106 protein-coding genes, 1 tRNA gene and 1 pseudogene (1 of these 108 cut by a window edge) are annotated in these 115,343 nt (G+C 29.3%); 30 read left to right on the plus strand and 78 right to left on the minus strand.

The annotated features are described in order from the left end of the window. Positions 1-1,889: the 3' portion of an insulinase family protein gene (locus tag K5Q05_RS01095; protein ID WP_025443902.1), read on the plus strand. Its footprint begins 1,030 nt before the window's first position; only the last 1,889 of its 2,919 coding nucleotides appear in the window; its start codon lies off the left edge, out of view; its stop codon occupies positions 1,887-1,889. A 21-nt stretch (positions 1,890-1,910) separates the two neighbouring features. Here the strand turns inward: K5Q05_RS01095 and K5Q05_RS01100 are convergent, their stop codons facing one another. The 8 genes from K5Q05_RS01100 to K5Q05_RS01135 all read right to left on the minus strand — a co-directional run bounded on the left by K5Q05_RS01100 (position 1,911) and on the right by K5Q05_RS01135 (position 8,923). Continuing rightward, a complete protein-coding gene (locus K5Q05_RS01100; protein ID WP_025443901.1) occupies positions 1,911-2,159 on the minus strand; it encodes a type B 50S ribosomal protein L31 in 249 nt (82 codons plus the stop codon). A gap of 57 nt (positions 2,160-2,216) precedes the next feature. Next, the gene (gene rho / locus K5Q05_RS01105; RefSeq protein ID WP_025443900.1) at positions 2,217-3,761 is read right to left on the minus strand and encodes a transcription termination factor Rho; all 1,545 of its coding nucleotides are present in this window, start codon (positions 3,759-3,761) and stop codon (positions 2,217-2,219) included. Positions 3,762-3,863: 102 nt separating this feature from the next. Further along, a complete protein-coding gene (locus tag K5Q05_RS01110) occupies positions 3,864-4,271 on the minus strand; it encodes a bactofilin family protein (RefSeq protein WP_025443899.1) in 408 nt (135 codons plus the stop codon). Then, on the minus strand, positions 4,271-4,600 hold the full coding sequence (locus K5Q05_RS01115) for an HU family DNA-binding protein (RefSeq protein WP_025443898.1): 330 nt from the start codon (positions 4,598-4,600) through the stop codon (positions 4,271-4,273). The genes K5Q05_RS01110 and K5Q05_RS01115 overlap by 1 nt, the downstream gene beginning before the upstream one ends. A gap of 14 nt (positions 4,601-4,614) precedes the next feature. Next, complete coding sequence (gene rpsT / locus K5Q05_RS01120; RefSeq protein ID WP_025443897.1) at positions 4,615-4,869, minus strand: 30S ribosomal protein S20; 255 nt, start codon at positions 4,867-4,869, stop codon at positions 4,615-4,617. A gap of 69 nt (positions 4,870-4,938) precedes the next feature. Then, entirely contained in the window at positions 4,939-5,754 is an 816-nt protein-coding gene (locus K5Q05_RS01125) for a hypothetical protein (protein WP_338024034.1), read from the minus strand. Between the two features lie 25 nt (positions 5,755-5,779). Continuing rightward, positions 5,780-6,886: a redox-regulated ATPase YchF gene (gene ychF, locus K5Q05_RS01130; RefSeq protein WP_025443895.1), complete on the minus strand. Its 1,107-nt coding sequence runs from the start codon at positions 6,884-6,886 to the stop codon at positions 5,780-5,782. Positions 6,887-6,910: 24 nt separating this feature from the next. Further along, on the minus strand, positions 6,911-8,923 hold the full coding sequence (locus K5Q05_RS01135) for a tetratricopeptide repeat protein (RefSeq protein ID WP_420043025.1): 2,013 nt from the start codon (positions 8,921-8,923) through the stop codon (positions 6,911-6,913). 151 nt (positions 8,924-9,074) lie between these two features. Between K5Q05_RS01135 and lnt the strand changes: the two genes are divergently transcribed. Further along, positions 9,075-10,643 (plus strand): apolipoprotein N-acyltransferase, encoded by a 1,569-nt coding sequence (lnt, locus tag K5Q05_RS01140; protein ID WP_025443893.1) that lies wholly within the window; start codon positions 9,075-9,077, stop codon positions 10,641-10,643. Here the strand turns inward: lnt and K5Q05_RS01145 are convergent. Both K5Q05_RS01145 and K5Q05_RS01150 read right to left on the minus strand, forming a co-directional pair. Then, the gene (locus K5Q05_RS01145; protein WP_025443892.1) at positions 10,586-11,359 is read right to left on the minus strand and encodes a hypothetical protein; all 774 of its coding nucleotides are present in this window, start codon (positions 11,357-11,359) and stop codon (positions 10,586-10,588) included. The genes lnt and K5Q05_RS01145 overlap by 58 nt on opposite strands. A 57-nt stretch (positions 11,360-11,416) precedes the next feature. Further along, a complete protein-coding gene (locus tag K5Q05_RS01150; RefSeq protein ID WP_025443891.1) occupies positions 11,417-12,019 on the minus strand; it encodes a deoxynucleoside kinase in 603 nt (200 codons plus the stop codon). A gap of 828 nt (positions 12,020-12,847) precedes the next feature. On the opposite strand from K5Q05_RS01150, the gene K5Q05_RS01155 reads away from it, so the two are divergent. From K5Q05_RS01155 to K5Q05_RS01175, 5 genes are all read left to right on the plus strand, one after another. Continuing rightward, the gene (locus K5Q05_RS01155; protein WP_044003433.1) at positions 12,848-13,630 is read left to right on the plus strand and encodes an MIP/aquaporin family protein; all 783 of its coding nucleotides are present in this window, start codon (positions 12,848-12,850) and stop codon (positions 13,628-13,630) included. A gap of 70 nt (positions 13,631-13,700) precedes the next feature. Continuing rightward, positions 13,701-15,191 (plus strand): glycerol kinase GlpK, encoded by a 1,491-nt coding sequence (glpK, locus tag K5Q05_RS01160; protein WP_025443888.1) that lies wholly within the window; start codon positions 13,701-13,703, stop codon positions 15,189-15,191. Further along, entirely contained in the window at positions 15,179-16,663 is a 1,485-nt protein-coding gene (glpT, locus tag K5Q05_RS01165) for a glycerol-3-phosphate transporter (protein WP_232515451.1), read from the plus strand. The genes glpK and glpT overlap by 13 nt, the downstream gene beginning before the upstream one ends. An 85-nt stretch (positions 16,664-16,748) precedes the next feature. Continuing rightward, complete coding sequence (gene glpQ, locus K5Q05_RS01170) at positions 16,749-17,753, plus strand: glycerophosphodiester phosphodiesterase (RefSeq protein WP_025443886.1); 1,005 nt, start codon at positions 16,749-16,751, stop codon at positions 17,751-17,753. 36 nt (positions 17,754-17,789) lie between these two features. Then, complete coding sequence (locus K5Q05_RS01175) at positions 17,790-19,355, plus strand: glycerol-3-phosphate dehydrogenase/oxidase (RefSeq protein ID WP_025443885.1); 1,566 nt, start codon at positions 17,790-17,792, stop codon at positions 19,353-19,355. 125 nt (positions 19,356-19,480) lie between these two features. Here the strand turns inward: K5Q05_RS01175 and K5Q05_RS01180 are convergent, their stop codons facing one another. Genes K5Q05_RS01180 through K5Q05_RS01190 form a run of 3 tightly spaced genes read right to left on the minus strand, consistent with a single transcriptional unit; the run spans position 19,481 to position 21,551 of the window. Next, positions 19,481-19,975 carry a YaaR family protein gene (locus K5Q05_RS01180; protein WP_025443884.1) on the minus strand — a complete coding sequence of 165 codons (495 nt, stop codon included), beginning with the start codon at positions 19,973-19,975 and terminating at the stop codon, positions 19,481-19,483. After that, positions 19,965-20,525: a bactofilin family protein gene (locus K5Q05_RS01185; RefSeq protein ID WP_025443883.1), complete on the minus strand. Its 561-nt coding sequence runs from the start codon at positions 20,523-20,525 to the stop codon at positions 19,965-19,967. Before K5Q05_RS01185 ends, K5Q05_RS01180 begins: the two co-directional genes overlap by 11 nt. Next, positions 20,526-21,551, minus strand: coding sequence for a M23 family metallopeptidase (locus K5Q05_RS01190; RefSeq protein WP_099497099.1), 1,026 nt, complete (start codon positions 21,549-21,551; stop codon positions 20,526-20,528). Positions 21,552-21,712: 161 nt separating this feature from the next. Here K5Q05_RS01190 and rdgB point away from each other — a divergent pair, with 161 nt between their 5' ends. From rdgB to K5Q05_RS01225, 7 genes are all read left to right on the plus strand, one after another. Then, the gene (gene rdgB, locus K5Q05_RS01195) at positions 21,713-22,312 is read left to right on the plus strand and encodes an RdgB/HAM1 family non-canonical purine NTP pyrophosphatase (protein WP_025443882.1); all 600 of its coding nucleotides are present in this window, start codon (positions 21,713-21,715) and stop codon (positions 22,310-22,312) included. A gap of 136 nt (positions 22,313-22,448) precedes the next feature. Next, positions 22,449-24,218 (plus strand): oligoendopeptidase F, encoded by a 1,770-nt coding sequence (gene pepF, locus K5Q05_RS01200; protein ID WP_025443881.1) that lies wholly within the window; start codon positions 22,449-22,451, stop codon positions 24,216-24,218. Positions 24,219-24,232: 14 nt separating this feature from the next. Beyond that, positions 24,233-24,937, plus strand: a complete 705-nt coding sequence (pcsA, locus tag K5Q05_RS01205) for a phosphatidylcholine synthase (protein ID WP_025443880.1) — start codon at positions 24,233-24,235, stop codon at positions 24,935-24,937. Between the two features lie 11 nt (positions 24,938-24,948). Beyond that, positions 24,949-25,557 carry a DedA family protein gene (locus K5Q05_RS01210; RefSeq protein ID WP_044003429.1) on the plus strand — a complete coding sequence of 203 codons (609 nt, stop codon included), beginning with the start codon at positions 24,949-24,951 and terminating at the stop codon, positions 25,555-25,557. A gap of 19 nt (positions 25,558-25,576) precedes the next feature. Continuing rightward, positions 25,577-25,660: transfer RNA gene (locus K5Q05_RS01215), tRNA-Leu, on the plus strand. Between the two features lie 136 nt (positions 25,661-25,796). Next, positions 25,797-28,325 carry a leucine--tRNA ligase gene (gene leuS, locus K5Q05_RS01220; protein WP_025443878.1) on the plus strand — a complete coding sequence of 843 codons (2,529 nt, stop codon included), beginning with the start codon at positions 25,797-25,799 and terminating at the stop codon, positions 28,323-28,325. Positions 28,326-28,335: 10 nt separating this feature from the next. After that, positions 28,336-30,624, plus strand: coding sequence for an efflux RND transporter permease subunit (locus K5Q05_RS01225; protein ID WP_025443877.1), 2,289 nt, complete (start codon positions 28,336-28,338; stop codon positions 30,622-30,624). A 48-nt stretch (positions 30,625-30,672) separates the two neighbouring features. Here the strand turns inward: K5Q05_RS01225 and lon are convergent, their stop codons facing one another. Beyond that, entirely contained in the window at positions 30,673-33,093 is a 2,421-nt protein-coding gene (lon, locus tag K5Q05_RS01230) for an endopeptidase La (RefSeq protein WP_025443876.1), read from the minus strand. 94 nt (positions 33,094-33,187) lie between these two features. Here lon and K5Q05_RS01235 point away from each other — a divergent pair, with 94 nt between their 5' ends. Genes K5Q05_RS01235 through rpsU form a run of 4 tightly spaced genes read left to right on the plus strand, consistent with a single transcriptional unit; the run spans position 33,188 to position 37,176 of the window. Further along, positions 33,188-33,874 (plus strand): hypothetical protein, encoded by a 687-nt coding sequence (locus K5Q05_RS01235; protein ID WP_025443875.1) that lies wholly within the window; start codon positions 33,188-33,190, stop codon positions 33,872-33,874. A 22-nt stretch (positions 33,875-33,896) separates the two neighbouring features. Next, positions 33,897-36,005: a single-stranded-DNA-specific exonuclease RecJ gene (recJ, locus tag K5Q05_RS01240; RefSeq protein ID WP_044003426.1), complete on the plus strand. Its 2,109-nt coding sequence runs from the start codon at positions 33,897-33,899 to the stop codon at positions 36,003-36,005. A gap of 23 nt (positions 36,006-36,028) precedes the next feature. After that, a complete protein-coding gene (locus K5Q05_RS01245) occupies positions 36,029-36,946 on the plus strand; it encodes a M23 family metallopeptidase (RefSeq protein ID WP_420043030.1) in 918 nt (305 codons plus the stop codon). 20 nt (positions 36,947-36,966) lie between these two features. After that, positions 36,967-37,176 carry a 30S ribosomal protein S21 gene (gene rpsU, locus K5Q05_RS01250; RefSeq protein ID WP_020954646.1) on the plus strand — a complete coding sequence of 70 codons (210 nt, stop codon included), beginning with the start codon at positions 36,967-36,969 and terminating at the stop codon, positions 37,174-37,176. A gap of 50 nt (positions 37,177-37,226) precedes the next feature. Here rpsU and K5Q05_RS01255 read toward each other — a convergent pair whose 3' ends face one another. Genes K5Q05_RS01255 through K5Q05_RS01270 form a run of 4 tightly spaced genes read right to left on the minus strand, consistent with a single transcriptional unit; the run spans position 37,227 to position 43,662 of the window. After that, a complete protein-coding gene (locus K5Q05_RS01255) occupies positions 37,227-39,569 on the minus strand; it encodes a DNA translocase FtsK (protein ID WP_025443873.1) in 2,343 nt (780 codons plus the stop codon). A gap of 12 nt (positions 39,570-39,581) precedes the next feature. After that, positions 39,582-40,376 (minus strand): undecaprenyl-diphosphate phosphatase, encoded by a 795-nt coding sequence (locus K5Q05_RS01260; RefSeq protein WP_025443872.1) that lies wholly within the window; start codon positions 40,374-40,376, stop codon positions 39,582-39,584. A 15-nt stretch (positions 40,377-40,391) separates the two neighbouring features. After that, positions 40,392-42,536 (minus strand): flagellar assembly lytic transglycosylase, encoded by a 2,145-nt coding sequence (locus K5Q05_RS01265; RefSeq protein ID WP_099497134.1) that lies wholly within the window; start codon positions 42,534-42,536, stop codon positions 40,392-40,394. Continuing rightward, positions 42,514-43,662 (minus strand): hypothetical protein, encoded by a 1,149-nt coding sequence (locus tag K5Q05_RS01270; protein ID WP_232515450.1) that lies wholly within the window; start codon positions 43,660-43,662, stop codon positions 42,514-42,516. The genes K5Q05_RS01265 and K5Q05_RS01270 overlap by 23 nt, the downstream gene beginning before the upstream one ends. Positions 43,663-43,828: 166 nt before the next feature. Between K5Q05_RS01270 and K5Q05_RS01275 the strand changes: the two genes are divergently transcribed. Continuing rightward, a complete protein-coding gene (locus K5Q05_RS01275; protein ID WP_025443869.1) occupies positions 43,829-45,211 on the plus strand; it encodes a tetratricopeptide repeat protein in 1,383 nt (460 codons plus the stop codon). Between the two features lie 3 nt (positions 45,212-45,214). On the opposite strand, the gene K5Q05_RS01280 is transcribed toward K5Q05_RS01275, so the two are convergent. Further along, positions 45,215-46,471, minus strand: a complete 1,257-nt coding sequence (locus tag K5Q05_RS01280; RefSeq protein ID WP_025443868.1) for a peptidoglycan DD-metalloendopeptidase family protein — start codon at positions 46,469-46,471, stop codon at positions 45,215-45,217. A gap of 57 nt (positions 46,472-46,528) precedes the next feature. On the opposite strand from K5Q05_RS01280, the gene lepB reads away from it, so the two are divergent. Then, complete coding sequence (gene lepB / locus K5Q05_RS01285; protein WP_165940962.1) at positions 46,529-47,041, plus strand: signal peptidase I; 513 nt, start codon at positions 46,529-46,531, stop codon at positions 47,039-47,041. A gap of 63 nt (positions 47,042-47,104) precedes the next feature. Here the strand turns inward: lepB and K5Q05_RS01290 are convergent, their stop codons facing one another. The 50 genes and pseudogenes from K5Q05_RS01290 to K5Q05_RS01535 form a co-directional block, all read right to left on the minus strand. After that, a complete protein-coding gene (locus K5Q05_RS01290) occupies positions 47,105-48,565 on the minus strand; it encodes an Hsp70 family protein (RefSeq protein WP_044003423.1) in 1,461 nt (486 codons plus the stop codon). Then, positions 48,501-49,062: pseudogene (locus K5Q05_RS01295) on the minus strand (hypothetical protein). Before K5Q05_RS01295 ends, K5Q05_RS01290 begins: the two are co-directional and overlap by 65 nt. 20 nt (positions 49,063-49,082) lie before the next feature. After that, positions 49,083-49,394, minus strand: coding sequence for a hypothetical protein (locus tag K5Q05_RS01300; RefSeq protein WP_025443867.1), 312 nt, complete (start codon positions 49,392-49,394; stop codon positions 49,083-49,085). A 40-nt stretch (positions 49,395-49,434) separates the two neighbouring features. After that, positions 49,435-51,339 carry a FapA family protein gene (locus K5Q05_RS01305; RefSeq protein ID WP_025443866.1) on the minus strand — a complete coding sequence of 635 codons (1,905 nt, stop codon included), beginning with the start codon at positions 51,337-51,339 and terminating at the stop codon, positions 49,435-49,437. 2 nt (positions 51,340-51,341) lie between these two features. After that, entirely contained in the window at positions 51,342-51,827 is a 486-nt protein-coding gene (locus tag K5Q05_RS01310) for a hypothetical protein (RefSeq protein WP_025443865.1), read from the minus strand. A 6-nt stretch (positions 51,828-51,833) separates the two neighbouring features. Then, on the minus strand, positions 51,834-52,721 hold the full coding sequence (locus K5Q05_RS01315) for a MinD/ParA family protein (RefSeq protein WP_020954659.1): 888 nt from the start codon (positions 52,719-52,721) through the stop codon (positions 51,834-51,836). An 11-nt stretch (positions 52,722-52,732) separates the two neighbouring features. Next, positions 52,733-53,899 (minus strand): flagellar biosynthesis GTPase FlhF, encoded by a 1,167-nt coding sequence (flhF, locus tag K5Q05_RS01320; RefSeq protein ID WP_025443864.1) that lies wholly within the window; start codon positions 53,897-53,899, stop codon positions 52,733-52,735. A 4-nt stretch (positions 53,900-53,903) separates the two neighbouring features. After that, complete coding sequence (flhA, locus tag K5Q05_RS01325; RefSeq protein WP_025443863.1) at positions 53,904-55,994, minus strand: flagellar biosynthesis protein FlhA; 2,091 nt, start codon at positions 55,992-55,994, stop codon at positions 53,904-53,906. 15 nt (positions 55,995-56,009) lie between these two features. Continuing rightward, positions 56,010-57,125 carry a flagellar biosynthesis protein FlhB gene (gene flhB, locus K5Q05_RS01330; protein ID WP_025443862.1) on the minus strand — a complete coding sequence of 372 codons (1,116 nt, stop codon included), beginning with the start codon at positions 57,123-57,125 and terminating at the stop codon, positions 56,010-56,012. Continuing rightward, positions 57,122-57,910 (minus strand): flagellar biosynthetic protein FliR, encoded by a 789-nt coding sequence (fliR, locus tag K5Q05_RS01335; protein ID WP_025443861.1) that lies wholly within the window; start codon positions 57,908-57,910, stop codon positions 57,122-57,124. Before fliR ends, flhB begins: the two co-directional genes overlap by 4 nt. Positions 57,911-57,913: 3 nt before the next feature. Next, positions 57,914-58,177 carry a flagellar biosynthesis protein FliQ gene (gene fliQ, locus K5Q05_RS01340; protein WP_025443860.1) on the minus strand — a complete coding sequence of 88 codons (264 nt, stop codon included), beginning with the start codon at positions 58,175-58,177 and terminating at the stop codon, positions 57,914-57,916. A 9-nt stretch (positions 58,178-58,186) separates the two neighbouring features. Then, positions 58,187-58,912 (minus strand): flagellar type III secretion system pore protein FliP, encoded by a 726-nt coding sequence (fliP, locus tag K5Q05_RS01345; RefSeq protein ID WP_420043029.1) that lies wholly within the window; start codon positions 58,910-58,912, stop codon positions 58,187-58,189. 48 nt (positions 58,913-58,960) lie between these two features. Continuing rightward, positions 58,961-59,599 carry a flagellar biosynthesis protein FliZ gene (locus tag K5Q05_RS01350; RefSeq protein WP_025443858.1) on the minus strand — a complete coding sequence of 213 codons (639 nt, stop codon included), beginning with the start codon at positions 59,597-59,599 and terminating at the stop codon, positions 58,961-58,963. Then, positions 59,592-59,936: a flagellar motor switch protein FliN gene (gene fliN, locus K5Q05_RS01355; RefSeq protein ID WP_020954668.1), complete on the minus strand. Its 345-nt coding sequence runs from the start codon at positions 59,934-59,936 to the stop codon at positions 59,592-59,594. Before fliN ends, K5Q05_RS01350 begins: the two co-directional genes overlap by 8 nt. A 42-nt stretch (positions 59,937-59,978) precedes the next feature. Then, a complete protein-coding gene (gene fliM / locus K5Q05_RS01360; protein WP_025443857.1) occupies positions 59,979-61,037 on the minus strand; it encodes a flagellar motor switch protein FliM in 1,059 nt (352 codons plus the stop codon). An 18-nt stretch (positions 61,038-61,055) separates the two neighbouring features. Further along, positions 61,056-61,589 carry a flagellar basal body-associated protein FliL gene (gene fliL / locus K5Q05_RS01365; protein WP_221019286.1) on the minus strand — a complete coding sequence of 178 codons (534 nt, stop codon included), beginning with the start codon at positions 61,587-61,589 and terminating at the stop codon, positions 61,056-61,058. Between the two features lie 41 nt (positions 61,590-61,630). Then, on the minus strand, positions 61,631-62,416 hold the full coding sequence (motB, locus tag K5Q05_RS01370) for a flagellar motor protein MotB (RefSeq protein WP_025443856.1): 786 nt from the start codon (positions 62,414-62,416) through the stop codon (positions 61,631-61,633). Further along, complete coding sequence (locus K5Q05_RS01375) at positions 62,416-63,201, minus strand: motility protein A (protein WP_025443855.1); 786 nt, start codon at positions 63,199-63,201, stop codon at positions 62,416-62,418. The genes motB and K5Q05_RS01375 overlap by 1 nt, the downstream gene beginning before the upstream one ends. Beyond that, positions 63,198-63,419 carry a flagellar FlbD family protein gene (locus K5Q05_RS01380; RefSeq protein WP_025443854.1) on the minus strand — a complete coding sequence of 74 codons (222 nt, stop codon included), beginning with the start codon at positions 63,417-63,419 and terminating at the stop codon, positions 63,198-63,200. The genes K5Q05_RS01375 and K5Q05_RS01380 overlap by 4 nt, the downstream gene beginning before the upstream one ends. Positions 63,420-63,435: 16 nt before the next feature. After that, positions 63,436-64,764: a flagellar hook protein FlgE gene (flgE, locus tag K5Q05_RS01385; protein ID WP_025443853.1), complete on the minus strand. Its 1,329-nt coding sequence runs from the start codon at positions 64,762-64,764 to the stop codon at positions 63,436-63,438. A 4-nt stretch (positions 64,765-64,768) separates the two neighbouring features. Next, a complete protein-coding gene (flgD, locus tag K5Q05_RS01390) occupies positions 64,769-65,194 on the minus strand; it encodes a flagellar hook assembly protein FlgD (protein ID WP_025443852.1) in 426 nt (141 codons plus the stop codon). A 14-nt stretch (positions 65,195-65,208) separates the two neighbouring features. Further along, positions 65,209-66,381 (minus strand): flagellar hook-length control protein FliK, encoded by a 1,173-nt coding sequence (locus K5Q05_RS01395; RefSeq protein ID WP_025443851.1) that lies wholly within the window; start codon positions 66,379-66,381, stop codon positions 65,209-65,211. Between the two features lie 3 nt (positions 66,382-66,384). Continuing rightward, positions 66,385-66,999: a periplasmic-type flagellar collar protein FlbB gene (locus K5Q05_RS01400; protein ID WP_025443850.1), complete on the minus strand. Its 615-nt coding sequence runs from the start codon at positions 66,997-66,999 to the stop codon at positions 66,385-66,387. Further along, the gene (locus tag K5Q05_RS01405; RefSeq protein ID WP_025443849.1) at positions 66,992-67,423 is read right to left on the minus strand and encodes a hypothetical protein; all 432 of its coding nucleotides are present in this window, start codon (positions 67,421-67,423) and stop codon (positions 66,992-66,994) included. The genes K5Q05_RS01400 and K5Q05_RS01405 overlap by 8 nt, the downstream gene beginning before the upstream one ends. Next, complete coding sequence (locus K5Q05_RS01410; protein ID WP_025443848.1) at positions 67,420-68,727, minus strand: FliI/YscN family ATPase; 1,308 nt, start codon at positions 68,725-68,727, stop codon at positions 67,420-67,422. The genes K5Q05_RS01405 and K5Q05_RS01410 overlap by 4 nt, the downstream gene beginning before the upstream one ends. Positions 68,728-68,743: 16 nt before the next feature. Continuing rightward, complete coding sequence (fliH, locus tag K5Q05_RS01415; RefSeq protein ID WP_025443847.1) at positions 68,744-69,664, minus strand: flagellar assembly protein FliH; 921 nt, start codon at positions 69,662-69,664, stop codon at positions 68,744-68,746. A gap of 14 nt (positions 69,665-69,678) precedes the next feature. Then, complete coding sequence (gene fliG, locus K5Q05_RS01420; protein ID WP_020954681.1) at positions 69,679-70,713, minus strand: flagellar motor switch protein FliG; 1,035 nt, start codon at positions 70,711-70,713, stop codon at positions 69,679-69,681. A gap of 8 nt (positions 70,714-70,721) precedes the next feature. Continuing rightward, the gene (gene fliF, locus K5Q05_RS01425; RefSeq protein ID WP_025443846.1) at positions 70,722-72,434 is read right to left on the minus strand and encodes a flagellar basal-body MS-ring/collar protein FliF; all 1,713 of its coding nucleotides are present in this window, start codon (positions 72,432-72,434) and stop codon (positions 70,722-70,724) included. Between the two features lie 13 nt (positions 72,435-72,447). Beyond that, positions 72,448-72,777, minus strand: a complete 330-nt coding sequence (gene fliE / locus K5Q05_RS01430; protein ID WP_025443845.1) for a flagellar hook-basal body complex protein FliE — start codon at positions 72,775-72,777, stop codon at positions 72,448-72,450. 16 nt (positions 72,778-72,793) lie between these two features. Further along, entirely contained in the window at positions 72,794-73,252 is a 459-nt protein-coding gene (gene flgC, locus K5Q05_RS01435) for a flagellar basal body rod protein FlgC (protein ID WP_020954684.1), read from the minus strand. Positions 73,253-73,274: 22 nt separating this feature from the next. Beyond that, positions 73,275-73,682 carry a flagellar basal body rod protein FlgB gene (gene flgB / locus K5Q05_RS01440; RefSeq protein WP_025443844.1) on the minus strand — a complete coding sequence of 136 codons (408 nt, stop codon included), beginning with the start codon at positions 73,680-73,682 and terminating at the stop codon, positions 73,275-73,277. A gap of 33 nt (positions 73,683-73,715) precedes the next feature. Beyond that, the gene (hslU, locus tag K5Q05_RS01445; protein ID WP_025443843.1) at positions 73,716-75,068 is read right to left on the minus strand and encodes an HslU--HslV peptidase ATPase subunit; all 1,353 of its coding nucleotides are present in this window, start codon (positions 75,066-75,068) and stop codon (positions 73,716-73,718) included. Then, on the minus strand, positions 75,068-75,610 hold the full coding sequence (gene hslV, locus K5Q05_RS01450) for an ATP-dependent protease subunit HslV (RefSeq protein WP_025443842.1): 543 nt from the start codon (positions 75,608-75,610) through the stop codon (positions 75,068-75,070). The genes hslU and hslV overlap by 1 nt, the downstream gene beginning before the upstream one ends. Beyond that, the gene (gene dprA, locus K5Q05_RS01455; protein WP_025443841.1) at positions 75,607-76,563 is read right to left on the minus strand and encodes a DNA-processing protein DprA; all 957 of its coding nucleotides are present in this window, start codon (positions 76,561-76,563) and stop codon (positions 75,607-75,609) included. The genes hslV and dprA overlap by 4 nt, the downstream gene beginning before the upstream one ends. Before the next feature lie 6 nt (positions 76,564-76,569). Next, a complete protein-coding gene (locus K5Q05_RS01460; RefSeq protein WP_025443840.1) occupies positions 76,570-77,259 on the minus strand; it encodes a hypothetical protein in 690 nt (229 codons plus the stop codon). Beyond that, positions 77,260-78,456 carry a cell division protein FtsZ gene (ftsZ, locus tag K5Q05_RS01465; RefSeq protein ID WP_025443839.1) on the minus strand — a complete coding sequence of 399 codons (1,197 nt, stop codon included), beginning with the start codon at positions 78,454-78,456 and terminating at the stop codon, positions 77,260-77,262. 20 nt (positions 78,457-78,476) lie between these two features. Next, the gene (gene ftsA / locus K5Q05_RS01470) at positions 78,477-79,718 is read right to left on the minus strand and encodes a cell division protein FtsA (protein WP_025443838.1); all 1,242 of its coding nucleotides are present in this window, start codon (positions 79,716-79,718) and stop codon (positions 78,477-78,479) included. Further along, the gene (locus K5Q05_RS01475; protein WP_025443837.1) at positions 79,718-80,461 is read right to left on the minus strand and encodes a cell division protein FtsQ/DivIB; all 744 of its coding nucleotides are present in this window, start codon (positions 80,459-80,461) and stop codon (positions 79,718-79,720) included. Before K5Q05_RS01475 ends, ftsA begins: the two co-directional genes overlap by 1 nt. A gap of 40 nt (positions 80,462-80,501) precedes the next feature. Beyond that, the gene (gene ftsW, locus K5Q05_RS01480; protein ID WP_099497132.1) at positions 80,502-81,560 is read right to left on the minus strand and encodes a putative lipid II flippase FtsW; all 1,059 of its coding nucleotides are present in this window, start codon (positions 81,558-81,560) and stop codon (positions 80,502-80,504) included. A gap of 52 nt (positions 81,561-81,612) precedes the next feature. After that, a complete protein-coding gene (gene mraY / locus K5Q05_RS01485; RefSeq protein ID WP_099497098.1) occupies positions 81,613-82,668 on the minus strand; it encodes a phospho-N-acetylmuramoyl-pentapeptide-transferase in 1,056 nt (351 codons plus the stop codon). Between the two features lie 21 nt (positions 82,669-82,689). Next, entirely contained in the window at positions 82,690-84,084 is a 1,395-nt protein-coding gene (gene murF, locus K5Q05_RS01490; protein ID WP_025443836.1) for a UDP-N-acetylmuramoyl-tripeptide--D-alanyl-D-alanine ligase, read from the minus strand. 22 nt (positions 84,085-84,106) lie between these two features. Next, the gene (locus K5Q05_RS01495; RefSeq protein ID WP_025443835.1) at positions 84,107-84,388 is read right to left on the minus strand and encodes a hypothetical protein; all 282 of its coding nucleotides are present in this window, start codon (positions 84,386-84,388) and stop codon (positions 84,107-84,109) included. Then, positions 84,381-85,277 (minus strand): 16S rRNA (cytosine(1402)-N(4))-methyltransferase RsmH, encoded by an 897-nt coding sequence (rsmH, locus tag K5Q05_RS01500; protein ID WP_025443834.1) that lies wholly within the window; start codon positions 85,275-85,277, stop codon positions 84,381-84,383. The genes K5Q05_RS01495 and rsmH overlap by 8 nt, the downstream gene beginning before the upstream one ends. Continuing rightward, the gene (locus K5Q05_RS01505) at positions 85,270-86,100 is read right to left on the minus strand and encodes a hypothetical protein (RefSeq protein ID WP_025443833.1); all 831 of its coding nucleotides are present in this window, start codon (positions 86,098-86,100) and stop codon (positions 85,270-85,272) included. The genes rsmH and K5Q05_RS01505 overlap by 8 nt, the downstream gene beginning before the upstream one ends. A 5-nt stretch (positions 86,101-86,105) precedes the next feature. Next, a complete protein-coding gene (locus K5Q05_RS01510; protein ID WP_232516122.1) occupies positions 86,106-87,101 on the minus strand; it encodes a hypothetical protein in 996 nt (331 codons plus the stop codon). Between the two features lie 94 nt (positions 87,102-87,195). Further along, on the minus strand, positions 87,196-87,954 hold the full coding sequence (locus tag K5Q05_RS01515) for a hypothetical protein (RefSeq protein WP_025443832.1): 759 nt from the start codon (positions 87,952-87,954) through the stop codon (positions 87,196-87,198). A gap of 16 nt (positions 87,955-87,970) precedes the next feature. Next, positions 87,971-89,635, minus strand: a complete 1,665-nt coding sequence (locus tag K5Q05_RS01520; protein WP_025443831.1) for a DNA repair protein RecN — start codon at positions 89,633-89,635, stop codon at positions 87,971-87,973. A 42-nt stretch (positions 89,636-89,677) separates the two neighbouring features. Next, complete coding sequence (locus tag K5Q05_RS01525) at positions 89,678-90,517, minus strand: NAD(+)/NADH kinase (RefSeq protein WP_025443830.1); 840 nt, start codon at positions 90,515-90,517, stop codon at positions 89,678-89,680. Then, the gene (locus K5Q05_RS01530; protein ID WP_025443829.1) at positions 90,510-91,037 is read right to left on the minus strand and encodes a chemotaxis protein CheW; all 528 of its coding nucleotides are present in this window, start codon (positions 91,035-91,037) and stop codon (positions 90,510-90,512) included. Before K5Q05_RS01530 ends, K5Q05_RS01525 begins: the two co-directional genes overlap by 8 nt. Before the next feature lie 22 nt (positions 91,038-91,059). Continuing rightward, positions 91,060-91,653: an SAM-dependent methyltransferase gene (locus tag K5Q05_RS01535; RefSeq protein ID WP_025443828.1), complete on the minus strand. Its 594-nt coding sequence runs from the start codon at positions 91,651-91,653 to the stop codon at positions 91,060-91,062. Between the two features lie 51 nt (positions 91,654-91,704). Between K5Q05_RS01535 and K5Q05_RS01540 the strand changes: the two genes are divergently transcribed. After that, complete coding sequence (locus K5Q05_RS01540) at positions 91,705-92,751, plus strand: polyprenyl synthetase family protein (RefSeq protein ID WP_025443827.1); 1,047 nt, start codon at positions 91,705-91,707, stop codon at positions 92,749-92,751. After that, a complete protein-coding gene (locus K5Q05_RS01545; protein WP_025443826.1) occupies positions 92,748-93,428 on the plus strand; it encodes a tetratricopeptide repeat protein in 681 nt (226 codons plus the stop codon). Before K5Q05_RS01540 ends, K5Q05_RS01545 begins: the two co-directional genes overlap by 4 nt. Here K5Q05_RS01545 and K5Q05_RS01550 read toward each other — a convergent pair. From K5Q05_RS01550 to K5Q05_RS01570, 5 genes are all read right to left on the minus strand, one after another. After that, positions 93,415-94,221, minus strand: a complete 807-nt coding sequence (locus K5Q05_RS01550; RefSeq protein ID WP_099497096.1) for a hypothetical protein — start codon at positions 94,219-94,221, stop codon at positions 93,415-93,417. The genes K5Q05_RS01545 and K5Q05_RS01550 overlap by 14 nt on opposite strands. After that, the gene (locus K5Q05_RS01555; RefSeq protein ID WP_025443825.1) at positions 94,222-95,157 is read right to left on the minus strand and encodes an ABC transporter permease; all 936 of its coding nucleotides are present in this window, start codon (positions 95,155-95,157) and stop codon (positions 94,222-94,224) included. Further along, positions 95,154-96,611 carry an ATP-binding cassette domain-containing protein gene (locus tag K5Q05_RS01560; protein ID WP_025443824.1) on the minus strand — a complete coding sequence of 486 codons (1,458 nt, stop codon included), beginning with the start codon at positions 96,609-96,611 and terminating at the stop codon, positions 95,154-95,156. The genes K5Q05_RS01555 and K5Q05_RS01560 overlap by 4 nt, the downstream gene beginning before the upstream one ends. Positions 96,612-96,617: 6 nt before the next feature. Beyond that, positions 96,618-97,655: a BMP family ABC transporter substrate-binding protein gene (locus tag K5Q05_RS01565; RefSeq protein ID WP_025443823.1), complete on the minus strand. Its 1,038-nt coding sequence runs from the start codon at positions 97,653-97,655 to the stop codon at positions 96,618-96,620. Positions 97,656-98,005: 350 nt separating this feature from the next. Beyond that, positions 98,006-99,097, minus strand: coding sequence for a hypothetical protein (locus K5Q05_RS01570; RefSeq protein ID WP_025443822.1), 1,092 nt, complete (start codon positions 99,095-99,097; stop codon positions 98,006-98,008). 516 nt (positions 99,098-99,613) lie between these two features. Here K5Q05_RS01570 and K5Q05_RS01575 point away from each other — a divergent pair. Then, positions 99,614-100,735 carry a LysM peptidoglycan-binding domain-containing protein gene (locus tag K5Q05_RS01575; protein WP_025443821.1) on the plus strand — a complete coding sequence of 374 codons (1,122 nt, stop codon included), beginning with the start codon at positions 99,614-99,616 and terminating at the stop codon, positions 100,733-100,735. 81 nt (positions 100,736-100,816) lie between these two features. Next, positions 100,817-101,173: an outer membrane protein assembly factor BamD gene (locus K5Q05_RS01580; RefSeq protein ID WP_025443820.1), complete on the plus strand. Its 357-nt coding sequence runs from the start codon at positions 100,817-100,819 to the stop codon at positions 101,171-101,173. A gap of 39 nt (positions 101,174-101,212) precedes the next feature. Here K5Q05_RS01580 and K5Q05_RS01585 read toward each other — a convergent pair whose 3' ends face one another. The 3 genes from K5Q05_RS01585 to K5Q05_RS01595 form a co-directional block, all read right to left on the minus strand. Beyond that, positions 101,213-102,328, minus strand: a complete 1,116-nt coding sequence (locus K5Q05_RS01585; protein WP_025443819.1) for a vWA domain-containing protein — start codon at positions 102,326-102,328, stop codon at positions 101,213-101,215. A gap of 66 nt (positions 102,329-102,394) precedes the next feature. After that, positions 102,395-105,247 carry a periplasmic flagellar collar protein FlcA gene (flcA, locus tag K5Q05_RS01590; protein ID WP_025443818.1) on the minus strand — a complete coding sequence of 951 codons (2,853 nt, stop codon included), beginning with the start codon at positions 105,245-105,247 and terminating at the stop codon, positions 102,395-102,397. Positions 105,248-105,262: 15 nt separating this feature from the next. Continuing rightward, complete coding sequence (locus tag K5Q05_RS01595; protein WP_025443817.1) at positions 105,263-106,156, minus strand: 1-acyl-sn-glycerol-3-phosphate acyltransferase; 894 nt, start codon at positions 106,154-106,156, stop codon at positions 105,263-105,265. A 204-nt stretch (positions 106,157-106,360) separates the two neighbouring features. Here K5Q05_RS01595 and K5Q05_RS01600 point away from each other — a divergent pair, with 204 nt between their 5' ends. The 6 genes from K5Q05_RS01600 to K5Q05_RS01625 all read left to right on the plus strand — a co-directional run bounded on the left by K5Q05_RS01600 (position 106,361) and on the right by K5Q05_RS01625 (position 114,369). Continuing rightward, positions 106,361-107,923: a peptide ABC transporter substrate-binding protein gene (locus K5Q05_RS01600; protein ID WP_221019297.1), complete on the plus strand. Its 1,563-nt coding sequence runs from the start codon at positions 106,361-106,363 to the stop codon at positions 107,921-107,923. Between the two features lie 391 nt (positions 107,924-108,314). Continuing rightward, positions 108,315-109,895, plus strand: coding sequence for a peptide ABC transporter substrate-binding protein (locus K5Q05_RS01605; RefSeq protein ID WP_025443816.1), 1,581 nt, complete (start codon positions 108,315-108,317; stop codon positions 109,893-109,895). Between the two features lie 635 nt (positions 109,896-110,530). Next, on the plus strand, positions 110,531-111,451 hold the full coding sequence (locus K5Q05_RS01610; RefSeq protein ID WP_025443815.1) for an ABC transporter permease: 921 nt from the start codon (positions 110,531-110,533) through the stop codon (positions 111,449-111,451). 9 nt (positions 111,452-111,460) lie between these two features. Beyond that, complete coding sequence (locus tag K5Q05_RS01615) at positions 111,461-112,504, plus strand: ABC transporter permease (protein WP_025443814.1); 1,044 nt, start codon at positions 111,461-111,463, stop codon at positions 112,502-112,504. Positions 112,505-112,514: 10 nt separating this feature from the next. Beyond that, positions 112,515-113,378 carry an ABC transporter ATP-binding protein gene (locus tag K5Q05_RS01620; RefSeq protein ID WP_221019287.1) on the plus strand — a complete coding sequence of 288 codons (864 nt, stop codon included), beginning with the start codon at positions 112,515-112,517 and terminating at the stop codon, positions 113,376-113,378. A gap of 10 nt (positions 113,379-113,388) precedes the next feature. After that, entirely contained in the window at positions 113,389-114,369 is a 981-nt protein-coding gene (locus K5Q05_RS01625; protein WP_025443813.1) for an ABC transporter ATP-binding protein, read from the plus strand. A gap of 142 nt (positions 114,370-114,511) precedes the next feature. On the opposite strand, the gene K5Q05_RS01630 is transcribed toward K5Q05_RS01625, so the two are convergent. Then, positions 114,512-115,243, minus strand: a complete 732-nt coding sequence (locus K5Q05_RS01630; protein WP_025443812.1) for an early set domain-containing protein — start codon at positions 115,241-115,243, stop codon at positions 114,512-114,514. Positions 115,244-115,343 lie beyond the last annotated feature (100 nt).

The following is a 115,343-nucleotide window of genomic DNA, read 5'->3' on the forward strand; positions in this document are numbered from 1 at the left end:
TACTTCCAGGAAAATTGGAAGAATTTAAAAATTTAGTTTTTAAAGAACTCAAAAACCTAGTTAAAGTAAAAATTCCCAAAAAACTAATACAAGGTATTCTCTTTGGGTATGAATTTGCATTAAAAGAAGAAAAAGGACAAGGTTGGCCTATTTCTTTAATGATCAAAAGCTTTAAAGGTTGGATACATGGAATGCATCCAATTGAAACCCTAAAAATCAATTACTACTTGGATGATATTAAAACCAGACTAGAAAGAGGAGAACTTTACTTTGAAAATCTAATAGAAAAATATCTACTCAATAACAATCATTACACATTAATCAACTTCAATCCATCAGATAATATTCTTAAGGAAATGGAAGAAGAAATTGAAAAAAAATTAATGGGCAGAGAAATTGAAATAAAAAAAAATCCAGTAAAACTTGCAGAGTTTACTAAAGATTACAACCAATTTAAAAACTACCAAAAAAAAAGCGACCTCAAATCTGACATTACTAAATTTCCCATGCTAAAAATGGAAGATTTACCAAAAGAAATTAAAAAAAGTTTAATTCTTAACGAAACTCCTGAAATTAAAGCACATACATTTGAGTTAAAAAAAAATAACAATATTTTCAATGTATATTTATTTTTTAAACTGGATTTTCTCCAAAAAGAAGATTTCATACACCTCTCCTTGCTAAAAAGAGCAATTCAAGATTTATCCACCCAAAATTACTCCTATGTAGACTTAAATAATAAAATTCAAAATACTTTGGGACAACTAAACATATATGAAAGTTATGAAGAAGATACTCAAGGCAACATGATAAACCTACTTAACATAAATTTCAAATCGTTCAACAATAAAATTCAAGAATCATTTATATTAATCAAAGAAATTTTAATCAATATAAATTTTCATGATTACGATAGATTAAAAGAGGTGGTCTTAAGTCTAAAAAACGATTTTAAATCAGCCTTAATTCCTAAAGGGCACATATTTGCAACAACAAGATCAGAGTCAAAACTCAGCCGAAGCAAATATCTAAGAGAACTTCAATCTGGTATTACAGGAAGAGCATTTTGGCAAAAAGTCAAAACAAACACAGAATCTTTAAAAGATCTTGCACGTAATTTAGAAAATCTAAAAAATAAAATAGTTTTTAAAGATAATTTTTCATCTCTGCTCATAGGAAATACTAATGATGTCATTAAAAGATTAGAAAGCGAATTATTTATATTAAGAGAAAATTTAATTGACAAGAATTATCTAAATAATTCTTTTGCAACACAATCATCAAGCAATATGCTAAAAGAATTAATTATCATTCCATCAAAAATATCTTTTAATGCTATGAGCTTTGTAAGCTATAAAATAACAGATGAAAATTATCCAAAAATAAATTTCCTAACACATATATTACAAACTGGAGTTTTATGGAAAAAAATAAGGGCCATAGGTGGAGCATACGGTGCATTTGCATCTATCAAAAATGGAATATTTTCTCTTACATCATATAGAGATCCAAACTTTATAAAAACATACCAAGCTTTTGAAGCATCATTAGAAGAATTGGCAAATAATAAAATCAAAAATGAAGAACTTTATACATATTTAGTAGGAGTAATTGGTCTAAATATAAATGTAAAAACCAAATCTACAGAGATATTAGAAAGCTATAAGAGAAAAATGCTAAAAATTAATGATCAGCTAAGACAAAATATTATGAATGCTTACTTCCAAATAACAACCACAGATATTAAAAATATATCTGAACAAGCATTGCATCAATTAAAACAAAAGAGAAGTATAACATCTCTTGTTACCAACGAAAATTATGAAAACGAAAAAGAAAAACTAGAAACATTCATTGGAAAAAAATACAGGTTAAAAAAAATATATTAAATACGCAAGAAAATAAAAAAACTACTTAAGATTCTTATACTTTTTGTTAAATTTATCAATTCTACCTGCTGCATCCACAAATCTTTGCTGACCTGTATAAAAGGGATGTGATTTGCTTGTAATTTCAACAATAACTAATGGATAATCTTTATTATCACTATACTTAATTGTATCTTTGGAAGTCAAAGTAGATTTAGTTAAAAACATCTCACCATTAGCACCATCTTTAAATACTACTAAATTACTAACAGGATGTATACCTTTCTTCATAAAGCCTCTCTTAATTTAATTAAAGTTTAGTCTAAATTTAAAATAAAGTCAATTTTACTAGTCCCCATTACTCATAGTCTTTAGGAAAATCTCATTATTTTTACTTTTTTTCATCTTCTCAACTAAAGCCTCAACTCCTTCATAATCATCAACACCACTTAAAATTTTTCTAATAAGCAAAATCTTAGATCGCTCTTCTTCACTCAAGAGTAACTCTTCTTTTCTTGTTCCTGATTTCTTAATATTAATAGCAGGAAAAAGCCTTCTATCTGCCAAACTTCTGTCAAGAATCAACTCCATGTTACCAGTACTTTTAAATTCCTCAAATATAACTTCATCCATCTTACTTCCAGTATCAACTAAAGCTGTAGCTATAATAGTAAGACTTCCACCTTCCTCAATATTTCTAGCAGAACCAAAAAACCTTTTTGGCTTATGTAAAGCATTAGAATCAACTCCTCCAGAAAGTATCTTGCCAGAAGTTGGCATAGTTTGATTATAAGCCCTTGCAAGTCTTGTAATAGAATCTAAAAGAATAACAACATCTTTTTTATTTTCAACAAGTCTTTTTGCTTTCTCAATAACCATTTCTGCAACCTGCACGTGCCTGCTAGCTTGCTCATCAAAATTAGATGCAATAACCTCGCCCTTAACACCACGAATCATGTCAGTAACCTCTTCAGGTCTCTCATCAATGAGCAAAATCATTAAAACAATGTCTGAATAATTAGTCGTGATTGCATTAGCTATTTTTTGAAGCAAAGTAGTCTTTCCAGCCTTTGGAGGAGAGACTATTAATGCTCTTTGTCCTTTTCCAATAGGTGCAAAAAGGTTAATAAGTCTTGTGGAAATATTACAATTTTCATATTCAAGATCCAACTTAGAACTAGGATACAAAGGTGTTAAATTATCAAAAGGTATCCTATTCTGTGCAAATGTAGGGTCCTGGTCATTAATGCTTTTAATTTTAATCATTGCAAAAAATCTCTCACCATCTCTTGGAGACCTAATTTGTCCATATAAAATATCACCTGTCCTTAAATTAAAAAGTCTAATTTGAGACGGAGAAACATAAACATCATTACCTCCTGATAGATAAGAATTAGATGCTGTACGCAAAAAGCCATATCCATCGCTTAATACATCAAGAACGCCAGTAAACAAAACATTAATATTATGTTCGGTTAATATCTTAACAAGCAAAAATATTAATTCTGTCTTCTTCATTGTTACTGCAATAGTATGATTAGTACCAAGACCCTCAACGATCTTCCTGATTTCAGTAATTGGTTTATCATAAAGACTATCAATCACTATAAAATCTTTACCACCTAAAAAATTAATAACATTGCTTTGTTCAAAAGTCTTAATACTGCTTTCCAAATTCGAATCAGGTATATCATAATCAAAATTTGATAAAATTCCATTAGATTCTCTTAATTTATCAGTATTAGACTTTTTAAGTCCGCTAGAAATAGATTCTTTTTTAGTTACAACTTTAACTATCTTTTTCTTAGCATGATCCTCAGTTTTTGATTCCTTAGAAGAATTTAAACGCTTCATTTCATCCTCTAAATCAAACTCCTCACATTTTTTATCCATAATCTCCTCTACGAGATAAATTTTTAAGAAGGGCACTTTACTAAATTAATACTTAATCATGAATAACAAATCTTAACCATTAATAATATATCTGGCATTAATTCATTGAAAAGTATCTTTTATTTGTGAAACTGTAAAAGAAAATAAATCTATACTCTCATTAGATTTAATCATTTCACACTTACCATCAAAGACTATATCATCATTAATAAATATCTTTTTTGTCTTAACATCGCCATATATCTTGCAACCACTATTTAAATAAACCTTATTACTAGCGTTAACATTTCCCTTTAAAATTCCCTCAACTATTAATGTATCACAAACTACTACATTTGTAATAACTTTGCTATTTTTGGCAATACAAAGCAGTCCTGTTCTTGAAAATATCTCACCTTCAAAAGCTGAATCAAGATACAAAGTACCTTCAAACTTTAACTTTCCCCTGAAAATTAAGCTTGCATCTAGTTTGCAATCCCATTTATAAGAATTTCTAACATCAACAGGCATTAACTATCCCTAATGCTCCACACTCTTTCTTTTAAATCTTTTCCTGGACGGAAATAAGCCACATGATGATCATCAACACTAACATATTCACCAGTTTGAGGATTGCGAGCATTCTTTCGACCTTTTCTTTTCCTAAGCTCAAATGTCCCAAAAGATCTAAACTCTATAACATTATTAAGACAAAGACTATTTTTAAGTTCTTCAAAAAAAGCATCAACCACAAGCCTTATATATTTTTTTTCTAACTTTTCACTACTGTTCTTCATATTCAAAGATATCTGATCAATAATATCTGATTTAGTAACTTTGGGTCTTCTTGGAAAAGACATATACTAGTTCCTTATCACAATAACAAAATATTTAAATTTGATTTTTTACGAGCAGCTTTATTTCTATGAATTATTCTCTTTCTAGCAGCAGTATCTAATTTCTTTGCAACAAACTTAAAAAATTCTGATGCTTCTTCTTTTTTTCCTTCCCTTATCAAATTTAAACAACGTTTCTCTATCGTTTTTAACTCACTCTTAACGCTTACATTTCTCAAATTCCGCTTTAGATTTTGCCTAGCTCTCTTTAATGCTGATGGATTATTACCCAAATTAAACTCCTTAATGCTGCAAGCATAATAATAAATATATCAACTAATCGTAATATAGTCAATCATATATTAAGAACAAGAATACTCTTTACAATACTTCTTAACATAAGCAAACACTTTTTGCATCGAATAAGACATTTTTTCATCATTAATATACACCTTCTTTCGTTTATCATTATAACTATAAATAAAAGATAAATAATCATTCCTATCCAGTTCAGAATCATTAATAAATATATTTTTAAAAAATCTATAGAAGTATTCTCGTTGAGAAAAAATTTTTCTTTCATAAACAGAATCCTTTCTAAACTCATAAAAAATAACCAAATCCTTCATAACTAAAACATCCCCTATTAAAACTTTAATATCAATAAGTAAAACAAATAAAAATATCATTATGCTATCAAAGGAAATATAATAAACAAGAAGACTAGTCAAAATTCGAAATAAATACATTACTAAATAAATGCCTGATACATAATACTTTATTGGAAATTCTTGACTCTTTGCAATAAATAAATCACTCCTTAGACTTTTAAGCCTTCTGACAAAATCACTCAAATACTGTTTTCTTAAAAAACAAATTCTTATTTTTAATCCATTATTTAAACCCAAAATTAATGTGCTATCTAACAATTTTTTTTCAATCCATACTATATCATTAAAATTAAAATGAATTCTGGAATAAAATTTTTTATAAAAAATTTTATTTTCTTGAAAATCAATCTCATAAAAATATCTTAAGTAAGAAATTATTACAAAAATATTTATCAATATTAAAAAAAGAATAAAAACACCAAAGATATTTCTATACATTAATATATAAAATACAGAAAAAATCACATTAAGAAGAAAAATAAAAATTAATCTAACTTTATAAAACAAAAACTCATTCATATTGTTGTTATATTTAAACATTAAATTTAAAAAAAATTATATCGCCATCTTTTACCAAATAATCTTTACCCTCAATCCTAAGACGACCTTTCTCTTTTACACCCTGAACACCTTTAAATTCAGCCAAATCATCAAATGAATACACTTCTGCTTTAATAAAACCTCTTTGAAAATCACTGTGAATGATACCTGCAGCTTCGGGAGCCTTCATTCCATCCTTAAAAGTCCACGCTCTAACTTCTTGAACCCCCGCAGTAAAATAGGTTCTTAAGCCTAGAGTATAATAAGTTTTTCGTATCAAATTGCTAAGACCACTAGCATTTATTCCCATAGATTTAAGCATTGCCATTCTTTCGCTTAAATCATCAATTTCAGCAAGTTCTGCCTCAATCTTAGCACATAAAATTAAATAATCATTACCTTCACTTAAAGCCATATCTCTTACAGTATCTGTATATTGATTACCACACAGAGAATCCTCATCAACATTACAAACATATATAACCTTTTTAATAGTCAAAAGATTTAAAGATTTGACAAAATTATATCCAAATTCATCGAACTCAAATGTAATTGCCGGTTTAACATCCATCAAGTGGTTTTTAAGATTCTTAAGCATAGAAACAATTACCTTCGCATTTTTACTAATCTCTTTATCAACACTCTTCACATTTTTCTCATTCTTCAAAATACTTTTCTGTACAGTATCAAGATCTGCAAGGCATAACTCCGTGTTAATTGTACTTATATCTCTTTGTGGATTCACATCCCCATCAACATGAATCACTTCTTTATCTTCAAAACATCTAACAACATGTACAAGAATAGAAACTTCACGAATATTTGTCAGAAATTTATTGCCAAGTCCCTCCCCCTTAGAAGCCCCCTTCACAAGACCTGCAATATCAACAAATTCCATTACAGCAGGAATAATTTTTTTCGACTCAACAAAACTAGCGATTTCTGAAAGCCTCTCATCAGGAATTTCCACTATACCTATATTTGGATCAATAGTACAAAAAGGATAATTAGCAATTTCTGATCTTGATGATGTTAAGGATGAAAATAAACTAGATTTACCAACATTTGGCAGTCCCACTATTCCCACATTAAGTGCCATAAATAAAACTCCATAAATTAAAACCTAATTAACCAAATAAGCAAATTCACCTCTACCTATCTGCTGATTAAAATTTACCTCAACAGACAGATTGTAATATCCATTAGGCTCTTGGGATCCTGGATAATCATACTCAAGCAAATAAGTGCCTGTCTTTTGCTTCATCATTAAATCATAAACCTTAGATACTCCATCATAAGATGAAAAAGGAATAATTGCACCGCCAGTTTCATTTACTAAATACTGTAGTTTAGGATCAATAGGATTATTTCCAAATAATATTAAATAAAACCTAATATCATTATTCTTATAATAACCTAAAATAGTGTCTATAGAATACCTATTAAAAGAAGAACGACCTAAATCTCCATTGCTAAAATAAATAACAGCCCTTCTTGCACTCTTTGACATAAGCTCAGAACCTGCGAGTTTAAGACTAACATCAGTCTTTACATAGCTTGAATCATAATTCCCAAGAGAATTTGTCTTATGGATAGTGCTTATCAAACTATCAATATTATCTACTAAAGGTACACTTGTTGCATTTATAAAACTAAATTTTTTATTCTTTCTAGACTTTATAAGAGTATTTACACCCATAATCTGTTCTGATTCATAACTCTTCATAGCAAAAGATTTATCAAAAACAATTGCAATATTCATATCATCAGAAGTATTAATATCATAAGCAATTTTAGGCTTAACAATATAATATCTCTCATTAGCAATTGCAAAATTTTCATTCTTAAGCCCTACAACGGGCAAACCACTTCTGTTGCTAACATTAAGTTCAACATACATCTTAGAACCCCCAACCCTCCTAATTACTCGGCGCACATCAACATTAAGACTATCATAAATACTAGAATCAGTCTTATAAATTGAAATATGAGCATTATCAAAGTCTGAAACAATTATTTGATTATTGACATCAATAATTGAAGACGCAATTTTGGAATCAATCTTATCTGCCTTTAAAAGCTTAAAAAATGTTTTTCTTAAAACACTATACTTATAAACACCATACTTTGAAGATATAATAATATTATTGCCTGTAAAATCACTACTAAGACCTTCTATCTCGTCAAGAGAAGTTGCAATAGAATACAAATGATTGCCACTAGTATCAAACACCTCAATAGAATTTTTAGGAGCATCGGCAACATAAATATTCCCATTTAAATATGTAATACCGGTAGGACCTAAAAGTCCAGCATATCCAACTGTTTTAACACCAAAATGCAAAATAAAATTACCCTTAACATCAAATTTACTTACTCTCTTATTACCCCATTCACTAACGTAAATATAATCTCTATCATCAACTGTTATATATTGGGGAGCAAGCAATTCACCAGATTCAGTACCCTTCTTACCGATTGAACCTCTTTTAATACCAAAAGTTTTATCATATATACCAATCTCATCATTTGAATAAAGTGTCACATATAGTAATTTGCCAAGTTCAACCACATCATAAGGTGATTTTAAAGAAGTAATCCCATCCTTAACCAAAACATTAACATTATTGTTAGCATCAAAATATAATATTTCATTTCCTATAAAATTAACAGCATAATATCCACCATATTGATCGGCTTTCAAAGATGTAATCTGATAACCATTTGGCCGCCTGTAAATAGAGTTATCAAGAGAAGCAACTTGAATAAACTTTTTAACATCAAGTTCATTATTCAATGATATACCTCTTCTCTGTTCAATTGTAGATATTAATTGTCGAAGATAGGCCACCTTATAACCCTGGGATTGCAAATTTCGCCATTCCATCAAAGCTTCCTCAACATATCCCAACCTATAATAAACATTACCCATCCAAAAATGATAATCAAGATTGTTTGGATCAAAACCTAAAAGTTTCTTAAAAGACAATAAAGCATCATCATAATATCCATCATTATAAGAATTAAGCGACCATTTAAATTCTTCTTGAGCATCTTTGTTGGTAACTATACCCTGAGCATTTAAAACAAATGCGCTCCCAAAAAATAAAACAACTACATTCAAAATTAAAATCATTCTCTTCATACTTAAGCAAATACTATAAAAATTTGACATTGTTAAACAAAACATATTATGTATATTATACTATGTAAGTGTCCATATATTAATAACTGTGCTACTTAATATGCAAAATGTATAATAGGTAATATACTAAAAAAGAGGAAAAATGAAAACAAGATATTTTTGTCTAGCTACATTTTCTGGAGTGCTTACAACTCTGGCAATTCCAAACGAAGTAAAAAATATGGGATACTCAAGCATTGGATTAATTGGATACATACCACTTTTCATTGCATTAATAAAAATAAAAGATAAAAAAACTCTTATTTGTTTAACGATCTTTTACTTCTTAATAGCTAATAGTCTACAAAATTTCTGGCTTGCATTTTTTCAAGCATTTGGACTACTTACATTTTTAGGAACAGTATCTGCCTATAGCCTTTACGCTTTAGTTTTGGGATATTTATTGTATTATTCATTAAAAACTTTTAAGAATAAAACATTAACCTTAGCCATACTTTTTACATTTTATGATTACTCAAAATCAATCGGATTTGCAGCATATCCTTGGGGATTTTCAGCTTTCATGGTAAATAACTTTAATGAACTTATACAAGTTGCTGACATTTTTGGGGTCTTTTTTGTATGCTTTGTTGTTTATTTTCTTAATGCAGGAATTGCAAATTTTTTCATAGAACAAAGTAAAATAAATACATCAAGCCTCCTATTTTCCATTCTACTAGTAAGTACATCTTTTGCTTACGGAATAATCAAAAAAATAGAACTAAATCCAACTTTAACCAAAGAAATAGATACTCTAAACATTGCAGCAATACAAATCAATGGCGATCCCTGGAATAAAAATAACAAAGCAGAAATTAAAAAATCTATTAAACTTACAAAACAAGCTTTAAGAGAATATCCAAATACAGAACTTGTACTCTGGAGTGAAGGGACATTAAATTTACCATTTGATTCGTACAAAGATTATATCTATGATAAAAGGTTACTTAAGTTATATGATTCAATAAATCAATTAATAATAAACAATAAAGCTCATTTTATTATTGGTTCACCTTCAAATGTAAATAAAAAATTACTAACAAGTGAAAACTCAGTTTATGCAATAAAACCTAATCTTCAAATAGCAAATATATATTCTAAAATATTTTTAGTTCCATTTGCAGAAAAAATACCATTTTACAACTATGAATCCGTAAGAGAATTTTTCTTTCAAAATTTCAAGCTCAAAGGACAAATAAATGGAAATAAACTTGAAATATTTAAACTCAAAAAATTTAATTTGGGCCTTTTAATATGCTATGATGACGCATTCCCAGACCTTGCAAGAAGTTATAAAAGACAAGGTGCAAACCTATTATTAAATTTTTCAAATGACTCTTGGTCACATACAAATTCATCGGAATGGCAACACTTTGTAGTAGCAAAATTTAGAAGTATAGAAAATGGAATCAAAACTATTAGAGCTACAAACTCTGGAATAACTACCGTAATAAATGAATATGGAGAAAATATTAAAAGCTTAGAAACATTTAAAGAAGGATACCTAATATCAAAAATAAAATTGCCTCCAAGATTCGCAACAATCTATGAATACATTGGAGACCTATTTATATATATTCTGGCAATGATAATTGTAATTATGATACTAAAAACTTACTTTATTGAAGAAAGCACCCATTTATCATGCTGCTTTACAAAACATAAAGTCTGAATATCTGTCCAAAAAGGGATATTCTTAGTAAGATCATTTATCTTAGCCTTAACTTTAACATTATAAGAAGTATCGGTATTTTTTATAATGCTTAAAGATTTGAAATCATAAAAATCATCAAATGCAAGATAACTTAAATCATCCTTGTTAACATTATTCGAAGCAACCTTTAAATTTGAAATAAAATCAGCTTTAGGTTTAACTTTTCCCCAAACCTTAATCTCATCAGCCATAACAGAATTAAGTAAATCAATATTCTGCAAAAGAAGAGCTCTTACAAATTTGTTAAACTGAAATTTAACTGCTTGTTCTTTATATTTCTCTCTTTCCACATTTGCAATGTACTCTATCTTAGGAGCATTTGTTACTTCACTAATCTCAATCTCATCATGAGTTATTCCTGGAATATCATCAAGTTTAATATCATCAAATGCAAGAAAACTAGGCTCACCACCCTCTAATTTAATTTTAAAATCAATTTCTTCTACAGCATCCTTAAGATTAACTTCTTCTTTTAATTTTGGATAAATTTCCAAAGCCTTTTTTTGAAAAATTCGCCCTTTCTTAACCTTACCGACATTAACATACCTTTGCCCAACTTCATAATAAAAGATAGCAAGTTCTTTTTGTCTATCATCAACCAGAGAACCATTTCCTGCAAATAAATTTATAAAAGCCAAATAAAAAAATAAAAACAATAACACCAATTTTCTCATGCTAACCTCCAATAAAATCTATTCATGCTCAAAAAATAAACATCAGTTTACAAGAAATTATATTACAAGTTTATCTTTAATGAAAGCAATAATCTCGCTTTTATGCTCATCATCAAAAATATTGATGCTATCGTAATTAAATCTCAATTTAGGCGATAAATCATAACTATCATACCAACTTAAATATTTTTCCTTAAGACCTTTAAGATACTCTCTAGAAATGTCCCTCTCAAAATTTCTATTTCTATTCTTAATACGACGCTTAGCCTCATCAATACTACAATCAAGATAAACCAGCAATAAGGGTCTTTGAGAATGCTCCAGCATATTATCAAGCAAATTAAGATATATCATATACTCATAATCAGAAATATATCCATTGTCGTTTAAAAGAGAAGCAAAGACACGATCACCATAAATAGATCTATCAAGTATTCCTCCTTTAGTCCTACATATATCCTTTATAAGCCTAAATCTCTCATTTAAAAAATTAATCTGCATTGAAAAAGCCCACCTGGACTTATCCTTATAAAATTTATCTAACATATGTAATGTGAATTCATTATTTAATTCACTGTAAAAAGGAATATTAAGCTCACTAGACAAAAAATGCCCAAGCGTAGTTTTCCCTACTCCAATTAAACCCTCAATTACGATCACTAAACTTGCCTCCAAAATTTATAACCAATATCAATAGTAATTGAAAATAACATTATTTAAACACATAAAAACATAAAATATCAAGTAAAAAATGTTTAAAAAAAGAGCTCAATATTTTTTAAATTAGAATTTTTTAAACCATTGACATTAATGACAATAAAAAATAAAATTTCTAATATACGAAACAATTCCATGTCCTTCAATTCTAAGTTCAGGAGAATGTTAAATGAATATCAAAACCGTATTAAGCTATTTAAGTGAAAAAGTAATATTGTCCAACCTAACAATTAAAAAATTCTTAAAAAAAATAATCACTCAATTAATCAAGGAAGGTGATAAAAAATTCACCACCATATCAAAAAATATAAATAAAATAAAAGAATTAATCAAATGTTTCAATTTATATGAAATAAATCATATGCACAAAAAAAATAATGATGATAATTGGCAAGCATTTATAAGTCATAATTCCCCCTCCCATTTATATTTCAATGTATATTGTCTTAGATTTTTTGAAATTTGAGACAATATACATTGAAATATAAAGGAGGAAAGCAACAATCAGACAAAATGAAAAGACTTAAACAAAGTTTTTGCATTTGGCAATAAATTTAACAACTTAAATATATCAGTTCATATTAGAAAAAATATTGTGAGGCAAAACGAAAATAAAAAACTATAAAATAGTTTATTTTACAACATTGAAAACATTGTTTCGGCAATGAACATGTAGACTTATTAAAGAAATAGTAAATCTAATTAAATACAATAGATATTTTTAGAAAGTCAATTTCAAATTAAGTTCTTGTAACATAAGGAGGTTAAAATATGATTTGTTGTATACGATTTAAAGAATTTTTTGCAGAATTTTTAGGAACATTTATTCTTCTAACAGTTGGAACAGGTTCTATAGCAATGACAGTCCTATTCCCATCAAATCCGCCTATAGCTGGAGAAATAATAAAGGGAGGCTATACTAATATAGTACTTGGCTGGGGACTAGGTGTAACATTTGGAGTTTATATAGCTGCAAGAATTAGTGGAGCACATTTAAATCCTGCTGTTAGCATTGCATTAGCTACTATTGGTAGATTTCCAACGTCAAAACTTTTCCACTATATTTTAGCACAAATGCTTGGAGCATTTTCTGGGGCTCTAATGACACTAATTGTATTCTACCCTAAATGGATAGAAATAGATCCTACATTTGAAACTACCCAAGGTATCATGTCAACTTTTCCTGCCGTACCTGGTTTTTGGCCCGGATTTATTGACCAAATATTTGGAACATTTCTCTTAATGCTTTTAATTTTAGCTGTTGGAAACTTTGTAAAGGAAGATTCTCAAAATCCAATTTTTCCCCTTATTATTGGAACAATAGTTTTAGCTATTGGAATAAGCTTTGGAGGAATGAATGGTTATGCTATTAATCCAGCAAGAGATTTGGGACCAAGAATATTGTTACTACTGGCTGGTTTTAAAAATCATGGTTTTGATGAAATGAATGTGTTCATTATCCCTATATTAGGTCCAATAATTGGTGCAATCTTAGGTGCTATGGTTTATAAATTTATTTTAGAGGAAGAGCAAAAATTTAATTTGGAAGATTAAAAAATAATAACTAATGTAATCTACATGATTACATTAGTTATTATAACAATACTAAGGAAGGAAAGTTACTATGAAATACATTCTATCTATTGATCAAGGTACAACTAGTTCCAGAGCAATAATATTCGATAAAAATGCAAATATAAAAGGATTCGCACAAAAAGAATTCACACAAATTTATCCACATCCAAGTTGGGTCGAACATAATCCAAACGAAATATGGAGTTCTCAATTAGGAGTCATAGCAGAAGCTTTGGCAAATGCAAGAACTTTCCCAAATGAAATTGCAACCATTGGAATTACAAACCAACGAGAAACCACCATTATCTGGAATAAAAATACAGGAAATCCAATTTACAACGCAATAGTCTGGCAAGACAGAAGAACAGCACAACTTTGCTATGAATTAAAAGCAAAAGGAAAAGATAAAATTATCTTACAAAAAACAGGCCTTGTATTAGATGCTTACTTTAGCGGCACAAAAATAAAATGGATATTAGACAATGTTGCAGGAGCAAGAGAACACTCAGAAAAAGGAGAACTCTGTTTTGGAACAATAGACAGCTGGATAGTTTGGAATCTTACTAAAGGGAAATTACATATTACAGATTATTCCAACGCATCAAGAACTCTACTTTTCAACATTAAATCACTTGAATGGGATGAAGAAATATTACAAATATTAGACATACCAAAATCAATTTTACCTACAGTTAAACAAAGTTCCGAAGTGTATGGAAAAACTGACGCTTCCATATTAGGAACAGAAATCACTATTTCAGGAATTGCAGGGGACCAGTTTGCAGCAACCTTTGGACAAGCATGCCTTCAAAAAGGAATGGCTAAAAATACATATGGGACTGGATGCTTTGTCACAGTTAACATAGGACAAGAACCTATCATTAATGAACAAGAAATTTTAACGTCAATTGCATGGGGAAAACAAAATACAATAACTTATGTTTTTGAGGGAAGTGTTTTCATTGGAGGAGCTGTAATTCAATGGTTAAGAGATAATTTAGAATTATTCAGAAAAAGCTCTGATTCAGAGGCACTAGCAGCCTCAGTAAGTGATAATGGGGGAATTTATTTCGTTCCAGCATTTGTAGGACTTGGAACACCTCATTGGGATCCCTACGCCAGAGGGATGATTATTGGAATTACAAGAAGCTCAACAAAAGAACATATAATAAGAGCTGCTCTTGAAAGTATTGCTCTGCAAAGCTTTGATGTATTAACTGCAATGAAAAACTCTATTCAAGGATTTGAAATAAAAGAATTAAGAGTTGATGGAGGAGCTAGCACAAATAATCTGCTTATGCAATTCCAGGCTGATATTCTACAATGCAACGTTGTTAGACCAAAAATAACCGAAACGACTGCTCTTGGTTCTGCCTATCTGGCAGGACTTGCTATTGGATACTGGGCAAGTGCCAAAGAGATTACAAGCCTTTGGAAATCAGATAAAATATTTGAACCTTCAATGGAAAAAAGCAAGCGAGAAGATTTAATTTACAACTGGAATAAAGCAATTGAGAGAGCAAAGGCTTGGATTCAATAAGCTTGAATGATGAAATCATTCAAGAAATGAATAAAACATTCCCAGGAACAAAAATAATACCAAGTAAATTATCACTAAAAAGCTTAATATTTATAAATATAATGGAGATGTTAAATATGAAAAAATTGTTTAATTTTCTAAAACCAGCACCCCACATAAAGAGAGTGCACAAAGAAATAGAGGATTCACTATATAAAAAACTAAGACTTCAAATATTTATTTCAATCTTTATTGGATATGCTGGATTTTATTTAACAAGAAAAATATTTGCATTCACTATACCAGAACTTGAAAAAGAAGGTTTCAGCAAAAGTCAATTAGGAATAATTTTATCTGGAGTTTCAATTGCATATGGATTTTCTAAATTTATTATGGGAAATGTCTCAGATCGAAGCAATCCTAGATATTTTTTAACACTAGGACTACTCCTCACAGCAATAATCACCACTATATTTGGATTATTTCCATGGAAATTAATTGACACTACAACTGCAATAACATTAATGTTCATTTTAATGTTCACAAATGGATGGGTTCAAGGAATGGGATGGCCGGCATGTGGGAGAACTATAGTTCACTGGTGGTCAAAAAAAGAAAGGGGCATAACTGTTGCCACTTGGAATTTAGCTCACAATATAGGAGGGGGAACAACCGGAATAATATCCTCTTGGGCTTTGCTCTACTTTCAAGAATGGCAAGCTATACTTTATGTACCATCAGGAATAGTAATAGGCATTGCAATATTTGTTCTAATGACACTAAAAGATACGCCTCAATCTGTAGGACTACCACCAATTGAAGAATATAAAAATGATTATCCTGATAACTATACAGAAAAGGCAGAAGAAGAACTTAACACAAAAAAAATATTTGTAAAACACGTTCTTAATAATAAACTACTATGGTATATAGCCATTGCTAATGCATTTATATATTTTATAAGATATGGAATCCTAGACTGGGCACCATCATATCTCTCACAAGTAAAACACTTCTCGATAAAAGATTCAGGATGGGCATACTCCCTTTATGAATTTTCAGCTATTCCCGGAACAATAATTTGCGGATGGATGTCTGACAAAATTTTCAAAGGAAGAAGATCAGAAACTGGAATAATTTTCATAACTGCTACCCTTATTACAATACTTATATATTGGCAATTACCAGAAAACAATCCAACACTTATAACGATTCTCTTAGCAATAATAGGATTTCTAATCTACGGCCCTGTTATGCTCATTGGTCTTCATGCTCTTGATCTTGCACCAAAAAAAGCTGCAGGAACAGCAGCAGGATTTACAGGACTATTTGGATACATAGGGGGCTCTGTTACTGCCAGCGCCATTACAGGTTTTGTATTGCAATACTTCAATTGGAATGTATATTTTTATCTATTAATAGGTGCATGTATATTTGCAATAATATTTATAAGTTTAACATTTAAGCAAGAGAAAAAAACTAATGATATTTAACAAAAAACAATAATAATTTATATAAAAACAGAAGATTGATAAATATGTTATATAATTTATTAATCATAATATAAGAGGTTAAATAATGAAATTAAAATTACTAATGCTTACGTTAAATATTTTTCTCATAATTTCATGCTTTAAACAAGAAATGGGTTCAAACAAAAAGTCACCATTGATCATAGCTCACAGGGGTGCTAGTGGGTATCTTCCAGAACATACCTTAGAAGCTAAAGCATATGCTTATGCATTAGGAGCTGATTATCTAGAACAAGACATAGTTCTAACAAAGGACAATATTCCTGTTATAATGCACGACCCAGAAATTGACACAACCACAAATGTTGCACAATTATTTCCCAATCGAGCTAGAGAAAACGGACGATATTACGCCACTGACTTCACACTAACTGAACTTAAATCACTAAGTCTCAGTGAAAGATTTGATCCTGAAAACAAAAAACCAATATACCCTAATCGTTTCCCCTTAAATGAATATAATTTTAAAATTCCAACTTTAGAAGAAGAAATAAAATTCATACAAGGACTAAATAAAAGCACAGGAAGAAATGTTGGGATTTACCCTGAAATTAAAAAACCCTTCTGGCATAAACAACAAGGTAAAGACATCTCTAAAATTGTAATAGAAATTCTAAATAAATATGGGTATAAATCAAAAGAAGATAAGATTTACCTACAAACATTCGACTTTGATGAATTAAAAAGAATAAGAAAAGAACTTGGATACCAAGGAAAATTAATAATGCTTGTTGGAGAAAATGACTGGAATGAAGCACCAACAGACTATGAATATATAAAATCAGAAGAAGGTATTGCTGAAGTTGCAAAATATTCTGATGGAATTGGACCCTGGATACCCCAAATTATAATTGATGGTAAAATAACAGAACTTACAAGCTTAGCACACAAATATAATATAGAGGTTCATCCTTACACATTTAGGACAGATTCATTACCTTCATATGTTAAAAATGAAAATGAATTATTAGATTTATTATTTAACAAAGCAAAAGTAGATGGTATATTTACAGATTTTACTGACACAGTAATGAACTTCATAAAAAAATAAAACCATCAATCTTAATAAGGAGAATATTTAGTTTTTATGAGTAAAAATCAAAAAACAGAATTAAAAGATCTTGACAATCAAGATTTTGATTTAATAATAATTGGTGGGGGAGCAACTGGCCTTGGCATTGGAATAGACTCAATTACTAGAGGATACAAAACTTTACTTATTGAAAAATTTGACTATGCAAAAGGCACCTCTTCTAGATCAACTAAACTAATTCACGGAGGAGTAAGATACTTAGCTCAATTTAATTTATCCTTAGTAAAAGAGGCCTTACATGAGCAAGCGCTACTTGAACAAAATGCACCTCACCTACTCAACAAGCTTGGATTTATTATACCCATATACAACCTCCTAAGTCTTCCATACTACTATCTTGGATTAAGTTGGTACCATACACTTCTTGGAAAAGATAAAAAATCAAAGTATAAAACAAAACTACTATCAAAATCCAAGACAATAGAAAAAATGCCAAATATTAAAACTAAAGGTCTTAAATGCTCTGTTCTGTACTACGACAATTCATTTGATGACGCTAGAATGGCAATAAGCATGTTTAGAACTTTCACGGAAAAAGGAGGGATTGCATTCAATTATACAGAACTTACAAAATTTACCAAAACAAAAAATGGCAAAATATCAGGCGCAATTATTAATGATAAAATAACTAAAGAACAAGTTATCGTTAACAGTAAATGTATAATAAATGCAACAGGAATCTTTGCAGATGAGATTAGAAAGTTAGATGATCCTAATGCTACTAATATTATAAAACCTTCCCAAGGAACACATATAGTAATAAACAAAAATAAATTCAATACAGAATGTGCAATGCTTATACCTAAAACAAGTGATAATAGAATTTTATTTACTGTACCTTGGTATAATGGCATTGTTTGTGGAAGCACAGATATTTTAGTAGATAAAATTGAGGAAGAACCAAAGAGCCTAGAAAGTGCAATTGAATTCATAATAAACAATATGAATAATTACTTAGATATTAAAATAACCAAAAATGATATTTTAAGTACTTATACAGGGATTAGGCCCTTAATATCAGATTCTAAAAAAACACAAAATACCTCAAAAATATCAAGAAACGAAAAAATCTTCGTATCAAAATCAAATCTTATTACAATTGCTGGAGGGAAATATACTACTTACAGAAAGATGGCTGAAAAAGTTCTAAAAAAAGCAATAGAAGAAAAATTAATACCTGAGTCAAAATCCATAACGGAAAATTTAAGGCTACACGGATACATAAAAAAAGAAGAAGCACTCAAAATACCTGAGCACTTTAGAACTTATGGAAGTGATTTTAAATATTTAAGCAAAATGCAAGACTTCAACAATAAGATTCACAAGGACTTGCCATTAAATGACGCTCAAATAACCTTTGCTATTGAATTTGAGCAAGCAAAAACTGTTGAAGACATCTTATCAAGAAGAACAAGATCTCTCTTCCTTAATGCAAAAGCCACAATTGAAGCTACACCAAAGGTTGCTGAAATTATGATGTACAAACTTGGCAAATCTGAGGAATGGAAAAATGAACAAATAAAAAGCTTTAAAGAGATAGCAATAAAATATTTGGTTTAAATAAAAGGAAGTGTTATATCATATCCTCCCTTTTTAAATACCCTATTCTAAAATATCATCAACTTATTATTTTTTAAAAATAAAAGAATGATTCAATGGTGTGACAATAAAGCATAAATTCAAAATCACCTAAGCAAATTTACAAGTAATCCCTGAATTTCCTCAAGACTACTTAAAAGTTTAATCTGAGAAACTTGATTCTGCAAAACAGAATAAGCAAGCTTGTCAAGCTTTTCATTAATAATACTAACAATGGAATATTTAGGTCTCTTTCTTTCTCCATTAGTACTACCTTTTTGTTCTTTAAGAGAAATAGAAAATGACAAAATAATAGATAAAAATTCACCTATAGTTTTTTTATAAAAAACCACATTTTGACGAGAAGGTTCACTTAATAGTTTTTCACCAACATCATTAATATTGTTTAGCATATCTTTAATCAATTCAAGATTAAATTCACCATTTTCAAGAAAGATAAAATGCTTATCTTCTCTTACAAGCTCAGATTTAAATATCGAAGAAAAAATATTTGACCTATTAGTATTAACTTTTTTTTTAGCGGTATTATAATCCTTTGAATCAAGATTTAAAGCTCCCGCAAATAAGTTATTAATCTTCATCTATCTTGCTCATATCATTAAATAAATACTTATCACTCTCATCTATGAGAGTGTCATTAGCTGTTTTTTCACTCTTCATTCCCTTATTAACTTCAATTAAAATATCCTCATCAACTTTATAAGAACCAGTATAAATCAACACATCTTTCTCAGTGAAACCAAGACTCCCCATACCAATGTTCATATACCCATCAATAATTGCACCCTCTTCAACCTCAATTGATTTACATGAAATATTGCCAATAATACATCCTGATTGAAAAACTTTAACTTTATTACTAGCATGAACATTTCCAAGAACAATTCCAGAAACAACAACCTCATTTGCATTTATATTTGACTTAATTCGTCCTGTTTCTCCAACTATAACCCTCTTATTAGAATTAATAGTTCCTAAAAAATCACCATCAATTCTAATAAAATTATTTGAAACCATTTCTCCCTTGAAAAAATCATCCTTTCCAATAATTGTTTTTATTTCTGCAAAAATAAAAGATGATGAAAAATTCTTATCCTTCTTATCTTTTTTAATATTAAATAGATTCAGCATTTATTTTGAAGCCCCCACTGCCAAATTCAAATACATGTCAGGATTTACAACCTGAGACCCTATACGAACCTCATAGTGAAGATGTGGACCTGTTGAATATCCTGTCTGACCAAGGAAACCAATTACTTGGCCTTTTTTCACATAAGAACCCTTAGAAATATTTAAGCGAGACATATGCGCATAAAGGGTTGAGAGTCCATACTTATGCTTAATTTGAACAAAATTACCATAACCTGTAACTTGATAACTAGCCCTAACAACCTCACCATTAGCAGCTGCAACAATAGCTGTTCCAATTCTTATTCCCGCAAGATCTATGCCCTTATGAATATACCATTGTCTAGTAAAAGGCTCAATAGCAGGTCCAAAATGCAAAGAAACAACACCACTACCTTTAAAAATCGGCCAGAGCGAAGGAATATCATTCAATAACTTATTTTGAGAATGAAGCAATTTAACTATACTATTAAGGGGAACAATTGACCTTTCTATTGTATTCTTAACATTTTTAAGGTCATTTAACTCTTTAAGTGTATTAGCCTCTAATATTTGCAAATCAATAAAATCTGCAAAGTCTCCTTCTAATTTATCTCTATTCAGCTCAGTATTACTCTCCTTTATTTTTAAGGAAGTACTAAGTTCATCCAAAACTTTAGAAAAGTTACTAGCAACAGAATTAATTTCTACAACCGTGTTTCTAAAATCTTCAATCTCATATTCTGCAAGCGCATAACTTTTTTCAGTAGAATTAACAATCGATTTAAGAGTAACATAATTAACAGAAAGCAAAACAAACCCTATAAAAATAAAAAGAAAAAATAAAAAAAATAAAAACAAAGTTAAAAAAGAAATCTTTATGTTTCTAACATCCCCTTTAACATGAGGAATAATCATAAAGCTAACATTTTGCCTAAAAAAATAATAAATATTATTTAAAAATTTAAGAAAAAAAATAAAAACCGATAAAAAGATCTTATCTAATCTTTTAAAAAAAGATATAATTTTAAATCTTCTTCTTTCTCTCATCATAAACCCCTCACCATATATACTTGCTAATCAACAAAGTTTTGCAATAGTTAAAACCCATTTGAAATCCATAAATTAATATCTATAACACTTATAAATGATATCACTATAAATACAATAGAAATACAAAAATAAAAATTAATGATTTATTATTATATACAATGAAAACATTATTCTTTGCAACTACTAATTCAAATAAAATAAATGAAGTAAAACAAATTTTAGATATACCCAACATAAAAATAGAAATTCCTAAAAATTTTGATGTAAAAGAGACAGGTAAAACTTTTAAAGAAAATTCTTTACTAAAAGCAAAAGCTTTATTTGAACTTTTAGATAGAAAACAACCTGTTTTTAGTGAAGATTCCGGATTATGCATAGAAGCATTAAATCTAGAACCCGGAATTTATTCCAAAAGATATGATCAACATAAATTAGGTAAGAAATTAGGAGCCAATGAAAAAAATCAGCTTATTATAGATTTAATGAAAAATAAAAAAAATAGGGCCGCGTATTTCATATGTATAGTCAGTCACATCTCAATAAACGGAACGATAACTAATTTCAAAGGTGTCTTTAGTGGAACAATCGCATTGAATATTGATTATTGTAAAAAAAATGGATTTGGATACGACCCAATATTTTTAACCACAAATAACAAAAGACTCAGCGAATTAAGTCTTGCAGAAAAAAATAAAATATCCCATAGAGGAATAGCATTCACCAAATTTAAAAAATTTTTAATAAAATCTCCAAATTAATGTCAAAAAAACAGATTTTAAGAATCACCTACAAATCAAATTTCCAATTCATTTGTAAAATTGAAAGCAAACATTTACAATAATTATTGTTCATAATTACAATTTAATGTCATATTAAATTCAAGGAGAAAGCTTAATGATAGACAGAATCAAAATCAATGAAGACGACAAATGGGATTTATCTTCTCTATTCAAAAATGATGAAGAATACAAGGAAACAGTCAAAAAAATAAAATTCAAGCTTCAAGACTTCAAGAAATACGAAAAACTAGAATTTAATCTAAATATCTTTAAGCAAGCATTAAATGATTACTATGCAATTGAAGAAGAGCTTGAGAAAACAACATATTACACACATATTCAGCTGGCAACAGATGTAACCAATCAAATCTCGAACGAACTTCGCGCAATTAATGTCAACTTAGAAACATACACATTAAATGTTACTTCATTTTTTATTCCAAAAATTTTAAAAATAGATACAAAACAAATAAGAGAATGGCTTGAAGACATAGAAATTAAAAATCAAAAAATAGCAATTGAAAAAATATTAAGACACAAAGAACACATTTTAAACGAAGGCGAAGAGAAGATATTAGCTAACTATACATCTCTTTATTCATCTTACGAGGATACATTCTCCTCATTAACAAATGCTGACATGGAATTTGGAGAAATTGACGGCCAACCGTTAAGTAACGCTACTTACAATCTATTTCTTCAGAATGAAAATCAAGAAATACGAAGAGAAGCATTTTTGAAATTTTATCGAGAATATAAAAAACATGAAAATACATTAGCCAACCTCTTAATTGCCAATATCAACAAAAATAAATTCCTGGCCAAGACAAGAAAATTTGAAAATACTATATCAATGAAGCTCTTTCAAAATAATATTGATTATAAGGTTTATACAAACTTAATTGAAACAGTTAATGAAAATTTATATGTACTTCATGAATATTACGAATTTAGAAAAAATATACTTAAACAAGAATATCTTAACCATTATGATGTTTATGTTCCCCTAACAAAAGACATTAAATTCAAAAATTCGTTTAAAGAAGCCTGTGACAAAATTTTAAAGTCACTAGAAATACTAGGAAATGAGTATATTGAAGTACTAAGAAAAGGGCTCTTAAAAGAACGCTGGGTTGACAAATATGAAAATAAAGGAAAAATTGCAGGAGCTTTTAGTGCAAGCTCATACAACGGAAAACCTTATATATTAATGAATTATAAAGACGAATCAATAAGAGATATGTTTACACTAGCACACGAAGCAGGACACTCCATGCATTCCTATTTCAGTATCAAAAATAACCCATTTCCTCAATACAAATATTCTATTTTTGAAGCGGAAATAGCATCCACATTAAATGAACAAATACTTGCAGAATACTTACTAAAAAATGAAAACGATATCGAAAAAATAAAATATATTAAGCTAAATCAAATCGATGACTTACTTGCAACATTTTTCAGGCAAACAATGTTTGCTGAATTTGAATACATCATTCATGGAATGAGCAATAAAGATGAGCCAGTAGTAAAAGAAACATTAAAGACAATCTATTTAAAATTGCTAAAAAAATACTTCGGTCCAAGTCTTAAGTTTAATGAAGACAGCTCACTCGAATGTCTTAAAATTCCTCATTTCTACTCACCATTTTACGTATATCAATATGCAACAGGCATTACAGCTGCTCTTTTAATACATAAAAACATAAAAGAAAACAAAAAAGATGCTACTAAAAATTACATAGAATTTCTAAAAATAGGAGGCTCAAAATACCCCTTAGAATCTCTAAAAATTACCGGTGTTGATTTAAGCTTAAAAAAAACAATAAAAAATACTATTAACACATTTAAAGAACGTCTAGAGGATGTAAGGAAACTATTTTAATAAAGGAGTAAAATTTGAAAAAATTAAACCTTATTTTAGCTTGGTCAGTACATATTTTAACAGCTTTTGGACTAATAATCGGTCTTTACTCAATAATCTCCATAATAAATGAAGATTATAATCTCTTATTAAAACTCACAATTCTTGGTATTATGATTGACGGTATTGATGGGACACTGGCAAGAAAATTAAAGATAAAAGAATTAATCCCAACAATCAATGGAGAACTCCTTGATAATATAGTAGACTACATAAATTACGCTTTTATTCCCACAATATTTTTTTACTACAGTAACTTCATAAAAAACGAATATAAAACAATGGTCTGCATTGGAATTTTACTTGCAGCAGCATACCAATTCTCAAGGACAGATGCAAAAACCAGTGATGATTATTTTAAAGGTTTCCCATCTTTATGGAATTTTCTCATAATCTTCAACATAATATTCACAATAAGCCAGATTACTAATCTCAGTATAATACTATTATGCATCATATTCAGCTTTGTACCAATTAAATTCATTTATCCTTCAAAAACAAAAGAATTCAAACATATAACATATCCTATAACAGTAATAATCATTCTATTAGCAATACCTATAATCATTGTAAGAGTGACAAATTTCTATTTAAGGATATACGGAATAATAATAATTTTTTACTGTTCATACATAACTCTAACTAGCATATATCTACATTACAAGACAAGAAAAAAATAACGAGAAATTTTATGAAAATCATACTAGAATTTATAGATCTCAATATAGCTTATTCGCCAATAATATTTTCAGGACTACTTATCCTTGCGGGCCTTAACATTCCAATTTCTGAAGATGCAATAATACTAATAGGAGGAATGCTTTCTAGTCGAAAAAATGAGTATACAATACCAATATTTTTAGGAATCTTCTTCGGAGCCTATATTAGCGATATAATTTCATTTTGCATAGGCAGGTTCTTAGCTAAAAAATTATTTAAACAAAAAACACAAACAAATAAACTATTAGATAAAATGAATTACTACTATGGACGATACGGAAAATTAACCTTGCTAATTGGAAGATTTATTCCATTTGGGTTTAGAAATGCAATATTTATATCAGCAGGAATGGGAAAAATGCGAACTAGTCATTTTCTTATAACTGACTTTTTTGCAGCTATGATATCAATTACAACTTACTTTATATTAAGCTTTAAAATAGGTGAATCGTTTCAAATAATACTACCTAAAATTAAAATCATATTACTAATAATATTCATTATAATCACAATAATTATTGTGATAAATTACATTATAAAAAAGAAAAAAACACAAAAAGTTGACAAACTTTCTAAATAGAAAATATAATATGTGTGGCGCTGTGGTGGTGGAAGTGGTATACACGCTAGCTTGAGGGGCTAGTGGGCTTAAGCCCATGCTGGTTCAAGTCCAGTCCACAGCATAATTAATGAAATCCGCTTTCAGTCGATAACAGAACTAAATATTAATTTAGTTATTTTACTTTTTAGTAAAATAACTATAAAATGTAAATGCTATATAAGCCTTAAACATAATATTGCTATTTATTGAGAGGCCAAATGTCTAAATACAATTTTGCAGAAATAGAAAAAAAATGGCAGACTTACTGGGATAAACACAAAACATACAAGGTTGATGAAGATCCAAGTATTCCTAAAGAGAAAAGAATCTATATTCTAGACATGTTTCCATACCCTTCAGCCAACGGACTCCATGTAGGTCACCCTGAAGGTTACACAGCAACTGACATATTAACAAGATATAAACTCTTAAACGGATTTAATGTACTTCACCCAATAGGATTTGATAGTTTTGGCTTACCCGCGGAAAATTATGCTATACAAACAGGAAAGCATCCAAAAAAAATAACAGAAAAAAACATTGCAAGATTTAAAGAACAAATTAAAGCACTAGGATTTGCCTATGATTGGGATAGAGAAATTAGAACTCACGATGAAAATTACTATAAATGGACACAATGGATTTTCCTAAAATTATACAAAAAAGGTCTAGCTTATACAAAAAAAATGCCTGTCTGGTACTGCCCTGACCTTGGAACAGTACTTTCCAATGAAGAAGTGATCCAAACTCCCGATGGTCCCAGATCTGAGAGAGGATTTCACAAAGTAAAAAGAAAACCTTTAAGACAATGGATACTAAAAATCACAGAATACGCAGAAAGACTCTTAAAAGATCTTGAAGACATAGATTGGCCTGAATCTGTTAAAGAAATGCAGAAAAATTGGATTGGTAAATCAACAGGAGCTGAAATTGAATTTTCAGTAAAAGCAAGCAAAGAAAAGATAAAAGTATTTACAACAAGGCCAGACACAATCTTTGGAGTAACATATTTAGTACTTGCCCCAGAGAACAAAATAGTAGATAAAATCACAAAAGATGAGTTTAAATCCCTGATTTCAGAGTACAAAAACAAAGAATATCTTAAAAGCGATCTTGAAAGAACTTCTCTTGAGAAAGATAAAACAGGAATATTTACAGGAGCATATGCTATAAACCCAATCACTAAAGAAGAAATTCCAATCTGGGTAGGTAGCTATGTACTTGGAACTTATGGTACTGGAGCTGTAATGAGCGTTCCAGCACATGATGAGAGAGATTTTGAATTTGCAAAAAAATACAACCTACAAATAAAACAAGTAGTCTCTAAAACAGGAAAAAATGAAATACTAATAAAACCATTCACTGAAGACGGTATTTCAACTAATACACCTCAAGAATTTAACAATCTCAAAACAACTGAAGTAAAAACAAAAGTAATAGAATGGCTTACTAAAAATAAAAAAGGGCAAAAAAAGGTTAACTATAAACTCAGAGACTGGATTTTTTCAAGGCAAAGATACTGGGGGGAACCTATTCCTATTATGCTTGATGAAGATTTAAATGAAATACCACTAGAAGAAGACAAACTACCCTTAAGGCTCCCAGAAATAGAAAATTATAAACCATCAGGGACAGGGGAATCTCCCTTGTCAAGAAACCAAAATTGGGTAAATATTAAACATAATGGAAAAATATACAAAAGAGAAACAAATACAATGCCTCAATGGGCAGGTTCCTGCTGGTATTATCTACGTTACCTTGATCCAAATAACGAAAAAGAATTTGCAAGCAAAGAAACAATTAATTACTGGATGCCAGTTGACCTTTATGTTGGAGGTGCCGAGCACTCAGTATTACACTTGCTATATGCAAGATTTTGGCACAAAGTTCTTTATGATCTAGGGTATGTTAACACAAAAGAACCTTTTAAAAAGCTCATAAACCAAGGTATGATAACATCATTTGCATATCAAGACGAAAATGGAATTTTAATTCCCAATGATGAGGTTGAAAAAAGAGATAATAAATTTTTTTCCAAAAAAACTAACAAAGAACTAAAACAAATAGTCGCAAAAATGTCAAAATCATTAAAAAATATAATAAATCCAGATAACATTATTAAAGAATACGGTGCAGATTCAATAAGAATCTATGAAATGTTCATGGGACCTTTAACTGATTCAAAACCTTGGAATACACAAGGGCTAATTGGAGTTTTCAGATTCTTAAACAAAATATGGTCTATTAAAAATAAAGAACTAACAAAAGAAGCAGCACCAAAAAAATTAATATCTGAACTTCAAAAAACAATAAAAAAAGTAACAGAAGATATAGAAAGCTTAAATTTTAACACCGCGATTTCATCATTGATGATATTTACAAATGAAGTTTTGAAATATGACCAAAATTATTTAGAAATTTTTAAACCTCTAACAATTATTCTATCACCATTTGCACCCCATCTAGGAGAAGAATTATGGGAATACATGGAAGAAAAATCTAGCATATTCAAGAATGCAAAGTGGCCAAAATATGATCCAAATCTCATGATTGATGAGGCAAGAGAAATTGTATTACAGATCAATGGAAAAATAAAAGACAGAATTACACTAGACAAAGAAACAGACAAGGAAGCTCTTCAAGATATTGCATTTAAAAATCAAAAAATTATGAAAAATATAAAAAATAAACAAATAGTAAAAATCATTACGGTCAAAGATAAGCTTATAAATATAGTAACAAAATAACGAGGTAAAAATGGACTTTGAAAAATTCAGTATTAAATACAGAGCATTGATATTAACAATATTCATATCAATAACAATCTTTTTAGGATTCTTCTTAAAAAACATAAAATTCAATTCCGATGTTTCAAAACTCATTCCAACAAACGAAAAGACTGAAGAAACAACAGATAAGAACAACAACAATTCACTATTACCAACAATAGTAATGTTTAAAAATAAAAGAGGCATTTTTAACAAAGAAACCTTTGAAAAAGTTAACAAAGTAGCAAAAGAGATAACCGATATATTAAAATTAAAATCTAACTCTGTTACAAGTATATTTACTTACTTCCCACAATTCAAAAAAGATGCATACACAGATGAAGAGATGATCAAAATAAGAGAAAAAATAAATTCAACACCTTTTATAAAAAACAAATTTATAAACAATGATGCAACTTTAATGCTATTCATAGTTATTTCAACAGAAAGTAACAAAATAAACTTCGGTCAAAGTTTAAAGAACGAAATTGAAAAAATGGAAGCTACAATTAAAAAATATGAAACTGATGATCTCAAACTTTACCTAACAGGAGACCTTATAATAAGAGAAAAAATACTCAGCTACATGGCCGACGATTTTAAATTTTTAGGTCCATTTGCTACTTTTATATTAATCCTATCGCTTTATCTTATTATGGGAAATATATTAGGAGCAATAATTCCTGTTCTTATTGCAATATTTGCAATAATCTGGACTTTTGGAATCAAAAGCCTTGTAATGTCTCCAATCACTGTTCCAGAAACTTCAATGATTGTACTCCTTATTTCGATCGGATGTGCTAATTCTGTACATATAATAAATGGAATATTAAAGAAGATCAAAAAAGAACCTTTGACTGAAAAGATAATAATAAATACAATTAAAACTCTAAAAGTACCAATATTATTAACTTCTCTTACAACAGCTTTTGGATTTTTATCATTAACAGGCTCATCAATCCATGCATACAGAACAATGGGAATTTTTATGTCACTAGGAGTTATTATTGCAATGCTTATGTCCTTGTTAGTATTACCTGGAATATTAGTCAAAATACCCTTTAAAAATAAAAAAATTCAAGAAGAGCAAAAATCAAAAAACGGCTATCTTGAAAAACTCTCATTAATAAACCAAACAGTTACAAATTGGATGTTAAATAACAAATATCTCTCATCCACAATAACTCTAACTATTTTATTAATCTCAATTATAGGTCTTTTCAAGATAGAAATCAATTTTGATGAGAAAGACTATTTTAAAGAAAGTACAAGTGTAAAACAAATATTAAATTTAATGCAAAAAGAAATAGGAGGAATGTCGATTATTAAAATTGAGATCAAGGGAAGTCCTAACGAATTTAAAAATGAGAAAACTATGAAAATTTTGGATCTAATTACAGATAAAATTGATCAATTCAATGGAAATACACAATCAAATTCAATAAATCAACTTGTAAGATTAATGAACTTCAAATTTAAAAAAGAAAATCCAAAAGAATATAGGCTCCCTGAAAATCAAGCTGTCCTAAACAAGCTAATACTCCTAATTAGTAGAAGCAATTCTATTAAGAACATAGCAAAAATGTATATTAACGACGATTGGTCCCAGATATCAATGATTGTAAGAACCGACCAAAATTCAACTGAAGAAATTAAAAATTTTGCCAACTACGCAAGCAATTTAATTGAAAAAAACATGCCAGGTCATAAATATCAATTCTCAGGCGCATATGAAAAAATATTAATATCTAAAATTATGGTAGTAGAACAAATTACAAACATTATCGCAACGCTTAGTACAATAACAATACTGCTAATGTTATTTTTCAAATCTATCAAAACTGGAATAATAATTGCTACCCCAGTGGTATGGTCAGTATTTTTAAACTTTGCTGTAATGAAACTTTTTGGAATAACGCTAAATCCTGCAACGGCAACAATTGCATCAGTTAGCATGGGTATAGGAGTAGATTATTCCATTCATTTCTTTAATGCATTTAGATTAAATTATCAAACAACTAAGGACTACAAAAAGGCTTTAATTGAATCAATTCCTAATGTATTTGATGGAATTTTTGCAAATTCAATATCAGTAGGAATAGGATTCTTAACATTAATATTTTCCACTTACAAAATAATCTCAACACTTGGTGCAATCATAGCCTTCACAATGATAACAACATCTCTAGCATCATTAACACTACTGCCATTGCTAATTTACCTATTTAAACCCACAGTTCAAATAATAAAAATATCAAATAAAACACTAACGGAATAAAATATAGAATACTTGAAAAAGTAATAAACTAAGACAAGACTTAAAAGTCTAGAATAATAATTTAATAACTTCATGCATATTATCTACAAGATGAAAATTTATGCCACCCTTGATATTAATAGGAATATCATCAAGATCTACTTTATTTGATTTAGGAATAATAATATGCTCAACCCCACTTCGTTTAGCAGCAATTATTTTTGCTCTCAATCCCCCAATAGCCATTACATTCCCTGTTAATGATAACTCTCCAGTCATAGCTAAATTAGGTCTTACAGTTTTATTAAGAGCTAAAGATATAAAAGCACTAGCAATAGTAATTCCAGCAGAAGGCCCATCTTTTGGAGTTGCACCTTCTGGAATATGCAAATGAATTATATTTTTTTCAAAAAAAGAATTGTCCAGTTTAAGCTTATCACTAATACTATTAACATAAGTAAGCGCAATATTTGCAGACTCCTTCATCACATCTCCAAGTCTACCCGTCAACTTAATACCAGAAGACTTAGATTCGGTTTTAACAGTCTCAATGACTAAAGTTGACCCACCATAATTAGTCCAAGCAAGACCCATCACCATACCTGGAGACATAACCTTATGCAAAAATTCTTCTTTTCTAAACACAGGAATACCAATATATTCTTCCAAATTCTCCTTAGAAATCTGGTATGCCTTAACAGACTCATTTTCAATAAGTTTTCTTGCAACTTTCCTAACAATTTGCTTTAAATACTTCTCAAAATTTCTAAGTCCATTATCTCTTGCATATTCCCTAGCAATCTGAACAAGAGCTGAACCCTGAAACTTTAAAGAATCTTTATCAACGCCATTTTCTCTTAAAACCTTTGGTATCAAATATTTTCTTGCTATCTCTATTTTTTCATCATCAACATATCCTGAAAGCTGAATTATTTCCATTCTATTTAGTAAAGGTATAGGTATTGTTTCAAGAGAATTAGCTGTTAAAATGAAAAACACATTAGAAATATCAAAAGGTAAATCAAGATAATGATCTCTAAAATTTGCATTTTGCTCAGGATCTAAAACTTCAAGAAGTACAGAGAATGGATCTCCATAATTAGACGCTGAAACCTTATCAATCTCGTCTATTAAAAAAACAGGAGAGTTTGTCTTTGTAATTCTTAAACCCTGAATAATCTTCCCAGGCAATGCTCCAACATAAGTTCTTCTATGCCCCTTAATCTCAGATTCATCTCTCATACCACCTACAGAAAATCTAAAAAATTTTGTTTTAAGAACTTCAGCAATAGCTGCTCCTATCGAAGTTTTACCAACTCCAGGAGGTCCAACCAAAAGCATAATAGCTCCTTTTTGAGATTTTCTTAATTTAAAAACAGAAATATATTCAATAATTCTATCTTTAACTTCTTTCATGCCATAATGCGTTTTATCTAAAATTTTCTCAGCTTTTTGTAAATTAAACTTGTCAAAATCAACTTTAGATTCTCCCCAGGGAAGATTAGTAATAAGTTCAAGATAGTTCCTAACCACAATATACTCAGATGAATGTCTTTCAAGAAATGAAAATTTCTCAAGCTCTCTCTCAACTGTATCTAAAGCTTCACCACTTAACGCTAAAGCATCAATTTTAGATTTAAGTTTTAAAAATTCACTACCCTTTTCATCTCCTACACCAAGCTCAGCTTTAATAGCTTTAAGTTGTTCTTTTAAAAAAAATTCTTTTTGTTGTTTTTCTAACTTTTCCTGAATGCCTTTAGCAATTTTATTTTGAATCTCAATTAAATTTAATTCTTCATAAATTAATTCCAAAACCTTTTTAAGCCTTTCTTTGACGCTTAAAGTTTCAAGCACTTCTTGATGAGACTCTTTTGAAGATGAAATCATTCCCGCAACAACATCACATAATCTACCTTTATCTTCAATATTCACCATATTTAACTGAAATTCAGGTATCTTTCTATGTGAGAATATTTCCTTAGTTCTAAGCAAAATACTGCTATAAATTGCCTTTGATTGAATATCATCCTTTTTAACCGAAATCTGCTTTAAATAATCAACCTCAATTATTGGAAACTCTTCATTAATAACAACCTTGACAAACTTCACTCTGTCAATAGTTGAAACAAAAATATTATATCCACCATCAGGAAGATTAATTTTCTTCACTATTTTAGCAGTAACACCAATAGAATAAGTATCCTTTTTATAATTAATAGTCAGCTTATCATTCTTATTACCTATTTTTTCTAAAAACTTATCACGTAATACAAATAAGGAAACGATACCATTACCTTTAATGACATAATCAACAGCCTTCATATCAATATCAGAAACTATAATAATTGGAATAAACATACCTGGAAATACAGGATGTGATGGAACTGCAATTAAAGGTACTCTCACAGGCTTATCAAAATGCGGTAAAATGCCCCCAGAGTTCTTTGAACGCTTCTTCCTCTTAGAAACAGTATCTTTTAATTCTTCCATAGAATATTTAATCTCCTCAAGCTCAATTATAACAAAAGAAAATTTTTATTAAAATTCATTTAACAATGAATTTTTTTATTATACAATATGTATAATGCAGTTTACCAAAATTAGCGCTATAATAACAAATCTATATCATAAAAAAAGTTACTACCTCTTAAAGCTATTTCATTCAAAAGGAATTATTCACACAATAGTTTACAACTCTACTATAAAAAAATTTAAATCAAACATCAATAACTTAGTAAAAGCCAATTTTGAAATAATAAAAGAAAATAATTTATGCAAAATAATAGAAGTCAATGATGAAGAATTTATTATGCAAGATTTAACCTATGAAAAACTAATAATAATCAATCTTTGGCTCAAACTCATTAACTTAAGCTTTGACAATGGGGAATGCTTCAAACTATTTACAGAAGCTACAGATGCTCTGGACGCCTCAAGCCTAGAAAAAGCAAAACTAATTGACTTGCAATACAAAATAAGATTTCTCATAATAAAAGGATTTTTACACTTATCAAAAGTATGTTTTCAATGCAACAAACAAATAAATGATTACTATTATTATAATATCCACATTAATAGATTTAACTGCATAAACTGTACCAACAATAAAAATAACTACATTAATACAGGCAGTCTTAAATACTTAGAATATACAATTCAAAAGAACATAAAGACAATCTTAAACGTAAATTTGACTAATAAATCAAGAGCACTTATTGAATGTATGATCAAAAACAAGATCAACACAGAGTTTGAAAAAATACTACTCTAATCAAAGTAATCTGGAATAGTAAATGAAAATCTGGAAAAAAAAAGAAATTGATATTAAAAAAGAAGACATAATCAATATTGCAAAAAAATATAATATTAGCCTTCTTGAAGCAACACTATTACTAAGAAGAGAAATTAAAGAAGAAGATTTTTTATTCTTTACTGAAAGTAGTGTAAACTTAATGCACAATCCATTCTTATTAAAGAACATAAACAAATTCATTTATAGAATGAATGAAGCTATTGAAGAGAAGGAAAATATATTAATATTTGGAGACAAAGACGCTGACGGAATCACAGCTACAATAATAATGTATGAAACTCTTAAAAACTTTGGACTCAATGTAACCTATAAAATACCTTCTAATGGAGAATTTTATGGCATTACAAAAGAAATCATCGATAAAGCATATGAAGATAAAATATCAATAATCATTACTGTTGATTGCGGAATTTCTAATATTGAAGAAGCAAACTATGCAAAATCAAAAAACATAGAAGTAATAATTACAGATCATCACCTTCCAAACAAAGAAATTGACACAGAAAATATCATTATTAATCCTCATATACAAGGAGATCTCTCCCCATTTAAAGACATAGCTGGATGTTATGTCAGTTTTAAAGCATGTCTTGCACTTTGCTTATCTACTACCAACCTTTACAATAAAAATATCGTTTTCTTATTTCTAGAAAGATTAAGTAATAACATTGTTCTTCATGCAATAGAAATAAGAAACTATATCTTAAAAAAATATCTAATGCTAGAAAGTAACAATGACTTGCAAGTTAATATTAATAAGCTAGAAGAATTCTCAAAAAGTAAATACATAATTGTATTTAATAAAGATGAACAAAATCAACTCATAAATAAATTCTTTAATAAGAAAATAGATATCGAAACAATTGATATTAGTGAAAATTTTGTAAAAAAGTATCCAAAATTTGCTAGAAAAACGTTAAAAGAACTCATGCAAATTACCAAATATTTTAAATACAAAGAAATTGATATTAAAGAAAAATTATATTATATATTTTACAACATAATATTTGAAGTAAATAAAGATTTACTAAAAAATTGCCTTAAAAAACTCAAATTTGTCGCAATAGGAACTATTGCTGACAATATGCCAATTATTAATGAAAATCGAATAGTTGTAAAAGCAGGTCTTAAAGAAATCGCATTAAGAGAAAATATATCAATTAACTACCTTTTAAAAGAAGTTAACATACTAACCAAAACAAGAATCAGCTCAACAGATATTGCTTTTAAGATCGCCCCAATACTAAATTCAACAGGAAGACTTGAAAAAGCCGATATTACAATTCAATTTCTATTAACCGAAGACAGTAATAAAATAGAAAATAAGTTCAAAGAAATTAAAAACATAAATACTTTAAGGAAACGTAAAGAAGAAACATCTTGGAACACACATAATGATAATATCATTTTTAAAAATGATAAATTTATAGTATGTTATGATAAACATACTCCAAAAGGCATTAGTTCACGAATGGCAACAAGACTTGCTTCTTACTATCAAAAAGTAGCAGTTTTCTTAACAAAACAAGAAAATATAATTAAAGGGTCCATAAGATCAAATAATAAAGTAAATTCAAAAGAATTAATTTCAATGATACCAAGCCATTTAATGATAAATTCTGGAGGACATAAAGCTGCTGCTGGATTTACACTCTATGAAGATATACTAAATGAATTTGTCAAAGAGCTTGAAAACGCTATTGAAAAAATAAAATACAGCGAATCATATGAAGATTCAATACTAATTGATGCCACCATACCTAAAAACTTCAAAAAAGAAGAACTTTTTAAAATAATAGATTTGTTTGAACCTTACGGACATGGCTTTAGAGAATTTATTCTAACAATGGAAGACGTATGCATTCAAGATATCAGAACAATTGACAAAAATGGAAATTCAAAACATATAAGCATGAAAATCAAAAACAATAGAGCTTATTATAAAGCTATTTACTTTAATGGAACTCAAAATATTCAAGAACTTGGAATCAAAGATGGTCAAAACATAGACATAATATTTACAATTGGCGAAGACTTTTACAATCAAAGCGAAAAACTTTTAAAAATCATTGATATCAAAAAGAGATAAAATTAGTGATTAAAACAAAAAACATTTTATTTACATTAACAATAGGATTACTTCATATCAATGCATCAAGTCATAGTATCACAAAAATCCAATATAAAAAAGAAGTTTTTCAGGGAGAAAGCATATACCTTGCAAGTAACAAAAATTTCAAAAAACTATCTCTTTTAGGCATAAATCAAAAACCTATTTTAAGCTCTTCTCCTTTCAAGTTTAACATAGGAAACAAAAAATACTACATAGCCCTAATAGGAATCACACCAATGATCAAAGAAGGAAAAAGAAAAATTAAAATAGAATTTGAAAATAAAACATACATAAAGGAAATAGAGATAAAAAAATTTGAGTTTAAAAAAACAACTATCAAACTGAATAAAAAAAAATCCAAGCTTATCCAAAATCAACAATCGCCTAAAGCCCAAAAACAAGCTCTCACACTATGGAACATAATTGGAAACATAAGAGACACAACAATATATCATTACGATACATTAGTTCAGCCAATAAAAGATGAATATAAAATAACCGGTCTTTTTGGAGAGCAAAGAATTTACATGCAAAACAACATAAAAATATCAAGCTATAAAATGCATAATGGCAAAGATTATGCTACATCTAAAAAAGAAAAAACGCCTATTTTCGCAGCCGGTAGAGGAAAAATAGTATTTGCAAGAGATAGAGAAATTACTGGCAAAACCGTAATTATTCAACATTTACCAGGAGTATTTACAATTTATTTACATCTATCAAAATTTGGAGTTAAAGAGAATACAATAGTAAACACAGGAGAATATATTGGACATGTTGGTAACACAGGAATTTCAACAGGACCACATCTACATTTTGAAGTCAGAATCAATGGTGTTGCAGTAAACCCAGATTTTTTCTTAGAGCAAATGCTTATTGACAAAAATCAAATAATCAATAACACTAAAAGAATATAATAAAGAAAGGGGGTGATTCTTTGGTAACTGTTAATGTTGATAAAAATGAAGGTCTAGAAAAAGCATTGAAACGTTTCAAAAGAATGATTGAAAAAGAAGCAATAATTAGAGAATGGAAAAGAAGAGAATATTATGAAAAACCATCCACCATTCGAGTAAAAAAAGAAAAAGTATTCAAAAGAAAACAAGCTAAAAAAGTAAGAAAGCTAAAACAAAAGATTAGCAAATAATAAAAAGGGATATTCATATTGAATATCCCTTTTTATTATTTGAATAAAGACTAAATAAAGACATCTCGTGGTTTGGAACCATTTATAGGTCCTATATATCCCATCTCTTCCATAAGTTCAATAATCCGTGCGGCTCTATTATAGCCTATCTTTAGGCGCCTTTGCAAATAAGAAGCAGATGCTTTTTGGGTAGAACGAACAATTTCAAGAGCTTCCTCAAACATAGGTTCATCTGAGGGATTTAGAATCACAGCATTATTTTCCACAACACTATCAATAAATATCTCATCATCAATATAATTTGGAGTACCAAATTTTTTTACCTCTTCAACTAATCTGTAAACTTCTTTTTCATTTAAAAATCCACCTTGAATTCTTTGAGGAAAAGGCGAAGTAGGACTAATATAAAGCATATCACCTTTTCCTAAAAGTTTCTCAGCACCTGATGCTCCAAGAATTATCCTTGAATCCATAGAACTAGCAACCATAAAAGAAATCCTTGAAGGAAAATTGGCTTTTATTACTCCTGTAATAACATCAACAGATGGTCTTTGAGTAGCAAGAACTAAATGAATTCCAACAGCTCTAGCCATAGCTGCAAGCCTAGAAATTAAATTTTCTAAATCCTTTCTTGCAGAAAGAATCAAATCTGCAAATTCATCAATAATAATTACTAGATAAGGTAATGGAACTTCATTTAATCTCTCTTCTAATATCTTTTTATTATAAGCATTAATGTCTCTCACAAGCAAATTATCAAGAATAACATATCTTCTCTCCATCTCATCAAGACACCAACGAAGAGCTTCCAAGGCTCTATTTACATCCGTAATAACTGGTGTTAACAAATGTGGAATATCATTAAAAAGCTTAAGCTCAACCACTTTAGGATCTATGAGCACAAGCTTGACATCATCTGGAGATTTTGAAAAAATAATTGAAGCAATTAATGAATTCACACAAACCGACTTACCAGCCCCAGTAGCACCTGCTATTAAGAGATGAGGAGCAGTAACAAGATCAAAAACAACATTATTGCCATTAATTTCTTTACCAAGTGCAAAAGGAACTTTAAAATCATTCTGAAATTCTTTACTACTTATTATCTCTGAAATCAAAATAAATTCTCGTCTTTTATTAGGAATTTCAATTCCAACAGCCTCTTTTCCAGGTATTGGCGCAATAATTCTAACCCTAACTGCTGCAAGCCTTAATGCAATATTATCAGATATAGAAGTTATTTTTGAAAGCTTAATACCCTTATCGGGACAAACAGCATACATTGTAACAACAGGTCCTTTAATAACATCAATAAGTTTAGCATTAATATTAAACTCTTTAAAAGTTTCCTGTAAAATCATTGACTGTTTCTGAATCTCTTTCTCATATTCAATATCTTCAGTTTCACTCTTGGATTCTCTTTGATTAAAAACAGAAATATCTATTAAGTAACTACTACTATCCTTATCTATCAATAAGTTTCCATAATCAGCCTTGACAATATTACTTATTATGCCTTGTTTTCTTATATCACTAGCCTTAATTTTTCCACTAGCCACTAATTTGTTATCCTCAAACTCTGTTAATGATTTATAATTAAAACCACCCTCAATATTTAAATTACACTGAGGCTCTAGACAAGATTGCTCTTCTGATAACTCTTCTCCCATTTCTGAGCTATAAAAAACAGTCTTATCCAAATCAACATTCAAAGATTTATCAGATTTTCTCAAAAATGTTTGAAAAGACCATAAAGCTTGATATTCTTCATCATTAATAATATTATCTTCTTGGTTATAAGATTTGTCTGCATCTAAATTATTGTCAAAGTCCTTATAAATCTTAATGTCTTTTTTAATCTTTAAAGTACTTAAAAATGGTAAACAAGCAAAAAAACTTTCAAACAAGATTTTAAATTTAAATACTACAAAATGAAAAGTATCTAAAATAAAGCTAGCATTATTAAAAAAGACATAATTTAAATAAATCCAAACAATAAGTTCCAAAATCAAAATAAGAAAAACAAAAAAATTACCAAGCACAACTCCAAAATTACTCAAAAACCAATTAATAAAATTAGAAGCACTCTCAAGATCAGAGTTAACTTTTAACCAAAATGTTAGAGTAAAAAATAAAATAACCGTATAATTCCAATTAAATATAAATCTCTTACTGAACATATTCTTTCTATAAACGTACCAATTTACAAACGGATAAAGTATTAGATAAAATGATAAAAATGAAAAAGTATTAAGAAGCATCTGACCTATGAGATTAAAAACAAAAAATACAAATATATTTCCTACAGGAGTTAAAGCCACAAAAATCGAGAATAATATAACGGCCAACATAAAAAAAAGCAAAAACTGAAAATAATGATAAAAACTTTTCATCTTCTATTAAAGTCAAAAAAAGAAATAAATTATACTTACAAGTATAATCAAGTAAGCCGAAAAATAATAAAGCTTACTATCTTTAAGCATTCTAATGAACAAATTTATTGAAAATAGACCAACTATAAAAGCAATAATGGCGCCCAAGTTCATCTCAAAAATATTAAAAAGCATATCTGCCTCAAAAAATTCCTTATACTTTAGAATCAAACTTCCAAGAACAACAGGAATCAAAGATAAAAACGAAATCTCAAACGATTCTGCTCTATTAAATCCAAGCAAAACTGCAGCAAAAACTGTAATTCCTGAACGAGAAATACCCGGCATAGCACTAATTCCCTGCATAACTCCAATTAAACACCCTGAAAACAAGATATTCTGCCTCAAATTAAAAATTAAAATCCTAGATTCAATAAAAAACAATAAAATACTTGTCAAAATAAAATTAACTAAAACCAAATTAAGAGTAAACAATCTATTAAAATTTTCTATAAAAATTCCAATAAACGCTGTGCTCAAAGTGATTATTAATATAAGTAATATTAATTCCAATTTATCAAGATCTAACTTAGTAGTTTTTCTTAAAAAGAATTTTACCAAGACTAACATAAATTCTAATATTCTCCTGCGATAATAAAACATCACAACTAAAACAGTTGCAAAGTGCAGATAAATATCAAATATTATTGAAAGATCAATATGCATAAAATTTTTTAAAAGCAACAAATGACCCGAACTAGATATAGGCAAAAATTCGGAAATTCCTTGAACAAAGCCTAAAACCACAACTCTTAAAACATTTTCCATATAAACCCCAACAATTTAAAAACTCTTGGGAAGTTTCCCCATAATATACTCTATGATAAAGCCCATACCCTTACTATCATATAAAGCATCATACAATACAGAATAAACTAATATCTTTTTAACATAATTTCTAGTCTGCCCAAAAGGAATTGCCTCTATAAAAAGTTCCTTGGGTAAATGTCCATAATCTTTCTCCCATTTTCGTACATTTCCAATACCACCATTATAGGACGCAAGTGCTTTATAAACATCCCCTATCATTCCTATCCTTTTACTTAGATAATAAGTTCCTATAATTATATTATCTTTGGGCAGTTTCAAATCATAATCATAATATCTGATCTCTTTAGAAACATCAGCTGATGTTAAAGGCATAATCTGCATAAGTCCAATAGCACCAGGTTTGGATATAGCATCTCTTTTAAAACTGCTCTCAGCCTTTATCAAAGCAAACACAAGACTAGGATAAAGTCCTCGTCTCTTTGCCCAATAGTTAACCAAAGTACTATATAAACAAGGATAAAGACGCATATAATCATCTTTATTTAAAGCCGAACTATCTTGTCTTACAAGATAGTTAATAGCAATTGTAGATTCATAATAATATTCATGCTTCACAAGTTCATCATAAAGTTTACGATAAAAATTAGGTGAAAATCTATAACCATTCTTAAAATCATTAGCAACAAAAGCACTAACATAAGAATGCAAGTTAAATTTCAAAAAACCCTCTAAAAACCTTTCATAATCAGACTGATCATAATGAATATCTAAACCATCTTCAAAAAAATCATTAATACTTTGACCCAATAAATATTGGCTCATAAATGAGGCATAAGATGTCCGATTATACTCAATAGAAGAACGTAAAAGTTCATTATACTCATTTTTTGACTTAGAATTAATAAATTTATGATATATAAGCCTTGCATTAATAAAAGCAAGTCTAGATAAAATAGCTTTATCAATAATATCTTGACCATTACGATAAAGTGCATACAAATTACCATAATCCTCAAGTTGTACAGCTTCTAAAATATACTCATCTAAAACTTTAATAAAACTAAGACTATTTTTATCCTTATCGGTATAGAATCTAGCTATATTTTGGACAAAATAATTTCGTGCATCTTGCGTAAATATTAAATTGCTAAAAATTTCATTAAGCATTTCTAATCTATAAGGTTCATCTTTAAAAGAAGTATTTTCTAAATATTTAACTATAGTAAAAAGACCTACATCTTTTTTCAACCTTAAATTTATAAGTCCTAAATAATAATCCTTATAAATACTATTTAAATCACTAAAAAAGAGTAATGCTTTGCTAATATTCCCTGACCCCAGAAAAGACTTATAAACATCATTTAAAAAGGCAAAATTATTATAATACCCCTTAAAATCATCACTTAATATACTGACTGCACCTTTTAAATCCCCATTAGCTACTAAGGCTTTAAACTTAACAAGATTTAAAAAACTTGAACTCAAAAGGCCAGGCCGATTCTCAAGATTAAGATAATCATGAGCCCTTATATGTAAATATCCTGCTGGCAAATCTTCAAATAATTTCTTGAAATAAACCAATGATGAATTAACATCGGAAGCATTAAAATAAAGCACTGCCTTAAATAAAATATTCTCATTTTCCTGAGATTGAAAAAAATCCATCTTTTCCAGCTTATTTAAAACTAAAAGCGCCTCATCATTCTTTTTTTGCCAATAAAGACTCTTAAAATAGCCTAATATAATAAATTTATTACTATCGTATTTTTTGTAAAGTTTCCGTCCAATAAGTTCAGCATCATAATATTCCCTTCTAGCATTATAATACTCAAGAAGCCTAACACCAGCAAATTGTGACATAATATCATTTCCACTCTTTATTGCCTTATGCATATATTCCTTAAACTTTTCATCATATCCTATTTTCTTAAAAAGATAGGCAACATACACATAAGAATTTGAATCTATTCCAAAATATTCATCAAAATTTTGTCCTAAATAGTCAAAATTCCATAACCAACTCAGATGATTCAAATCAAAATCATCCATATTTCTTTTAACTACATTATTGATTGAAGACACTTTTCCAAAAGAACAAGATAATAAACTTAATAAAAAAAAACAAACAATTTGCCTAAACATAATTATTTTTTTCATATTTATTAATTTTTTCTTCTTGATAAAAACAATAACAAGAAAAACAAGAAATTGCAAAATTTCTATGATTTAACACTTTAGAAAAAATCAAAAATAATGAAAAGAATATCAATAGAAACAAAGAGAAAAGACTTAAATAAAGCATCGAAGTTTGAATAATTTCTTCTTCTTCTAAATTTAAACTTCCTCGACTCTCCTCAACACCTGTTATGAAATCTTCTTCACTAAAATCATCCAAAACAACATTATCAAATTCACTTTCACCAAATCCCTTATCAAGGTCTGTAATAATGTCTTCAACATTCCAATCATCAAAATCATCAGAAGAAGTACTAATATCATTATTAACACCAACAGAAACATTATCTAAATCAGAAGTACCACCTTGATTAACAGCCTCCTTTTCATTAATGTTATGTTTAATCTCACTATCTTCATCAATACTACTTTTAAATCTATCCCGAGTAACTCCAATATCAAAATTTCTTAAATTAAGATTAGAGTCAGAACTTAAATTCTCATCTAACAATGTATCATTTGTATCACTATCTGAACTTAAAGAATTTGACAATAAATTTAAATTACGCTCATTACTAGAAAACCTTTCGTCCACAAACAAATTCTGAGAATCTAACAAATTATCAACACTATCTAAGCGCTCATCTAAATAAGAATCCTCTTGGTTTCGTCCCAAAATCCCTTCTAATCCTTTAACACCTCCCTCGCCATTCTCTAAATCACTAAAACTAACAGGTAAATCATCTGATTTAAGACTTTCCAAAGAACTAATAAGTCCTTCTGAATTTGCAACAAGATTAATTAATTTTAAATCAAACTTAGATTTATTTGTAATTCCATCACACTCACCATAAACATACAGAAGCATAGAATCTATGCTGCAATAAATATTTATATTGGAACTTTCTTTTCTAAGATTATTTAAGAAAAAAGAACCAATGAAAATAGAATTAGAAAAATCTTTATACTCACTAATGTAAAAATCTAATTTCACATTAGTTTCATCTGCAAATTTACCCAATACCACTCTTTTCACAGCGATATCATCTAAACTTAAAATCGAAAAATATTCATTATCATAAAGCCTTATTGCTAAAAACCCTTTCAAGAATTCCAACCTTTTTGTTCCTTTGCAAAAAACAAATTCATATATGACTAACTATGATAATAATATAATATAATTAATATCATATTCAACTTACAAGTAGCTTTTATTTAAAAGAAAAATACTTAGGTTATGAATTACATTTTTACGATTTTTAGGAGATGTTAGGGTGTTACCATTGTTCATAATACTTTCCTCAATTGCAATATCTACTTTGATATTTTTACTATTCAGAATTACAATAACAAACACAAAAACAGAAAAAAAAGGTGAAAATAAAAAAATATCAACTAGAACAAAAAAATTAATAGAAAAAGCTGCAAACATATTAAAAGTCAATCCAAATGAAATAAATGCTTTACAAACTCTAAATGACTATTATTATTCCAACAAAGAGCATGAAAACGGAATTAAATATGCTAAAAAATTATGCCAACTTATAGAAGAAAATCCTACAAACCAAGAAATAGATTTTTTTAAAGCCTTCTTAAGTTACGGTGTTTATAACCTTGATAGGAATTTCAATCTAGAAGCATTAAAATTCATCAAAAAAGCATATCTTATTAAAAAGGATAATATAGACGCAAATTACTATCTTGGAATAGCTTTTCTAAAAAATGCACAGTACAAAGAAGCTCTCCATTACCTCATCAAGATATACAAATTGAACAAAAATAATAGTGATGCCTTAAAATACATAGGAATAGCACTTTTTCACACAGGAAACTATAATAAAGCCGTTGGAATATTTAATAGTATAAGAAAATACATACAAAACGATGTAAATGTTCTATTAGTATATGCCCAGTCTCTATCTCAATTAAATCAAGATCAACTTGCACTTGAAATAGCAAAAAAAATAAAAAATAGAGATGGAATGGCATATGAGTCCCTTTTAATCGAAGCTGAGATAAACTCAAAAAATAACAACTTAGCAAAACTAGAAGATAATGTTAGGGAAATAATAAAAATTAAACCTGATTTACCTCCACAAATATCCATTAAACTATTTAGCAAACTAGGAGAACTTTACATAGAAAGTGAAAATTATAAAAAAGCAACCGAAGCATTTACTCAAGTTGAAAGGATTGATCCAAACTATCCAAAAATTGGCGAAAAACTTGAATTTAGTAAAAGATTGAGTGAAAATTTAGCATTAAGAATATATCTTAAAAGTTCACAAGAAAAATTTGAAAGTCTAGCCAATGAAATTATTCTCATACTCTATCAAAACAAGTTCCAAATAAGATATACAAAGATAAATGAAATAAACTCTCAATTTATAGATATAAATTTCCAACTATCAAATAATCAATGGGAAGAAAATTTAATAGTCCGATTTGTCAGAACAGAACAAAAAAATTTTGGAGAATTATTCTTAAAAGATCTTATTGCAAAAACTAAAGAAAGCAAATTAAAAGGATTATGCATTGCACCAGCTACATTTTCTGATAAAGCTAAACAAATTATTGAAGGTAGGTTAATTGACATAATAGAAGGAAAAAAATTAATGCAAATATTAAAAAAATTGGATATATCAAAGTACATATAGCAACTATTTAAGGTATTTCATAGGATTTCCTGTTTTCCCATCCTTAAAAATGGTGAAATGTAAATGATTACCCGTGCTATACCCTGTACTTCCCATACGTCCTATTATTTGTCCTCTTGAAACTTTTTGCCCAGTTTTAACTGCAAAAGAACCTAAATGAGCATAAAGGGTTTGAAAACCATTATTATGAGAGATAATAATATATCTTCCATATCCTCCAACACTAAAACCAACTTTTACCACAATACCCTCTTTTGTTGCTAAAATAGGAGTATTAGCTGCATTTGCAATATCAATTCCATTGTGAAAACTAATGGTCTTAGTAAAAGGATCAGGACGATAGCCATAACCTGAAGTAATAACTCCTTGAGTCGGAAATAAGAAAGTTTCTCCTAAAGCATTTCTAAGTAATGTCTGGGACATTCTTCCTCCTGGAATAAACAACCTTTGACCTAAATGTAGGACTTCATTATCAAGATTATTAGCATCAAGAATATCTACTTTGGAAACTTTATACTTGTTTGCAATTGAGGATAAAGAATCATTTTTCCCAACGATATAAAGAACTCCTTTCATATTAGGCACATTAATAACTATATTGGGCTTAATACTCCTTACATCTTTAATATCATTATAAGAAATTAAAGTCTCACTTGTTATGTTATACCTGGCTGCAATATGAGAAAGAGTCTCTCCCGGCTTAATTTGATGTTCAACCACCTTTAAAATAAAAGGTTTCTTTACTGTTGTTTCATAATCATTTGCATCTACCCCAAATAGATAATTATTGATCTGCGCTAAGTCTTGATCGCTATAGTATAAAAAAGTATCAATAAAATAATCCTTGGGAAAACTAAGCTTGCTAAGAAAAATATAAGAACCATAATATGAAAAAACATCCAAATAAAATACTAATATTAAAGCAAAAATTATCACATTAAATTTAAAAATAAAACTATAAGTTAGATTGACATTATAAGCATTAATCGTTTTAAGTCCAGAATTCTTATAAGAATATCGATACTTATAACCATCAATACTTACCAACCTAAATCTAACTAAATTTAAAAATAATAATTTAATTATATTAAAAAGCTTTTTTGGATTTTTTATCAAATAAAAAAAATTACTCCTTTTTTTTCTATCAAAGTTATTAATATTACGAAAATCTCTTAATGCAAAATCGCCCTTAATAGCCCTATCAAATAAGAAATTTCTGTTTCTTTTCAATATATTCTGATCTTTTTTTGGTATAATCATAATATGTCTTATTATACACTATACACTAGAATCTTCAATTTCATACAAAGGTATTAAATGAAAATCTTAAAACTAATAAAACAAGAATTAGCGCTTATTACACTAGCTTTACTACTAATGCTTGCACTAATCAAAATATTTCTATCTTTTCATTTAGTCAAAGGCTATTCAATGTCACCAATACTTTTAGAGCAAGATTGGATAATAAACAACAAACTAGCTTATGGAATAAGACTAAATAATAAAGATGCATATATCATATTATGGAACACACCAAAAAAAAACGAAATGGTACTCATTAAAGACCCTATAACCCAAAAAATATCCGTCAAAAAAATTTTTGCCATACCAGGAGAAAAATTTATAAAGTTAGAAAAAAATGTGATATCTATACATAACTTAAACTTTAAGATAGATGAAAAGCAACATCTGAAAAAATTAGAAAGTAGATACATCCCAAAAGACTACTACCTAGTAATAGGAGAAAATAGACAAGTTTCCCTCGACTCAAGAGAATACGGATTTATAAACATGAATGATATTATTGGAAAAATAATATACTGTCTTTAAAAAATTTTAGCATAATAACCATATCAAAATGAATGCCTAGGGTATGCAATTAGTTCCAACATCTTATAAAAAAGAAAGAACACATTCCTTTTTTTGAATACCACCATCAGAAGCACTTGTCATCCTTATCTGAATCGACTTAGAAGCATTAGTATCTAAATCTTTTGCAGCAATGCTTAAAATACCACTTTCATCCAAACTAAAAAGTATTTCTATCTTTGGAACACCTTTTAAAGCTTTTTGTATATTACTAAAGAAAAATCTACCTATAGAATAATTTAAAGATGCCTTCCTATACTCACCTTGAAGTACATGCACCTCAATCTCTTCTTGATAATCATTAGTCGTTGTAAATATCTTTTTCTCACAAATTGGCAATAAAGTATTTCTCTTAATTAATACAAAAAACCCATCATTAAAAGTCTCAATACCAAGAGAATAAGGCGTTACATCTTTAAAGTCAATAAGAGCATTATTATTTGAAATACTAAAAGCATGAATACCTGCACCATTTGCAACAACTTCATCTTGATTTAATGAATCCAAAACCTCAATTTTAGGAAAAACTTCATTTAGTCTCTCTTTCACTAAAGGAATTCTTGTAGAACCTCCTGAAAGTATTATCTTTGAAATAAGATCGGTCTTAACTCCTGAATCAACAATACATTCATTTGTAAGACGAATAGTTTTTTCTATAAATTCCCTAATCATAGAGTTAAAGTCATCTCTTTTAAGCTTATAATTCAAATGTTTACCATCAAGAAAAGGTAATACAACATTAACTTCATCCATAATAGATAAATTTTTTTTAGCCTCTTCAATTCTATCTCTTATTTGCTCAAGAAGAACAATATCATCTAGATTGATATCATGATATTCTGCTTTAAAATGAGTTAAAACTTGCTTTTCTATGACTTCATTAAAATTATTTCCGCCAAGCTTATTCTCACCCTTAACTGTAAGAACAGTATAAGTATCATTTTGTTTTTCTAAAAGAGTAACATCAAAAGTTCCACCACCAAGATCATAAACAAGAAATAACCCATTTATTTGTTTTTCAAAAGCATAAGACAGAGCTGCTGAAGTTGGTTCATTAAGTATTGCCCGACATTTCAATCCAGCAAGACTTGCAGCCTTCACAATACCCCTTCTTTGAATCTCAGAAAAATAAGCAGGAACAGTCATTACAACATCACAAATCTCTGTTCCTAAAAACTTCTCAGCATTCATCTTAACATGCAAAAGTAAATAAGACGCAATATCTTCAGCAGTATATGCATTAGCACCTATTTTATAAGAAACTTCGGTACCTATATTAACTTTAAAATTATAAAAAGTCCTATCTGGATTCACTAATATTTGATGCTTAGCCGCACTGCCAACAATAACACCAGAATCTGTAAAGGATACAATAGAAGGTGTGATTCTTTCACCTCTATCATTTAATATTATTCTAGAATTAACATCCAAATAAGATGCTACAGTATTTGTAGTGCCAAGATCTATGCCTATCCATTTCTTCATTAATTACCTCTATGAATTGAAACAATTAATTCAATTTCACCCAAATCCAATTTCAATTTCTTGGCAATAACTTCTAAAGACATTCCTTGTTCATAAAGCGAAACAACTTGCTGGCGAATATCATATGCTTCTTTGATCATATTCTTCTCAATAGTAGGTATGGCATAATTTAAATTATTTTTATAAGCATTAACATCACCTTTCATTCCAAAATTATTATTTCCCATTGAAATTGAACTGGCATTAAATCCTAATAGCCTTTGATCAAGTATTTCTATTCTTTCATCAACTTCCTTAATAATCCTATTTAAGCTCTCAATCTTTATTTCAATAATATTTATATTCCTATCAGTGGCTTGATTAATTTCAATAATAGTTTTGTCTACCTCACTCCTAAATTTCCTAAGTATGCTATTAGATTTTATTTTTAAACTAATATAAATATGAAAATATATAAAAACAAATATAATCAAAATAAAACAAAAAACAACAAACATACAAAATGTCCTATATCAAACTATCGCTCAATATCAACGTTTTTTCCAAGTTTTGGATCATGTAAATTAGCATCACATATATCAGGTGTGCTTTTCTTACTAGTCCTAATTTTTGACTTTGTAACAAAATTAAGCTTACCATCTTTAAGCTCATCAATTGTCTGTATACTATCAATTGAAGAAGCAACATGATAACTTTTGTCTTGCTCAAAGCCCATATTCTTATCATCTTTTATCTTCTTCTTCCTTATATCCTCATTTGAAATTTCGGTAGCATTAAAAGAACCTTGTGTAATTATCTTAGCAACTTCAGATGAACCTTTAATATCCATAAATCTCCCTCTTTCCCCCATCCAAACACACAACTTCAATCTATTTAGATTTAAAAGGAACATAAGCTATCATTTTAATAATATTCTCATCCTCTACAAAGGTGATATTATGATAATCTCTTGAAAGTTCATAATAAGCATCTTTAATATGTAACTTAACCCCAGCATAAGCCATATATTCAACAAAAACCTTGCCATCAATCTTACTATTTTCAAGAGCTTCTTGTAAATTTGCTTGCTTATCTTTTACCATCTTTATTTCTAAAATCAAAATATTCCTTTCATTAATAAGTTCATTACAACTGTCAATTTTTAAAGATTTATCGGCTTTATCAACAGTAAATTCAATATTTTTCTTTAAAGCAAAAATATCTTTCATTAAAACTTCCAACCGTTTCTCAATCTTTACAAGATACTCAGTAAACCTAGATAGCAAATCTTTTATTTCAGGATCAAAACCAACAGAAATAGAAGTTTCAGCATTACCTTCAGAACCAATAGAATATGCTCGAACCTCTTCTCTTGCATTAATGTAAGAACCAACTATCTTAGATTTTTTCCCAATGCAAAGCACCTTCTTTTTACAAGAAACATAAGAATTGACAATTCCTCTTATAACTTCAATATCGCCTTCACATCGTACATTAACATTTTCTAAAAATTTAGACCTAATAGATTTTTTTGCATAAATCTCTGAACCACCCTTTCCATTAGCTCCACTGCGAAGAATAATAGAGCCATCCGTCTTTAAATTACATCTACCAACAAGTCCATTGACTTCTATCCCACTCTTAGCCATAACGTTATATCCATCTAAAACACTCCCCCTAACAAGCACCATACCATTATTTACTATATTGCCAGTACCAGGGCCAACATCCCCCTCAATAACATAAACATCATGCACAGAAATCACACCATTTACAATAGACATATATCCATCACAGCCTGCAACAATCTTATTTCCTTCCCTTAAAGTATTTTCTCCCAAAACCAAATCTAATTCCCGACCATTCTCTGCTACTAATATCTTTCCAAAAACAGTATATCCATCAACACCCTTTGACAAGGGAATAATTTCTGCCAATTCCTCGCCTTGATCAACATTTCTAAGTTCATTACCTATATCTATAGAACCATATTCACCTAAATACTTACTCTTCGCAATAAAGTTAATATAAGAATCTCTTCCTTTAACAGGGTTTATTCCCTTTGCCATCTCAACTGGTTCGCCATAAATCGGAAAATCTACAAACTCTTTTATTTTATCTTTAAGAAATGCTCTATTTGATATCCCATATTTTTTAAGAATATTAAAAATATCTTTCTCTAAAACTTCAGCACCATTAGGGCCAGGAGCAGTAAATTCAACAGTTACAGACATTGAATCTTCTGATATATGAACCATCATAGTTACACCCTCAGAAAGATCAGCCTCAAAAACAGCTACTTGTTCATAAGTACCACTAGCATTCTCAACTACCACTCTAACAAAATCCCTATCTAAATCTTTAATATTATTATATGATGCAAATTTACCCATTACGTCTTTAAGATTAACAGCACTTCCAACTCCTAGAGCCGCAGTAACTTTCAAAAATACTCCCCTTGTAGTTCTTTTGATAAAAAATTTACCATCTAAAGACACAACTTCCTCAGATCTGCTATGTGAGCTTAAAACATCAAAAATACCAAACTTTGTATAGGAATTCTTATAAGCAACTATTTTCCACTTTCTCTTACCATACCCAAATAACCCATCACTTCCCCTTACTAAAATCTCATAATCCAAGTCTTTATAAGGAATTGATAGTTCTAAAGAAGCATCATTTAAAGCCTCTTCAAGAGTATCTGATTCTAATTCTATTAAATTAACACTTTTCTCTCTTTCTAAATAATGCTTAATTTTATTTCTAAAATCGAAAAAATCGACAATACTAGCCATAATTATTCCTCTTTATTATTAATCAAAGTCTTAATAGTCTCAGCAACAATTTTTGGATCAGTATTCTCAATGTATGAACCCTGCTTTGATAATTCATCATTCAATTTATTTGCTTGAGTAGCTATATTATAACTACTCAATTCTTTCACAAAATTAGAATTATCATTATGACTCTTTTCATGATTAATAAGAGGAACATCTTCAGAAAAAGCACGCATAACATCTGACTCAGACTTATAGCTACTATCCTCATCAACATCCTTTTTATCATCATCATTTAAGCTATCATCTTGAAAAAGATTATATAAATACTTCTTATATAAAAACTCAAGTAAAAGCCCAATAAAGAAAAAAATAATGAAAAGAAAAAACGCCCTAAACAATATTACAATAAAAGTAACACGAGCAAGAATGCCAAAAAACACTGAAAGAATAAATGCAAATGCACTAAATAACAAGACATATTTGCTTAACTTACTAAATAACATATTTATCTACTCCATCCCAAAAAATTTGGATATAAATCCTATTACACCCCTTCTTTTTCTATTATCAAGATTAATCTCTTCAAGAGTAGCCACAATAGAATCAAGACAATAACTAGCCTTACTATTAGGATTTAATAAAATAAAAGGCCTTTGCTTAAAAACAGAATCCCTAATATTTTGATCTTCATAAACATATCCCAGATAATCAATATTCAAATTCAAAAACTGACTTGATATATCAATAACCTTTTTAGCCACTACCTTGCCCTCACTCACATTAGCAACCCTATTTACAACAAGTCTTAAATTTTTTAAATTTTCCATTCTATGGGATAAAACCTTAATTATACCATAAGCATCAGTTATAGAGGTGGGCTCTGGAGTTGTAACAATAACCACGTCATCACTAGAAAACAAAAACGAAATAACCTGTCTTGAAATGCCAGCACTGGTATCTATTATCACTATATCATATTCATAAACTTTTAATAACTCCTTTATAAACTGGTTCATCTCAGCCTCTGATAAATCCAAAAGTTCTGTCGTCCCAGAAGCACCAGCTAAAAGATCAATATTATATTCTGTCTTTGTTATTACATCCTTAATGTCTCGGCCTTGCATAATCATATGATAAATACTGTATTTTGGAATGACTCCAAGCAAAATATTAATGTTAGCCATCCCAATATCTGCATCAAAAACCAAAACTTTTTTACCAAGGCTTGAATACTTAAGAGCAATCCCCACAGCAATATTACTTTTACCAACACCACCTTTGCCACTAGTAATAGCAATAAACCTTGTCCTACTATTTTGAATTTTATCATCAACAACAAAATTAGCCTTATTATTCAATCTCATAATATCACGTAAACTTTGAGCTTGATCTTCCATTATAATTATCCTTAATAATAAGATTTACTTCTTAGCTTTCGAATAAATTCAACATCGTCATTTATTCTATATCCATTTATCTTTTTGATAAAGGTAAGCGGTTCTGCAATACTAATATTATGAGGAACAATTTGTCCATCAGTAACATAGGAAACTTCTTTTCTCGTTTCATGAATTAGACTTATTAAGTTTCCAACACATGTTGTCTCATCTAACTTAGTAAAAATTACGGTCTTATAGCTAAAAGGAGCAAATTGATGAAATATTTCTTTAATATCCGCTGTCTTTGTAGTAGAACTCACAGCTAAATGAAATTCAGCATCACGACCACAGGCACTAAGAAGTTCCTTCATCTCGGCAAGTTTCATAAAATCTTTAGGACTTTTACCAATCGTATCAATAAGAACAAGATCAAAATCCTTTGAATGCGTAATTTCTTCTTTTAAGTCCTTAAAAGACTCAACTGCCTTAACAGGAATACCCATAATATCACCATATGTCTGAATTTGTTTTTTAGCCCCTATACGATAATTATCAATGGTAATAATCTTAATATTTAAGCTTTCAGCATCACTGTTAATCCCATAAATTGCTGCAAGCTTCGCAATTGTGGTGGTTTTTCCAACACCTGTTGGTCCAACTAAAATAAAAATTCTTTTCTTAAGATTATCAATAAGAGATCCTGAACATTTAATAGTTTTAGCAATGTATATTATAACACTGTCTTTAACTTTATCATAATCATCAAGAGCTGATAAACTAAACTCTTTCTTAATAAAATCATTAATATCTCTAATATAACTCTCAGAAAAATCATTAGTACGTAAAATATCTTCTATTTTTAGAATTGTTGGATGATTTACTTCTTCCTTTTTATTGGCAAGCTCATTTTTAAGCAATTTAACTTCTTTGATTACATCCTCAATTGAAGATCTTTCCTCCTTTTTAATGCTTTGAAGAATCTTACGCTTCTCTTCTTCAACGTTTATTTGTTGCTGATAAACATCATATCTAACATAACCTGAAACCTCAATCCAATCTCTACTAAATAAGCCAAATATCCCTCCATGAGCTATAGTCTTATAAGTCATCACTCTAGCATTTTTTCCATATTTTCTTTTAACGGTTTCTATCACCTCATTATAGGTTGAACCTCTTTCTGTAAAATACTGAACCATAATACTACTCTTCAACCTCTACCGTTTTAAGCACATTAACTTTAACATTTTTTGGAACCTCTAAAACAGATATAACAACAATATCTGAAAGCTCTCTACTTGTTAATACCTTTATTACAGGTCTTGCGGATTCACTAGATAGTATAACAGGATAATACCCTTGTGATTGAACCTGATTTACAAATTTAAAAAGTTCATAAATAAACTTAGTCCTCAAATTTGCATCAAGAGAACTTACAAGATCATTATTAGCCTCAAAGCGCGAATCAATTATTTTCTGCTCAAATTCTGGATTTATTGTTATTACATTAAGCTCTAAATTGGAGTCCAAATATCCACTAACTATTTGTCTTCCAATTGCTTGCCTAGACTTTTCAATCAAAAAAAATGTATTTTTAGTAACACTTGTAAAGTCAGCTATTGTTTCAAAAATTGTAACCAAATTACGTATTGAAACTTGCTCTCTTAAAAGACCTTGCAGCACTCTTTGAATCTCTCCAACTGAAAAATCTTTTAAAACTTCTTCAACAATAGCCCCATAATCCCTTTTAAAAACATCAAGAATATTTTGAACATCCTGACGCGTTAAAATCTCACAAGCATGCCTCTTAATAAGTTCTGTCATATGAGTAGCAATAATTGAAGGAGGATCAACTACAGTATAACCTAATTTTTCAGCAATTTCTCTTCCATTGTCATTTACCCAAAGAGATGGAAGTCCAAATGAAGGATCTTTTGTAAGTTCTCCTTCAATACCAGAATCAGAACCCACATTTATAACTAAAAACTTACCCAACTTAATTTCTCCATGCCCAATCTCTACTCCCCTAAGCTTAAATGAATATTCATTTGGCTCAAGTCTCATATTATCCACTATTCTGATTTTAGGCACAACTATTCCAAATTCAAGAGCAATCTCACGACGTATTTTCACAATACGATCAAGAAGTTCTGAGGTTTTTGAATCATCAACTATTGGAACAAGATTATACCCAATCTCCAAAGACAATGGATCTAATGGAACCACAGGAGCAATTTCCTTATCAGCATAACTTAATACTTGTTCTTTTTCTGCCATTTGTTTTTCATGAAATTCATTATCCTTAGCTAAGTTAGAAAGTGAATAAGCTAAACATGCCATCAAAAAACTCAAAAGAATGAGTATCAATGTAGGAAATCCCGGAAGAAATGCTAAAAATAACAAAAATCCAGCCACAATCCAATAAACTCCTAAATAAGAAGTAAATTGTTCAGTAATCTCTCTTCCAAAACTATCCTTAGATATTGATCTAGTCACAATAAGTCCTGTTGCTGTTGATATTAATAGGGATGGAAGTTGAGAAACAAGTCCATCTCCAACAGTCAAAGATACATAATTATTTATTGCATCGTTAAAACTAAGTCCTTGAAGAGTCATCCCTATTATAAGTCCTCCAAGGATATTGATAAGTGTTATTAAAAATCCAACCTTCACATTTCCTGAAACAAATTTAGAAGCACCATCCATAGCCCCATAAAAATTTACTTCAGCCTGTAAATCACTTTTCTGCTTTGTGGCCTCTTCCTCTGTTAAATGCCCGGAACTATAAGCAGAATCAATCGCCATTTGTTTTCCAGGAAGAGCATCAAGAGCAAAACGAGCAGCCACTTCAGCAACCCTTGTAGAACCCTTAGTGATAACAATAAATTGAACTGCAATTATAATAAAAAATATTATAAATCCAACAAAGAGACCCTGAGGGCCAGAACTTCCAACAACAAATGTTCCAAAGGCCCTTATCATTTGACCATCAAAACTCATTCCTTTTGTTAAAATTAATCTGGTAGAAGAAACATTTAAAACAAGACCAAAAATAGTCATAACAAGTAAAAGTGTTGGAAAAATCGAAAAATCAAGTGATCGCTTAGAATAAAGAACAATTAAAATAATTAAAAGACTTAATACTAAATTAACCACAATCAAAGCATCTAAAATAAACGCAGGAAGTGGCAAAATAAATCCAGCAACAATAAGTATTAGCCCAATCGAAACTATTAAGTCTGATTTATTACTAAGTCCCAAATAGCCTAATACAGAATTTTTACTTGCATCCAAAAACTCAACCTCTAATTAAATTTTAGTAATAGAATATACTTTAACAAGAATTTTAGAAACAACTTCCCAATATTCTCTTGGAATTTCCTCATTGATATCAACATTAGCATAAAGATCCCTTGCAAGCGGTTTATTTTCCATCACAGGAATACCATTTTCCTTTGCAATTTGTTTAATTACAAATGCAATTTGATCTTGACCCTTTGCAAGCACTTTTGGTGCTAACATAGTATTACTATCCCACTTAATAGCAATAGCAAAATGCTCCGGATTCGTAATTACTACATCCGCTTGAGGAACTACTACCCTCAAGTTAGTATTTAAAATTTTTCTCATTCTCTCACGCATTCTAGAACGAAGTAAAGGATCTCCTTCTATTCCTCTTCTCTCTCTTTTTACCTCTTCTTTTGTCATTTTCAAATTTTCAATATAACGAATTTTTTGAAAAAAATAATCCAGAACACTAATACCTATCAACACTATAAATGAAAAAAAACATATTCTGTAAGCAAGACTTAATATAACAGAAATACCATCTTCAAGACTGTACTCAGATATTCTTGAAATTTTACCTATGTTGCCTTTTAGCATAATGTAATATATGAAGGATATTATAACAACTTTTGATAAACTTTTAAACAAAGTAAAAAAAGCATCTAATGACCCAAAAGAATTTTTTATCCACTTTGAAAAATTTGGACTCACTCTACTCCAATTGGGAGACACAGGCTTAAAAGTAATAAAAAAACCAACCTGAATGACATTAATTAAAAAATTAACTATAAATGATATTAAAAGAAATATAATTACATACCTAAACATTGGTCTAATATATGCAAAACTTAATGAATAAACACTAATTGACATTATTTCTGGAAGCTTGCTGGCCTGCCATTTAAAGATACCAACTAATTCCTTAGAAAGATAAGATAACATAAAGAAAAATACAGCAAACAATATAAAAAGAGTAACCGTTGAATTAATCTCTGTTGACTTTAATACATAACCATCTTTCCTTGCTTTTTGCTTTTTCTGATCAGTAGGAAGCTCAGTTCTTCCCTCATCCTCTGAGGCAAAAAAATTAAGGGGTATATACCAATTTTTACTTAAGAATTCACTCCTGGTACTCATTTCAAACTCCTAGAAAACAAATTTAAAGCATTTTGCAGAGAGCCTAAAGCAAGTTCAATCACTCTATTAACAGACATTACCAAACTTGGGAAACCAATATATAAAACAATTAATCCTAACCCCAATGAAACTGAAAAGCTAACCATTAATAAATTAATCTGAGGAGAAATCTTTGAAAGTATACCTAAAATCAGATATAAAAGTAAAAGTACTCCCAATATTGGAAGAGAAATTACTAAAGCTTTTTCAAAAAGAATAGCAAAAGAATAAAATATTAACTTAATAAATTCATAACTTTTTACATTAACCATATTTTCGACTCTAACATTTAAAACAGAATCATGCACCCCAATCATAAAAAAACGTAATAAAAAATCATTTGATAAAAACAAAAGCAAAAAAAGATAAGTAAATATTTGAGATATTACCAAATTATCTTCTTCTGCAAACACATCAAAAATATTTGTATAAGCAAGCCCCATCTGATTTGAGAAAAAAAATCCAAGCAAATGAAACACACTAAAAATTATGCTTACAAAAAAAGCCTGAATAAGCCCCAAAATGGCTTCTCCTAGTAATATTAATGCAAATGCAATTAAATTATCTAAAGGATAAATAACATTAACCTTGTCTACAACAATGACAGATATAATTAAAGAAAAGAAAAAATTTAAATAACTAATTCTTATAGTTGAAAAAAAAGGTGAAAATCTTAAAAAAAGAAAAATTCTAATAAACAAAGGTAAAATTACAAAAGATTTTAAAACTAAAAAATCTATATTCATACGTTATATATTTTGTATTTGACTAAAAAGTACAAAAGCAAATTGCATAAGCTTTTTTAAAATCCAAGGACCAAATAAAACAAGAGTTAAAAGTATTATAATAATTTTAGGAATAAAACTAAGTGTTTGATCCTGAATCGACGTAATAGCCTGAAAAATTGAAACCAAAAGACCAACTATAAGCGCTGTAATTAACATTGGAGCTGATAGAATAATAATATTTTCAATAGAAATCCTAATGAGATAAATGATTTGACCCGTTGTCACCTAAAATCCTCACATGAAACTTTTCACAAGTCCACTAGTAATTAAAGTCCAACCATCTACCATTACAAAAAGAATAAGTTTAAATGGTAAAGATATCATTACAGGTGGCAACATTATCATCCCCATTGCCATCAAAACCGCAGATACAACAATGTCTATTACTATGAACGGTAGAAATATCAAAATACCCATTTTAAAAGCAATTTTCAGTTCATGCAAAATAAAAGACGCAATAAGAACATGGGTTGGAACTTCACTAAAATTTTTAGGCCTAGAATAATTGCTAATTTTCATAAATAACCTAATCTCTTCATGTCTGCTATTAGACATCTGCTTATACATAAAATTTCTAAGGGGAGCAATTCCTTTATCATAAAACTGATTAAACCCTATTTTTGATTCCTTAAGAGGCAAATATGCATCTTTATATATTATGTTAAAAGTTGGCCACATAGTGAAAATAGTTAAAAATAGAGCCAATCCCATTATTATCTGATTTGGTGGTGATTGTTGAAGTGATAATGCTCTTCTAATAAAATCTAATACTATTGCTATCCTTAAAAAGGAAGTCATTAATACTAAAAAAGCTGGAGAAAGAGTTATTATAGTTAATATTAATAAAAGCTGCAAAGGAAAAATTATTCCACTACCACCAGAATTTACAAAATCAACAAACGGGAAATTTAGACCATTAGTAGGTTGTAAAGACTTGGTTTGCGCAAATAAAAGATTCATAGCACCAAAAAACAAAAAAAGACTTAATTTTTTATTCAAATTTAACCTCTAAAACTTCTTCAGCCTGTCTTGTTTACTTTTCAAAGAAGCCTCAATATCATTTTCTAACTCTGTATATTCAGTTTCATTAAATGATGAATTATCTTTATTATATTTCCCCAATATTTTATTAAAAATTAACTTGAAAGAACTTACATTGCTACTCTTAACTTTGTCAAGTTCAAATTCCAAATTGTCCAACTCTTCACCCTGCCTAATTTCCCTTAACAAAACAGAAGAATTACCTGAAACTAAAAATACATAAATACTGCCTAGTATATTAATAATCCTTATAGAGTTTTTATTATCTATTTCGTAAAAAGCAATCTCTCTTATAAAAGCTGATTTATCATCATTCTTGACCTTTTTATGATTCAAGATCATTTTTTTGCATAACAACATACAAACAAGAAAAAAAAGAAAAAACAAAAATATAGTAACTAAATCTGAAATATTAAAAAATGATATATTTTGTATATCCTTATTATTTAAATTCGTCTTATCATCTCCAAGTATTGGTAAATTAACTTCATTCTCTAAGCTAGAAGTAGCAATATCTAAATCAAACTTATTTTCCCGTGCAAACAAATTCTCAAAAGTAATAAACATAAAAAAAAATAAAAACTTAAGTAAAGCTAACTTACTCATTTTTAATTTTAATTATTTCGGTAATTCTAACACCAAAATTTTCATCAATTACAACAACCTCTCCTTTAGCTATTACTTTGCTATTTACCAAAATATCTACTGGCTCCCCAGCAAGTTTATCAAGCGTAATAATAGTTCCCTCAGACATGCCAAGTATATCTTTTATTTTACGCTCAGTCCTTCCAAGTTCAACAGTAACTTGCATGGAAACATCCATCAAAAGACCAAAATTACTAGGATCAACACCCTCTGGCAAAGTATCAATTAAATCAGGAAGTTTAACACCCTTGATCTCAGGTTTTTCTTCACCGATATTACTATTATCATCTACAGCCATTAATTCACCTCTTCATTAAACTCATTAAACTTTTAGAACACTCTATTCAACTTCTTCTGTTAGTTCCTTTAACAAATCGAAATCCTCTATTTCACCGACTTTCTCTGTAATCTGAACCGAAATCTTATTTCCAACAAGGCCCATCCTACATTTAAATTTTTCTTTAGTTCCTACTTTTAAGGTTAAATCCTTATTGATTGGAGAATTTTCAAGATTAAGCACATCACCTTTTTCTAAGGATAATATTTCTTTTACCTTTAACTTAACTTCTCCGATTTCAGCCACTAAAAGCATATCCGTATTCTCAAGTTTTTCCCTCAGTACATCAAGATTCTCACTAGTAGTACCTACACCAATTAAAGAATGCCAATACCTTGTTGAAAGCTTAGATACAATAGGCTCTATTGTAATATAAGGCAAACAAAAATTCATAAGCCCTTCAACCTTGCCTATTTTAACCTCAAGAGTTACTAAAATCACCATTTCTGTTGGAGGAACTATCTGAGCAAATTGAGGATTAACCTCTATGTGCCCAAAACGAGGCCTAAGATCAACTACCTGAGACCAAGCTTCTCTCATATTAGCAAGTATACGAATAATAACACTTTCCATGACAGATTGCTCTATTTCTGTTAAATCTCTACTCTTATCCTTAATAGTATCTCCATCCCCTCCAAAAAGCCTATCAACTATTGCAAATGCAATGGTTGGATCAACTTCAAATATAGCAGAACCCTTAAGAGGATCCATGTTAATTATTGCAAGGGTAGTAGGATTTGGAATAGACCTAATAAACTCCTCATAAGTCAACTGATCAACTGAAGCTACATGCACATGAACCATTTTCCTCAAAAGTGCTGACAGCGAAGTTGTGGTATATCTTGCAAAAGCTTCATGAAAACTTGATACTGTTCTTACTTGCTCTTTTGAGAATTTGTCTGGTCTTTTAAAATCATAAACTTTAACTTTCTGCTTCTTACCCATAGGACTGGATATAATATTAGAAAGTGAATCATCTGATGACAAATTATCAGATGAATTAATAGATTCTAAAAGACTATCTATATCATCTTGTGATAATGCTCCTGGATTACCTGCCATTTAAAATTCCTTTTAAAATCACATATCAAAAATATCAATTTGTGTTAAGGCTATCTCTTCAATTTCACCATTTCTAAGAATACTATTAATTCTAGCCTTAATTTCAGCTTTAATCTGACTTTCGTTCTTTATCTCTTGACCTGTCCTTTGACTAAAATATTCTCTAATAACATCTTTTAAGCGTACCTTTTGTCTTCCAAGCTCACTTAAAATGTTTACATTATTCTCAGCATAACCTAACGCAAGTTTTATAACAAAAGCTTTGGGAGGATTATCCTGAGTAGTTCCTCTAATCTCATCTATGCTTTCATACCATATAAGCATAGGTGGTTTCCCTAAATATTCATTAGAAAAAATTGGGAAATTATTAGGTGTCTCACTTTGACTTACTACCATTTTAGAAACGAAATAAGAAACTATTATCATAATAACAACAGTAAATAGTCCTATCGCTAATATTTGCAAAATCTTTATTATAACATCAGGTAGCAGTCCAGCTCTCTTATTATCAGCGACATCTACATCAATGTTACCATCGTCTTCATCAGGCATATTACCTCCTATAAATTTCTTCTTTAATTGTTAAAATATCATTATTGTTCAATGCTTTTAGCAGAACTCAAAGAAGCATCACTAGTAATTAAAATATCTATTCTTCTATTATAAGCTCTGCCTTCAGGAGTATCATCTGTAGCAACTGGCCTACTGCCTGCAAATCCAGATACCTCAAATTTACTCTCAATACTTTTTAATCTAGACTGATCAGTGTAATTTAATATCTGCTCTAACATGTTTACTGCTCTTGCTGATGAAAGCTCCCAATTACTCTTCCAAATTCCATTTATATTAACATTAACATTATCTGTATGCCCTTCAATTTTAAAATTATACCCTTGATTATCCAAAAACCCAATAAAAGAAGCTATCTTTTGTATAGTCTCCCTGTTATCATCAAGTTTAACCTCAGCACTAGCTGAATCAAAAAAGGCATCGGCTAAAAGAGATATAATAACACCTTGTTCATGGTGTTTAACAACAACCTTATTAGACTGAATCTTTTCAATAAACTCAATCATAGATTTGTTTTTAGATGCCTGAGATGCTTGTTTATTCTTTTCAGTAGAAGGCAAAGACATAAAATTATTACTTAAATAAGAAAGTTTATTAATATCCAATGTTTTTCCACCCCTAAAAAAGCCAGAACCCGTAAATGAAGCTGACATTATTTTTAATACATTTTCTTTGAATATAATATCGTTTAATGAAAACATAGTAACAAAAAAAACAAGCAACAAAGTAACCATGTCTCCATATGTCAACATATATTCAGGAGAACCTTCTGAACATTTATTACACTTTTTCCTAGCTCTAAATACCATTATTCACCTCCAAGGATATTGCCTCCAAGATGACCCCTATCTTTAGACGTTAAAAACGTCACCAATTTTTGTTCTAAAATTCTAGGATTGTCTCCTGCTTGAATTGATAAAATACCCTCAACTATCATCGTTCTAACTGACGCTTCTTCAAGATCTATAGATTCTAATTTAATTTGAATAGGATAAAACATTAAATTTGCCATTATTGTACCATAAAGAGTTGTAATAAGAGCAACAGCCATAGAAGAACCAAGTGCGGATCTATCTTCTAAATTCCCAAGAAGAGCTATAAGCCCAATAAGTGTACCCGTCATTCCAAAAGCAGGAGCAAGCTTTGCCCAAGTTCCAAAAAGATTAGAACCAATCTTATGTCTTTCTTGCATCTGATCAAGCTCAAGATAAAGCATAGTTCTAATTATCTCAGGATCAGCACCATCAACAACAAGTCTCATTCCAGACTTAAAAAAGGGATCACCAATCTGATCAAGCTCATCATCAAGAGACAAAAGCCCTTCTTTTCTAGCTTTTTCTGAAAGCTCCACTAAAGTCTTTATAATAGGCACCTTGTCAAAAGAACTTTTTTTGAAGAAAAACCCTAAATATGTAGGAATTCTTTTAACAGTGGGAATTTCAGAGGAAGCTAAAAGTGCAGAAAAAGAACCAACAACCGTAATAAACACAGAACTCAAATCCCAAAAAACTCCCAATCCTGTAGGAGTAAATGCCATAGAAATTAAAATAGCACCAAATCCAACTCCCCATCCAATTATACTAGCCAAATTCATAGCCTAACTCCCTTATCCTCTTGTTTAACTCTGTCTATCAAAGTAATCTCTCTCCTATACACCCTGATTTTGTCTACTACCTCTACTACATTTTCTTTTACAACTACCTTCTTGCCATTCATAAGAAGAATTGTAGTATCAGGATTAGCCTCAATGCTCTCAATATGACAAGGATTTAAATAATACCCATCGCCATTAAGCTTAGTAACATAAATCATAAACTAAAACTAAAAATTAACTCTTAAGTCTTACAAGCTCTTGCAATAACTGATCTGAAGTAGTAATGGTCTTAGCATTAGCTTGAAAACCTCTTTGAGTAACTATCATATCTGTAAATTGTTCAGCAAGATCAACATTAGCCATTTCTAAAACCCCTGCTCTAATAGTACCAAGTCCTGACAAACCAGTTTCACCTATCCTAGCCTGACCTGAATTACTTGTTTCAGTAAAATTAGTATCCCCTGCTTTTGCAAGGCCCCCGGGATTAACAAATGATGCAAGTGCAATCTTCCCAATGTCCCGCCTGATACCATTTGAATAAACACCTGTTATTACCCCATTGTGATCGATTTCATAATGTTCCATATATCCCATGCCATATCCATCCTGAATAATAGCCTTTGTGGTACTTGCATCAGCAAATTGAGTAATTGAATCAGTATAACTACCAACATTCCCAAGTCTAAGATTAATAGTTTGCTGCTCACCAACTTCTCCAGCATTAGCATTCACAACTCCAAAAGTTATAGGAAATTCAAGCAAATCACCTGGCTGACCTGCCTGACCATTTAAAGAAAGCAATGATCCTTCATTATTAAAGCCCATTGTAAAATTGGAATTTGTCTCTCCATTCACTAAAACTGTAGCATTCCAAGTATTAGGAGCAGTTGAATCCTTTACAACCCTAAGTTCAACAACACTAGTATTTCCAAAACTATCATAAATAGTCTTATTGACAACCCAAGTACCATGAGCAATATCAACTTCACTTGCACCCTCATTAATTACAGGTAACCTCTTATCAAGATTGCAAGCAAAAGTAATGTGTTCAGTAGCCCTAGCTGTTTCTTTATCTCCAATAGGAATAACTAAATCTTCAACATCAGCAGATGTATTAATAACCTGCTCCCCTGCAACAGACTTTGCCATCCAACCTTGGATTTTCATACCATTTGCAGGATTTACAAGACGTCGATCAGAATCAACATCAAATGCACCAGCCCTTGTATAAAAAGAATTATTACCATCCCTTAATATAAAAAAACCATTACCACTAATTCCAAGGTCAGAAGCTTTCTGAGTACTTTGAAAGGAACCTTGAGTATGGATAGTATCAATAGTTGCAACACTCATCCCAAGACCAACTTGCTTTGGATTTACACCCCCAAGCCTATCAGTAGGACGAGATGCCCCAGAAATACTTTGAGATATCATGTCTTGAAAATTCACCCTTCCTTTCTTAAAACCAATAGTATTAACATTAGCAATGTTATTACCAACAACATCCATCCTTGTTTGATGATTCTGAAGACCAGAAACACCAGAATATAAAGATCTCATCATATAATTATCCCTCCAATCCTACTGACAAAATATTGTCATAAACATAATACTTCCCATCAATCATAATTTGTGGAACCACTCCCATTTTAATATTTGTAACTTTTCCCTTAACAATCTCTCCATCAACATTTTCAAATTCAACTATTTTCCCCAATAAACCCAAATCTTTATTTTTATCAAGGGCAGACGATAGACTCTCAAAAGATTTACTCATATTTGTCATTTGCTCAAGTGCCGAAAATTGTGCCATTTGAGCAATAAACTCTTTATCTTTCATTGGATCTGTAGGGTCTTGATATTTAAGTTGCGTAATAAGCAACTTTAAAAAATCATCCCTACCAAGATTACTTCCCTTAATATCCCTTTCTCCATTAGAATTAGACATCGTCTTAACTCTGTTTACACTAGCTAAATTACCAATTGTACTCATTTATATCCTCCGTTCTAAACAATAAAATTAATACTTTTTTCTAAATCATCAGAAATCTCAACATCATCTTCAATTTTAAAGATCTTATCCTCCTTATTAAAAGAAGAGCCTTGATTCTTAACATCATCTTTAAAATCACCAGAAAAAAATCCAGAACCATTACCCGCAAGAGAAAGATTCAAACTAGTATTAAAACCATTATCATTTAGCATTCTATTGATCGAATACATATTTTGTTCAAAAAGAGCTCTAACATTATTATTATCAACTATAATTTTACCTAACAAATTATTATTAGAATCAAGATTTAAATTAATTCTTATACTACCAAGTTTTTTAGGTTTTAAAATCAACCTAATTTCTCCTGTATCATTCGATTTTAACACAATCTTAGCTTTATTCACAATATTATGATTAACTTTTAAATTCCATTCTGACATCAAATTATCAGTAATTTGGCTGACAAAAGATTCTTTCATATGTCTTGCATTGGAACTAGCAAGATCACCCATAAATTCTGTCAATCCACCAAAAGTTTCCTTAATGTCATACCTACCAATAGCACTTTTGCTATCAACTAACCTAAACTTAAAATCTGAATGAAGAAATTCTTTCACACTATCATTTTTCTTAAAATTTTTAACATCAATATTAATAATATTACTTTCTTTACCTCTCTTTGCAACATTTAACTCTCTACGACTAGAGTCAAAATCAACACCTAAAATATCAAAATTACAAAGAGAATTCACATTACTAAAGAAAATGTTAAGATCAGACAAAACACTCTCAATATTCTTTGATATTTCTTTTTTCTTAAAAAGATCAGAATCAAAAGACAAATTTTCATCCAAAACTTTCAGGCTATCAAAACTAAATAAATTATCCACCCTTTTTACTAAAGATTTTAAATCAGATATAAAACCATTATCACTAAGCTTTTTAAAAATAAAAGGCTGTTTTAAGGACACATCTTTAAAATTCTTATTTATAAGACCATTACTTTTTAAAAATTTTATAAAATCTAGCACTGAATCTCTAAACTTAGATAAATTTTGAATCTCAGAAGAAATCAAATTTAAAAAAACACTTTTCTTATCTTGGATAAAGGAACTATCTGAATTTACAAGATTTAAACCTTTACTTAGACCTTGAGAATTATCAATAATCTTATTTAAAATAATCATACATCACTCCAATGAACTAACAGACATCTTTCTAATTAATACAGCAGCCTTCTTAGAATCCATAAGAGATAACCAATAAGGAACAATAGACACCCGCCCCTCTTTCTTAGCAATATCTTCTACCTTTCGCATATAAGATATTGCAATTTCATCGTTAAGCTCTTCAAGCCTCTTAACAGCATCTTCTGGTGGCATATTCATTAAGTATAAAGCAGCCTGTGCAAAATTCGCATCCTCGTCTTTATATTTATTGACAATATCATCAATTACTTTTTGCTTCAGATCCAAGTCTTTTTGCTTTTGATTAAGCTCAGCTTCAAATTTGTTTAAATTATCCTCTCTTTTCTTTAATTCTTCTCTTAATTTTTCAACTTGCTGATTTTTAATATAAATGGCTTCCTTTTCCTTTATCATCCTAATTTCATCAAGACTAATATTCGTATATTCAAGAGGTTGATCATCTTCCTTAAAAACTAAAGCTCTAATATACAAAGGCAAATAATCTCTAGCTTGATATATACCAAATAAATCAAGCAAAAAAAATGAAAGTCCTAACAAAAAAATAATTAAAAATGACCACAAAATCAATCTAAGCATAAATGACAAGAAACTATTCATTTATATTTCCTAATTCTTTACAAATTTTATAATTAACATATTCATCTAAAACCAAGTTTTCGCTTTTTATTTTTTCTTTAATTATAGTACTATTTAAGGATTCTATTAACATGCTAACCTTTTTTTCTGCTCCATATTTCTTTAAATAAATATCATGATATTTATCATATTCATGCCTAAATTTTACAAGCTTTTTTAACTCTTCCTTTTTTTTAGAAGTCAAATAATCCAAATAATTTCCTTTTAAAAAAACATCTATGCCATTTAACCTATTTAAATCTTTGGAAATTCCCTCCAAAAATTCTTCTATTTCTGAAATTTTACTATTTATATTCATTAAATCATTTTCGCTCAACTTTCTATCATAAACTCTAATATTCAATATTTTCTCAAATTTTTTTCTCTTAAAATCTAAATCACTCAAGCTAATATTTCTCTAATTTCACCATCTAAATCTTCAAAATCAAATTCTTCTTGCATTCCTTGAGATAAAAAATCAATAATCTTTGGATACTTTGAAATTGCTAAATCAACTTCCTTATTAGAACCTTTCAGATAAATTCCCGTCTTAATTAAATCTTCATAATTTTTATAAATCGACAACAAATTCCTAATTTTAGATATTAATTTCTGTCTCTCAAAATTTACTATTCTATGAAAAGACCTGGAAGTCGAACTTAAAATATTTACCGAAGGATAAATCCCTCTATCAGACAAATCTCTATCCAAAATAATGTGTCCATCCAAAGTAGCTTTCATAATATCAGCTATTGGTTCTGTAAAATCATCACCCTCAACAAGAACAGTATAAAAACCCGTAATACTGCCCTTATCACTAAGTCCCGAACGTTCAAGCAAAATAGGAATTTCTACAAAAACAGAAGGAGGGTATCCTTTAGTAGCAGGTGGCTCTCCCATAGAAAGGCTAATCTCCCTTTTTGCATTTGCAAATCTTGTAATTGAATCAAATAATAACATAACATCCATTCCACAATCTCTGAAATACTCAGCTATTAATGTTGCCGTATAAGCCCCTTTATACCTTGAAATAGGAGTTTCATCAGAAGTCGAAACAATCAAAACACTTCTATTAAAACATTCTCCTTCAAGGTCATACTTAATAAACTCATTAAGCTCACGTCCTCTCTCACCGATGAATGCAATAACATTAACATCCGCTTTAGAATTTTTAGCAATCATACCAAGTAAAGTAGATTTACCAACACCAGCACCTGAAAAAATACCTACACGCTGCCCCTTTGCAACTGGCAAAAAACTATCAAGAACTTTAATGCCAGTAACTATTTGCTCAGAAAAAATACCCCTATTTAAAGGATTAATATTACTAAAACTTAACTCCTTATAATGATTGCTAAGGAATTGGCCCTTACTATCAATAGGCCTACCAAGAGAATCAATTACCCTTCCAAGTAATTCATCACTAAGATTAATTTGAAGCTTTTTATCCAAGGAATAAACTTTATCACCAACCTCAATTCCATCAAATTTTTCATAAGCCATAAGACTAACAAAAGGTCCATTCAAACCTAAAACTTCAGCATATATTCTTTTACCACTTCTATGTTCAATTAAACACAAATCACCAATACCACATTTTGGACCCAAACTTTCAACTAAAAGACCCTTAATTTTCCTTACTTTGCCAATAAGGGACATAGACTCAACACTATCCAATATTTTTGAATAACTTTCAAAAAAGTTGTCCATCAGCATCCCTTAGTATTTAGAATATAGAAGAAAAATTCTTAAATTTTTCCTCTATTCTATCAAGTTGAGATGAAATTCGTGCATCTATTTCCCCAAAATCAGTCTCAATAATACATCCACCCTTTCCTATATTAACATCTTCAATAACTTCCAAATTTTCTATAAGATCAAACTTAGAAATGAACTCATGTTTTTGATGACTTACAATATCCATGTCATCAAGATTAACACGAATAACAATATTTGTTTTACTTTTTATTTTTTTTAAAGCCTCATTTACATTTTCTATGACAACATCTCTTTGAGAATCTACAATCTTCTTAACTACCTTAACTGCAATCTGCATAACAAGATTCATTATGTGTTCTCCTGAAGATTCAAGGATTTCTTTTCGCTTTGTAACCAAAGAAGATATTATGCTATTTAATTTTCCCAACACTTTATCAGAATCTTCACGCCCCTTCTCAAAACCTGCATCATATCCTTCATTCCTTCCTTTTGCAGTTTCTATCTCAAGCTCTCTTTTTAATTTTTCTTCATGCTCCTTTACTATTTTTTCAATTTCACAATTAGACTCTCGCTCAATTGCCCCCTTTTTATCCTCAGCTTCCCTTTGCAAAGCTTCAGCTCTCTCATTAGCTAAACTTACTATTTTATTAGCTTGTTCATTAGCCTCTTCAAGGATTTTAGAACACTCAACATCTATTTCTTTTTTAGCAAGCTCATGCTCATGCTCAATTTCATCTTGAAGCTTTATTTTTTGATTCATTAAATCCTCAAGTTCTTTGCGTAGCTTAATGCTACGACTATCTATATCAGAAATTTCATTTTCTTTTTTCTTCATCTCTAATGATTTAAAAATAGGATTTGTAATTTCAACAAACTCTAACTTTACTGCATTTACAACTTCTTTTGATTTATACAAAACCTTAGGCAAATACAACTCCTTTATCAGACAAGCACATCTTCCTCACCACCTCTTGAGATTACTATTTCACCTTGCTCCTCTAATTTTCTAATAAGAGAAACAATCTTCTGCTGAGCTTCCTCAACATCTTTACGTCTAGTAGGTCCCAAAAACTCCATATCTTCCTTAAGCATCCCAGCGGCTCTTTTAGACATATTTTTAAAAATCTTATCTTGAACCGGCATATCAACTGATTTTAAAGCTTTTGACAATTCTTGACCATCAATTTCTCTTAAAACTCTCTGTATTGATCTATCATCAAGAAGAACAATATCTTCAAAGACAAACATTTTCTTCTTAATTTCCTCTGCAAGCTCAGGATCTTCTTCTTCAAGAGATTCAATAATAAATTTCTCTGTCTTCCGATCAGCCATGTTAATTATTTCAACAACATTATCAACTCCTCCAGCTGAAGTATAATCTTCTGAAGATAAAGAAGCTAATTTTTTCTCAAGGACTCTTTCAACCTCTCTTACTACTTCAGGAGAAGTTCTATCCATTAATGCAATTCTTCTTGCAACATTAGTCTGAATTTCAGTAGGAAGACTAGAGAGAATAAAGGAAGCCTTTTGAGGATCAAGATACGAAAGTATCAAAGCAATTGTTTGTGGATGTTCTTGTTGAATAAAGTTCAAAATATTAGCAGGATCTGCTCTTCTCACAAATTCAAAAGGCCTTGATTGTAAAGCAGAGCCTAAATTATTAATAATGTCTACTGCCTTTTGAGTACCAAGAGATTTCTCAAGAAGCTCTCTAGCATAATCTATGCCACCTTTTTGAATAAATTCTTGAGCCATCATTAACTCTTTAAACTCTAATAGAACAGTATCCTTAAGTTCAGAAGTAACGATATCAAGCCTTGCTATCTCAAAAGTTAAAGACTCTATCTCATCTTGAGATAAATACTTAAATATCTTGGATGAAATTTCTGAACCTACTGAAACTAACAAAATAGCAGCTTTCTGTTTCCCCGTTAAAGTAGAAACACTAAATATCTCTTTTTCCTTTTGCTCTTCCATACAAATTGCTACCCTTTATACATTACAATCCATGTTCTAATAAGCTTAGCAACATCCTCAGGTTTTTCTCTAGCCAAAATCTCAACGTTACTTTGCAATTCATCCTCTTCCTTAAGCCCACTAACAACATCATCAACACCAATATCATCACTATCATCCATTAATGATTGCTGACGTCTTAAATGCGCCTGTCTTGCAAAATCTTCTTCCCTAAGGCGTCTTCTTCTTTCAAGCTCTCTAGATACAATGAAAAATACTGTAAATATTAATATCAATAATGCAAATATTATACTTACTATAAAAATCAAAAATTTAAACTTCTCACTTGCAAAATAATCTTCATCTATCTTCCTAAATTCATTTGCTCGATCAAAAGCAACATTCCTAACAGTAATTGCATCACCCCTCTCTGGCTTATACTCAAAAGAACTCTGCAAAACATCTGTAATATTTTTTAAAGCTTCATCAGAAATAGGCTTATATTCCCTTTTACGCATACCATTTTCTATAACAAAATTCCCAAATTCATCATAAACAAAACTCCAAACACCATCTATAAAAATACCAAGAGAAATTCCTGCAATTCTAGCAGGCTCCTTCTCATTTAAAGATTTCTTCTCATTAAGAGCAACATTCTTTGTCTCTTGCAATTCATTCGATTTCCCAATAATGTCACTTAAATCCCGATACTCAGGTGGAGTATTACCCTCTTGACCAGGGGGTCCCCATGGACTAAACCCTTGTCCTTCATACTCCCTTTTATGAACCTGAGAAGAAATTAATGTAGAATCACTAACTTTTCTTGTATTATAAGAAACTCTTGGATCTTGAGGCTCAATCTCAATAGGAGCATATTCCTTAGATTCCGTAGTCTGACGAGAAGTATCAAGTGTTACGTTAACCCTTGCAATCATGAATCTATCACCAGATAAAACTTTACTTAAAGCAGAATCAATTTCATCTCTAAGCATAGATTCATACTTTAATTTAAGCTTTCTTTCCTTTTCAGCTAAATCAATCCTATCAATGCCACCTAAATTAGAAAAATCATTTAGTATAGTTCCTTTATTATCAACAATAGCAATATTATCTGATTCAAGACCTTCAATAGCATACTGAATCAGCTTAACAAGCCCTTCCACCTTTTTACGATTAGTAACAATGTCAGAACCAGGCTTTGGAGTAATCCTAACAGAAGCTTTAACTGCTTCTTGTGATTCTTTAAAAAGCGTTTTCTCAGGCATAACCAGGTTAATGCTAACAGCATCAACATCATCAAGAGCAACAATATGTTGCTCAACCGCTCTTGTAATTGATCGTCTAAGATTAATATTTCTCTCAAAATCCGTAATAGTCCACCTATCAATATCAAAAAGATACCAAGGATCCATATGCACAGGAACAAGCTCTTCTCTTACAAGAATTGCTCTCATTCTTTTTGACATATTTCCATTACTTAAGTAAATCTTCCCATCAGCAGTGACAGTATATTCAACATTTTCTTTATCTAATCTTTGAACTATTCTATCTAGCAAGTACTGATCCTTAATGCCAACACCAAAAAGAGCGATCCCTTGTTTTTTAGTCGAAAATCCTACTAAAAAAATAAGTGCTAAAATTACAAATAAAACAATAAGACCAAAAGCCATTTTTTGAACCATACTGGCTTTTTTAAAACCCTTACCTACCGATGCAAAAAACTTAGTAATAAAATTGTTCAAACTAAATAGCTCCTTAACGAATATTAATTATATCTTGATAAGCCTTAATGCTTCTCTCAACAATAGCTTTTGTAATACTTAAATTCATATTAGCCTTAGCCATTGCTATTACAATATCATGAGCATCAACATTATTAGGATGTAAAATAGCTTGCTGTGACATTTTAGATACATTCAATTGACTATTATTTACATCAGATACCAAATTAAAAAACAAATCCTTGAAAGTTTCCGTATTTCCTCTATGCTTAACATCAAAATTAGAAGAACTCCTATCAAAATGCAAAGGATTTTTACTAACCAAATAAACATTATTATCCGTAAAAAAAGAATCTATTTCCATTGTCCATAAGTCTCCTTTAATTCTGTAGTATTGACAATGCACTCCTAAACATTGCTTTGCTACTATTAATTACAGTAGAATTTGCTTCATAAGCACGAGAAGCAGAGATCATATCCACCATTTCTTCAATTGCACTCACATTAGGCAATTCTACATAACCCTCCCGCTCACCAGACTTTATTGCATCAGGATGTGTTGGATCATACTTTAACTTTAAAGGAGATTTGTCTTTCTCAATACCAGCAACTCTTACACCTTGACCAACTCCATTATCAAGATAATCAGGAACAAAAGGACCCTTCCAATATGGGCTTACAACCCTTGGAGCAAAAATTATTCTCTGCCTTCTATAAGCCCCCCCATCAGAAGTTCTAGTAGTCTCTACATTTGCAATATTATTTGCAATAACATCTAGTCTTAACCTTTGAGCAGTCAAACCTGTTGAAGCAATATTAATACTTGAAAATAATCCCATATATATTCCTTGAGGTTATAACTTATTTTATTACAATATTTACACTTTTAAAATGATGAGCTTGAATATTTGTAAACAAGCCATAAATCATTTGATTCTGAAAAAGACTTTTCATCTCAGAGTCAATATCAATATTATTCCCATTACTACTAAGTGTAGAGAGATAATCAAGCATCCTGCGGGGTTTAACATCTAAATAATTTAGCTCTTTAAATCCATCCAAATGCTTATCATTGCTCTTCACCAAAGATAAATTGATTGCTTTTTCATTTAAAATTGCTCGTTCAAGCTCGGCCTCAAAAGAGACCTTACTTCTCTTGAAATTCGGAGTCTCTACATTTGCAATATTATCAGCTATTACACTTTGTCTTAAACTAAGAACATCCAAATATCTATGCACCAAATCAACTGATTTTTCAAAACCATCCAAGCTAATACCCTCTATACCACAAATTATTTTTTACTATATTATATAATAATTTAAATCTTTTTGTTCGCTAATTTTTATTTTTTCATTAACATAGTCCAAGTTTATTTCAATTTTCTTTAACTTACTACCAGGAGCTTCAAAAAAAAGATCGGCAAGAATCTTTTCCATGATCCCATGCAACCTTCTTGCTCCAAGATTTTCTCCTTCAAAATTCATACTAAAAGCAAGCTCAGCAATTCTATCAATTGCCTCTTCACTAAATGTTAAAGTTAAGTTATAAACCTTAAACATTGCAATATATTGCTTTATCAAAGAATTTTTAGTGTGCTTCAAAATATTTTTAAAATCATCCACACTTAAGCTTTTAAGCTCAACCTTAATTGGAAATCTACCCTGAAGCTCTGGTATTAAATCAGACGGTTTTGACAAATTAAAAGCACCTGCAGCAATGAACAAAATATGAGAAGTATCCACTATTCCATACTTTGTATTAACCTTAGAGCCCTCAACAATCGGCAAAATATCTCTTTGAACCCCTTCTCTAGACACATCATTACCGGTCCTATTCTTAGTAACTATCTTATCGATCTCATCAATAAAAACAATTCCCATATTCTCAACTCTTGATTTAGCAATCTCTACAATATTTTCATGATCAACCAATTTTTCAAGCTCCTCAGATATTATTATTTCTCTGGCTTTTTTTATTTTTAATTCCTTTCTCTTCTTTCTATCAAATATATTATTAATCAATCCTCCAATGCTCATATCAATATCTTCAAAATTACTACCAGAAAATATCTCTATAGTAGAAACGGGCATTTTACCTGAAACATAAATATCAATAAGGTTATCATCAATAGCACCACTTCTTAATTGTTTCCTAAATTTATCCCTTAATTTCTCACAAACCTTCTTTTCTACCTCACTTGAATTATCATTATTAGAACTATTAGAAGCTTTCAAAAGCTTGTCAATTATTTTCTCCTCAGCACGTTTGCTAGCCTCTTTGCGAACAGAATCATACATTTCCTCTCGAACCATACTCACCGCAATACTCATTAAATCACGAATCATAGATTCAACATCACGACCCACATAACCTACCTCAGTATATTTTGTAGCTTCAACTTTAATAAAAGGAGCCTTAATAAATTTTGAAAGTCTTCTTGCAATCTCAGTTTTACCAACTCCAGTTGAACCAACCATAATAATGTTTTTAGGCATTACATCATCTCTTATTTCCTTGGCAAGTTTAGATCTTACATATCTATTAACAAGAGCAATTGAAACCAATTTTTTAGCCTCAACTTGTCCTATGATATATTTATCTAGTTCTGCAACAATTTCTTTAGGAACCAAATTTTGATTTTCAACCTTAGACATCAACCAATCTCCTCAAGCACAATATTTGAGTTTGTATATATACAAACTCTTGCTGCCACCTTTAAAGATTTAAAAGCAATATCAGAAGCACTTAGTTTTTTGTTTTCCATATAAGCAAGAGCAGCTGAATATGCATAATTTCCTCCACTACCAATTGAAATTACATCTTCTTCAGGTTCAATAATATCTCCAGTACCTGAAATTAATAAAATATTATCAGAATCAGCAACAAGCATCATTGCCTCAAGCTTATGAAGTATTCTGTCAGCTCTCCAATCTTTTGCAAGCTCCACTGAGGCTCTTTTAATATCAATAATTCCATCTTCTCTGGCTTTAACCTTCTCCTCAAATTTCTCAAAAAGAGTAATAGCATCAGAAGTTGAACCTGCAAATCCTGCTAAAATTCTTCCATTAACCAACTTTCTGATTTTTATAGCATTAGATTTTAAAACAGTATGTCCAAAAGTTACTTGCCCATCTGCTGCTACTACAGTCTTTCCTCCCCTTCTTATTGCAATAACCGTAGTTCCCTTAAAACTCATGCTCCCCCCTTTTTCGATATTTCATTCAGTAACTCATTAATAAGGATACTCGATATATCTTTGCCTACACAACAATCTGCCGAGTAATCATTAATTTCAGGCTCATTATACTGAACATTTAGTATATTATAAAGTTCTGGCACTGATTTTATTTCTTGTGCTCCAGAAGCATATAAACTCTTGGAACCATCACCAGAATAATCAACATTATAAACATAAATATCAAGACCCAAATCAAGCCCAAGATCAGCAGTAATTAAAGCCCCAGATTTCCTTGGAGCACAAGTTACAAAAACAGCATCTGAAAGACCAGCTATTATTCTATTCCTCTTTGCAAAAAAATAATTTTGTATCTTCTCATAAGGTAAGGTTTCAGTAATAATTCCTCCACCATTTTCTAAAAGATGAGAAACATATTTCCTATTTTGCTTTGGATAAATATTATCAATATCTGTTGCAATAACTGCATAAGTTCTTTTTTTCTCATTCATTGCACCAAGATGCGCTGCAATATCAGCTCCTATTGCAAATCCAGATATTATCTCCACATGATTCTTAGCAAGATGAGATGATAATTCTTTAATTTTATCAGCCAAAGCTCTATTGATTTGCCTTGAACCAACAACAGCCCAAGATAAAGAATTAAAATCTGGAAGATTACCCTTATAATAAATAGCAAATGGAGGGTCATAGATCCTCTTAAGCTTCAAAGGATAATCCTTAGAGCCAAGAGTCACAGCTTTTGCACCTGATCTATCAATAATTTTTTTTTGCAACTCTACTAATTTTAAATCTGGAAGTTTATAAGTTGTTCTAAAATCTTTAGACAAAGAATTAGAAATATCTCTTAAACTTAAATTACAAAGATCATTTAAATCAAAATTATTAAAAATCCTAAATTTATCTTTACTCCTTAAAAATTTTAAATTATCAATATAAAGCAATTTAAACATATAAAGCTACTTAAAATTATTCATTATTCTATTAATTCCCTCTATTTGCTCTTGAGTTAAAGCTTTACTCTTTGCCTTCTTATAAAATAACAAAGCATTATCAAAATCCCCAAGAGAATAATAGTTTGCCCCCCGCAACATAAAAAATTCAAAACAATTTTCTCCCATAGACTCAAGCCTACTTAAATATCCTTTAGCTTCTAATTGCTTATCAAGGTCATAAACATACATATTAGAGAGAGCAAAAATAGCTTCATTAAAATCATCTTTAACAGCAATTGCCTTTAAAAAAGAATTTTCAGCAAGAATAAAATATTCTTCAATTTTGTCCCTAGTTTGCATACCTTTAGCTAAATTGTAAGAAGAAATTCCTATATAAAAATGAGACAAATAATTGTCTGGACCTTGCTCTAAATTTTTATTAAAATACTCAATAGCAGCTCCATACTGACCAAGCTTAATAAATTCAAGTCCAATTAAACTAAAAAATCTAGCTTTTTTATCAATAGAATTAACTATTTTTAAAATATTTTGCTCTTCCTTATCAATAAATTCCTCATAAACTTCAATTTTCTCTAATGAAGAACCACCAGCTACCTCTATTTCTCTTATCCTAAGTCCAAGATTTGTTTTTTCTTTAGATTCATCTCCACAAGAAATAACTAAAAATAAAAATATTAATACCCATTTTTTCATTCAATTGTCGCTATTTTTTTTATTCAAATTTCTAAGAAATGTAGGAATATCAATGTCATCCTCAAAATAATTAACATTTTTTGACTTTGCTATAAAATTATCATTCGCACCATAAACACTATCTGATGCATCTTGACTGCCTGACATTAAACTATCAAATTCTTTTGAACTTAAAGTATTATTCTCAACTGCACCAGATAAATCCTTCTGTTTTTTAGAAGCAAAACCAGTAGCAACAACCGTAACATAAATCTCATCATCAAGATTTGAATTAATCGCATGCCCATATATTACGGTAGCTTCATCATCAACACTAGCCGTAATTATTCCCATAATCTCTTCAAGCTCAAGCAATGAAAAATCTTCCCCTCCGGTTATATTAACAAGAAGCCCCTTAGAACCTTCTATTCTAACCTCTTCAAGCAAAGGATTACTAATAGCAGAAGTAGCTGCATCAACCGCTCTATTTTCACCCTTACCATAACCAATACCCATCAAAGCATCACCTTGTCCTTGCATAATGCTCTTAACATCAGCAAAATCAATATTGACTTCGCCATGCTCAATAATAAGCCCTGCAATCCCCTGAACACCCATTCTTAAAACATCATCGGCTCTCTTGAAGGCATCTTTAATTGTAGTTCGCTTATCAACAACAGTTAAAAGTTTTTGATTTGGAATAATTATTAAAGTATCAACAGATTTTCTCAAATTATTTATTCCCTGTTCAGCGAGTCGCATCTTTTTAGGACCTTCAAATTTAAATGGTTTAGTAACAACTCCAACAGTTAAAATTCCAAGTTCTTTTGCAACTTGAGCAATAACAGGCGCAGCTCCTGTTCCAGTTCCTCCACCCATTCCAGCAGTAATAAATACCATATCAGCGCCTGCTAGATGATTCTTTATAACATCAATATCTTCTTCTGCTGCAGCTTGTCCAATTTCAGGCCTCCCACCAGCGCCAAGACCCGAAGTAACTTTGGATCCAAGAGCAATCTTTATTGGAGCAATAGAAGTTTGAAGAGCCTGGAGATCAGTATTTGCTACAATAAATTCAACGTCTCTTACTCCATATTCAATCATACGATTGACAGCATTGCTACCACCACCACCTGCACCAATTACCTTAAGAACCGTAGGATTTGTAGCAGCATCAAACCTATTTGAATGACTATCAATAATATTATAATCTTTCATTAAACTTCCTCCATGACTGGTCAAAACCACTCCTTCAAAAACCAACCTTTCAATTTTGAAGATATTTTACTTTGTCTCTTAGACTTATTATTTCCTTTCTTTAATTTATTGAATTTTTGCTGTTCGTGCTTATAAAGAACAAGACCAAGAGCTGAGGAAAATTTAGGATCAATGTACTCCTCTCCAACTCCATTAATATTCATTGGAAATCCTATTCTTGATGGATATTTAAATATCTCTTCTGTCAAATTAGAAATACCGGGAAACAAAGCTCCTCCACCAGTTAAAACAATTCCTCCATTAATCTTATTGTAAAGCCCTCGTTTCATTATTTCAGCTTTTATCATCTCAAAGATCTCACTCAATCTTGAATGAATTATTACAGCTAATTCTTTTCGACTTTTCTCTTGAGGAGGTCTGGTCCCAAGATTAGGAATAATAACACTCTCTATCTGGCTCTCAAGAGCAGCAATATGTGCAACACCAGCTGTTATTTTAATATTCTCAGCAACATCCTCAGGCACTTTCCACACTTGAGCAATATCAAGAGTAACTCTATTAGCACCAATAGGAATTACTCCCGTATAATAAGGAGAACCATCAATATAAAGAATTACGTCAGTTGTACCCTTACCCATGTCAACAAACAAAACTCCCATTTCCCTCTCCTCCTTAGATAAGGTAGAATAAGATGATGCCAAACTTCCAAGCACAACTTCATCAACAGAAAACCCAGCACGATTTACACACCTAACCAAATTTTGACTTGAAGAACTAGACCCTGTAATGATATGCACCTCACCTTCAAGACGAATTCCCATCATATCTATTGGATTCTTTATATGAGGAATTCCATCAACAATAAATTCCTGAGGAATTACATGCAAAATTTCTCTATCCATTGGAATTACAATTGCCTTAGCAGCTTCAATCACCCGATCAACATCCTCATTATCAATCTCTCTTGTCTTTGAATTTATTGCAACAACCCCTCGAGAATTAGTGCCCTCAATGCTACTACCTGACATAGAAACAGATAACGTGGCAATATCACATCCAGAAATAAGTTCAGCAGCCTCAATAGCATTAGAAATTGAATCAAGTGCTGCTTCAATATTTATAAGAACCCCTTTCCTCACACCTCTTGATAGACTAGTGCCTATTCCAATTATTTCCAACTGATTGTTCAAGTTCACCTCAGCCACCACAGTACAAATCTTTGAAGTTCCAATATCCAATCCTACAATCAAATCTCTAGACACTAATCTTCTCCTAATAAAATGATATCACCACTTCTTAAATCAATAGTATCAGACCTTCCCCTTAGTAAATCAGATATCATGAATACCTTATACATTACACTTATTAAATTCATATCCGATGTTATCAGTATCTTATTATATATATTTTTTATATACAAAATAATTCTGTAATCATAGAAATTCAACTTCAAAAAACTAATTTCTGATATTAAATTATATAAAGTAATTTGATTTATTTTAACATAGTTAAGGTTCTTTACAATAGCCAACATTCCATCCTCTAAAAAATCACCCGCTTCAATGCTATTTAAATTTAATCCACTAATTATAGGCAAATCATAAATTAAATCTTTACTTTTTTCCAAAATTACACCATCTGAAGAAATAAAATAATAAATAAAATTGCCATCAACATTATCATAGGCAGTAACAATAGGAACTCTTCTTTCAATATTAATACTAATTGTATTGGGAAATTTAAGTTGTACCTTTGCATTTTTTACTCTTAGATCTCTCATAATATTTTTCTTATAAGTATCAACATCAGCATCATAATAATAAGTATTGGGTTTAATCCCTGAAATACTTAATATATCTTCCTTAGAAATATGAATATCATCATTAAAACTAATATACCTAATTAAAAAATAAGGTGAAATAAAAATAATAAAAATAATCTCAAACAAGATAGCAGAAATTATTATGTAAGTATATATAAGCAAAAATTTTCGATAAATTAACATAAATTCAAGATTAAATTACCACTTTAATAAAACTTCAAACTTACTTACTTTCAATATCTCTAGAAACATTTGCAATCAATCCAGAAAGTGCCATTGTAACAACAATAGAAGAACCTCCTGAGGAAAAAAATGGCAAATTTATGCCTGTGGGAGGCAAAAGTCCAATTGCAATTAAAATATTCATTATACTTTGAAGAAAAATTGTAAGACTTGAAATAAATGCAATAAAAAACCTAAATCTAGTCTTCGCCAAAATAGCTATAAAATAGCCAAGATAAAAAAATAAAAAAAACAACATAATAGCAAAACAAATACCTAAAAATCCTAACTCTTCTCCAAGCACAGAAAAAATAAAATCAGAATTAGCTTCTGGAAGCCTGCCAAGCTTTATTTCTCCCATTCCAAGACCTTTTCCCACAAGCCCACCACTCTTTAAAGCGTTAAGTGATGCAATTATTTGATATCCTTTTCCTAAAGGATCTTCATAAGGATTTAAAAATGCAAAAATTCTAGCAACTCTATAAGGCTCAAATATTAAAAAAATCATAGCAATTGGAACAAAAGTAAATAAAATAGCCAAAATATATCCAAATGATATTTCAGAAACAAATAAAACAACAAAGAAAAGAATAGCAAAATAAATAGCTGTTGAATAATCATTTTGCAAAATTATGAGTAACCAAAAAATACCAAAAATTAACATGGGCTTAAGCCAATAAGAAATCTTATTATCTGACTTTAATCTAAACTTACTTAAATAACTTGAAAGATAAATTGCAAAAGATACCTTAAAAATCTCTGAAGGCTGAATACTAGTTCCTTTCAAAAATATCCATCTTTGTGCTCCAGAAACACTAGGAGAAAAAAAAGTTGCCAGAATCAATGCAAAAGTTACAACCAAAACAATAGAAACAACTCTTTTTAAAAAATCTAACGAAATTCTCTCAAAAACAAAAAATACAACAAAACTTAAAAAAAGATATTTAAGACGCATTAAAAATAAAAAATTAGGATCCCCTGTAAGTTCTACACTTAAAAAAAACGAAGAAGTATAAAATATAATAAGGCCATAAGCAACAAGTGAGAATAAAACAAGCAAATAATATTTTCTAAGAGAACCTTTCTCCACAAACATAACAACCAATCTAAATTCACCTAATTTTAAGAGTACTTAAAGCAAGTATAGCAAATATTAAACCTATTATCCAAAATCTAATGACAACCTGCATCTCAGACCAACCAAGCTCCTCAAAATGATGATGGAGTGGTGCCATTCTAAAAACTCTTTTCTTAGTCTTTTTATAAACTGCCACTTGAATAATTACAGACAAAGTCTCAACTACAAAAACTCCTGTAAGAATTGCAAAAAGAATCTCACTCTTTAAGATTAAAGCCACCATTCCAAGAATTGCCCCAATTGACAGACTACCGGTATCACCCATCATTATCTTAGCAGGATACGCATTAAACCATAAAAATCCAAAACTACCTCCAAGTAAAGCTCCAAGGAATACTACAAGCTCTTCAGAACCTTTTATATTTGGAATATTTAAATAAAATGCAAAATCAGATCTACTTGTCAGATATGCTATTATTATTAGCGCTCCTGTTACAACAATACTAAGTCCAATAGCAAGTCCATCAAGCCCATCTGTTAAATTAAAAGAGTTAGATGCAGATATTAAAATAAATATTCCAAATGGAATATACAAAACCCCTAAATCTAATTTGAGAGATTTAAAAAATGGAAAATAAATTATACTAACATGATCGCCACCAAAATAATAAAGCATAGTAACGGAAATACAAGAAAAGAATACCTGCCCATAAATTTTAAGACTAGGATTAAGCCCATCTGAATTTTTTCTCTTGATTTTCAGAAAATCGTCAATAAATCCTAGGCATGCAAAACTAATCATGACAAAAAGTATAATTAAAAAATAAATATTCCAAGGATTAACCCAAAAAAATAAAGAGACTAAAACACAAAAAAAAATAAGAATACCGCCCATACTAGGAATGCCCGTCTTTGCACTTAAATGGCGCCTTGGTCCATCTTCTCTTAAAATTTGATTTAGTTTTAGTTTTTTAAGTCTTACAATAATAAATGGACCCAAAATTAAAGAAAACAAAAATGCAAAAATAGTAGCATAAGCAGTTCTAAAAGTAATATATTGCAGCAATCTAAGTCCTAAAAGATAAAACATACCCCCCCCCTCACATTAATCTTAAAGATAGTCAAGAACCCTTTCAAGCCTATTTGATCTTGACCCTTTAATAACAATAAAACACTGAGATTTCAAACTCTTCTTAACAAAAAAATCAATAAAACCTTCAAAATTATTAAAGTAAGATAAATTATTTAAAGTCAACTTTTCAATTATCTTCACCTCTTGAAATTCATCACCAATTAAAAACACTTCATCAAAATTCATCAAAACAACTTCCTGAATTGCTGTTTTATGCACTTCATATGTAAATTTTCCAAGTTCTTTAAAAGAACCAAGAATAATAATTTTTTTAACCTTAATCTCAAGATCCAAAATGATCTCTTTTAAAGCCATAAATGAATCCAAATTACAATTATAAGAATCATTCAAAATCAAATAGTCCTTTACTCTTAAAAGTTCTGCTCTACCTTTTTGAAAATCAGCATGCACAAGACCCTCTAAAATCTCATTCTCACTCATCCCAAGTAACAAAGCCAAATTAATACAAGATATTGCATTGAAAATGTTGTGCTTACCCGGTAATAAAACAGAATAATCAAACCCCTTATAAGTAAAATCATAAGAAAACTTTTCACCTAAAAACGAAAATGCCCTAATTCTAAGACTATGAAAATCAAAATAAAAAATATTAATCTCCGGATTAACAGACTTAGCTATTTCCTTTAAATAAGAATGATAAGGACAAGTCTCATTTAATATTATTACCTGAGTACTCTTAGTTACTATTTTGGCCTTCTCTGAAGCAACAATTTTTAAATCTCCAAAAGCTTGCATATGTGCATAATTTATATTTGTAACAATAACAATTTCAGGATTTAATATTTTAGCAAGAAGACTCATCTCTCCAATGTAGCTTATTCCTACTTCAAAAACAGCATACTCTTCATCTCCCTCAGTTCTCAAAATACTCAAAGGAAGCCCAATATCTGAATTTAAATTTCCCCAAGTCTTGCAAGTTTTATACCTCTTTGATAATACACTATAAAGCATCTCTTTTGTTGTGGTCTTTCCATTACTACCAGTAATAGCTATTCTCTTAAAACTTGTTCTTTTAATAAAATGCGCTGCTAAATATTGAAGAAGAATGACTACATTACTAGTGAGCAAAAAAACTAAATCCTTATACTTATTTAAATAATCAAAACATGAAAGCTCATAATCCTCAGAACAAACAAAACATTTAACACCAATACCAATTAAATCTTCAACAAAAGAAAATCCATCTACCCTATCACCTTTGTATGCAAAATAAAGGCTAGTTCCACTATTTTCCGAATTTATTTCACGGCTGTCAAAAGAATAAAATGACACAACCTTCTGCATATTATTTAAATGACCAACAAATTTAATATCTTTTGAAGAATCTAGAATGTCCTCAATTTTTATATGCACCAAATGCCCTCACACAAATATACTACCGTTTAATAACATTTACATCCTTATTATCTTTTCTTTCTAAATCTAAATAATCTCGGCTAAGCTCTTCTATTCTATCAATACTCTGAAGTTCGTATATTATAGTTAACAATCTAAGGTTTTCATCAATAATATTACCCTGCTCATAATTTAAACTATCAAATTCACGCAACTTAACAACATATCTAAAATTGAGATAAATATTTAGACATATTATAATTGTTAATACTAAAATCAATAAATAGTACAATCGAAGTTCAATTTTTCCTATCTTACTCATATAATTTTTTTATGGCTCTAAGCTTAGCACTTCTTGATGCATTATTATATTTTTTCTCATCAAAGCTTGCAATTACAGGCTTTTTAGTAAGTATACAATACTGCTCTTGATTTAAACCTTTAAAAAACCCTTTTACAATTTTATCTTCTAAAGAATGAAATGTAATAATAGCCAAGATTCCATTCCTTGATAAGCTTTTTATCCATAACGGCAAACTTTTTTTCAAACGAAAAAGCTCATCATTGACATAAATTCTTAATGCCTGAAAAGTCTTAGTTGCTGGATTTATTTTAAGCCTTATCCTAGGATATGCTTTGATAATTATGCTTTGAAGCTCTCTTGAAGTTTTTATATTTTTAACTTTTCTATATTCTAAAATAGACTTAACAATTCTTTTAGAATAATATTCACCACCCAACTCATAAATTAAATCTTCAAGTTTCTCTTTCCCAAAAGTATTAATAACCTCGTAAGCATTAAGACTCCCATCATCAGGGTTAAGCCTCATATCTAACCTTTCATCTCCAACAAAAGAAAATCCTCTACCACTCATCTTGTAATGAAACATAGAAACACCAAGATCAGCTAAAATAAAATTTACTTTACTATTTAAAGGATATTCACTAAAAAAATCATCAAACCAAATATTAAAATACGAAACCTTTTCCTTAAATTCTACAAGAAATTTTTTTGCCCTATTTAAAATAATGTTATCTCTTTCAATACCAATTACACTTATGTTTTGATATTTCCTCAGAATGGCCCTTGAATGACCTCCCTCCCCAAGGGTACAATCAACGAAAACAAATTCATCACTCATATATACGGTATTTACAAGATTAATAATTTCATCAAGAAGTACAGGGGTATGAACAATAACATTATCCATTAAGTGTAAACCTATAAATCAAGCTATTGTTAGAATCATAAACATCTCCATATTTAATCTTAATTTCGTTACGACCACTAGTAAACTTCAGATTATTTATCTCAATATTGCCATTATCTCTTTTTATGTTAAAAACATCTAATTCACAATCTCTATCCCCAGAGATAACATATGAATTATTGTCTAAAAATATACTCTGAAAATCAGCACGAAAAATACTGTTATTATTTAGAAATACCTCAAAATAGTAAATACCATTAAGAGCTTTTGAAGCTCTAACATTATTTTTCAAAAAATTTAAAACAAGACTATAATTACCTAACTCTAGCTCTAGATTCAAATCCCCTTTTAACTCGAATCTAGTATTACCCTTACCTTTTAAAAAGATATCACCCAAATAAAAGGAAAAACTGCTATTTAAATTATTTCTATTCTTTATTACAAATAAAGGATTAACTATTTGCCCACTATATTGATCAAAAACTACCACATCAAAAACTTTACTATCATCCTTTAAAAAAACTTTCTCATCTTTATATATAAAATCACCAAAAAACTCCAAATTAAGCCCTAAATCTTTATCAAAAACGATCAAAATACTTCTATCATATTTACTCATCTTATTCCTAGAATACACAATTTTATAATTATTTGAAAAAACAGAAAAATGTGTATCCCAAGCCCTTAACCTTATACCGATGTCTAAAACACCATCTTTTAATTCCCCAAAATCACCTACTAAATCAAATTTCTCCCCCTTGCCAAATTCCAAAAACGAATACAAATTAGAACAACTAAATAAAAAAAGAAAAGCAATCATCATTACAACTACAGCCCTAAATATTTTAAATTACTATTATCATTAAAATATAAAATTCCTTCATTAAATTCAACATATGAACTTATTGCATCCTTAAAAAATACATTATCAAACAATTCATAAGAATCTACAAAATAAGTCCTTATATTGATCATATTATCAACCAAATCATAAAAATATATTCTATATACTCTAAAAAAAGAATCATAATCAGCTTTTAAAATAGAATTTTTATTATCAACTCTAAAAATTTTATCATTTTCAATATTAAATATTAAAAATGAATCTATTGTTTCAACAAACAAATTATAAAACCTATCAACCTTAAAAAAAGGACTAAAATCCTTAATCTTTAAATTCTTTAAACACAAAACCTGATTATATCCATTCTCTAAATTAACCACTTCTAAAGAATATTCCCCATCCTCTCTTAGAATACATAAATACTTATTATCTAAGCTTAATTTAACACATATAACTGGCAAGCCAATACCAATCAAATCACCACTATAAACCATTTCTCCATGCTTATATACATAAGTCTTACCATCAGAGAGTCCCAAAGCCAAAACTCCATCATTATAATCAATACTTAATATTGAGGCAATAAATTTGAGAGACAAAATCTTACTTCCACCCTCACCATAAACTTCCAAAATTTTATATAAATTATTTAAAGCAAAAATAGCGTCATCTTTTGCAAAAACAAAATCTTCACATTCCAAAGAAAACAAGAATCTATCTGTCTTCCTAGAAAATACAGAATAACTATTTTGAAACTTCTTAAGAACATAGTAACAATCTGAAAAACTTACTAGACGCTCACTTATAACATGATAATAATATTTATCAAGATCTAGACTCAAAATTCGATCTTTAATAAAAACATTATTCTTTGAAACAACATCAACTAAATTATCAGAATGCCTAAAGTGATTAAACTTATAAAAAGTTGAAATATTAATCTTTCGCTTTAATACAGAATTAATCAATATCAAAAACATCAAAAAAAAAACAAAACAAAAAAATTTGATTTTCCTAAATTTAGTTAAATTTTTTTCATAAAGATTCAAGATTATTAAAACCCTCTATATAACATCATCTGATCTTTCCTAAATCTGACTGAAATTTAACAGACCAAACTTCATAAAATTTTGCAAACTTATCAGCTACTTCTTTTTGAGAAGTAACAACAGCTAAAATTCTTCCAGCCTCAATATAATTTAGAATTTGCTCTGAGAGTCCATAAGCCTCATTTGTTTCGTATCTGGCCCTTAGCAAAAATGCTCCTTCTTCTAATAGCTCTAAAGATTTAAAAAGATGGGATAATTGAACCTTATAAAAAGGACTATCAATAAGTAAATTTTTTGATAAATTCTTAAAATCAATAAAATTTTTAGTCAAAATAATAAATTTAAGATATATATCCTCTAAAAAAAGAACTGATTTAGAATCACCTTTACTAAAATACAATCCTAAGTCAATAAGATATCCCAACTTATTAACAATTAAAAATCGCTCTTCAGGATTTAAATCAAGCAAAGATTCATTTGTCATAAGTTCCCTAGCAGAGATAAGCAAAATAGGACTAACAAATAATGAAAAATCAGAAATAAAATTAAAAAGATTTGTTCGAAAATCATAGTTAACTTTTAATCTAGGTCTTGTATAAAAATAATTCAATGATGCAATATAACTTAGAACATTTAAATTCAAATTAATAAAATTAACTATTAATTCCGAATTTACTGTAAGACTACCAGATTTCTTTATATCTTTTATCTCGTTTAAAGTTTGCAAAATAAGATTATCAATAAGCAAAATTTTTTGATAATTTTCACTATGCACTAAATCCATAAACACCCACTTATAATCAAGTATTATCCTTTAAAAGCTCCTCGGCATGCTTAAAGCTAATTTCATTAACATTTCCGCTAAGCATTCTAGCAATTTCTGAAGCACGATCATCACCCAATAACAAAGAAGCCTGAACATAAGTTTTATCTTTAATACATTCTTTTTTCACTAAAATATGATAATCTGAAAGGCTTGCAATATTAGCAAGATGAGTAACAGCAAATATTTGCATATTATCTGACAAGCTCTTTAAATATTTACCTAAACTAACCCCAGATTCACCTCCTATACCAGAATCAATCTCATCAAATATAATAAGCTTATTTTCATCAACATTTTGAACACTCTTAATAGCCAACATTATTCTTGAAAGCTCACCCCCAGATGCAACTCTATAAATTGGTTGAGCTTTCAAACCAAGATTACTAGAAATTAAAAATTCTACCTCATCACCACCTGTTGATTTAATTTCCCCTTCAGAGACTGATACAAAAAACTCCGCATCAGTCATATTAAGCTTATGCAAAATTTCTGTCACACTAGATGCAAAGCTAAATGCAGCTGCCCGTCTAATACTTGAAATATCAGATGCCAATTTTTTAACTGTTTCAAACAACCCATTTAACTTTTTTTTTCTATATAGTCTTTCAGTCTCAAAATCAAGTGACAAATCAATGATATCATCACACTTTTTTCTCAATGCTATGACGTCGTCAAGACTTGGTCCATATTTTTTTTTAATACGAGAAAGATCATACAGTCGACCTTCTGTTAATTCAATTTCCTTATCATCATAGGTCTTATCAAAAAGATACCTACTATAAGCTTGACCAACATCTTCAAGTTCATAGTAAGAGTTTTTAAGACGATTTTCAAGTTCAATATAATTATTGTTCACTCTTGAAAGATATTCTGCATCACAAATTACCTTTCGTATCTCACTTAAAGCAGAAATACCATCTCTCAAGCTTAAAACACTCTTCAAGCTTGAGAGCGCATTACATAAAGATTCATGATTCCTAAGCTCATCTAATCTGGTCTTTAGAATTTCTTCTTCCCCTACTTCAGGATTAACAAAATCTATTTCATCAATTATTTTTTTATACTCTTCCATACTATCTTTATGCAATTTTTCTTTTAAAACAAAACTATCATAATCATTTAAATATTTAATGTATTCTTCATAAGCTAATCTATATTCTTCCAATTGAACATTTAAATTACTATAATTATCCAAAATCTTCAGATTATTTAAGGGATTTTTCAAAATTAAGTACTGTTGATTTTGAGAATGCACCTCAATTAACATATGAAAAATTGCTCTTAAAATGGTACTAGAAATTGGTTCATTATTAATATAATAACTACTCAAAAAAGTATCTGAGGATTCAAATACAATTACTCTCTTTATAATAATAAAATCTTTCACTAATATACCTTTGTAAGATAAATAACCTTTAACATCGCCATTTACCTTAAACTTAGCAAGTAAAATACATTCCCGCTCACCATCAGTTATTATATTATTTTTAAGCTTTCCACCAAATAAATAATAAAGCGATGACAACAATAGGCTTTTTCCACTTCCAGATTCACCTGTGAATGCCACCAGACCTGCATTTAGCTTAATGGATAACTCTTTAATTAAAACGAAATTTTTTATAAAAAGCTCAACTAACATACAAAACTCAAAAACAAACTAGTTATTATAAAATGTTATATCTTATAATAACTTATTTTTAAGTCTCCTAACAAAAGTATCTGTACAAAAAGATGCAAAACGCAAACTCTTATTATCAAGACCTAATTCAAAAACAACATCAACCTTAAATTTACCAATATTAATGCCATCAACAAAAATTGATGCAGGGAATAATGCATATTCTTTATGAAATGAAAGTGAAAGCTTACTACCGCTTGAAAAAACAAAAGAACGATTATAAACAGAATGTGGAGAAATAGGCGTTAAAATAAAAGCCTGAAGATCTGATTCTAAAACAGATCCACCTGCTGAGAAAGAATATCCAGTCGAACCTGTTGGAGTTGCAAATATTATTCCATCACTCCTATATGAAAGAAAATCTTCCGAATTAACTCTAAGATTTGTATAAATCAGCTTATTAAGAATACTAGAACGAATAATTACATCATTTAAAGCATACTTAGTAAGTATATTATGTCCACTCTCATAAGCACTGATATTAAGCAAATATTTTTTATGAATAACTAAAGAATTATCAAAAAACTTATCTATTACCTTTTTAAAATCTCTGGGTTTTATGTCTGCCAAAAACCCTACCTTACCCAAATTTATTGAAATAATTGGGATATCAATATTATTTTTCAAAAGCAAGCTACTAGCCAATAAAACCGTACCATCTCCACCTAAAGTTATTGCAAACATCAAATTATCGTCACCAGTTAATAACTCTGAAGACTGATTAAGTCCCGTAAACAAACTTAAAACACCATATTTATGTTTTAAATATTTTTGTATTTCAAAAGCAAGAGTTTCGGCATCTAAATTTGCATAATTTATGTAAATAAGAACCTTACTATTCATCACTATCCTTATATGGAATCTTTTCAAACTCACTCTTGTCAAATATTCGTTCAATATCAATCAGAATTAAATATTCACTCCCAAAATTTTCATCGTTCTCAATTCTAACAACACCAGAAATATACTTCCTGTCCAAAGTTTGCAAAGTAGCAGGAGGCTCTTGAACCTTAGATTCGTCAAAGTTAATGACCTTTAGAACTCTATCTACAAATATCCCTAAAAGCTTATCCTTAATCTTTACTATTAAATAACCTGTTAGAAGCTTATCTTCTTCCGTTATATAAATCGAAGGAATTTTAAATCTAACATTTAAATTTATTAAAGGGATAACATTGCCTCTAAGATTATAAATACCAGTAACATAATCAGGAACATTGGGTATTGCATATATACCCTCCAACGGAACCTTAATTACTTCCCTAATATGATTTATTGAAATCCCATAAATTTCCTTGCCCATTTTAAAACATGCAATTTGTAAATAAGACTTTCTTTCCATAACCTTTTCTTCTATAGACATATCCCAATCCCCTTAAATTAACTTAAATATTTGTTTCCACTCCAATAAAATCTTTAGATAAAAAATAAATTTCAAAGGAATTTTGCCTAACGGCTTTAGGCCTAATCTTTTTGACAAACCTAAAACAACTCTTAAGCTTATAAAAAATTTGTTCTTCATCGCCTCCTTGAAAAATCTTAAGTAATAAATTACCACCTCTTATCAAGATATCAGAAGCCAATTCAACTATTCTCATATTCAAATTAAAAGAATTGCTTGTATCAACTAACCTATTACCAGTAGTTTTAGGGGCTGCATCACTTATAATTAAGCTATAAGGTGCAAAAGTCTTGATCTTTTGACAAAAACCATGAACATATATGTCACCCTTAATAAAATAAAAATTACTAGTAAAATTAAGCGCTATATCATTAAGATCAACCGCAACAAGCACCCCATTTTTAAGACGACCATAAGCATATTGAGAAAAACTCCCAGGAGATGCCCCAATGTCTAATATATTGCCAGCAGAAAATAAAGAGAACCTTTTATCAATTTCGATTAACTTATAAACAGATCTTGCAAGATACCCTTCTCTTTTAGCTCTTTGTGAATATTGATCAACAACATCATACATATAAATCTCTTAAATACACCTATCATTATACTTTTTATTATAATTATTATTATGAAAAATAAATCATTTTTAGATAAGATCGAAAAAAATATTAACACTGTATTTTCAAATGATTATTTTCTAAATATATTTAAAGACAAAGAGTTAGAACTAAAACTGAAAATAAAAGAAAGCACAATAAAGGTAATTAAAGCCCCAGCTATTGAAATAATAAATAGAGGAGGAAAGAGAATAAGACCAATGCTAATGATTCTGCTAGCATATGCATTGGGATATAACAACAAAAACACCGAAAACTTATACAATCTAAGCATGCTACTTGAATTACCTCATTCTGGCAGCCTAATTATTGACGACATAGAAGACGGAGCCACCAAAAGACGAGGAAAACCTGCTATTCATTTAATTTATGGACTCGATAGTAGCATTAATACAGCAAATCTAATTTATTTTCTGCCTGCAAAATTAATACAAACTTCAAACTTAAAAACAAGTCAAAAACTGTTAATTTATGAAAATTTTTTTACAACCCTCTCAAATCTTCATCTAGGACAAGGAATTGATATTGCATTGCATAATGAAACATATATTCCAAATGTTGAAGAATACATATCTTTAGTTGAACTTAAAACAAGCTCCCTTTTTGGAATGGCTGGATTTTTAGCCGGAATACTCACAAATAATGAAAACAAGGCAAAAAATCTTTATAACACATTTCTGAAACTTGGAACCTGTTTCCAAATAATAGACGATATCAAAAATATTAAAGATGGAATCAATGGCAAAGACTTTGGAGAAGACTTAATTGAAGGAAAAAAAAGTCTACCTATAATATATTTTTTAAAAGAAAAACAATTTGATAAGCAAATTATTCAAAAGCTAATCAAAATTAAAAATAAACCTATAAATGAATCAACAGAAGAAATATTAAAACTTAGCAATATGATTAACTCATCAAATGCTATTAAAGATTCTTCAAATCTTGCAATGTCATATCTTAATAAATTTATTGAAGAGTTAAATTCATATAAGCTGAACAATAAGTACAAAAATATGATAATGGACATTATATATAAAATAAAAGGGGTAAATTTATGAAAAAATATACAATAATACTAGTATGGATGAATACCATTATTTCTATTTATGCAATAAATCACAAAGAAGATATAAATCAAAATAAGATAGATGAACTTTATATAAAGGCAATGTTACTTAAAGATTTAAAAGAATACGATCAATCTAAAATATTACTAAGACAAATTATAAATAAAGATCCAAAACAAGTTGATGTATATTTACTGATCTCAGAATTAGAATACTTAACTAACAACTGGATAAAAGCAATTGAACAAACAAAAATCTATCTACAAATAATTGATTTTAAAGATACAAAAAACTATCTTGACATTTCATGGGCATACTTTCTCATTGGAGAATCAAGCAACTCAATGGACTATATAATCAAATTTATTCAAAATAATCAAAAATTACTAAATACTAACTTATTCGTATTGATTGATGCCATCCTAAAAAAAGGAATTTATCATTTCATCCAAGATGAAGATTTAATGTTCAATCTAATAATGAATGCTATTTTTCAAATAGAAACATATGACGATATCATATTTACAATTTTTATCAATAATTTAGCTATCATAAAACAAATTCCTTTCTATGAATTTAATAAAAATAAAATCAAAGACTTAGAATTACAAATGAAAGCCTTAAAAAGGATTAAAAACTCAATAAATGACACTGCTAAAATAATTTAGTTTTCCTAAAAATAGAAACAAATATATTGATTAATATAGCCATATAAAAGGTTAATGAAAGAGCAATATAAGAATTAACATAATCCTGAAAATTGAAAAATTTGTATTCAAGAAATACCATTAAGAATGAAATTGGAAAAACAAGCCAAGGATTTGCAAATGCAATATGCAATATACAAATTGAGAGCCAACCATTATTTAACCCCAAATTATAAGAATAAAAATTAAAATTTACAGCAAGAAATGAACCTGCAATACTTGCCAAGATCACTGACATAAAGATAGCAAAAGATTTAAAATAATGACTAATTTTCTCTCCCAATAAATTCTCATAATCACTTGAACGAATAAACTCAAAAACTACTCTAACTCTCGAATAATTTAGTATATAAATACTAAAACCTAATAAAACAAAAAACAATATAGTAAAAAATGTAACAGCAAAATTATTAGATACATTCAAACTAAATCCCGGAATAAAATTAAAATTGGCTTTCATCAAAACTCCTACTAAAAAATAACACAATATATTAATTCCTATGCCCGCTATAAAAATGTTATACCCATTTCTCACAATTAAAGACAAAAAAAAACCAAATATCAAGCTAATAAAAATCGTTATAATACCTGATACAGGTATTCCATATCCCAAATAGATAAAAAGAGATGTCAAAAAAACAGCCAAAAAAGAAATTCCTTCAATAGCTATATTTAGCAATCCTAATCTTTCAGTATAAAGAATTCCAAGAGCCAAATATGCAAATATTATAGAATTTAAAAAAACACCAAGCATTTATTTTCTACCTGAATTATTTATTAAAAATAAAGAGATAAAAATAGAAACAGATTGATATAACCCAATAAATTCAAACCTAAAAGCATAATTTATTTTAAGATAATTATTAAATTCATTAAGCATTGAAAAAAATAAACTAAAACACAATACATACATATAATTAAATCCTGAAACTACAGCAACAACAAATCCATTCCAACCAAGTCCGGAGGTTATCCCTAGAAATAAATAATTTTTAAAAAAAATTAAAAATATTGAACCTACAAGACCATTTAAAAAAGAACTAATAAATACTGTAAAAAACTTATATCTAAATTCATCAATATTAAAAAATTTGCTTAAAGGCTTTCTATCACTCAATATCTCAAGTTTTAATCCCAAAATAGTTCTTTTATGGACAAATACATAGCATACCCAAACCAAAAAACTAAACAAAAGCAAATACGGCAAAGAAACATCAAGAGAAAATATCTTATTAATACTTTTTGTCCGACTTAAAAATTCATTCGAACCTAAAAGCTTTGATATTAATCCATCAACCAATCTCTGATTCCCATAAGACATTAAAAGACCTGTAAGCATCCCATTTAAGCCAAAAAAGAATGTTAATAAAAAAGGAATAATTCCTATTACACCAACTAAAAACGAGCTTAAAATCATTACTAATAAAAAATTAAAGTATGTAAGTCCACACAACTCACAAAATACATATGATAAAAATGCTCCAAAGTAAACTTGACCTTCATCTCCAAGAGTCAAACTATTACTTCTAGCACAAGTAGAAATCCCTGTAGCAATTAATAAGAGCAATATAAAATTCCACAATATCATCTTAATGTAAGAAAAACTAAAAAATCCATCAAAAAAATAGCTAATACCTAATATACTAAGTGAAAATACTAAGAGAACATACTCTTTTCTAAATGTCCTCATATAAATAACATTTCCTTTAAAGCTGCTTTGTCGATATGTCCCCTTTCTAATCTTAATATAACTTCACCGGCCTTTATTGCCAAAACATCATCTGCTAAAAGAAGAAGTTCATCCAAATTAGGAGTAATCAATAGCACAGGCTTCTCATTAGAAAAATTACGAATAAAATTAGATGTCTCAATATAGGCCCTATAGTCTAGATTGCTAAGAGGAGAAAAACAAATTAAAAAGCTCTTTGTAATGTATTTTTCTCTAAAAAGAGCAAGTTTTTTTAAAATCCCTCCAGAGAATGCAAAAGATTTAGAATAAAAAGTTTTTAATATCTTACTATCACAATATTCCATATCTTGCTTAAAAAATTTTTTGAGTTTATTAATAGTAGATCGCTTAATAAAAACTTCATTCTCAAAACTCATTATCTTAGCTAAAAAGCTATCCAATATAGTAGCATTATCAGAAAATAAATTACCAATTCCTAAAGGTAATAATCCTGCCTTCATCTCATAAATATTGATACGCTCATATCTACGCCCATTCATTTTGATGCATCCTACAAATGGAATTTTACCCAAGAATAATTTTTCCCATGTTTTTATTGCTGCATCTTCCGCAATAATTCCAAAAACTCCTCTCTTTTTTAAAGAAAAACTAATATCATACTTCCAGAAATCTTCAAAAAACAAATTAAATTTTATAAAGTCTTCATTTAATTCACCACGCCTAATACTTGCAGCAATAAACTTATCAGCAGGTATTTCAATTTTGCTAAGTATTATCTCTTTATTGATCGTTCGAAAACATTTTCCATCTTTTAGAATAATAAATTCATCACTAAATCTTATGGCATCCCCAACATCTCTATGTGTAACAAAAAGAGAAGTAATTCCTGCTATTTTAAGGTATTGAAGCAATTTAATAAAATCTTTAGCCTCTTTTTGAGAGAAATAAGCCACACTTTCATCAAAAATAATGATCTTTGCATTTTTTTTAAGGGAAGAAATAATAAGCAAAAAATATATTTCTTTAATATTCAAATTTTGTATTCTAGCCTCTAAATCAAAAGTAATATTGTAAAATTGCCTAAGCCACCTATAATACCTATAAGTCTTAGATTTATTCATCGGCATAAAAAATTTAGAATCAAACCAATAAATACTAAGATATTCCCAAACCCTTAAATTCATATCAAGCTTTGGAATCTGCGACACAATATAAATACCATTACTTTTTGCCACATCCACATTCCAGTTTTGCTGTCTATTATTGTTTATAAATACATCACCACTATCAAAATAAACAAATCCAGCTATTATTTTTGATAAGGTACTCTTACCTTCCCCATTCCTTCCAATTACAGTCAAAATTTTAGATTCTTCAATCCTTAAATTCACACTATCTAGAATAGGTTTCTCAATATCTGGGAAAGATTTTACTATGTTTTTAAACTCTACCATAAACCATTATAAATCTATTTTTATCTCAATATTACTCATCTCTTCTATCTTTTTCTCAATTCTCTTCTTAAGTTCTAAATCAGTCTTATTTACATAAAACTCATTTAACAAATTAAATGAAATTCCCCCTTCTTTAAATCCAAAAACCTCATAAGTTCCATACTTAATCTCTCCTTTAAGAGCTCTACTCAAAACTTTTTTTAAACAAAATCTATGATTTGTAATTCCAGAACCAATGATCTTATCTTTATTATCCAAATAATCTTCACCATCAAAAAGAACAGCAAAAATGCCATGCTCACGCACTGATGAGAGAACTCCTTCAATAGCTGTACCCACAATTGGAAGAATTACAGAAACTCCTGAATCCAAAATTAAAGAATCAGATAGCATCTTCGCTCTATTGCTATCATACCAATTTCCTAAAGTTCTAAAGAATACTTCTGAATCCAAAATCTCTTTAAATCCATTCTTGAAATAAGGAAAAATATAATTATTCATAACAGGATATTCTTGCCCAGCAATCAAAGCAACATTCTTATTTGATAAATTAGAACCTTGTAAAAACAAACCCACATAATAACCCAATATATAAGCCTCTTCTGCAACATTATAAGACAGTGAATACACTTGAGGATTAGCATTCTTAACCAAAGAATCAAAAAGCAAAAATTTAGTATAAGGATAATTTTGGGAAACCCTATCGATAAGTCCTTGCATTACATTATTTGTTGTAATCAAAAAATCATAATTTTTAGAATTTAATAACTTTTCAAGTAATTCTATCCATTCATGCTGATTAAACCCAGCTTCAAATAACTTAATTTCAATATCACTTCTATTTTTTTTAAATTCAATCAAAAAATCATACATTGCTTCATAGGAAGGTGAACCACCAATGATTCCAGGAATAAAAAATGCAATTTTTTTATTAGATGAAAACTTAAGTTCTCTAACTTTAAAAAAGTTCACATAAACAAATAAAAACAAACAGATTAATGAAATAAAAATCCAAAAAATTCTAAATAAAAAAAATCTATTCACAAAAATAAAACACCTTCTTTTCAAAAAAGGACATAAATCTTAATGCTACAAGAACAAAACAGTATAAAATAATTGCAAATCCAATACCCAAAAAATACCAATTCCTCAAGAAAAGTTTCTTTTAAAAAGATATCATAAAAGCCTCTACTACGTCCAATTCTTATACCATATTTTGCTTAAATCAGCTTAAAATCAACTTTAAAATGACTAATTTCAAAAGACATATTTGCAAAAAACTTTATAAACACATTACAGCTAGCTAAAATTAATAATAAAGCATTTAATAATTGAGTAAACTGAACTTCAAATTCATGGAATAAAGTTAAAATCAGACAAATATTTGATCAAAATCAAAATTCTCTAGGCCTTAATAAATAAAATTCATTAATACTTAAATTACTAGGAACATCACCATTTGTACGAATTAAATACATTTTAAAAGAATGAATAGTTTTAAAAAACTTCTTTATTAAAGAGGATCTGTCTTTTTTATAATTTTCGAAAAATTTCAAAATAGAGCCATAAATAACCACTTTATCAGACATATCAGAAAAATTCTTAACAATATCCTCTATGAAAAAAAACATACTGGCCAAATAAATAAAATTATTAAAAAGAATACCTATTCTACCTCTTAAATAATTAACATAATTCATCATTACAATCCTATCTCCCAAGACATGATTTTTGTCCTCTAAACTCCACTTTGAATATATGGTATTAAATTTAGGATCTCTTACAAGATAATCATATACAAAATCAAATCTAAAACTACCTTCAATATATTTTGAAAATATATAATTTGAATGCCTACTATTCAAGGAAATAAAATTTTTACGAGACATTTCTTTAAAATTTTGAATTACATTTTCCGAAACAGAATCACCATTTTTAGATAAAAAAGAATTATTATCCCAAAGCAAAATACTAGTACCTGCCGAAATCCAATATTCATCCTTATTATAATGCTTAAGCACACCGTCAAAAACACTAACAAAATAACTATTAAAGTATTCACAATTGACATAAAATTTTGACGGAGCATCAGTCATAAAAAAATAATTATTTATATCAACAGACAATGAAGAACCTTTAACAACCTTATAAATAACCACCTCTAAACTTCCCTTAAATAAGTATATTTTTGCATTCTGCACATCTTTAAGAGAAGAATAACAAATAAGGCTATGTGTGTTAGAATTCAAGGTTAAATCTGATGAAACACCATTGATTCCATACAAACCTATCTTAATTTTAGAATTATCTCCAACCTCAATAAAATCATATTCAAAAATTTCATCACCCAAATCTAATTTAATAGGAATAGCATTTCTTACAACATTAATCTGACCTTCCATTTCTTTAACAGATGCTACTTGAGAGAATAATGCTATTTGCAAGAATAAAAGTAAAAGAATAATAATATATGACTTCAAAATCAAATTTTCCTCTTTTCTAAAATCTTATAAGGTTAATTATATCTTTTTTAAAGATATTTACTAACTTTAATAAAAATGAAAAATACGCTATAATTCTGCAAAAAGTGTAAAAATAATATTTTTGCCAGGCCTGTTCTTTAAAGAAGCTAAGGCTTAAAAAAGCTGCAATTTATGTAGCCAAAACATAATATCAAAAGGATGTACCTATGATGAAAAAAATCAAATTACCATTTTTAATGTTATCTATACTTGTTTTTTCCTTAATTTCATGCTCAACCACTTCAGAGCCAGAAGAAAAAACATGTGGATACACCACTAAACATTCAGAGTAACACTAAGGCAACAGTTAGAGTATTGATACAATAAAAATGGAACATCAGATAAAAGCAAAAAAATTGTAAATGTCAAATTATGTAATAGTATGCTGTTATAGGATTTATATAAAGATGAAAGAATTAATGTCTAAAAAGCAAAGTTCTTAACTTATTATAGTCAATATCATATAGGAAGGATGTATTTATGATAAAAGCAAACAAGTTATTATTTTTAATGTTATCTATATCCACTCTTTTCCTAGTTTCATGTGCAACTTCGCAGGAAGACAAAAAGAGTGTAAACTCCAAAATCTTACCTAAGGAAACAGGAGATATAAAAAGAGACATTGAAGAGATCAAAAATGGGATCATAAAAGAGCGCGGAGATCTTTTTTATTCTGAAGAATTTAATAAAGCTGAAAAGCTTGAAAAAGAGATGGAAGCAAAATTTGCAAAAAATATGATTAAAGAAGCCAATGAAACTGCTCTAAAAGTATTAGAAAGATATAAAAATGTCGCACGAGATACAATAGAAAAAAAAGAAAAAATAAATTACCTGAAAGACAATATTGAAAAATATCTGAACGATGCTGAAAATAATGAAGCATACATATGGATTCCATTAGAAATCGATGAAGTCAATAACTTATATTTCGAAGCGACAAAAAAATACAAAATGTATGACATTGAAGATTCCCTTGAAATGTATAGTAAAGCATTTAACAAAGCACAACAAACTGCTAAAAAGGCAAAAGAATCAAGAGCTCTTAAAGAAACAGATGAAAGAATGTACAAACAATTAAAAGCACTGGAAGCTGCTTCTAATCTTCCCATTTATAGCAATAACCAACTCATTCAACCCTCACCATGGAATGGAAGAACTCTACTTAAGGATCAAGGTAAATATATAAATCTCTTAAACTCTGAAGACAATTCTTACTTACTTGGAGAAGCAACTCCATTAGTACTTGCTTATGAAGAAACAGCTAAAGAAATGCAAAAACCAGATTCAACTAAATTCAAAATACTTCAGCTTATCGAAAAAGCCAGACAATTATGGGAACAAGGACTTGAAGCCAAGAACTTCAATAACCTTAGACTTGCAAATGAATTATTCTTAGATTCCGCAAGATATTTAAAGGCTTATCAAAGCAATGCAAGTAAGGAACTATATATAATTAAAATTGGAAACACCTTATGGGGCATTTCTAAAAAATTATATAATGATCCTTATTTATGGCCAAAAATTTGGTTTGCAAACAGACAAAAAATTCAAAATCCAGATTTAATACATGAAAACTGGAAAATAATAATTCCTTCTAAATAAAACAGAAAAAGAAAACAAGTTTATGCTTGTTTTCTTTTTTTATATCTAATAAAATTTTATAATGAAACAAGAGAATGAAAAATGAAAAAATTAATACTAACAAGCATATTATTTTTTTCCTGCTATACAGCAGCCCATCTAGACAAACAACTTACAAAAGAAACCCCTTACAGTATTTACTTAAGAGAAGCTCAAAAGGCAACAAATGTTAATGACTATAAATCTGCTTTAAAAATATACACAAAAATGATTGAAAATTACAAAGAAAACGAAAGCATAGTTGCCACTGGAAAGTATGAAATTGCTTTCATATATTACATAACAAATAAAGAAGAAACGGCAAAAAAGCTATTTGAAGAAATAATACAGTCTAATATACAATCTCCAAAGTGGATTATCCCCCTATCTAAAAAGATAATAGAGAAAATAAACAATTAAGAGAAAAGATAAATCACCATATTCAATTAATATTACTTATTAATTAAGTAATATTCCATAAATCGTAATATCTTTTTGCTTAGCTGCTTCAATAACATCCTCATAAACTATAGGCCCTCTAGGATATTCATGAGGCGGTGCATCACCCAACACTATAATAAATCGATTATCCGCTTGCCAATCAAACTGAGTAACAGCAGCATTAATTCCCTCAAATACTGCTTCAGGATAATCTCCGCCACCACTCACACTAACATCTCTAAGAACACTATTTAAATATTCCTTATTATTAAAATCGAAAGATCTTGTTAAAAACTCCTCAAGATAATCCTTATAGAATACGAAACCTATTCTATAAGACTTAAATTTATTTAACTGAGATTCTACCATATCAAAAAGATGTTTCCTTAAAATTTCAATATGATTTTTCATACTCTCAGTCACATCAATAACAAAAACAAGATCTAAATCAGCAAGTGGATCTTCTGATTTTTCTAGAATATCTTTTATTTTATCAACAATATCAGGGCCCTTATCTGCAACAATCACATCATCAGAAAACCTATAAAATGCTTCTTCTAAACTATTAGGCTCACTTGTATTTTCTAGTTGAGTATCCCCAAAAAATAACTCATAAGCATTATCTTTATATTGCCCTAAATAATCATTATATTTTTTCTCAAAAGTTCTAATTGAAAACCAAAAGGGTTCTTTATTTATCCTAAGAACTTCTAAATTAATATCACCACTCCTTGTGGAAAAATCAGGAAAACCATACCTCAATCTCTTAGGTATTAAAATATGAAAAGCCTGTCCAAATTTCCTATTCTGAACAGGTGTAGAAGATGTCAATGATAAAAGAGTTTTATTCTGAATAACTCTACCATTTAAAATCCTAATCTCATCACCATTGATCTTATTATACTCCAATGTTCTAAATGAATAAGTAGAGACATCTTTACTCTTATCTGGAATTTCAAAAGACTCAGTTAAAATAACTGACTTAACATTTGGCTTTTTCCTAATAAAAAGATGGAAACCATCTTCATGGGCTTCAACATACACATCATCAATATCAATACTTAAATCATCATCCATAGATGCAAATAAATTCAATACAATAAACAAGAAAATAATAAAGTAAGCTTTTTTCATACAAACCCTTACAAATTAATCAGCAACCTTATACACACACCCTCACCAATAAATTTTAATCAAAATCTAAAGATTATCAGATAAATTATCATAAAACAAAGTCTTAGAACTAATAAAATTATTCTTAAAAATATTTCTAAGGTTTAAGCTAGCTAGATCTTTTTTAGCAGTCTTAACCATATCATCACGATTTAATAGATCAAAAATTCTAGAGGATTCAGTTAAATTTGCAACTCCTGAATCAAACAGCCTATTATCTTTAATAACACTAGCTCCAACCCTATCACCAAGAGATGCTCTTATCTCAACAACTCCAAGATTATTGCAAATCTCAATTTTTCTTATTAATAAATCTCTATGATAATCATTTTCTTTAGGCTTAAAACTCAAAATGCTAGACTTCTCTGATTCTAAATTCTGCAATACTCTTAAATAATAACTTCTAGAAGCCTCAAAATCACCCATTTTATAAAGAACAGATGCAATTGAATTTAAAACCTTATCATTATTTGCAAATCCAGATATATTCTCAACTTTAAATAAACAAGCCAATGCATCTTTATAATTATTATCCTTATAATTAAGCAATGCTAATTTATAATAAACATCTGGAGAATTAACACCTTCATTTATTGCCATCTTATAAGAAGAGATCGCCGATTTAAAACCATTTAAAGTCCTAAGAATATCCCCTTGCTTCTCATAAAGCAAAGCAAGCTCTCTAGAAACTTTAATAAGTCCATTTCTTTTATAAAAATCATATTCATTTAAAGCTAAGCTCATAATATTACTTGCTTTCAGAACATCATTTTCCATCTCATAAATATCCGACAAAATTCTATAAGCAATAATTTTTTCAGAGAAATTTTCAATTAAATCTTCCTGTCTAAAGCTATTTAACGCTGTTAACAAATACCCTTCCGATTTCTTAAAATCACCCATATAATAAAAATATCTACCACTCTCAAACAGAGCCTTATTGTAATCAGGATTTTTGATCAAAATTCTTCTAAGAATATACTCGATCTCCGAATTAAGATTAATATCATTTAAAGAATTGTAAATACCCTTTCCATTACCTGTCTTAAAACTAGAAAATTCTTTATTAAGTAAGTTAATTTGGGCACTGAAATATTTGAGATTTCTAGACAAAGCATTTATCCTTTTATGATAAACTTTAAACTCAACATATCTATCTATCAATTTTTTAGCATATTTAGTATACACTACCTCATCAATATCTAGTTCTGCATTTGCCTTAATAAAGGCATTTACATTTTCTGATTCTCTATCTGCACCAGCTTCAATGTAAACATTAAAAAGCTTAAATAAAATTTCCTTCTTACGACCATATTTTGAAAGCAAAATAGTGTAACTATTAATGCTATCTTTGTAATACGTAGGATCTGTTTGGGCCCACTGAAAATAATTATCGCCCTTAGCCATTAATGCCTCATAATCATAAACAGAATAAGATATAACTTCATCCAAAATTGAATTGGCATCAGCATACTCACCAAGCCTCATTTTCATAGAAGCATAAGATATATACCCATCCCTATCAAAATTTTTACGTCTTCTCTTAGAAGCATCCACAGAAAATGGATCAACAGTAAATAATTCTTCGTATTTCTCCTCAGCACTATCAAAATCTCTTATATCATCAAAAGCCCTGGCATAAGTAAGAAACCACTTTTTGTTAGGTCGCATATAATATGCATCTTTAAAAGTAGCTTTAGCAAGCTCTCTCTTATTCTCATATATGTAAACTATTCCTTCTTTATACTTTCTATCGGATACAATGTAAAAAAACATAACATCAACTAGAAAATAAAAAGACAAAAAAGTTAAAACAATAAAAATAGATGCTATTTTAAATATCGGAGTTAAAGCTTTAGAAACTCTATAGCTAAATTTCTTTTCAAGCTTGCTAAATTCCTCTGCCTTGTAATACATAACAGGCAATTTAACAGAACGCCCAATAATGTCTCCAACAAATTTAGCAATAAATTTAAGCCCTTTCTTATTTTGCTCAACAAGATCAATCAATGCCTCAATTTTATACTTAGAGACATTATCTAGAATTAAAGCTTCAGCAACAGCAATTCTCAAATTCCTAGGATAAGAGTTTAAATGCTTAAAAAACAAAGGATAGTCAATTTTAAAATGATTATTACCAAAAGATTTGTTATTGTCATCTCTCAAAAATTCAAAATCATCTGAAAGATTAGAAAAATCACCCTCTTCATCAAGATCAAGATTATTAAAATTCTCATCAAAAATATTTTCATTATTGTTAAGGCTTTCTATCCGATTACTTGTCTCATCTGCCTCATTCAGATTCCCAATCATACTATCAAGATCAAAATCATCATTACTATCAATTATAGAATCTTGCTCCAAATCATTATCATCAATCTCACTATTAAGAGACTTATCAGAAGTTCGTAAATTTGAATTCAAATCACTTCCTGGATCTACATTTTGCAAACCATCAGAATTATCTAAATTCAAATTAATTACATTTTCGTCTATACTAATGGAATTATCATCAAGAATTTTATCAAGATTATCTTCCAGATTAGAACTTAAAACATCAAAATCATTATCTAAATCATTAAATTCAGGATCAACACCTACTTTATTAGAATTTTTTAAAATTTCACTTTTGTTTGCAATGCTCTTCTGATCTTCTTCACTATCAAGAGTACCAAGAATAGAATCTAAATCAAGCTCCTCATCAGATTCTTCTTCTAAATCTACAATATCTTCCTTGTCTTCCCAAGGAACAATAATCTCTCCTTCCCTTGGAGGGTCAATATCCATTTTAATGCCAAAAGGCTCTTTTTTAGCCTTCTCATCAGAAATATTATCCAGTATTTCTTTTTTAAACTCATTTATTTTTTCTATATCAGGCATATTATAATCAAAATCCTAATTCAAACCATTATATATCTTGGTTCCTTTTTCATGAAGAACCTCAAAACGTTTTTCTAAATCATCAGCAATGCTAGAACCTAAAAGCTCTTTTGTTGGTTCTAAACCTTCTTGACTTAACTTCTCTAAAATTAAATTTTTATACTCAAATATATCCATTACTTCTGTTGCATTATACACAACAGTATCTTCTTTAAAGATATCACAAGACATATCTTCATTTGGTGAAACTTCAAGGATATTACCATTAACACTAACCATTATAAAATAATCAAAAATCTTAAAATAACCTAAAATTCCTGAAATTATTTTTTTAGTTTCAGGCCTGCCCTTTCTATATCGTGTGGCAGTTGGAAAAACAAGAACAATATATCCACTAGTCTTTTTATTCACAATATATCTCATAGAATTAGCATTAAAAGCCCGTCTCTTTCTAACCTTCTCACGATCAACTCCAATAAATGAATGTGGAGGATAAATAAATATTACACTATAACCTAAAGATAAAGTTTTAACAAATAAACTCTCTTGAAAAAGCTTAACGCCCGCTACAGGAACAATGTGCTCTGCAACTTCCTTATAATTCATTTCATTAAGCAAAAACTGAAAACAAGGAAAATCAAAATTACTATAATGCTCCATTAATATAACTGAAGACCTGCCAGATTTAGATTTTTCATAAAGCTCTAAAATATTTTGAATACCAACAATAGTAGAATTACCTTTAAGAAGCCTTTTGATCATCATATCAACCAAACTTCTACTAACAGGATCTGCCTCATGATAAGAATCATTTAAACAATTTGTCTTCTCAATAGCTTTAAATCTACTAAAAAATTCATTCTCAATATCTTTAAAATATTTATTAAAACTCTTATTCTGTATAAACATAAAACTTTATCCCTTAAAGTTCTTCAAAAACAATATACTAGCAAATCAAAAACATTTCTTGTAAGTGTTTACATGAAAAACATTTTACATTAATTATACTTTATTTATTTAGCAAATTAAAGTAAAATCCATTCAAGTATGTTAAACAAAAATAACAAATACCTTAGGAGAATAAGTTATGAAACATAGAACAATAATTCTTTTATTTTTTTTATTATATTCTTAATTTCCTGTTCAGGTGATGGATACAAAGATAAGATAATATTTAGAGTTACAAATGAAAGTGAACCTGATTCACTTGATCCCCAACTTGCTACTTCCGTTCAATCATTCAATATAATCATAAACACGTTTTTAGGACTAACAACAAGAAATATACAAACTGGAGGACATAAACCAGGACTAGCTAAATCTTGGGATATATCCGATAATGGGCTTGTATACACACTTCACTTAAGAGAAGGTCTCATTTGGAGTGATGGGGTTCCCATTACTGCTGAAGGAATTAGAAAGTCTTACCTTAGAATCTTAAACAAAGAAACAGGTTCACAATATGTTGATATTGTTAAATCAACAATAAAAAATGCAAAAGATTATTTCGAAGGTAAAATATCAGAATCGGAACTTGGTATTAAAGCTATAGATAATTCTACCTTAGAGATAACTCTAGATGCTCCAAAACCTTATTTCCTTGACATGCTAGTACACCAAACATTTATACCAGTACCAATACATGCTATTGAAAAATATGGAAAAAACTGGACAAAGCCTGAAAATATAGTTGTAAGTGGTGCATACAAATTAAAGGAAAGAACACCAAGTGAAAAAATAGTCCTTGAAAAAAACGACAAGTACTATAATGCTTCAAATGTTGAAATAGATGAAGTTGTATTTTATCAAGTACAAGGAAACACTGCTTATAACATGTACATAAACGATGAGCTTGATTTCCTTATGAAAGTAGCATCAGACTATTTAGACGAAGCCAGAATAAGAAATGATTATTATTCTCATCCTATAAACAGAGTAGTCTACATGGCATTCAACAATACTGTTAAACCACTTGATAATGTAAAAGTTAGAGAAGCTTTAACCCTTGCTATTGATAGAGAAGCACTCAGCAAAATTACTCTAAAAGGTCAATCAAAACCAACAAGAAACTTAACCCCAACATTTGAACACTACTCTTACGGAAAACAATTAAAATTATTTGATCCTGAGAAAGCAAAAAAACTACTAGCTGAAGCTGGCTATCCTAATGGTTCAGGTTTTCCTACCATTAAATACAAAACTGCACAACGCGATGAAATGGCAAAAACCGCAGAATTCTTACAAGAACAATTAAAAAGAATACTAAACATTAACATTGAGATTGAAATTGAAGAATGGAATACATTCCTAGGTAGCAGAAACATGGGAAATTATCAAATTTCATTCATGGGATGGACAGGAGATTATTTAGATCCATTAACATTTCTTGAAAGTCTATTTACAACAGAAAATCAAGGATTTGGAGCATATGGATACTCAAATAAAGAATACGATAATTTAATAAAACAATCTAATTTTACACAAGACCCTCTCCAAAGACAAGATATTTTAAGAAAAGCTGAAGAAATAATAATAGAAAAAGATTTCCCAGTGGCCCCACTCTCAATACTTAAATCAAACTATCTATTCAGGCATGATAAATGGACAGGCTGGACTCCTAATGTTTCAGAAAGTTATACTTATGAAGAAATAAAATATAAAAGAGAAAATAATTAATAACGAAATATAAAAATGCTATAAAAGTTATTAAATTAACACTAATAATCATAAAAACTACGCTTCTATAAATTATGGAAATGTAGTTTTTATTGCACAATAATAACTTTAAAATTCTTACATTCACATATATCTCAGAATAGCGCATTATTCTGTTTAATAGCAAATTTATTGCCTAGAATATTACAAAATGCATATAAATGTAAAAATAAGTACATACTATTATCTAATTGTATCTTGCATGTATATGTTTATTATATCTTAATACTTTCACCTAATTACATACTGAATAAATTGTTTAATAAATAAATCGAATAACTCAACAAACACATCTAACCATCTATGATTTTTAATTAATTAGTATTAACCTTAATATACAGGAGACAAAATAATGAAAATAAAAAAATATACATTCATAATATTTATGTTAATAACTATCCTATCCTGTAGTAAGGAAAGTAGCAAAGAAAATTTGGTATTCAAAATTATCATGGGAACAGAGCCTAAATCAATAGATCCTCAATTAGCCGAAGATAAATTAGGTGCGGTTATAATTGCACAAATGTTTAGTGGCATAGTAGACGGCGATTCACAAACTGGTGGATATAAACCAGGCCTAGCTAAATCTTGGGACATATCTGATGACGGGACTGTATATACATTTCATTTACGAGAAGACATTTTTTGGAGTGATGGAGTTCCCATTACTGCTGAAGGTATCCGAAAGTCTTATCTTAGGATGCTAAATAAAGAAACAGGATCAAATTATGTCGGTACAGTTAAGTCAACAATAAAAAATGCACAAGACTACTTCGAAGATAAAATACCGGAATCTGAACTTGGTATTAAGGCTATAGATAATTATACTCTAGAGATAACTCTAGATACGCCAAAACCTTATTTCCTTGACATGCTAGTACACCAATCTTTCATACCAGTACCAGTTCATACTATTGAACAACACGGAAAAAATTGGATAAAGCCTGAAAATATAGTTGTAAGTGGTGCATACAAGCTAAAGGAAAGAACGCCCAACGAAAAAATATCACTTATAAAAAACGATAAATACTTTAATGCTAATAAAGTTGAACTACAAGAAATTATATTTTATACAATAAGTGATACTTCAACTGCTTATAGAATGTACGAAAATAACGAAATTGACGCACTTACAACTATCCCACCTGACTTAATAAAAGAAATAAAATTAAGAAACGATTATTACTCATCTGCTATTAATGGTCTTTACTACTTTTCATTTAACACACAAATAAAACCTCTTGATAATGTAAAAGTTAGAGAAGCATTAACTCTTGCTATTGACAGGGAAACACTAACAAAAAAAGTTATGGTAAATGATTCTATTCCCACAAGAAGAATCAGTCCAAATTTTGATAATTATTCTTATGGCAAACAACTAAAATTATTTGACCCTGAGAGAGCAACACAATTAATGGCCGAGGCTGGATATCCTAACGGTGCTAAATTCCCTCAACTAAAAATCAAATATAACACAAACGAAAGCCATAAAAAAATTGCTGAATTCATTCAAAATCAATGGTCAAAAATTTTAAATATAACTACTGAACTTGAAAATGAAGAATGGACATCATTCCTAGAAACTAAACAAAAAGGAGACTATGAAATAGCAAGAGCTGGTTGGATGGGAGATTACTCAGACCCATTGACATTCCTAAGCTTATTCCAAAAAGAATTTTCGCATTTTTCTTCATACAACTACTTTAATCAAGAATATGAAAATCTAATCAAACAATCTGATCTCGAGCAAGATCCAATCAAAAGACAAGATATCCTAAGAAAAGCTGAAATGATAATAATAGAAAAAGATTTTCCTGTTGCTCCAATATATATACATGCAGGGAATTATCTGTTTAGAAATGATAAATGGACTGGTTGGATACCTAATATTGCAGAAAGGTTCTCTTTCTCTGAACTTAAAAGAATTAAATAATAACAATAGATAGACATCTTATCAAAAAGATCTTAATAGATGTCTATCTATTAATCATTTGAAATCATATAAATTCATGTAAAATAAATAAATATAACTAGCTTGGTTTCATATTTATGGCATCCTAAGTTTTTAATACAGCAAATAAAACCTATTGGTAAGATAAAGGTCAAATAAGCCTTAAATCTTGCTATTGACAGAAAAACATTAATAAAAAAAGTTATGGTAAATGATTCTATTCCCACAAGAAGAATCAGTCCAAATTTTAATAATCATTTTTATGACAAACAACTAAAATTATCTGACCTGATAAAACAAAACAATTAACAGCTTAATGATATGAAATTCTCTCAACTAAAAATAAAATATAAAACACACTAAAGTTATAAAAACTGCTAAATTTATTTAAATTTAATGAAAAAACAATAAAAAATCAATCTTATATTTTAAAAAAGAAAATTGTTCACGTTTAGATAAATAGCAAAAAATATTAGAAATTAACATATATAAAAAGCAAATATTAATTTACAAAGCAATTAAAATAAATTGAAAATTATTTGAATAATATTTAAGATCATATGTTAAAATGGTTAATTATAAAGTTTAAAATCTTTCTGTTAGGATAAGGAGCAACTATGTTAAAGTTTACCTTACAAAGACTACTAGAAACAATACCAACTTTAATAGTAATAACTTTTATGTGTTTTTTAATAATGAGGCTTGCTCCCGGAAATCCATTTGACTCTGAAAAGCCTATTGATCCTGAAATCAAAGAAAAATTAATGCAAAAATACCACCTTGATAAACCTTTTTATATGCAAGCCTTCTATTATATCATAAACATTTTAAAAGGTGATTTTGGCCCATCATTAGTAAAAAAAGACTTAAGTGTAACCCAATATATAAAATTAGGAATGCCTAGATCACTTACACTCGGACTAATAAGCCTCATAATATCTCTCACACTTGGAATTTTACTAGGCATAACAGCAGCAATTAAAAAAAATACTCGTATCGACTATATGATAAGAGTAGCAGCAATGTTTGGAATCTCCGTACCCACCTTTGTAACTGGTCCCATTTTACAATATTTTCTATCTGTAAAATTAGGATTATTTTATACTTCTGGATGGATCTCAGAACGAGGAGGTCTCTCAAATTTAATCATGCCAATATTGACAATGAGTCTACCATGGATCGCTATTTTTACACGTATAACTAGAAGTTCTATGTTAGAAATGCTAAATAGTGATTTTATAAGAACAGCAAAAGCTAAAGGACTAAGTTTCAATGCAATAATAAAAAAACATGTGCTAATCGGTGCCTTACTCCCTCTAGTAAGTTATATGGGACCAGCCTTTGCTGGTATAATTTCTGGAAGCATGGTTATTGAACAAATATTCAGGATTGCTGGAATGGGCATGTTTACAGTAGAAGCATCCTTAAACAGAGATTACCCACTATTAATGGGTTCACTACTAATATATTCAATAATATTGCTTATCTCCATTTTAGTATCTGATCTTGTTTACAAAAAACTTGACCCACGAATATAGGAAAAAAAGATGAGTAAAGAAAATATCTATTTTGAGATCCAAACAGCTAACAGAAAAGCTTGGTTAAGATTTAAAGAAAACAAACTTGCATTTATTAGTATATTTATTATCGGATTTTACATAATAATTGCAATATTGCAACCAATACTACCAATATATAAGTACTATACTCAAGTAGTAGAACATGCTGACTTGCCTCCATCTCTTAGACATGCTGGAGAACTATGGTATGAAAAGGAACTTAATTTTATAAAAAGATTGTCAGCTAAAGAAAAAAGAGAAATAAAAGAAGAAGAAAAAGCAAAGCTAGACGAAATAAAAATAAAAATAAAAACTGATGTTCAAACAATTGATGGAAAAGAAGTTAAAATACATGAAAGAATATATCTATTAGGCACAGACAATCTTGGACGAGACTTGCTTTCAAGAATAATACAAGGAAGTCAAATATCAATATCTGTAGGATTTATAGGTGCCTTTCTATCAATGATAATAGGAACCATAATAGGCGCAACAGCAGGATTTTTTGGTGGCATCATTGATAGAATAATAACTAAAATAATAGAAATTCTTTATGTCCTCCCAACTTTACTTATCATAATAATACTAATGACTATTATGGAAAGGAATATAATAGGACTATTTATTGCAATTGGTCTTACTTCATGGCTAATGATTGCTAGAATTGTAAGAGGTCAAGTAAAATCACTTGCACAATCTGAATTTATACAAGCAGCTAGAACACTAGGTGCAACAAATAAGAGAATGATATTCAAACATTTAATTCCTAACAGTATTGGTATGATAGTAATCATCACAACAATGAACGTTCCATCATTCATTATTTTTGAATCGTTTTTATCATTCTTAGGTCTTGGGATATCAGCACCAATGACTAGTTGGGGAGAACTAATAAAAAATGGAATTTCCACATTTATTGAATACCCATGGAAAATTTTTATCCCAGCAGCAGTCATGACAATATTTTTATTATTTATGAACTTTTTAGGAGACGGATTAAGAGATGCATTTGATCCAAAAGACAATCTCTAGGAGAAACTAAATGAAGGAAGAGTACATACTAGATATAAGAAATCTATCAATTGAATTCAAATTAAAGCATGCAACAATAAATCCCATAAACAACATAAACTTAAAAATGAAAAAAGGAGAAATCAGAGCTATTGTTGGAGAATCTGGTAGTGGAAAATCTGTTACAAGCATGGCAATACTAAAACTATTACCAGAAATTACAACAGTATACAAAACTGGAGAAATACTATTTGAGGGACAAAACTTACTAGCGCTTAGCGAAAAAGAGCTTCAAATTATTAGAGGTAATAAAATAGCAATGATATTCCAAGATCCAATGACTTCTTTAAATCCATACTTAAGAATATCTACACAAATTGAAGAAACAATAATGCTACATCAAAAATTAGACAAAAAGACAGCTCAACAAAAAGCAATAGAAATGTTGAAAACCGTTGGTGTTGTAAATGCAGAAGAAAGAATAGAGCATTATCCACATCAATTTTCAGGAGGGATGAGACAAATAGTTATGATTGCAATGGCCCTAAGCTGCTATCCATCATTATTAATTGCTGATGAACCTACTACAGCTCTTGATGTTACAATTCAAAAACAAATACTACTGCTTATTAAAAACCTGTCCAAGAAATTCAATACTTCCACTATATTAATAACTCATGATTTAGGAGTAGTTGCAGAAATTTGTGATACAGTATCTGTAATGTACCAAGGAAAATTTGTAGAAGAAGGTACAGTACAAGAAATATTTAAAAACCCTAAACATCCATACACAATTGGGCTTTTAAAATCAATACTTACCCTTGAGCAGGATCCAAATGAAAAACTATATTCAATTAAAGATAATCCTATTGAAATCACTACAGATATAAATTGAGGAGCTTTAAATGAACAAAGAAAAAGATATAATTCTTAAAGTAGAAAACTTAGTACAAACATTTACAATTGGAGAAGACTTCTTATTTTGGAAAAAAAAGCGTAAGGTTAATGCCGTAAATAACATAAGCTTTGAAGTTGAACGCAACAAAACATTAGGACTCGTTGGGGAATCTGGATGTGGAAAATCAACAACCTTAAGAACAATAATGCAACTCTATAAACCAACATCTGGTAGAATATATTTCAATGGAAAAGATATTACCAAGCTATCAAAAAAAGAACTTTTAAAGGTAAAAAAAGACATGCAGATGGTATTCCAAGACCCTCACACATCCCTTAATCCAAGAATGACAATAAAAGAAATAATAGCAGAACCACTAGTAATATATAATGAAAATAGAATCCTTCCAAGAACAAAACAAGAAATAGACAAAAGAGTAAACGAACTAATGGATATTACTGGCCTTGAAAAAAGAATGTTATCTAGATATCCACATGAATTCTCAGGAGGACAAAGACAAAGAATAGGCATAGCAAGAGCACTTGCTTTAAATCCCAAGCTCTTACTACTAGACGAAGCCGTGTCTGCACTAGATGTATCAATAAGAGCACAAATTTTAAATTTGCTTAAAGAGCTACAAAAGGAATTTAAGTTATCTTATCTGTTCATATCACACGACCTGGCAGTAGTAAAATATATGAGCGATAAAATTGCCGTAATGTATATGGGTGTCATTTTAGAAATTGCGCCTAGAGAAACTCTATTTTCAAACCCTAAGCATCCATATACAAAAACACTAATAGCATCTATCCCTGAAATTAATCCTGAAAAAATAAATAACAAAACTATCAAGCTCGACGAATCATCATTAATAAGTATACGCAAAACATCCCTAACACCAGAAAATGCACCTCTTGAAGAAGTAGAAAAGGATCATTTTGTATCTAAATATCTTTTTGATGAAATTCAGAGTTTTTTAGATGAATAAAGTAGAACTTTTATTCATCTAAAAAACTCTGAATTTATTAGTATAGGTACCATAAATTATGTAGACTCTTGTTTTAATTCCAATATCACCGATAAATTTTTTAAAACTGCTAACTCAAATTGCAGCTTTTAACTTCAAAAGACTAATTATCAAAATAAGAAACCTCAAAATCCATATTATTGTCAATGCCTTCAACTGCATATAGATTAATTCTATTAACATTATTCTTATCTATAACTTTATTTCCAGAATCAACAAAATAATAATAAATCCTACCTTTAGGAAGGTCTCTAAGCTTAATAGTATACACACCCTTATAAGGTTCTTGTTCAATTAATCTATTTAAAAACGGATTAAAATTATTAAAATTACCGGCTATTGTAACAATCTGTCCAGGACGACCTATATAAAAAAGCTCAACTTCTCTACCATCAGAAGAATCAATTGGATTGCGTAAAGACACATAACTATGATCTACGCCTATGTCAATTATAGAGAATGGTATTAAGTCTTTATTAAAGACTACATTTTTATTATACTCATCATTTGTCCAGATACCATCTATAACAAGCCTATATTTAATTTTACCAACTCTATGGGGAAGATTTACCTTTACAAAAAAAAGTCCATACTTATTTTTCTTAAACAAATACTTTTTTGAATAACTATCAAAATCAAAAGCAGCAAAAATTTTTCTAATACCTTTATTAGAAGGATAAAACATAATGACTCTCTTAGAGTCAACAATTGGTTCTAAATTATCCTTTCTTGTTGAAACTTCTAAAAATTCATTTAAAGATAAATCAAAATTTTCAATTACATAAGATTTTGAATAAACATTAACAAGATTAAAGAAAAAAACACAAAATAAAATAACCACTTCAACATTTTTCCCATCATTTGACTGAAAAATACAACAAACAATTCTTTCGCTAAAATACTACACATTTGTCTTGTTTGTTATTATACTAAAA

The sequence above is a fragment of the Borrelia miyamotoi genome, assembly GCF_019668505.1.
Classification (GTDB): domain Bacteria; phylum Spirochaetota; class Spirochaetia; order Borreliales; family Borreliaceae; genus Borrelia; species Borrelia miyamotoi.

What these genes read in the sequence shown, in the direction of transcription:
- K5Q05_RS01100 (WP_025443901.1), bottom strand. Translation starts at nt 2,159, where the DNA reads ATGAAGAAAGGTATACATCCTGTTAGTAATTTAGTAGTATTTAAAGAT.
- rho (WP_025443900.1), bottom strand. Translation starts at nt 3,761, where the DNA reads ATGGATAAAAAATGTGAGGAGTTTGATTTAGAGGATGAAATGAAGCGT.
- K5Q05_RS01110 (WP_025443899.1), bottom strand. Translation starts at nt 4,271, where the DNA reads ATGCCTGTTGATGTTAGAAATTCTTATAAATGGGATTGCAAACTAGAT.
- K5Q05_RS01115 (WP_025443898.1), bottom strand. Translation starts at nt 4,600, where the DNA reads ATGTCTTTTCCAAGAAGACCCAAAGTTACTAAATCAGATATTATTGAT.
- ychF (WP_025443895.1), bottom strand. Translation starts at nt 6,886, where the DNA reads ATGGCACTTAATGTGGGAATAGTGGGACTGCCAAATGTTGGTAAATCT.
- K5Q05_RS01135 (WP_420043025.1), bottom strand. Translation starts at nt 8,923, where the DNA reads ATGATTTTAATTTTGAATGTAGTTGTTTTATTTTTTGGGAGCGCATTT.
- lnt (WP_025443893.1), top strand. Translation starts at nt 9,075, where the DNA reads ATGAAAACAAGATATTTTTGTCTAGCTACATTTTCTGGAGTGCTTACA.
- K5Q05_RS01145 (WP_025443892.1), bottom strand. Translation starts at nt 11,359, where the DNA reads ATGAGAAAATTGGTGTTATTGTTTTTATTTTTTTATTTGGCTTTTATA.
- K5Q05_RS01155 (WP_044003433.1), top strand. Translation starts at nt 12,848, where the DNA reads ATGATTTGTTGTATACGATTTAAAGAATTTTTTGCAGAATTTTTAGGA.
- glpK (WP_025443888.1), top strand. Translation starts at nt 13,701, where the DNA reads ATGAAATACATTCTATCTATTGATCAAGGTACAACTAGTTCCAGAGCA.
- glpQ (WP_025443886.1), top strand. Translation starts at nt 16,749, where the DNA reads ATGAAATTAAAATTACTAATGCTTACGTTAAATATTTTTCTCATAATT.
- K5Q05_RS01175 (WP_025443885.1), top strand. Translation starts at nt 17,790, where the DNA reads ATGAGTAAAAATCAAAAAACAGAATTAAAAGATCTTGACAATCAAGAT.
- K5Q05_RS01180 (WP_025443884.1), bottom strand. Translation starts at nt 19,975, where the DNA reads ATGAAGATTAATAACTTATTTGCGGGAGCTTTAAATCTTGATTCAAAG.
- K5Q05_RS01185 (WP_025443883.1), bottom strand. Translation starts at nt 20,525, where the DNA reads ATGCTGAATCTATTTAATATTAAAAAAGATAAGAAGGATAAGAATTTT.
- K5Q05_RS01190 (WP_099497099.1), bottom strand. Translation starts at nt 21,551, where the DNA reads ATGAGAGAAAGAAGAAGATTTAAAATTATATCTTTTTTTAAAAGATTA.
- rdgB (WP_025443882.1), top strand. Translation starts at nt 21,713, where the DNA reads ATGAAAACATTATTCTTTGCAACTACTAATTCAAATAAAATAAATGAA.
- pepF (WP_025443881.1), top strand. Translation starts at nt 22,449, where the DNA reads ATGATAGACAGAATCAAAATCAATGAAGACGACAAATGGGATTTATCT.
- K5Q05_RS01210 (WP_044003429.1), top strand. Translation starts at nt 24,949, where the DNA reads ATGAAAATCATACTAGAATTTATAGATCTCAATATAGCTTATTCGCCA.
- leuS (WP_025443878.1), top strand. Translation starts at nt 25,797, where the DNA reads ATGTCTAAATACAATTTTGCAGAAATAGAAAAAAAATGGCAGACTTAC.
- K5Q05_RS01225 (WP_025443877.1), top strand. Translation starts at nt 28,336, where the DNA reads ATGGACTTTGAAAAATTCAGTATTAAATACAGAGCATTGATATTAACA.
- lon (WP_025443876.1), bottom strand. Translation starts at nt 33,093, where the DNA reads ATGGAAGAATTAAAAGATACTGTTTCTAAGAGGAAGAAGCGTTCAAAG.
- K5Q05_RS01235 (WP_025443875.1), top strand. Translation starts at nt 33,188, where the DNA reads ATGCAGTTTACCAAAATTAGCGCTATAATAACAAATCTATATCATAAA.
- recJ (WP_044003426.1), top strand. Translation starts at nt 33,897, where the DNA reads ATGAAAATCTGGAAAAAAAAAGAAATTGATATTAAAAAAGAAGACATA.
- K5Q05_RS01255 (WP_025443873.1), bottom strand. Translation starts at nt 39,569, where the DNA reads ATGAAAAGTTTTTATCATTATTTTCAGTTTTTGCTTTTTTTTATGTTG.
- K5Q05_RS01260 (WP_025443872.1), bottom strand. Translation starts at nt 40,376, where the DNA reads ATGGAAAATGTTTTAAGAGTTGTGGTTTTAGGCTTTGTTCAAGGAATT.
- K5Q05_RS01265 (WP_099497134.1), bottom strand. Translation starts at nt 42,536, where the DNA reads ATGAAAAAAATAATTATGTTTAGGCAAATTGTTTGTTTTTTTTTATTA.
- K5Q05_RS01280 (WP_025443868.1), bottom strand. Translation starts at nt 46,471, where the DNA reads ATGATTATACCAAAAAAAGATCAGAATATATTGAAAAGAAACAGAAAT.
- lepB (WP_165940962.1), top strand. Translation starts at nt 46,529, where the DNA reads ATGAAAATCTTAAAACTAATAAAACAAGAATTAGCGCTTATTACACTA.
- K5Q05_RS01290 (WP_044003423.1), bottom strand. Translation starts at nt 48,565, where the DNA reads ATGAAGAAATGGATAGGCATAGATCTTGGCACTACAAATACTGTAGCA.
- K5Q05_RS01300 (WP_025443867.1), bottom strand. Translation starts at nt 49,394, where the DNA reads ATGGATATTAAAGGTTCATCTGAAGTTGCTAAGATAATTACACAAGGT.
- K5Q05_RS01305 (WP_025443866.1), bottom strand. Translation starts at nt 51,339, where the DNA reads ATGGCTAGTATTGTCGATTTTTTCGATTTTAGAAATAAAATTAAGCAT.
- K5Q05_RS01310 (WP_025443865.1), bottom strand. Translation starts at nt 51,827, where the DNA reads ATGTTATTTAGTAAGTTAAGCAAATATGTCTTGTTATTTAGTGCATTT.
- K5Q05_RS01315 (WP_020954659.1), bottom strand. Translation starts at nt 52,721, where the DNA reads ATGGAAGATCAAGCTCAAAGTTTACGTGATATTATGAGATTGAATAAT.
- flhF (WP_025443864.1), bottom strand. Translation starts at nt 53,899, where the DNA reads ATGGTTCAGTATTTTACAGAAAGAGGTTCAACCTATAATGAGGTGATA.
- flhB (WP_025443862.1), bottom strand. Translation starts at nt 57,125, where the DNA reads ATGAGTACCAGGAGTGAATTCTTAAGTAAAAATTGGTATATACCCCTT.
- fliR (WP_025443861.1), bottom strand. Translation starts at nt 57,910, where the DNA reads ATGAATATAGATTTTTTAGTTTTAAAATCTTTTGTAATTTTACCTTTG.
- fliP (WP_420043029.1), bottom strand. Translation starts at nt 58,912, where the DNA reads ATGAATCTTTTATTTGCGCAAACCAAGTCTTTACAACCTACTAATGGT.
- K5Q05_RS01350 (WP_025443858.1), bottom strand. Translation starts at nt 59,599, where the DNA reads ATGAGTAAGTTAGCTTTACTTAAGTTTTTATTTTTTTTTATGTTTATT.
- fliN (WP_020954668.1), bottom strand. Translation starts at nt 59,936, where the DNA reads ATGGCTGTAGATGATAATAGTAATATCGGTGAAGAAAAACCTGAGATC.
- fliM (WP_025443857.1), bottom strand. Translation starts at nt 61,037, where the DNA reads ATGGCAGGTAATCCAGGAGCATTATCACAAGATGATATAGATAGTCTT.
- fliL (WP_221019286.1), bottom strand. Translation starts at nt 61,589, where the DNA reads ATGCCTGATGAAGACGATGGTAACATTGATGTAGATGTCGCTGATAAT.
- motB (WP_025443856.1), bottom strand. Translation starts at nt 62,416, where the DNA reads ATGGTATTTAGAGCTAGGAAAAAGTGTAATAAATGTTCAGAAGGTTCT.
- K5Q05_RS01375 (WP_025443855.1), bottom strand. Translation starts at nt 63,201, where the DNA reads ATGAATTTGGCTAGTATAATTGGATGGGGAGTTGGATTTGGTGCTATT.
- K5Q05_RS01380 (WP_025443854.1), bottom strand. Translation starts at nt 63,419, where the DNA reads ATGATTTATGTTACTAAGCTTAATGGCGATGGGTATTATTTAAATCCT.
- flgE (WP_025443853.1), bottom strand. Translation starts at nt 64,764, where the DNA reads ATGATGAGATCTTTATATTCTGGTGTTTCTGGTCTTCAGAATCATCAA.
- flgD (WP_025443852.1), bottom strand. Translation starts at nt 65,194, where the DNA reads ATGAGTACAATTGGTAATTTAGCTAGTGTAAACAGAGTTAAGACGATG.
- K5Q05_RS01395 (WP_025443851.1), bottom strand. Translation starts at nt 66,381, where the DNA reads ATGATTATTTTAAATAAGATTATTGATAATTCTCAAGGTCTAAGTAAA.
- K5Q05_RS01400 (WP_025443850.1), bottom strand. Translation starts at nt 66,999, where the DNA reads ATGAATAGTTTCTTGTCATTTATGCTTAGATTGATTTTGTGGTCATTT.
- K5Q05_RS01410 (WP_025443848.1), bottom strand. Translation starts at nt 68,727, where the DNA reads ATGGACAACTTTTTTGAAAGTTATTCAAAAATATTGGATAGTGTTGAG.
- fliG (WP_020954681.1), bottom strand. Translation starts at nt 70,713, where the DNA reads ATGGAAGAGCAAAAGGAAAAAGAGATATTTAGTGTTTCTACTTTAACG.
- fliE (WP_025443845.1), bottom strand. Translation starts at nt 72,777, where the DNA reads ATGGAAATAGATTCTTTTTTTACGGATAATAATGTTTATTTGGTTAGT.
- flgC (WP_020954684.1), bottom strand. Translation starts at nt 73,252, where the DNA reads ATGGGATTATTTTCAAGTATTAATATTGCTTCAACAGGTTTGACTGCT.
- hslU (WP_025443843.1), bottom strand. Translation starts at nt 75,068, where the DNA reads ATGTCTAAGGTTGAAAATCAAAATTTGGTTCCTAAAGAAATTGTTGCA.
- hslV (WP_025443842.1), bottom strand. Translation starts at nt 75,610, where the DNA reads ATGAGTTTTAAGGGAACTACGGTTATTGCAATAAGAAGGGGAGGAAAG.
- dprA (WP_025443841.1), bottom strand. Translation starts at nt 76,563, where the DNA reads ATGTTTAAATTGCTTTATATTGATAATTTAAAATTTTTAAGGAGTAAA.
- K5Q05_RS01460 (WP_025443840.1), bottom strand. Translation starts at nt 77,259, where the DNA reads ATGAAAAAATGGGTATTAATATTTTTATTTTTAGTTATTTCTTGTGGA.
- ftsZ (WP_025443839.1), bottom strand. Translation starts at nt 78,456, where the DNA reads ATGAAAGATTATAATATTATTGATAGTCATTCAAATAGGTTTGATGCT.
- K5Q05_RS01475 (WP_025443837.1), bottom strand. Translation starts at nt 80,461, where the DNA reads ATGTTAATTTATCGAAAATTTTTGCTTATATATACTTACATAATAATT.
- mraY (WP_099497098.1), bottom strand. Translation starts at nt 82,668, where the DNA reads ATGTTTTATCTTTTAGGACTTAGATTGCTGCAATATATTACTTTTAGA.
- K5Q05_RS01495 (WP_025443835.1), bottom strand. Translation starts at nt 84,388, where the DNA reads ATGAGTAAGATAGGAAAAATTGAACTTCGATTGTACTATTTATTGATT.
- rsmH (WP_025443834.1), bottom strand. Translation starts at nt 85,277, where the DNA reads ATGGATAATGTTATTGTTCATACCCCTGTACTTCTTGATGAAATTATT.
- K5Q05_RS01505 (WP_025443833.1), bottom strand. Translation starts at nt 86,100, where the DNA reads ATGATGATTGCTTTTCTTTTTTTATTTAGTTGTTCTAATTTGTATTCG.
- K5Q05_RS01510 (WP_232516122.1), bottom strand. Translation starts at nt 87,101, where the DNA reads ATGTTTTTGATATTGATTAATTCTGTATTAAAGCGAAAGATTAATATT.
- K5Q05_RS01515 (WP_025443832.1), bottom strand. Translation starts at nt 87,954, where the DNA reads ATGGATTTAGTGCATAGTGAAAATTATCAAAAAATTTTGCTTATTGAT.
- K5Q05_RS01520 (WP_025443831.1), bottom strand. Translation starts at nt 89,635, where the DNA reads ATGTTAGTTGAGCTTTTTATAAAAAATTTCGTTTTAATTAAAGAGTTA.
- K5Q05_RS01525 (WP_025443830.1), bottom strand. Translation starts at nt 90,517, where the DNA reads ATGAATAGTAAGGTTCTTATTTACATAAATTATGCAAATTTAGATGCC.
- K5Q05_RS01530 (WP_025443829.1), bottom strand. Translation starts at nt 91,037, where the DNA reads ATGTCTATAGAAGAAAAGGTTATGGAAAGAAAGTCTTATTTACAAATT.
- K5Q05_RS01535 (WP_025443828.1), bottom strand. Translation starts at nt 91,653, where the DNA reads ATGTATGATGTTGTTGATCAATATTCACAAAGAGCTAAAAGAGAAGGG.
- K5Q05_RS01540 (WP_025443827.1), top strand. Translation starts at nt 91,705, where the DNA reads ATGAAAAATAAATCATTTTTAGATAAGATCGAAAAAAATATTAACACT.
- K5Q05_RS01545 (WP_025443826.1), top strand. Translation starts at nt 92,748, where the DNA reads ATGAAAAAATATACAATAATACTAGTATGGATGAATACCATTATTTCT.
- K5Q05_RS01550 (WP_099497096.1), bottom strand. Translation starts at nt 94,221, where the DNA reads ATGCTTGGTGTTTTTTTAAATTCTATAATATTTGCATATTTGGCTCTT.
- K5Q05_RS01555 (WP_025443825.1), bottom strand. Translation starts at nt 95,157, where the DNA reads ATGAGGACATTTAGAAAAGAGTATGTTCTCTTAGTATTTTCACTTAGT.
- K5Q05_RS01560 (WP_025443824.1), bottom strand. Translation starts at nt 96,611, where the DNA reads ATGGTAGAGTTTAAAAACATAGTAAAATCTTTCCCAGATATTGAGAAA.
- K5Q05_RS01575 (WP_025443821.1), top strand. Translation starts at nt 99,614, where the DNA reads ATGATAAAAGCAAACAAGTTATTATTTTTAATGTTATCTATATCCACT.
- K5Q05_RS01580 (WP_025443820.1), top strand. Translation starts at nt 100,817, where the DNA reads ATGAAAAAATTAATACTAACAAGCATATTATTTTTTTCCTGCTATACA.
- K5Q05_RS01585 (WP_025443819.1), bottom strand. Translation starts at nt 102,328, where the DNA reads ATGAAAAAAGCTTACTTTATTATTTTCTTGTTTATTGTATTGAATTTA.
- flcA (WP_025443818.1), bottom strand. Translation starts at nt 105,247, where the DNA reads ATGCCTGATATAGAAAAAATAAATGAGTTTAAAAAAGAAATACTGGAT.
- K5Q05_RS01595 (WP_025443817.1), bottom strand. Translation starts at nt 106,156, where the DNA reads ATGTTTATACAGAATAAGAGTTTTAATAAATATTTTAAAGATATTGAG.
- K5Q05_RS01605 (WP_025443816.1), top strand. Translation starts at nt 108,315, where the DNA reads ATGAAAATAAAAAAATATACATTCATAATATTTATGTTAATAACTATC.
- K5Q05_RS01610 (WP_025443815.1), top strand. Translation starts at nt 110,531, where the DNA reads ATGTTAAAGTTTACCTTACAAAGACTACTAGAAACAATACCAACTTTA.
- K5Q05_RS01615 (WP_025443814.1), top strand. Translation starts at nt 111,461, where the DNA reads ATGAGTAAAGAAAATATCTATTTTGAGATCCAAACAGCTAACAGAAAA.
- K5Q05_RS01620 (WP_221019287.1), top strand. Translation starts at nt 112,515, where the DNA reads ATGAAGGAAGAGTACATACTAGATATAAGAAATCTATCAATTGAATTC.
- K5Q05_RS01625 (WP_025443813.1), top strand. Translation starts at nt 113,389, where the DNA reads ATGAACAAAGAAAAAGATATAATTCTTAAAGTAGAAAACTTAGTACAA.